Origin of the sequence: Nostoc sp. 'Peltigera membranacea cyanobiont' 210A, from assembly GCF_002246015.1 — a bacterium.
GTDB lineage: Bacteria > Cyanobacteriota > Cyanobacteriia > Cyanobacteriales > Nostocaceae > Nostoc.
In genome coordinates this window covers 197675-313017 of the sequence record NZ_NOLJ01000002.1, presented here as the reverse complement: position 1 = coordinate 313017, position 115343 = coordinate 197675, and the positions used below count along the sequence as shown (strand labels likewise).

The following is a 115343-nucleotide window of genomic DNA, read 5'->3' as shown; positions in this document are numbered from 1 at the left end:
TCCCGTTAAGTCATGAAACCACGAATTAGCAGGAGTTTCAAACTATAGTTTATTCTCAATAACTTAATATTAGTGACAATAAATCACGAGGAATAGGGCTTTGGGCTAGAGGTATAGTAAGTGATAGCCTTTATGCTTAAGCTTCGCTTATCGCTCAATCAACGAGATAACGGGAAAAGTCAGGTGGAATATGGAGTTAATGCCGTCAAAAAGTTTCTCAGCGCCCTGACGAGTGATCGGCGTTGAGGAGTGATGCTGGAGTTTGAGGAGGTCAGTCCAGATAAATTTGCTCAACTGGTAACAGATGCGCCACAGTGGAGTGAATGGATGGCTTGATTTACACCCAAGTTTAGTGCTAGACCAATAAACTATTGCTTGCGAGGTGTGTCTGCCACAAACGATATCGCTACACCCTCATTACAAGTCAAACTTCTCATCACCGCTAACGGGCGTATCATCTGCTTATACAGCATCAGCAAAAACTCTTGAGCTTGTTCACGTGACATTTTCAAAATTAGGCAACAGATGCAATTTCTAAAAGTACTACTAATTTAAGTTTCTTAAGTGCAACTTCCTTTCTTTGTATAAGTCATACCTATATAATCCTTGAGAAAGTTTCCTCAACTCTGTGGCATTGCTACTATTACATCACAGTAGAAGTAATTTACCGAGTCATAGCGAATGAGGTTGCGGTTTTGAAATCCCAATTAACTAATCATCAGGTACATTTACAAGATTGCACTATTTTTTATCAGCAAAGTAGGTTGGAGTCGAGTTCAATCCCTATCTTATTGCTACACGGCTGGGGAATCTCTACTGAGCCTTATCAAGAAGTGCTGAAACTACTAGCACAGCACCATACTATAATTGCTCCTGACTTACCCAGTTTTAGGAGATCAACTTACTCTGGGCTACTTCCCGATTACCTTAGCTATAGCAAATGTCTCCTTTCGTTTCTGGAAGTTTTGGATTTACAACAATTTCATCTAGTAGGACACTCATTCGGCGGAGGTATTGCCATTACTTTATCTACACTTGTTCCAGAAAAAGTCACAAGTCTAATTCTGGTAGATAGTACTGGACTTCCCACGCCATCTATACCAGAGATGATACCGCGAAGGGCAATCGAAATGACGGCTCAAATGTTTCTTCCAAGACGCAGATTGAAATTAGTTGATATTCCTTTGGTTTTCTCCTATAACTTGTTGTTCAACACAGTAAATGTCATTCAAGGATTGCTAATTTCTTTATACGAAAATATCAACCATCTACTACCAAAAATTTCAGCTCCCTGTTTGTTATTATGGTCAGAAAAAGACCTAACTACACCATTAAGTAACGCTCAAGAAATGGCGGCAATTATTCCAGACTCTAAATTAATTACTGTAGAAGAAGGTTTCCACGAATGGGGACTCTGGTATCCTGAAAAATTTACATCACTCATATTGGATTTTATTTGTCAACTTGAGCAATAGTGATACAGCTTGAACTGGGGCAAAGTACAAGCTCAGTCTCAGTTGTTCCCCCTGCCCCCTTGCCTCCTTTGACCAGGATTTATGGCTTTTGGCAGGCAAAAAGGGAAACTGTCTGTGTTTATTTCTCAGGGAAAATGGGATACAGTTTTGCCTATTGAACAGTACAGTCCCCCCATTGTGTAGCAGTTATAGACACGCAGGCTATGACGTACAATATCATGAGTTCAACGGGTTGCACATAGTTCCGAGCGCGATCGCCCAAAAAGCTATGAACTGGTTTACTCAACCAACACCGAGTGCAAATTAACTATTGTTTAGTATAGATAATTACAACTATAGGAAATAACTTATGTCAAAAAGATTGTTATTACTTAGTAATTCAACAAATATCGGTGAAGAATACTTATTTTATCCTCGTCAGGAAATTAAAAACTTTTTAGGAAGCTCTGTCAATAAAATAGTTTTCATCCCTTTTGCAGCCGTTACTTCAACTTATCAGCAGTATAGCGAAAAAGTTGAAAAAGTATTTCAAGATATAGGTTATGAAGTTGATGCTATTCATTTGGTTGAAAATCCTCATGAATTAATTAAAAACGCAGAAGCTGTAGTAGTTGGAGGCGGAAACACTTTTCATTTAATACATTGCTTACACCAGACTCAACTACTTGAGGACATCAGAAATAAAGTTAGTAATGGAACTCCTTATATCGGATGGAGTGCAGGTTCTAATGTTGCTTGTCCTACCATCAAAACAAGTAATGATATGCCAATAATTGAACCGATAAGTTTTCAAGGGTTGAATTTAGTTCCTTTTCAAATCAACCCCCACTATACAAATGCAGTAATTCCAAATCACAATGGAGAAACAAGAGAACAAAGACTCAAAGAGTTTTTAGTTTTAAATCCAGATATTTATGTTGTAGGGTTGCAAGAAGGAGCAATGTTAAAAGTTGAAGATTCATCAATCAGATTGATTGGCAACAAAACAATATATTTATTCAAGTTCGGAGAAGAAACAAAAGAGTACTATCCTAATGATAATTTGGATTTCCTCCTTGAAAAAGTTTCTTCTGCCTAATGACCGTTACTCATTGCAGAGTATTCAGCCTCTACCACTGGAAGTACCGATATTGCTGGTTTCGGTCAGCCGCCAGAAGCTGAATTCTGGCTTACTCACGGTAATCCTGGTTCTGTAAGAGTTCATGTAGCGTTCAGAGTTCACAACCATGCTGCTGTTGAGGCATTTTACAACGCAGCTTTAGCTGCTGGTGGACGAGACAATGGTGCGCCCGGTTTTCGCACTCACTATCATCCTAACTACTATGCCGCTTTCGTTCTTGATCCAGACGGGCATAATATTGAAGCAGTCTGTCATCAGCCGCATGGCGTGGGCATTAGCGCAAGAACTATAATATAAACCGCATCAATGTACTGCCGTGGCGCTGACTCCGGGCTGGTTGCGCTCGGAACTTATGCTCGATCATTTTGGAGTGAGTGAAGCTAACTGGCAGGACGCAAGCGCAAAGGAACCGCACTTCATCATTTCTGAAACGCCCCATTATGTTGGGCGTGCAGTTGCTTATCTGGCGATCCACAAGTGGTGCGCTGGAATGGACAATCGCTTTCCAGTGGGCAACTACCACAGGTTTATGACTTTACCGAGCTTGATGGCTCAAAGCCTGATGCGTGGCGCTACATTTGTGAATGGGTAAACCTGCTGATGCGACCGGATATAGGTAATGTTCGAGTCACAAAACTTCGTATTCTTTGGCAAGCTTCAGATTGCAATTAGTATTCATTCTAATTTGGCGCACCTACTGTCTTCTCGGTCGATTCTGCGTTCCTTCACCAGGAGTGATGAATAACATCGAACTTGGTGTATCAACTTTAGCTGTATGCCATATTCCACGAGGGATAAGGACATAAGCGCCGGGAGTACTCAGGCATATCCTATTTTCCGCTTCGTCTTGCTCCAAGATTAAATCGACCTGACCTGAAAGCAGACAAACAAACTCTTCTCCAGCAGGGTGCATTTCCCAAGTTTCCCAGTCTTTAGTGAACGTAAAGTGTGAAACTAGCCGCTTTCCCTTGAAGTCACCAAATTTATTTTCCAAATCTGCAAAAAAGCGATCGCTTACTGGGATTGGAGTACTATCACCATTTTCCCCAAGAACAAGATAGGTAGAATCTATGGTAAATTGAGCAACTTTACTAGTCATTAGTTATTGCCTTCTTTCTAGACTGGCATTGTCCTACTGCTTCCGTCGATAGTTTACTTTTTTGGTTAGCAGACTACTAGGAACCGCGTGAAATGATGGAAATTTCAGATTTAAACAGAAGTTCTCTATGTAAACAAGAGGACTTTATCTTCTTTCTATAGTCATTTATCAATCAACAAAGCTTATCTTAAAATCGACTGAGTTAAAAGTATTGTTGCTAGAGAAGCGCAGAATGCACTGAAATTTACTCATTTAGGTGGTAATTTTTCGGTTCTTAACTCAAACACTGCTGTAAAAACAGTTTCTTTCGGGCTGCTAGAAAAAATCTTTCTTAGTATTGTAGAAATTGGTAGAATTGGCTACCTGATATTCCTCTTGAAGGGTTGAAAAGTCATAATGGCTCAAAAGAATAGCAATAGCAACATCCCTCATACTTTGTGATTTTTCCAGTCTCTCTCCCAAATAAATCTGCCAATAAATTTCCACATCACTTTCGAGAACTGGCTTCTCAATTTTTGTAACAACACCATTGTGCTTTGGATGAATCGAGGAAGCACTGTACTTCCACTCATTTCTATCCTTGAGAATGATATCAGGCGAATCACCAATCTGTAATTGGAGATGTAACTCGTTTAGACGTATCCCCTGATATATATAAAACATTCTTGATACAAGCGCTTCAGGGGGGCGTGCAGCTACTTCCATTAGGATTGCTTCTTCGCTAAGAGAAGGTAGCAATAAATCAATATTGAGTACACCATTTTTAGGGTAATCGTGTTCTAAACTTTTTAACACATCACTTGAAAATTGCCAGAGTTTCTGAAATTCTGGTTCTTCTTCTCTAACAATAATATTGCCGATTTGATGACCATAAATGAACTCATCATTCGGTCGATACTGCTTGCAAGCAGCGAAATAACAAGGCTGACCGTTTTTCATGACAACACTTGTATTGTATAACTGACCTCTAATGAATTCATTCAACTCAAATTCTTCATCTGAATTTACATTGCTTTCACACCAAGCTTTCAAATCATCAACAGTATAGATTCTTCTGGTTTTTTCACATCCGGCTCCGATAACTGGTTTGATAAAAATGTGATTACCTAGTTCTTCTAGAACAAACTTTAAGTATGAAACTGGCTCTTTACGGTATTGGTCTTGAGCAAAAATCAGATACTTGGGCACCCGAATAAGGGAATTTTTGAGGGCAGATTTGAGGTAACTCTTATCAGTAAACTGGTGGATCATCGTTGGGCGATCGCCCGGCAAATTTAGAGCTTCACGCAACTGTGCAGTTAACAGCACTGAATACTCATCGTTGGTGACAATCCGGCAGTTGTCATCTAATAGTTTATAGTCAGCCTTAATCTGTTGATAGGTTTGGAACAGATTTTGTAAATTATAAGGTTCTACAATCTGCACAATAGACAAGTACTGATACTGGGAGGGTACAACCTCACTGAGTCCTCGCCTACTACAGAGTAAAACTAGATTTCTATTATCTGAGCAGATATGCCTAAAATCAGTTTTGCTCAGAAGCATATCATGTAGCACAAAGACACTCTGCTTATTGCTATCTATCTTACTACTATGCAAAGCAACTGGATTTGCCTCCTCGCGGAGCATTTGTTGTACTAACTGGACAATTTCTTGTGAACATCCCCATGACAACGTTACGCCTGACCCTCCATGTCCATAATTATAAAATATGCGTGTGTTTAAAACTCTTTCCACACAAACATTTTCCGATGTTAATGGTCGTAAACCAGTCCTAACAGGCTCCTTCTCATCTAGCGGGAGTTCTTTTAATTCCGGTAGAAACTCTAAACAACCATCATACATCTGTCGAATAATTGGAACCTCAAGAGATAGGTCTGTACCCCATTGGTCTTGCTGTGTTAATCCTCCTAATACCACCAAATCATCCCCTCTAGGAACTATAAAAATGATGTCTTGCTCATTTAAAGAAGATTCTTCATGGGAAATGCAATGAGCATCTTTGACAACTTTCCCTAGATTCTTAACCCTGACAAGTGCGCCCCTCACGGGATACATGGAACTATCCCCTGTAGTTGCTATTGAACCTAGCCCAGCACAATTAACAATTGCCCTTGCATTAAAACGGCTAAGTAGTTCCTGTTCGTTTTGAACTACATTGACAGTGATTTTCTCCTGGATAATCTCACATCCAATATCCTTTACATACTGAAGTAACCAATTCATGTAAACATCGGTATTTGTCATCGGAGCCATGTGTTTATAAGCATCTTTTATACCTCCTTGAAAATTCAAATCAATCGTTTTTTGGACAATATGTAAACCTCTTTCAAATCCATCAACTTTATCCTTCAACTCATTCATTTTGCTCAGATCAGCAGGTCGATTTTCCAAAACATCCTTGAAATAGAAATACCCATCCCTCAAATAAATCCCTGTTTTTTCTGAACCGAACTCTGTGTGTATTTTCTTGAATTTATTATAGGTAGTCATACACCAGTCTTTAGAGCGTTCCAGCGATCTAGGAGATCCATGACGACCACAAACTGCTGGTGGCCATTCCCATAATGCACCTGCCACAATAGAGGTTAAATTTGGGGCAAAACGATCTGCAACAATCACAACATTAAAACCTGCCTCTCTTAGACATATAGCAGTTGTTAGACCACTGACTCCTGCTCCAATTACTAAAATCTTCACATCATTCTCCGGCAATGGTTTGTTCATTAAGGGTTATCTCTATTTTTGTACTCAAAAATAAATGCATTCTCTTGCACATTAATAATATTAATTTGGGCGCTTTTGACCTGACGCAGCGTTAAGGAATTCTTAGCATTTGACATTTGCTGCTACAAGAATTCTTTATCAATAGTTTCTGGTTAAAAACTAAGTGTAAGCAGTATTAATAATTCAAAAAATCAGTGGTTATTTTTGAGTACTAGCTCAATGATGGATGAGCTTCTTAGTACAATATTTAATAAATTTGTGACTAATTGAGCAACCTACTGGTTAGGCTTTAAGAGACTCGATAAGACTACGAACTTGTAAATTTCTTACTTACACTCTGGAAAGTAAGAAAGTCTCCCAATACACGACTCATCACTCCAAGAGCCTACATCAGCAGCATTTTCCTCTCTTGGAGCAGTCTGATCCGGAATATAATTTAAATTTCGGGAAGCTAGCCCAACAGATGGGGATTCAAACCCAATCAATTCGAGAGCCTCCCAATTTGAGAACACTTTACTGATTCACTAATTCTCAATTAGTATAAAATTGTTTTGGCAGTAGCGATCGCCCGCTCCACACTCTCCACAATATAAACATTTTCTGGCGACAGTTTTTTAAAGAAAAGTTTACTTTCTTCATCATTATTCAACAAAATTACTTGCTTATTTGCTTTCAAAGCTAGAGCAATTTCTGAAGCGGTTCCTGCACCCATACCGCAAGCAATTACCACATCACTGGTAAGAACATTAATATTGTTTCTAGAATTACCCATGTCTGTGAAAATAGCAATATCTACCCAAGAGGAAATACCATCCTGATTCTCACCCGGAAGAATACCAATAGTTAAACCATCAGCAGATTTTGCACCTTTACTTACTGCATCCATTACCCCTACATTTCTACCACCAGTGAGTAAAACCCATCCTTGTTTGGCAATAAGTTGACCTAGTATATAAGCATTTTGTAAATCATTTGCTGTCGCATTTTCTCCCCGACCCATAACCCCAATAATAATTTTTCGCATAAAATTTAAGATGATACTGTTTTTGGGCGACAAGTCAAAGCTGTCTCCCTAAAAGGGCGATTGGCTGAGACGTTGGGAAGATAGCAATCACGCTCTTAGGACAGTGAAGCGCGTTTACCTAACTTTAATAGTTTTGGTTCTTCAGTACATAGTATGCTTAACTAATAGTTAAAATGCCAATTCAATAAGCATCTAACTCGGAAATTGTCAAAGTTTCTAAATCCATAACCGGAACGTTTAATCAACTTGATCTTGTTATTAATACCTTCCACAGCACCACTACTTGTCCCATTATCAAAGTAAGCAATTATCTCATCAAACCAACGGATAATAGTATTGTTACTCTTGGGAAAATATTTTTTAGCTTTCGATAACCACATACCGAGTTTAAAAACTCCCGGATACCAATTATCTGTCTTATTAAAAATCTTTCTAAATTTTTCTTTTAATTCATGCATTTCTTTTAAGACAGGAGATACATTCTTGACTTCAGAAAGTTTATTTATTTGCTCTTCATTTAAGTCTGACTCATTTTTAAGTAAAACGTACTTACTATTTTTTAATCCCGATAAAAGTTTTTCATATTCAGCTTTTTGTGCTGATAATTGCGCTTTTTTAATTAATTCTTCTAGACTCCGTTTCTCTCGTTTTCTCTGTGTATCTAATTCTTTATTAATCTGTGTCATTACATGAAATCTATCTGCTACTACTTGAGCATTGGGCATTAATTCTGTGACAACGTTTTTATAACCAACCCACAAATCTATACTCACTTCCTCAATTTGTTCTAAGACCTCATATCCCCATTCTAAAAGGGTTTCCTTCACTACTTCTTGCGTGCGCCCATTTAAAATAGTTACTAGCTTAGATGTATCTAAATCTATTAGTACGGCGCAGTAATTACCCTTGCCCTTAACCAGAGCTATCTCATCGATTCCAAGTCTTTTTATCAGAGAAGGTTTGTCATCAGATAATTCAAGCGAAGCGTCTTTTAACATTCTTTCTATTTCTTCTGTTGTCACTATCCCTTGATCAGCTACACTGTGGATATCGTTTTCTACTACCTCTTGTATTATCTTGTGTGCCAGCCGTTTTGTATAAGTTCTTTTCTGGCTCACGAAATCTAAATTCTCACTAAAGGGTTTTTTACATTCTTCGCATTTGAATTGTCTTCTATTTATTTCTAAAAATACTGGTTTCTCACCGAAAGGTAAATCTTTAACAATGTATCGATGATTTTGATGTAATCTATGGCTTTTTGTACCACAGCGAGGACAAGTACTGTATGATTTTATTGATTCTATTTGTAAAATCATTCCTATCCCGACATGAAGGCGATGTGATATAACTTTCACATCTTTTAAATCTAGAAGCTCTGTTAGTATTTTAATATTTTGTTTCCTGTTCATAACTGTAAATAGACAAAAAATACTTTTCTAGTACTTACAGTTAATAATGAATCTGCGTCCTAAGTCAATTATGTCAAAAGTTTTACTAAATATTTTATGCAATTCTTTATACTTTTTAACCTTCGCAGCTAATAATTTAGCATAGTAAGTACTGAAGAACCATAGTTTTTTGCCTGCTCATCCAAAAAACACCATAACCACTGTTCTCCTAACTCAGCCGATTCCTACGCTCAGGCTGCTCGTCTGGAGACAGTGTTACGAAAGGTTTGCGTATTGAGTTATTTTGTTACTGTCAAAGGTGCTGGGCATGGTGACTTTGGTACTGCCTTTAGACAATAGAGTAAAAGCCTTCTTCGATAAGTATCTACGTAGGCAGTGCGTAGAGGTTTCGACTGCAATGATAAATTGGCGTAAGTTTCAGGAGAATAAAGATGACAAATGACCTAAATTCATACGATTTATTTTCTAAACCTCGATGCGATCGCTACAGCTTTGCAGTCATTGAATTGCTTGACCACTTATAATTCATCTATGCTATGGTGCTACTTTTTGTTTAAACAGCTTCCCAGGAGAAAACGCAGGCACTTTAGTAGCTGGGATAGTCATTGGTTCATTGGTTTTGGGATTACGCCCCTCGCGCTCGGAACGTTCACGTCGCTCGAATGACCCAAACCCGACGAGCGTTACTTTCTCCCCGTTCGCTACAGCCTTGGTAACTATTGACAAAAAAGCACTAATGACTTCATCGGCTTGCTTTTTTGTGATGTTGGTCTTTGCTGCTACAGCATCCACTAATTCGCCTTTATTCATAAATCACCCTGAAGCATTGCAAATAAGGGAAATCTAGCATTACTATCTCTGATTGGTAAAGGGTGAAAAGAAATAATTCTCTCACAACACATGAAAATTAACAATGTACGGCTACTACTAAAGACTTCTTGCAGAAGTGGGGGAAAGGGATGGAATTTTCCCTTTCCCCTAATTTCTTGCTTCGGCTCATGCATCAAAGCTCTGTACCAATATTTGCTCCCCACTAAAAAAATAGAGTGTAGCAGGATAGAAGTAACTACACCTTGGAGCATATCGAGAGGGCGCACACTCCGATGGTACAGAAATTTATCAGATGAAGCCATGTTATTGTACTTTCTTTAATAGCATCCTCAACAGTTTATTTATAGAGTACAAGTTTCTGTTATTTTCGGTTGTCTATAATTGCTCGCACAAGAGCATCAAGGAGAAATTTAAGCGACTGCACCGTGTTTATATCTATCAGTTCCCCATTTGCGTTTAGTTTTTTACTAACAAACGGGATAGTTACTGACCCACCTTCGACAAGATTTGCGGCTAAGGCAGTTAGGGTCAGCATTAGTGAAGCATGAGCTTTTGAACCTCCCAATTCTGAAGGAGATGCACTGATAGTAGCTACTGGCTTGTCTACTAACTCACCTGATGGAACGATCCAATCCAGTGCGTTCTTCAGAACCCCCGGTATTCCGTAAGCATACTCAGGTGTACTAATTAGTACTCCATCTGATTTTTCAAGCAGCGCACGCCAATCTTTTACTACTCTGGGCAAAGTATCACCATCAAGTTCAGGAGTAAAGTGTGGCAGATCAGCTAACCCGTTGTAAATAGTCAAATCCAAATCTTTAGGGGCAAGTTTTGCTACAGCATGAAGCAAGGCAGTATTGGTAGAACTGGGTCTGAGACTTCCAGAAATAGCAATAATTTTCATAGAGCAAATTTGACTGACTTTTGTTTTTTTTTAGACTATCGTACAAATTTATCTCGCTTTGTTGTCTGTTCTTACTCGGATCTTGCATCACAAGGATTTAGCATCATTAACTATTTCTCTTGCTTTATCTGCAACTTTTCAATTCTAGGGGAATCTGCTCTTGATGAAATCGTCAAGGCAGGTCATACCCTGTTAGAGTCCAAAGGCAAATTTACTGTCTCTGGCAGCAATGTCAGTAATCTATCGGCGGTTTGGCTTCGATGGGCAGATTCGCTCTCTACTGTGCGAGGAAATTTGCAGTCGAAGTTTTGCTAAAAGCTTACGTTTGTCTATTCTTACTACCACTAGACCTACAAGCGATGCCTGCGGCGGGCTATGCCTACGCAGATAATCCAACTAACCCAATTGTAATAAAGCTTTGAAATAGGATGACTCCCCTACTGCTCATTATCTTACACTTGGTATCTTTATATGTAATTGTGCAGCATTGTTCACATAACTTGGATGCTAAAAAGAATCGACCACATTTACCTGTCAGTATCTGATTTTTCTCAGTCGGAGACATTCTACGACTTGGTAATGCGAGAACTCGGACAATACAAAGGCGATAAAGTTATTGCTGAAGAACCACACGCTCATTACTTCGGTCCGCAATTTCAGTTAACCATTCGACCTGCAAGGTCAGCACAAAAACACGATCCCTATGCTCCTGGTTTGCATCATCTCTGCTTTCAGGTAGAGACAATGACTGACGTAGACTTATGCTTTTTTGACCCGGCAGGCAAAACATTTAAATGCCTGCTGTCCTGAAAGATTGTCATAATATTGTTTATCTATCAAGATATTAACTGACTCATAGTAGGGAGTTCCAAACTCTTCTGCCATTTTCTGCCGAGGCCCAAACCCATTAGGGACAAAAATAGTGTCTTCTCGAATGCCTGCCCAAATCAATGCAGTCCCAATGATTGACCCTCTGGGGCTTTCAACTATAATTTCATCACCATTTTTAATGCCTGCTTTTTTTGCTGCCTCTGGATGGATTTGTACTAGGCGAACACCATTCATTTGCTTGCCTGTATAAGTCCACTGGGTAATAGAGTGGAAATGAACTACGCTAGGTCTGCCAGTCATTCCCATCAAAGGGTAGTCTTTATGTACCTCACCAGAAGAGATTTTTCCTAATTTAATGTTTTGAGTTAGAGCCTGTGGATTCACAGGATTTTTTACCAACTCAGATGCATACTCAATGGTAGGATGCTTACCTGTTACCTCTGGATGGGTATAGAAGGTTGGTAGAGCAGAGTGTCCAGCCTCGGCTAGCCGACTTTGCAATTGGGGAGTATAAATTTCTACTTTCCCACTGGGAGTTAGGAATCGCTTACCAATATTATCAGGGTTAAGAGCTTTTGCGGCTTCATACCAAGATGCATGATCTAGGTAAAGTGTACTCACACCAGGATGATCTACTGTTGGACAAGGCCAACGCAAGGGTTCTGTTCTTTGAGATAGTCTCTGTTGGGTCATACCTCCCATTCCTGGAGTATTCGTTAGAAAAGTTGTCCACAGATGACGATAGTCTTTCCAAGAATCAGGAAAGTTGTCCCTCCAGTATTCAGGCGGATTGCGTTTGTCTAATTTCGCTGTGGCGTGTGCTAAATCAATCCAGATATGCCAATCTGGTTTGGACTCACCTACCGGAGTAACCACTTGTTCTTGCCAACGGATTGCTCGATCATCCCGCCGCATATAAACGGTTTCCATTTCAAAACCACTGGTTACGGGCAAAATAATATCAGCATAGTACGCTGACTCTTCCATAAACAATCCAGTGTAAACATAAAATTCTAATTGACGGTAAGCCTGTTGTACTTTAATTGTGTCTGAACAAGCTAACAGAGGATTCCCCTGAGTCACGATCGCTTTGAGTTGATAAGGTTCACCTGAAATGATCGATTCCGCAAAATAATCTGGCCCGACTGGTAGTGCAATATCTTTGTTAGGTGTTTTACCAATAATAGCTGGCAAATTCAATTCCCCTGGCCAGGTATTGTGCATGAAATTGCAACCACCACCGTTTATACCAATATTGCCTGTTATTGCAGCTAGGAATGTCAAACAACGGTAAGTGTCAAAAGCCCCTAATTGATGAGAAATCCCAGCGTTGCAGAAAATAGCAGCAGGCTTAGTTTTGGCATAAGCCTCAGCTAGAAGCCTAATCTTTAATGCTGGAACATCCGTTACAATTGCAGCCCACTCTGGTGTGTAACTGAAGCTTTTTAAGTGATTCTTCAGTTCATCAAAACCCAGTACCCACTCTTTTACAAAAGCAGCATCGTATAAGTTGTTAGTCACGATGTGATAGAGCATTGCCAAAACCAAAGCCAAGTCAGTGTGTGGTTTCGGTGCAATCCATTCATCAGCTTGCGCTCCTGTAGGAGTCAAGCGCGGGTCAATAACTACTAGTTTGGCTTTGGTCTGAACACGACTTCTGAGAAGATAGGCAAAGGTTACAGGATGGGTTTCCGCTTGATTCGTACCTAAAAATAGAAAGAATTTGGCACTTCCCAAGTCTTCTTTTTTAGTCGCATGATCAATTCCGTAACCGTTTGTAAAATTACCCAAGCCAAATGTCCATGCCAAAGCATTGCCACCAGCATCGTTGCATACAGGCCCAACATCAGTATTATTAGGACTGCCGAGCAGACTGAAGTAGCGCCCGACCAGAGAACCTGTCCCCCGTGGCAGTCTCCCAGAGGTTTTGTTCGCGATCGCTCTGGCTTCCCCTGCATCCCTGAGTGCCAAAAACTTGCTAGCTATAATTGAAAGTGCTTCATCCCAAGAAATTGGCTCAAATTTAGAATCAGGTTCACCTTTGTTTCCACTAACCCGCTTCATTGGGCTTTTCAAGCGAAAACGATTGTAAACTAGCTGGGTCATCATTGGCCCCTTAATACAAAAGCCACCAGCCTGTACTGGGTCATTGGGTTCACCTAAAACATCTATAATCCGCCCGTCTTTGAGATGAACTTTCAATCGGCACAGAGAATTGCAGAATTGGCAAGCACTATTTACAATCTTGTCTGGCTCTAAGGCAGCCGATTTCTGAATAAAATCAAATTCAGTACTTTGGAGAGGGATTGCCTGATCGTCCCCAATACTTGCAGCATCTGCCACTTCTTTTTTTAGTAACTCTGCTGCACTTACAGCAGCTGTACTAATAGCTACCCCTTGGAGAAAACCACGCCGTGAGGTCTTCTTCCTGCCTTTTGATGTCATGGAGATCCTCTCCCTACATATTGCGCTTATTACAGCATTTCACAAATGGGGGTGCAATTTAACTGCATTTGAATCCCAAGTATTTTAGCGATCGCACAGACGCTGATACCTTGATTTTTAATCATGTGCAGAAGGAGCAGTAGAGCGACCGTTAGCAGAAAAACCTAGTGTGCGACTAGGTTCGGTAGTTGGCTTAGTCGGAATGGTTATTGGCTCTGTAGCACTGATCTGGTTCACTTACCTAATTGGGAGTGGTGCGAATCCTGGGAGTTGGCGCTGACTATTTTAAGTTGGTTGCAAGAAACAGAGCGCCCTTCTAGTTAGCTTTGATGATATTACAGAGGTTTTCAGTTGTATGATTTTGCTGTTACGCGAACGCGCTACCCCGGAACAACTTGAACAAATGCTGCAACAGCACAAGTTCTACATCAAAACAGCAGTCGATATCGTTCTGAATCTCTTGGATTCACGAAAAACATTTCACCTCTATGTTAGCGCTGCGATCGCAACCACTGCCAATATGACCAAATTCAGGTGGACGAGAGATTTAAGATGTAGAAGTGTAACCTTGTCCATCCCTGCTTAAGAAAAGGTTTAGCAGAATTATTGACTATGCCGCTATAAGCGATCGCATCCGCAGACATCGCTCAGGTAATAAACCCCTAGCAGACTGGGAATTTACAAGCATTGCCAAAATCGTCGGTGTTGCTTCAGAATTACCGCTGTACATGAATGACTCAAGGGGTATCACCGTTTCACAAATTGCTTCCGAATGCCGTCAAATTAAGGCTAAAGAGGGAAAACTGGGGCTAGTTGTAGTTGATTACCTACAAATGATGGCACATCATGGCTAAAGCACGGCACGGTGAAACAGGTACAGCAACGGTATTTTTTGACAAGTCCTATGGAATTATCCAGAATTTGCGCTCCGGAAATATCTGAGTCCTCAAACTGCTGTCAAAATCATCCGCCTCCTGTATCGGAACTTTTACTGGGGGGTATTGATAATAGCCCTAGTAAAAATAACCCTAGTAACGATGTCAAACAGTCAGAGATAACCCCCAGTAAAGATAGCTCTAGTAAAACTAGACGACACAAAGGATTAGGTAGTGGCTCCATTCAGTGGAAAACCATTACCCTTCACGGCAAAGATTATCCCCAAGCTTGGTATCACTATGAGTTTTGGAAGGATGGCGATCGCCTGGTTAAAAAGTGCAAGTATATTCCAAAACGACTATTAGGGAGAATAGAGAAGCTAGAAGCAGATAAAGCGCCAGTTAGAGAGATTTTGTCAATATTGCAATTAAAATTATAGAAAAAGCATTACTTACCTCAGAATCGTCACCGACGTTTTGGCTTAAGGTCGATTTTAATTGCAGGAATCTATAATCATGAATTAACTATATAAATCGATTAAAAAATTAAATTTATCAAATAATTTCAGTAATTAATCAATAACTAAAACAGCCTTTATTGCCATTTTTTTAGTTAACGAACGCCTGATAGTACTTTATCGAAAAAATTTATAAACTCTTACTATCTGAATTGCCAAAGATGAAATTTAAATAACTCTTAATCATACCACAAAATATTTATGCAAGAGTTCTATTGTTAGCCCTGATTCCATGTATGACCAAGCTTTGAGCCAAAACTGACAGGAATCACTATTTTTAAAGGTCTGTCCATAAGCTTTTGCTGTAAAAAATAGGTATTCATGATTTATGAATCAGCACAAGCCAAAACGGAATCGTGGCGTTATACTCACTCCTGAAGGCTGGCAAAAACTTCAGCAGGCAAAACTTGAAGGGGAAATTCGAGAAAAATCTGGCTCCAAGTACACTCTAGAAGAAATAAGTGAACGCGCTGGATTAACTTCAAATACAGTCGCAAAGATACTTACTAACCAGGAAGGGGTTGACAAACGAACGCTAGTTTATTTATTCATGGCGTTTAACTTAGAGCTAAATCCCCAAGACTATTTTAAGTTAAATCCTGATTTGGCGAGACTTTCAGCCTTGGAGTCTCGAAAGCGCGTTGATTGGGGAGAGATGGTGGATGTATCTGTTTTCTATGGACGCATAAATGAACTTACTCTACTAGAGCAATGGCTGATCCAGGAACGCTGTCGAGTAGTGGCGCTGTTGGGAATGGGAGGAATTGGTAAAACCTCTCTGGCTGCCAAATTAGCGCAAAAGGTTCAAGGATGTTTTGAGTACGTTATCTGGCGATCGCTCTACAATGCCCCCCCACTTTTTGACCTGCTGGCAAATTTAATTCAATTTTTCTCTAACAAGCAGGTTTTAGAAATTGACTTACCAAAAAGTGTAGATGGGAGAATATCAAAACTTATTGAATATTTGCAACAACAGCGGTGTCTGATCGTATTAGATAATGTAGAGATTATTTTGCAACCAGGCGCTTGTGCTGGATGCTATCGAGAAGGCTATGAAAATTATGGCTTACTGATCAAACGATTAGGACAAGTTATGCATCAAAGTTCCTTAGTGCTGACTTCACGCGAAAAACCCAAAGACGTGGCGTCACAGGAAGGACAAGCACTACCTGTTCGTTCATTACAAGTGAGGGGTCTGAATGAAGAAGTAAAAAAAATTTTTCAACTGAAAGGTTTGCTTGGAGCAGAGTCCCAAAAGAAAACACTAATTGAGCTTTATTCTGGTAACCCATTAGCTTTGAAGATAGTTGCAACGACTATTCAAGATGTTTTCAATGGTGATATTTCTGAGTTTTTGAACCAAAAGACATCTGTTTTTGGTGATATTTGTGTTGTTTTAGAGCAACAGTTTGAGCGTTTATCTAATTTAGAACGTGTGGTTATGTACTGGCTGGCAATTAATCGTGAGTCAATATCACTCTGCAATTTGCAAGAAGATTTAACTTCATTAGTTATACCACACAAGTTACTAGAAGCTATAGAGTCTTTGATCAGGCGAAGTCTCATCGACAAATTTCAGTCAACGTTAAGTGAAAAAAATGGTTTACTCTTCACATTACACTCTGTAGTAATGGAGTATGTCACTAGCAAATTAATTCAGCAAACTTATCAAGAAATTGCAACTCAAGAAATTGTGCTTCTTAAGTATTATGCTTTGAGTAAAGCTCAGTCGAAAGACTACACTAGAGAAACTCAAAGACGCTTAATTATTAAGCCAGTCATAGATGAACTTTTTACTATTTTTAAAATCCCAAGGAAGCTAGAAAATCATTTAAATGAAATTTTAGTCAAGCTGCAAACAGAATATTCACTGGAACCTGGATATACAAGCGGAAATATTCTCAACTTGCTTCGTCAGTTAAATACAGATTTAAGAGGGTATGATTTTTCTAACCTAAGCGTTTGGCAAGTAGATATGCAGGGTGTAAGTTTACCTCAAGTCAATTTCCAAAATGCTAATTTATCTAAATCGATTTTTACTAAAAATTTTAGTAAAATTTCTGCAGTAGCATTCTGCCCCAACGGAAAAATTTTAGCGGCGAGTGACGCAAATGGCAAAATTTGCTTGTGGCGAAACTTTGGTGAGGGCGAACAACTTTCGACCTGTCTAGGACATATTGATTGGGTTCGAGCGATCGCCTTCAGTCCGAATGGTAGCATTCTTTGCAGTGGAGGTAGTGACCAGAGTGTGAAATTGTGGGATGTCAACACAGGTGAATGCCTGAAAACTTTAACAGAACATCCTGAACAGGTACGATCTGTTGCCTTCAGTCCTCAAGGTGAAATTCTAGCTTCTGGCAGCGATGATCGGGCAGTGCGTTTGTGGAGTATTCCGGATAGCAAATGTTACAAAATATTACAGGGACATACTGATTCAGTATTATCTGTAATTTTTAGTCCTAAAGGTAAAATTCTCGCTAGTGCTAGTAGTGATAAAACCGTAAAGCTATGGAATTTCCGCACAGGAGAATGCCTCAAAACTTTGCAGGGACACACTAGTTCGGTTTCCTCAATTGCTTTCAATCTGGATGGTCAAACCTTGGTTAGTGGTGGTGATGACCAAACTGTGAAACTCTGGAGTATCTCAGATGGGAAGTGCCTGAGAACTTTCCAGGGACATAGTGATAGGGTTAGGTCAGTCGCCTTTGCTCCTAATGGTAATATTCTGGCTAGCGGTAGTGATGACCAAACTGTGAAGCTATGGAATTTCTGCACAGGAGAATGCGTTAAAACATTGCAGGCGCATACAAGTTTGGTCTGCTCTGTTGTTTTTAGTCCAGATGGTCAAACTTTGGTCAGTGGTAGTGATGACCAAACTGTGAGGTTTTGGGATGTTAGCACTGGTCAAGCCTTAAGAAACTTGCAGGGCTACAATAATGGGGTGTGGTCTGTTGCCTTTGCTCCTGGTGGGCAGACTATAATTAGCAGCAATAATGACCAAACCGTAAAGCTCTGGAATGTCGCGGATGGGAAGTGCTACAAAACTTTACGAGAACACCCTAATCGAGTCAGAACCGTTGCCTTTATTCCTCAAGGTAATATATTGGCAAGTGGCAGTTACGATCAACTTGTGAGGCTGTGGGATACCAGCACCTGCCAATGTTGCAACATCTTACGGGGACATACTGGCTGGGTAAAGTCAGTTGCTTTTGCTCCTGGAGGTAAAATTCTCGCCAGTGGCAGTGATGACAAAACTGTAAGGCTTTGGGATGTCAACACTGGTCAAGTTTTGAATATTTTGGAACATAGTCATGGGGTATGGTCGGTTGCTTTCAGTCCTGAAGGTAATATCCTGGCCAGTGGCAGTGATGATCAAACAGTCAAGCTCTGGGATATTCACACAAGTGAATGTCTCAAAATTTTGTCGGGACATACAAGTTGGGTATTGTCCGTCGCTTTCAGTCCTGAAGGTAAGACCTTAGCCAGTAGCAGTAAAGATAAAACTGTGAAGCTTTGGGATGTTAGCACAGGTAGATGTGTCAAAACTTTGTTAGGACACACAAGTTGGGTATTGTCCGTCGCTTTTAGTCCTGAAGGTAAACTTCTGGCTACTGGGAGTGTAGATCAAACGGTAAGATTGTGGGATGTCCAATCCGGTCAATGTATCAAAACTTTGCATGGTCATACCCATTGGATAAGATCAGTTGCCTTTAGTCCAGATAGTCAAACTCTGGTAAGTGGCAGCGAAGATGAAACGGTAAAGTTGTGGGATGTTTTGACGGGTGAATGTCTAAAAACTTTAAGAAACGAAAGACCTTATGAGGGAATGAACATTACTGGTGTTACAGGTTTAACCCAAGCAACTATTACTTCTTTGAAAGTTTTGGGAGCAATCGAGAATTGACTTTCTCCCTGGCTTGACTTCGCTTCACTTTGTGTTGAGCCTGGAGCTAAGAGACGGCTTTTGAATTTATTCGTTGCATATATAAAATTACAGAGCTTTGAAAACCCATAAGCTATTGCGTATTTCACTTGGTTGCAGAAATTGGAGATATAACTGCCTATTTTGCAGATTTAGGGACTTCATTCTGGAACATTAGATGCACAACAGCTTACTTTTTAAGTATGGGTTTCCAAAGTTACTAAAGACTTTGGCTACTGTCTAAGTATTTTTTAAGTGTGCTTACCATCTCTCGAATTACATCGCTCTTTGTTCGCTGCATTCTCTCACAATATTCCTCCAAAATTATTTTCTCCTCTAGCGAAAATTGAATTGTTAAATTAGCAGCATTTTTTATAGCCATTGTCATTGACTTTTAATGACTTTCCAATTACTATTATATAGTAAACTACTGAGTAATCAAGATTAATGTAATCAAGATTAATCAAAAGTTAAAAACAGGAAATTAAAATTTCTTTCCATTAGAGTAAATACCTAGTAAGTCAATTCAGGAGATATTTATTAATATAATCATGAATTTTGGGTACAAATTTAAAAATCAATTCTTAGCTAATAATAGAATTGTCGCTTAATAACGTCTAAAGTCCCTCAGTCTTGTGTACTATTCCGTTTTAACTATCTAAAATTAGATTTTTGAAATGCTTGCTCTGGCAGGGTTTTATCGATTATTTAGCTTGTTTTGCAACAATTCTAATTTCCTGAGAATTCCCTTCGGTAAACGCCAGCGGTAGGAGCCTATTACTACAAATACAATTCTCCCTAAGAAATTATGAAACCGGAGAAACCCAAACGCAATCGTGGGCTTATACTGACTCGTGAAGGCTGGCAAAAGCTTCAGAATGCTAAACTTGAGTGGGAATTTAGGAAAAACAATGGCTCCAAATCTACCTTAGAAGAATTAAGCGAACAAGCTGGGATCACTCCTGTCACTTTCAGAAAGATACTTACTCGTGAAACCGGGGTTGACAAACGGACGCTTGTTCGTTTGTTTATGATGTTTAATTTAGAACTGGATAAAAGCGATTATACAAGCCCAGACTCTGATTTAAAAGGGCAGGAAGACTTGAAGAACCCCAAGCGCATTGATTGGGGAGAGATGGTGGATGTATCTGTTTTCTATGGACGCACAGATGAACTTACTCTACTAGAGCAATGGCTGATCCAGGAGCGCTGTCGAGTAGTGGCGCTGTTGGGAATGGGAGGAATTGGTAAAACCTCTCTGGCTGCCAAGTTATCACAAAAGGTTCAAGGATGGTTTGAGTACGTTATCTGGCGATCGCTTTACAATGCTCCCCCACTTTTTGATCTGCTGGCAAATTTAATTCAATTTTTCTCTAATGAGCAGGTATTAGAAATTGACTTAGCAAAAAGTGTAGATGGAAGAATATCACAACTGATTGAATATTTGCAACAACAGCGCTGTCTGATCGTATTAGATAATGTAGAGACTATTTTACAAACAGGCGCTTATGCTGGATGCTATCGAGAAGGCTATGAAGATTATGGCTTACTGATCAAACGATTGGGACAAGTTATGCATCAAAGTTCCTTAGTGCTGACTTCACGCGAAAAACCCAAAGACATAGCGTCACTCGGAGGAGAAACACTGGCTGTTCGCTCATTACAACTTAGTGGTTTAGAGGTAGTAGCAGGGCAAAAAATCTTTGAAGCCAAAGGTTTTTCTGGCTCAGAGTCAGAATTACCAGCAGTAGTCGAGCGTTATGCAGGCAATGCCCTAGCTTTGAAGATAGTAGCGACAACGATCCAAGATGTTTTTGATGGTAATGTTGGTGAATTTCTGCAACATTACACGGCTGTTTTTGGCAACATTCGCGATTTGCTAGACCAGCAGTTTTCGCGCTTGGCAAATTTAGAGAAGGATATTATGTACTGGCTAGCAATCAATCGTGAGCCAGTTTCGCTATCGGAAATACGAGAAGATATTGTATCACCAATTCCACCACAAAACTTACTGGAGGCTCTGGAGTCTCTGGTAAGGCGATCGCTAGTTGAGAAAAACACAGCACTCTTCACCCTACAGCCTGTCGTCATGGAGTATGCGACTCAGCGATTGATAGAGGTAGTTTGTGAGGAGATTGAAACTCAGAAACTTGATTTGTTCAGGTGTCATGCTTTGATAAAGGCGACGGCTAAAGACTACGTAAGGGAGATTCAAATTCGCCTCATTCTTAAGCCAGTTACAGATGGTTTGCTCACTGTCTTGAGAAGCAAAAGAAATCTTGAAAATCAGCTAACCCAAATTCTAGCAAGACTACGAGAGACATCACCGCTAGAACAAAGTTATACAGCTGGAAATATTCTCAATTTGCTTTGTTATCTAGAGAGTGATCTTAGTGGCTATGATTTTTCTGATCTGAGTATTTGGCAAGCAGACTTGCGGTGTTTAAAATTGCACGGTGTAAATTTCCAAAACGCCAATTTTGATAAGTCTGTTTTTTCTGAAACCTTTGGTGGTGTTTTGTCAGTAGCCTTTAGCCCTGATGGTAAGCTTTTGGCTATGGGTAATACTAATGGTGAGATTCGCTTGTACCAAGTTACGGATGGGAAACATATTCTTAACTGCAAGGGTCACACCAATTGGGTCGTATCACTCGCCTTTAGTTCTGATGGTAGTATCCTTGCTAGCAGCAGCACTGACTATACTGTGAAACTATGGAATCTCACTACAGGTCAATGCCTTCAAACTTTGCACGGGCATAATAATGATGTTTGGTCAGTTGCCTTTAGCCCTGATTGTCACTTACTGGCGAGTGCCAGTGATGACCGGGCGGTGAAGCTATGGAGTGTCAGCACAGGTGAATGCCTCAGAACTTTCCAAGGACATATGAATTGGGTACTATCAGTTGCCTTTAGTCCTGATTGTTACTTACTGGCGAGTGGCAGTGAGGATCACACAGTTAAGTTGTGGGATGTGAACACAGGTGAATGCCTCAGAACTTTCCAAGGACACTCTGATGGGGTAAGGTCAATCTCCCTCAGTGCCGATGGGCAGTTCCTAGCGAGTGGCAGTGAGGATCACACAGTTAAGTTGTGGGATGTGAACACAGGTGAATGCCTCAGAACTTTCCAAGGGCATTCTAATCGGATCTTTTCAGTCAGCTTCAGTTCACAATGTGATATCCTGGCTAGTGGCAGTCTTGACCAAACAATTAGATTGTGGAATGTTAGTACAGGCGAATGCCTTAGAATCTGCGAGGGACATTCCAATTGGATATTTTCAGTCGCCTTCAGTCCACAAGACAATATTTTGTCCAGTGGCAGTTTTGACCAGACAGTGAGGTTTTGGGATGTTAGCACTGGTAAGTGCCTCAGAACTTTTCAGGGATATTCCAATCAAATAATTTCAGTTGCCTTTAGTCCTGATGGACAGACTCTGGCAAGTGGCAGCGATGACCATACTGTGAGGTTGTGGGATGTCAGCAGTGGTGAATGCTTCAGAACTTTCCAGGGGCATTCTAATTGGGTATGTTCAGTTGCCTTCAGCCCACAAGGTAACACCCTAGTCAGTTGTGGTGGAGACAAAACACTGAAGCTATGGAATGCCAGTACAGGTCAAGCTTTGAGAACTTTCCAGGGACATCATGCTCAGATATGGTCAACTACTTTCAGTCCTAATGGACAGACTCTGGCAAGTGGCAGCGATGACCATACTATGAGGTTGTGGGATGTCACCACAGGTGAATGCCTCAGAACTTTCCAGGGACATAGTGATGCAATCTGGTCAGTTGCCTTCAGTCCTCAAGGTACGATGCTAGTTAGTGGCGCTTGGGATCAAACGCTAAGGTTGTGGGATGTCAGCACTGGTAAATGCCTCAAAAGTTTTCAGGGACATACAAATTGGGTTTGGTCAGTTGCCTTTAGTCCTGATGGTGACACGCTAGCGAGTGGCAGCGTAGATCATACAGTAAAGCTATGGAGTGTCAGCACAGGTGAATGCATCAAAACTTTGCAAGGACATACGAATTGGGTACGATCAGTTGCCTTTAGTGCTGATGGACAAAAACTAGTTAGTAGTAGTCATGACTGCACACTCAGGTTGTGGGATGTCACCACAGGTGAATGCCTCAGAACTTTCCAGGGACATACGAGTTGGGTTTGGTCAGCCGTCTTTAGCCCTGATAATCATACTCTGGCCAGTGGTAGCGAAGATGAGACAATTAAGCTTTGGGATGTAAGAACAGGCAAGTGCTTAAAAACTCTGAAAGTAGAAAAACCTTATGAGCGCATGAACATCATGGGGGTTACAGGTTTAACTGAAGCGACTATTAGTATGCTAAAAGCTCTGGGGGCAGTTGATTGAAAAAGTCTCAATATTAAGTGCGTGGCCAAAGCTGAGGAAAAAGGTCACAATCTATAGAAGCACCAGCGTGAAGGCTGTTGATTGAGTTAACTTCTTTGATGCCAAGCTTTTTGATATAACTGATAAACGTCTCAGGGCGAGGATCGTAAGTGACATCATCACCAACCCAACGGGTTGCCAAAGCGCGTCGTCGTGTACTGGTAGATGCGTTGCCTGATGCACCATGAACAGTCAGTGCGTGATGCACTAGACAGTCACCTGGAGCCATATCCCAAGAAAGCAATTCAAGCGATTTTGAATCAGCTACCGCTTCTACAAGGTTATTTTTTTCACGGATAGATTTGCGCCATTGGTGCGAACCTTTAATGTACTGCAACCCACCAGTTTCTTTAGTAACAGGATCAAGGGCTAGCCAAAGCGAACAAATATTCCAGCCTTGCACGGGCCAATAAGGCTGATCATTGTGCCACGGAGTCGGTTTTATAGACCCAGGCTCTTTGACTAGCAGATGGTCAAACAAGAAGTGTATTTTTTCTGTTTTGAGTATTTGTGCCACGATTGCAGCTACAGGAGACTCAAAGGCAAAAGCACGAAAATCAGCATTTCTAGTCCACATGAAAACATCGAGATGGAAGTTGCCTCTCTGGAAAGAGCCTGTAGCCATTGAACTAGGATTGGCAATATTCCAGTCAATAGCGGATCGAAGACGTTCCAACCATACGTCTTTAAACAAACCTCTCAAGCAAACAACACCATCTTGTTCAAAAGCTTTGATTTCTTGATTTGTGATTTTTGGTATCTCTGCTGAACTCATTTCTGTTTTGTTTGAAGTTAGTATCGAACTGAGCAACTGAGCTTTTGCTCATTTCTGGTTTCAAAGACCAAAATTGTTCTAAAGTAGCTTGAGTTCCTCTGAAGTTCCTGCTTAGAAGGAACTTCAGTTAGATCAAGCCTGAGCCGATAGAAAAGCCGAATCTATCAGCTATCAGAAACCTACTAACTCAGTTAGCAATCCTGGCTCGAATTCATCGACTAAAATGCTATCCAAATCAATATCGATGTCATCCAAAATCTTGAGCAAGACTTCAACATTATTTTCAATAAAGCAGTTGGTTGAATTTTGCCACAAAGGTTCTTGTTGGATACTTGTATTAGTTGTAGCTGTAGTTGTAGTTGTAGTTGTCATTGTCTTCTCCTTATAGTTTTCTCGGACAGTATGGTTAAGCGTGCTCCAGGTCATTTCGTAAGTGCATAACAATCTCATATCTCACCCACAAGCGTGTGTATGTGATTTTAGGGGTTTCAACACATTTTGAAGTTCCTCCTCTGACATATAGCCCTCATTAGGGGATCTGAAATACAGCAGTGCAGTATCGTAACAAGCAATAGCCACGCAAGCACGCTCCTCAGTAAGCCCTGCAAGCATCTCAATCGTCTTGTCAACATGCTCCACGTCGCTACCCACACTACTATGTACGCGCAAACAGCGGGTGGCTTGGATATTCGATGGAAGTAAAGCCTCGACTGCCTGGATATAATTTTCATCAATGCCCATCGCTAGGCGTTCCATTGTGTAGGAATAGCCAACACAACTGATTGGATACGAAGTCTGTACACTCCGAGTGAAGTAATCTAACAAAGTCTTCGCAACTGGAGGAACGAGTGCTTCCACCACAGCCTCAGCTTCATATCCCATCGCCTGAATATCGAGCAAGGCAAGTTGATCGTGACCTCGCTCCTCACGGGCTTTCTGTGCAGCCCACTGCGCTAAACACCTGTGACCTGCTGTGGAGAAGCGTTGAGCTGCTTCTTCCATCAATGGCACAGTGGAGTGGGTCAGATGGTAGAGAGCTGCGAGTTGCCATACCCAGCGGATGCGGGTTAGTTTTGGTGGCTTACGATCGCTCTTGACTGTGTGCCAAGCATAGGCGATCGCTCTATCTAAAAGCTTCTGAGTTTGAGCTATCCTCTCTGCATCACTTATATTTGAGACGGAGCGATCGCTACCTTTTGCAGAACTGGATCGATGCCTTTGAGTGTAGTTAGCAGTCTTGATCGCTGTTTCGTCAGGCACGAAACACGGTGATTCAGTATTAATTAACAAGTCATTACGCATAGTTCGTTTCCTAACTTACATTTGTTACAGAATTGGGGCAAGTCACTCGTGGCAATAATAGAGTTGTTGCTAAATAAGCTAAATAACCCATAAAAACCAGCACAGCAAGCATTTTTCCGATGGTTAAAGTGTAGACATTACAATGGGTTGAGCTATTTGAGGCGTTATTAAGCGACAATTCCAAAAAATTGCCAGTCAAGTAAGTAAATTGAACTGTGTTACAGCTTGTGGTATTGGAATGCTAGAGGAATGCGATCGCCTACGGTGGGCGGTTACGCCATCGCACCTACCGAAATACCAAATGCATATTGCATTTCTATGTCTTCCAGCATCTTGAGCACCGCCTTGGCTATCAAGATATGGGAATTTGCTGACTTTCTTTGAGAAACGCAATGTCCAATTGTGAGTTTCGCTGGAAATTCGTAACAAAAGAGGTAGTTAAAGATGACTTAGATGGCGATAAAATACCATATCCTTAGGACTTATGTATTGACAGAAACCTGATTGATAAACGGCTTCATTCGTGTATAAGGCTTAGGGAAACTAACAGGAAGCTTTTATGTTATGACTAACAAATCAATTGCATACAGGATGTGTTTCATTACCATCCTGCACATTTAATTAGAAGCAACGATTATTTCGATCGGATAGTGTCAAACAAAGTCCAAACTGCCCTTTAGTTGCAGTGCTGGTGAAAGAAGCAAAGCATGGGCGTTGTCATCTGTCTTCCCTATTGCAAACCTCTATCATAGAGGTATTCCACTTAGTGGCGAGAGAATTAGAAGTAAATACTCCTGCATCTCGTATCCTGCCAAAGTGCCTTGCTGGTAGTCAAAACCGTTCGTTAGCAGACTCAATCTGCAACTGAAGGAGTTTGTCCAGAGGCAATGTATACGAATCTAAAGTTTCGCAGCATTGCTAATTACTCATCTTACGCACCTTCATTTATGTGGTTGGTTGACTGATGCCTGTTGCAGTTAAGTTTGCTAACTTTACAAAACTTTTGCAACTCAAGATAAGAAACTTAAGATAAAGATAAGTTCTTTTTTTCCTGTGACATTCTCCCCTTCAAATTTAAAGTTGCACAGACAAATGTACTATTTAGCCTAAAAAGCTTGATACCTGAGCAATAGGGCGATTTTATTTTTCAAAAACGTACATCTGTAAAAACTGGTTTGGCAAAGGATAACATCTTAGTGCAGCTTTGCATAAGTTCTTAGCGAATTAAATTTGGTAAGACTGTGCGTCCCCTTAAGCTTACTTTCTATCCCCACCGTACCCTTCCCTAAGAGAGAGACTTAGGGGCGAACGGGAAGCAAGTTACGTCCAGTGTCTCCGACTTCTCTGTGAGTTTAAATTTAAACCCTCAACTGGCCACAAAATTACTTAGCGCTCTTTGATGTACCGATCTACCACAGTGATAGTGGAGGTAGCCGTTCTTAAAGCCAATCAAATACCCCTGTTAAGCGGACAGTACATTGATTATACTCTCATGAGAGTAATAAAAGCTGTTTACACGCGATCGCTCGTAATGGATGTAAGGAAACATTTCTGTTTTTTAGGAGAGTTAGTAATGTTCAACCCTATTAACAAAAAATTTAGACATTATACCTGTGCAAATTACCTAAATAACCGATTGCTTAAGAATGGTACAATATGCAAATTTTAGCAAAGTTAGTAAAACCTGTTATTTACATTTACTGTTGGCTAAAAACCGCTTCAGTTGGAACTTTGCCTAAAATCCACCTGAAAAACACAAACTTTTCCGCTTAAGTTTTCTATCTTAACTAGCTAAAACCAATGTTGAAATGGATAATTATACGCAAAGCCTTTGAGAGAATTACTCACTCTCAAGGCCTCCTAACACTAACTTACTCGGTTATATCCCCCGATTCATGCACAGGGGGTTTCCCCTCTAATTTTGCTGGCTGCTATATATACATATTCTGGACAACAACGGTTTTGCTTTCCGATTCCTTTTTAGTAAGGAGCATACCCTTAGCAGAAACTTAATATGTTTTTTAACAGCATATTATGTCTAAGAATAAACATTATAATAGCGATTCCAGAAAAACAGTTAAAACTTTCTATAAATTTTGTTTATCCATGTTTATTTTTTTATTACCAGTCCTTTCAACCTGGTGAATTTTCTCATGATTTTTCAGTTTCAAGCCTTGTTACACATGGATTTAGTATTAAGGGCATCTAAAAAATTAGATGCCGCACAATAAGGTAACAAAGGTATTCGCTTTCTACTCTTTAACGTCTCCCTCAGTCGTCAGTTTGACAACTAGTTTTATGAAAACTACCCCACGCTAATACTGATTCCACATGAGATTATACAGAAAACTGGGTTGTCCAAGGTTTCATCAAACAAGAATTATAGGCATTTATGATTAAGCGCATACACAAAGAAAATTGGTTGCAGATTGTAGAGGCTTAAAATGACGAAGCGAACTAACTACTACAATGAGCTGTTAGTAGATTACTCCAAGCCGGAGCTGGTTTCTAATGAACTAGCAGTAAAACTACTCAGAAACGCAGAGATATATCTTTCTCTACGTAATGATACTTTACCTGAAACAACTCTAGAATACAGCTTAGAGCAAGTAGAACAGGAAAATAAACATTGGTGGCCAACCCACTGTGAAGCACTACGACAAGGACGGGGAGACATTTTAGCAGGTGAGTATGCCAATAATCTTGTATATTTCTGTGCTGATGGACCTTTTTATGGTAGAACCGCAGCAACAAATAGAGAAGTAAATCGTTGGGCAATTCTTGCTCAACCAAGTGTAACAATAGCTTGGCCAATTATTATGTTCAATGGTGAAGTTATCTACTCTGAATGGAACTGTTTCGATGATGAAACGAACGAAGTCATCGCCAAGGGAAACGAAACTTTGCTTCGACGTGGACATCGAGGTGCATGCTACTTCAAATGCGAGCAACTTAGCTTTTATCGCGACGTTCATGCATCTGATGAATTGCTGTATTGGATCAGGCGTTCACCAAATTAGTTATCAGTGAAAATTTATAAATGAATGAGGGAAAACTATAACATTAAATAAATTATTTTTTGGAGGTTAACTGAGACCTGACATCAAATGAGAAACGTTTAAACTCTACTCAAGTTCAGATCATCTGAGATGAAACCCAAGTGTATTTAATACAATAAATGAGGCTAAAGTGATGGACTCTAATTACTTATTAAATGGCATTGACTCTTATAACGTTAACATCGCTATTAATACAGCGATACTGACAAGTTTTGAAAAGTTCTTCCTTCAGTCCCAACCTTTGTTAAGCCATGTTTTTCGATTTATTGAGACAAATTATCATAATTCAATTAGTCTTAGAGAGGTGGCTGAGGCGGTTAATCGATCCCCTGCCTACCTCACCGATCTTGTACGGCGAGAGACTGGAAAAACCGTACTCTGTTGGATTGTTGAGCGTCGTATGGTAGAGGCACGCCGTCTACTTATCGAAACAGACCAGTCGGTAGAGCAGATTGCTGAAGCTGTGGGCTATCTAGATAGACGCCATTTCGGTCGCCAATTTCTCCGCCTCCACAATACAACCCCGCAAACATGGCGAAGGTCGCATCGGAGTAAGAGCATCCCATGTTGGCAAAGAGTCCCACAAAAGGCAAACTCAAACGAATTAATCAACCAGGAATCGACAACTGTAACTTTTGTAGAAGCTCAACGATTGCAAGCCTGTATCCAAGAAATTGCTGCAATTTTTAATAAGAGTACTGTTGCTAATGAAGTACTTATGTTAAAAAGCGAAAATGGTTCGGTTGCAAAAATAGACAATGGTTTGATACACATAACTTTAGTTTCAACTTGCGAATCGTATTAAAATCATTTTCGATTTTTCTAACTTAGACGTTCAGATGAAATCAAATAATTTCTGTGCTGATTGCCGATCTAGATAGCAGTTAGGTTGTGTAGTTCACCAAGTTAAAATTCGTTGCAAATAATCTTGTAGCAGCAAGGGGTAATTGCTCATATTGAGACGTTGCTGATTTTCAGTATGAATTTATTTTCGTGCAAAGGTGCAAATGAAACAGTTTAAAATATTGAACTTTTAAATTTAATACTTGAATTCAGCAATGCCCCACTGGGTTATTAAACCTCTTGCAAAATTACCTTTTATAATAGTTAGGAACAAAAGAATAAAAAAATGGTTAAGAAAACCGAATTTTCCTTGAATTTTTAATCTTTATCCTTTCGCAAAGCTCTGCAATAAGTCTATTGCTCGTCAGATTTAATCCTTAATTAATCAAAGCTTGAGAGCAATCAGCAGTTAAAAATCAACTCTCAACCAGCAGATCATATGAAAAATTGTCCTTGCTGCTCCCATTGGCTTCTACGACATATTAGTAATAACCAGGTGTACTGGTTCTGCCGAAGCTGCTGGCTGGAAATGCCTTTAGTGAAATTAGAAAGTTCAACTCAAGAAAAAGCTGAAAGCTTAATGAACTTCATCAAATTCGAGAAACAAGAAGTATTACAAGCAGAGATAGTGAGAGTGAAGTTTTCCCATCAGCCTAGCAGCAATACTAAGTATAGTTAAAATAATAGAAATTACAAAATAAAAATTATTGAATCATTCTTATTGAAAAAATCGCTCCTTGAAAATATTGGTTTCAATGCACAAAAGTTTTTTTCAATGGTTCTAAAGATATAAATTGAGGTGTATCAAGGTATTATTATTTCATATAACGCATGATTTTAATAATGCATAAATGTGAAGTAGTTCCTCATTAGACATTGCTTTATTCCTACCCTTTTCGTTGTTTAATAAACAGCCTTCAAGTTTTTAATCCTACAAATATGAGTACTAATTTAGTAGCTGCGGTAATTAATAACAACCTTAAAGACGCTAAAAAATTCATTGAAACTGGCGTCAACGTTAACCAAACAGACAGTAGTGGAAATAGCCTCTTGCTTGTCAGTTCTGCTAATGGCCAATCAGAAATGGTAAAACTACTCCTTGACGCTGGTGCTGATAAGCTGTTCCACATTTAAATTGCATAAATGGTAAAATAGATATATCCGTGTCTATAGCGTTATCATGCCTGCTAAAGGGTTTCTAGCTCAATCTCAAAAAGACAATTTACAAAAAGCTTTAAAAGATAGCGATCGCTCTCAATTTATACAGAGAATATTGATGTTACTTCTGATGAATGATGGAAAAACTTATCAGGAGATAAGTGAATTTTTAGGCTGTTCATGTAGAAGTGTAGCATATTGGTGTGTTCATGGTGATCCAGACAATTTAGAAAGTCTAAAAGATGGCAGGAGAAAAGGAAATTACCAGAAAGCAACAAATGAATATATTGAATTATTAATGGAAGTTATTGACAAAGAACCAAGTGAATTAGGCTATGAATTTGGACGATGGACAACAGCAAGATTAGCTACATATTTAGACAAAAGAACTGATATTAAGTTAAGCGGAGAACAAGTCAGGAGAATATTAAAGCAAAAAAAGTATGCTTACCTTTGGGCAAAATACAGTCTAGAGGATAAGCAAGATCCGATAAAAAGAGAGGTCTTTAAAGAAAAACTGCTTGGATATCTAGAAGCTTCAAAGTCTTGCCCTGAAAGGTTACAAGTCTGGTTTTGGGATGAGAGTGGTTTTAGTCTCAGGGTAATTAGACGTAAAAATTGGAGCAAAAAAGGTTCGAGTAAAAAAGTAACAGGTCAGAGGAGTCGCGGGCGTGTAAATATAATGGGAGGAGTAAGATATCACGACAGCAAGAGAATGTGTTATTTCATTGAGAAAGGGAATGGTGAAATTTTTTATGCGCAGTTAAAAAAATTAAATGAATTTGTGAAAAAAGAATGGGTTTTAGCAGGAAATCTAGAATCTAATTTTTCCGAGAATGGCCCAGTAATTTTAATTATTCTGGATAACGCTAGTTACCATAAAAAGAAAGTAATTATAGAGGCAATTGAGAAAGAGTTGCCAAACATTCAACTATATTTTCTGCCGGCATATAGCCCAGATATGAATTTAGTAGAATTGGTATGGCATTCAGCTAAAGAATATGTAGCCCACAGGTTATTTAAATCAGTCGATGAACTAAAAAATTTACTTAATAAGCTGTTAAATCAAGGAGAATTAATTATTAAATGGGGAAGAAAAATTAAGAATAAGGGTAATATTACTATTGCAACTTAAATGTGGAATAGCTTATTCACGCGGTTGACTCAAATATGAAGGCTACTGCACTCCATGCCTCTGCCTATTTGAGACATCCAGAGGTCATGAAAATTCTGATTGAATATGGGATTAATATAGATGCTCAGGGTCCTTATAACGGATATACTGCCCTACACGATGCAGTTTGGCAGCACAATATTGAAGGAGTCAGGCTTCTGGTAAACGCAGGTGCTCGCTTAGACATCAAAAGTAAGAACGGAGACACTCCTTTAGATATTGCCAAAAAAAGTGGGCGTAAAGAGATTGTTGCCATGCTTTCTGGGTAGGAAACGGACTGTGCTTGAATCTCAAATTTCTTGATTCCTACTTGCGTCACCTAAATACTAGACCTGTCTTATCAAAACAGAATTCCTTCTGAATTCTGTACGACTAGCGGATAAGCGCAGCTAAACCGTGTCCGCCTACTCCTGCCCAGAAGCAAGCTATGCGTAGCGTCTTGTAGAGAGTGTATTGATTTTGACTGCTAAATTCTGAATTATTCTTCAATTTTAAGGCATGTCTATTGATTAAACAGTTAGGATCTGAAAGTAGCTTTTGAATTGTCGCTGTAGAAGACAAAAATTCTAATACTAAAATCTAAAACTGCATGGCTTGATTGACATATATTTCAATATCTTTGCCTGCGTGCAAAAACCAAATATTAGTACGTTGCATCCTTAGTTGAGAGATAGCCTGTTGATTTCGCTGAGAAATTTTGGGAACTATAGTGTTTATCCCGCCTTCTACCAAACCTGCTAAAATGTTGCCTCTAGAGTTATTAGTGGTATATTCTGCGCTGTTGCTAGTTATAGTAATTTGGGAATCAGTACGATTATATAACTCTCCTGCTTTACCAGCAGCACCTAAAAAAAATACTCCTACATCCATCCCAGCAATGGATGATCCTTGATTGGGAAATTGGTTTGCTATTAAAGGTTTACCTTGGGGAGCGCGAATAATCATAGCATTTTGCGGTAAGCTTTTTTCTGTGAGGGTGTGATTATTTTGCACAATGACTTTCACTACATCCAGCTTTAATAAACCCTGTTGGGAAATAGAACGAACTTCAGTTAATAACTCGGTGTTAGCAGGTAAAGCGATCGCACCATCTACAGATTTTAATGGTTGTTTCAATCGCACAACAAATACGTTTTTGTTTCCGTCTTGATTTTTGTTATTCTTTGCTTTAGTAGTTTCCCCAAATACAGCTGTTGCTAATACAGCTTTAGCGGTAGTTCCCACTGCTACCAATTTTGAGTTTGGTGATTGTACTTGGCTCACCATAGAAGTTGTCCGTGATTGGATTCGGTTAGCATTAGAATTTGGTATCTGTCGCGCCACCTGTGTATTTTGTTTATCTGCATAATTAGTAATTCTACTATTTGGTTTACCAGTGAAATTTACCTGACCATAGCTACCTAGCTTTGCTAACCTTGTCCATTCTTGGATTGGGTTTGGTGTGGGTAGTGGAGTAAAATTAACCACTGATTGAGTGTCTGGCTTTACAGATGACAACTGTAAAGGTTGAGGTACTCGTTTAACTATAGCTATCTCAGACCGAGAAACTCTTTGTATAGGTGTTGGTGTTCTTTGCAGTTTAATTGGCTGTTTATTTCTATCACCTGACGGTTCTACATTTAAAGTGGCTACAAGCTGACGAGGCTTTAACTTTTTACTTTTAAGATTTTGTTGTGTAGCTTTGATCAATTCTGTTTGTTCAGTCAGGGCTAATTTCGTTTTCAGAATTTCTATTTCTTCTTCTAGCTCTTGAGAACTGGATACAGTAGTTAGTTGCGATCGCACTTGTGAGACAACAATATTATTTTTTGGCTTTTGACTGCTGGTGTCCATCAGCTGGGATAAAAACCCAGCCGCTAACAAAACTATAACTAAGGTAGCAGTCCCCACCAAGCCTAACTTGGCAAATGGGTTAGATGAGAGAAGTTGTTTAGTCTTAAATTCTTGTGGTTGTGAAACTGACTGCTCTAAAGCAGTAGAATCTTTTAAAGCCGGGACTTCAATAGCAAGAGATTCTTCTTCAAAGCCAACCAAGCTTGCCATTCGTGATTCCCAATCTAAAGAGTCTACTTCTAATAGAGGTTCATCCAAGGTTAGAGTATATAAATTTTGTGCAGAAGTTTTTGAACTAATTGAATATTTAGTCATTGTATAACTGAGGTTTTATTTCTCAATATATTTTTATTTTGTAAGTTATATTTTTATAGTTTTAAGTTCAATTTTAAATTAAAATTAATTCTATTGAACTATCAAATATTACTAGATCGATTAACTAATAATTTTATATACGGAGTTATAAGCCAATCCTTTAGATATAGATAAAATTCAAATTTTGGTAACAAAAAAAATTTAATTAAGTTTTTTATGAAATATTAATGATGCAAACAAAGCCCGCTAAATTTGGCAAGCTTTGTTTGCATATATCCAAACTTAAGGATGCTGGAGCAATTCTAAAATTTGGTATCATGTCTGGTTGATTGCTTATCATCAAAACTTTTGACATCAGTTTCAATTATAAGTGTTCATTTAGACTTGATATTATCTCCCTTAACTCATATTATCCTGAAAGTAATTGTTACCAAGGCAAAGGAAATGGCCCGCCAAACTTTCTCATCTCTGCAAAAAAGCCACCTTGAGAACCACCATCTGGCAGTGTAGCTAAATAAACAGCTGTTTCTGCGCCTTCTTCTGCGGTCAAGGGCGCATCTGCTCCTCCAATATCAGTTTTCATCCATCCAGGAGAATAATTATTGACTAAAATATTAGTGCCTTTCAATTCCTTTGCTAATAGAGAAGCGAGTCCATTTAAAGCAATTTTTGACAGTCGATATGAGGGAGCGAGAGGATAAAAATCATTACTGATAAAATTCAAGGTTGCCATTTCAGTAGATACATTAACAATGCGCCCATAATTACGCTCTTTCATCAGGGGAATTAGTGCTTGAGACACACGCAAAGAACCAACCGTATTGACTGTAAATGTCGAGATAACTGTATCCAATTTGGCAGTAATAAGACTGCTTTCCTCCGGTTCTTTTGCAGGGTTTACTCCTGCATTATTGACTAATATGTCTACTCGCCCATACTGTTTGCGTAATGCAGCTGCAAAGTCTTCAACACTTTTATCATCAGTGACATCAAGAGGTAGAAAGTCTACTTCTTGACCTTGTGAAGCCAATTTTTCGCTAGCTTCCAATCCTTTTGCTTTGTCACGACCAGTTATAATCACTTGAATATTGTCAAGCTTTGCCAATTTTTTAGCAATCTCAAAACCAAGACCTTTGTAGCTTCCTGTAATCACTGCAACTCTTTTTTCTGTACTCATGATTGTATCCTTTGTATATTTTCAAGAGTGTAAATTAAAACCTACTCACCATAGCTTTATACTGGTTCAGCAGCTGGAACTACCAAGAGCCTGGGAATCAGAACGTTACCTGGTTGTTCTAATATGAAACGAACACAACGAGCAATGTCTGCTGATTGCAGTACACCTCCGGAATAGACGAAACTCTTTTGCTCCTCATCCCACTTCTCATATAAGCCAGTATCTACAGTACCTGGAGCAATGCTTGATACACGAATGTCAGTTCCTGCAAGCTCTACACGCAGGGAATCCGTAAAGGCTTCAATGGCAAATTTAGTACCGCAGTAAGCGCCTAATTGTGGGGTTGTTTTTAGCCCAGCAATACTTGAAGTATTGATTAAAAATCCACTGCCGGATTGTTTAAAGTGTCTCAATGCTGTGTAAGCTATTCTATAAGCAGATTCGACATTGACTCGAACCATGTGGCAAATTGCTTCGATATCAACACTTTCAATTGGGCCTACAGTCATCACGCCTGCGTTGTTGAAAACTACGTCAAGTTGACCAAAAGTTTGGATAGCAAAATCTACCAATTTCTGTGGCAATTCAGAATTTGTGATCTCACCAGGAACTACTTTGGCGTTTTGTAGTTTAGAGGCCAGCCGTTCGAGTTTATCTTGCGATCGCGCTGTGAGTACTAGACTCATACCTGCTGCATCTAACTCCTTCGCAACCGCCTCCCCGATCCCACCACTAGCCCCAGTGATAATAACAACTTTATTTTGCAAATTCATGTGTCTCTCCTTTGAATTTGTCGTTGGATATGTTAGTTAATTTTGCGGTTAGTGTTTTCTCCCTAGTAGCTGAATTAATAGTGGGAAAAGTGTGCTTAACTAGATTTGGTTAGTATGTAAAAATTAAGGGCAACTGTGATTAGTGAGTGATTTCTGCCAATTGCCATCCTAATTTTGTCTCTAGTTTAAGAATTACAAAACACAATCACAAATACAATGGTTAAAGTTTTGAAATAAGTTTGCATTTTTTCGGTTCTACTGTATACCGAACTAAGTTTTAAACTCGACCTGATTCAATCAAAAACTTAGGCTTGCTGAATATGAGTATGAAATTCCCAAATTTTACTTCTCAAACTCTTATTTTCTGCACCTAGAGCATAAAGGATGCTTGACTCAACAGAAGAAACCAGAGTACGTCAGCGTTCTTTTTCGCCTGATGCTGATTCATACTTGTAGTTAAGTAAGTCCTTATTATGTGTTATTTTGGCAAAGTTATAGATGCTGCCGTCTCTTTTGTAACGGGATAGCGGGAGTCTGTTCCCATTTAGCGGATATCTAATCCAGGTACGCCAATATCCAAGCGGAATATTCCTCCATAACCGTCTTCTGTTTTTATACCGCCAGTCACGAATAGCTGTTTGAGCTTTTGACCGGCAAAAGCGCAGTTGCTGGTGGTGAGATTACCAGTCGAATATCGGCGGATCAGCTTGCCTTCAGGATTGAGAACTTGCACTTGACCCATACCATAGTGAGCCACGTAAAGATTACCCGTGGCATCTTGGGATATACCGTCAGGCTTGTTGTCAATTTGCTCTCCCTCTTTGACAGGGAGTTGAGCAAACACTTTCTGCGAACTTACCTTTCCCGGTGACAGTATATCATAGACTAAGATTTGATTCTTATTGCTCTCGCTAACAAACAGCCGCTTGCGATCGGGCGTGACGACAATTCCATTGGCAAAAGCTAATCCGGTAACGACTAAGTTAATTTTCCCTGTAGAGTCCACATAGTAAACTGAGCCGTTTGGAGTTTGGAGGTTTGAGTTACCCGAGTCAGTGAAGTAAAAACTTCCTGTTGGTGAATCAATAGTAATGTCATTGGGATACTCCAAGGACTTGCCATTAAATTCTTTTGCAATCACTTTTAGGAGCTTGCCGTTGGTATCTAGCTGTACTACCGAGTTTTTGGCAGCAACAATATGAGTGCCATTGGGCATAATCTTGTGACCGTTAGCACCTGGGACTTTAGCCCAGATTTTAGTGAAGCCTTGAGGAGTTATAACTGTGATTGTCCCAGCTTTAGTTTGAGAGAAGTAGAGGTTGCCCTCACTGTCTAAGACAATTCCTTCAGAGTATTTATCGCTCTGCAAAACCTTCATTGGTGAAATGAGATATGCTGGCGGCAGAGCTACAGCCGTATCTGGGATCTGCGTTGCTGCCTGTGCAGAGGTAGATGTAGGATTATTGGAAGTATAACGGCAAGAAGCCAGTAGCAAAACTTGTGCAAAGCTCAAAGCGATCAAAGAAAATTTCCACACAACAGAAAAACCTCTTTTTTTAGTAATTATGTTAATAAATATATAGTGAATATAAAAATTAAATTCCTTCTAAATTACGCATTTACTATAAGTAATTAAATATAAATATTAGGTTTTAAAATATCAAAGTTTGACTTTGAATTAACTGAAAATATCTGTAAATAGCGATCGCTATTTATCTCAAAGTAGTTACCAATAGCTGGAAACAGAGAATAATCTTAACGGCTGAGCTGCACCAATACCAGCCAAAGTATCTGGCACAAAAAGGTTTTGGGATGCAAACCCAGCCATCTAGGATCAAAAAATTTCTATCGACGATGTAGTGTCATTTGAATGCCATAGCGAGGTGTAAATGACTTCTGGGGATATGGTTCGAGTTGTTGGCCAGGTACTAATCGTGCTTGCCAGTGCTGTGCCAAAGTTGCTAAGATTAGCGCGTCTTTTGTCGGCGCGAAGTCTCGACCAGCGCACTGTCGAGGACCAGCGCTAAAGGGAAAATAGGAAAACTCTGGGCGAGCTACTTGTGCCTCTTGAGTCCAGCGCAAAGGGTCAAAGCGATCGGGATTGGGAAAGTAGCGGCGATCGCGATGCAGCAAGCGCTGGCTAAACAGCAAAATTGAGCCAGCTGGCACCAGATAATCACCAAATGATACATCATCCCGAACAAAACGTCCGACGATCCATACAGAAGGATACAGTCGTCGTACCTCTTTGAGTAGCATCTCTGTGTAGGGTAGGTTCGGCAAATCTTCAAAAGTTGGTGTACGTCCAGCTAATACGCTTGTAAGCTCCGCGTGTAACCGTGCCTCAACCTCAGGGTATTGTGAGAGTAGATACCACGCCCAGGACAAGGTTGTAGCTGTCACTTCATGCATGGAAAACATTATTTTTAGTGCTTGATCGGCGATCTGCTCATCACTAGTAAGTTGCCCGTTCACCTGTTGTTTTAACAACCAAAAGAACAGAGACTTAGAATCAGGTGGGTCAGCACGGTGAGCCTGTATCAGGCTTAACATCAAGTTCAGCATATAAGAACGGGCTGCCTCCGCTTCTGGTGTCATAGACACGGGTGTAGAGGGTACCAAGTCATTTAGCAATGCAGCGATCGGGTCAAAGCCATAGCCAACATCCATTGTGACAATTGCATCAGCAACTTTTCCAGCTTCTGCTTCCACATCTGCTTGAAACAGCGTCTTAAAAACAATCTCCAGCGTAATACGCATCACTTCCTTGTAAATATCCACCCTCAGCAGGTCATGTTCCTGGTGGATAGCATCCCAACGGCCATCTGTATGTAGAGCAGCATCGACCATTATTGGAGCATAAGTTGTACCTAATTGACCCTCAAACAGAGGTAAGATCCCACTTATTTGGTGTAAGTAAGTTCCTTCTGAAGTTGTATCTTTGCGTTTAGCAAAATAGCTAGACTTGTTAACGAATACGTCGCGGATAAAGTCAGGATGATTAAGTAAGTAAATGTCTTGAGTTCCAAAAGGTAGACGTACAATATCGCCGTAGGTCTGTACAAGATTAGCCACGAAAGAGACTGGATCGTAATTGCGTAACCCTTGCAAGGTATTATCAAAGGTCGCTTCCGTAGGACTCGGCACAGTTGTATATGTGGTTGGCATAGAATTATCCTAAAATTCTTAATTACATAGTCAAGCTAGTGGGTTTAGTCTCACCGAAGTCTTCCCACGGGGAGAGACTCCGGCTTAGGTTTTACCTTCAAACTTTATCAGCCAGAGCGATTACTCTTGACTCTTTTTCGAGTTGGGAATGTAGCCCCAGAGGCAAGGAAGAAGGAGACAGCTCATCACTGAAACGTTGTAACCTCGAATCCGATCCTTGTGAAATCATATCTGCTGCTTTTTCACCAATCATCAGACATGCAGCGTTCGTGTTCCCACTTACAACCGCAGGCATGATGGAAGCATCTGCCACTCGTAGCCCCTCAATTCCGTACACTCGCAATTGCGGATCAACTACCGCCATAGGATCACGTCCCATTTTGCAGGTGCATGAGGGATGCCACTCGGTTCTGCACAATTGACGGATGCTCTCACGTAATTGTTGTTTTGTTTTGACCTGCGATCCGGGTGATAATTCTTTAATGCCCATCTTCTCGAAGGGAGGCGTACTCATTATTTCACGGCTGAGTTCAATTCCCCTCATCAGCGTTTCCATATCAATATCAAACTGCATGTAGTTTGTTCTAACAATTGCCAGATCCATTGGATTTTTAGAACGCAGGGTGACACTGCCCTTACTATGCGGTCGTAGAAGGGTTGGTACGCAGTTAAAATGTGTACCCCCAATAAAAAGCTCTTGTTGGCCAAACATAAAGGGACTGAACTCGAATTGTAAATCAGGTGCGGTATCCTCCATACCACTACGGCTATGAGTAAATAAACCAACTTCGGTGATTACAGGTGGTACAGGCTGTTCCTGTTTGCATTCATATCCGATATCAAGCAGTACATGATCTTGCAAGTTTTCTCCAACCCCTGGCAAATCTACTACAACAGCAATATCATGTGCCTTCAAGTGGTCAGCAGGACCAATCCCTGCTAACATCAATAATTTGGGTGAGACAAATGGCCCAGCACTTAAGATAACTTCACGCTCTACCACAACCGTATGTACGATGCCTTCTTGGAGATACTCGACTCCGACAACGCGTGTCCCTTCCAACAAAAGACGAGTTACATAAGCCTTTGTCTGGAGCGTTAAGTTCGGACGGTTTAAAGCCGGTTCCAAGTATGCAACAGAAGCACTGCATCGTTTGCCATCTTTAGTGTGGGCATATTGATACATGCCTACGCCACCCACTTGTTCTGCGCCGTTGAAATCCCAGGGTGGAGATTTAAATCCTAGTTCAACTGCTCCTTCTATGAAGGCCTGGGAAATAGGCGATGGGTTTGTATAATCAACAATGCGAATTGGACCGCCAACTCCATGATATTCAGAAGCACCGCCCGCATAGTCTTCCATTTTTTTGAAGTACGGTAAGACCTGACGATAGCTCCAGCCCTCGCAGCCCAGATAGTTCCAGTAATCATAATCGTGTCGGCTACCCCGTACATGAATCATGCCATTGATTGAACTGCCACCGCCCACAACCTTACCCTGTGAAATGGGCAATTTGCGTCCACCAATATACTCTTCCTCCTCAGTAACATATTGCCAATCAGCTTCCGTGTTCCATGCGTCTGTGAAAAAAGAGCGCAAGTCCGAATTACGGAAAGCAGGTTTGCGATCTGTGTCTCCTGCTTCCAGCAGCAGAACGTTAATAGCTGGATTTTCACTCAGACGGCTAGCAATAACACAGCCTGTTGTACCAGCCCCAACGATAATATAGTCAAACGTTTGATTGCTCATACTTTTCAACTCAAATTAAATGATTTGTTTGTTTAACTTTGAAGACTTCTCGGTTAGTGTTTTCAACTTATGGGTTTTGGTAGCAAGCGAACAAAAATGTATACTAAGTCCATGAAGTATACAGGGAAAGCATTTTAGCACTTAACAAACTTTGTTGAGTTTCAACTCATTTAGGCTAGCGGAGTCAAGATAATATACATTTCTGGTCGATCGCTACTTGGACTCCTATTGAAAAACTGGCTTCAAGCGCAGGAATGCTAGTCACATCGATTACGCTAAACTCTAAGTATTATCTGACCTGGAGAGCTATCTTCCCCCGCACATGACCGCTTTGGCTCAAGTCATGAGCCTGACGCACTTCAGAAAGGGGCAAAACTTTGTCAACTAAGGGTTTGAGCTTTCCAGTATCAATCAGAGTGGCGATCGCTCTCAATTGCTCTGCACTAGGTTGGACTCCAATTCCTTTTCCGTTGACACCATAATTAGCACCGTCTTCGTCAGATGGGAAAGGTGGGACGGTGGAGACTAAAGTACCACCTTTTTTGATAACTTGCCAAGAGCGTTCTCGTGTTTCACCACCGATCAAGTCCAACACAAGATCCACATCTTTGATCGCATCTTCAAAGCGTGTTGTCTTGTAGTCAATCACTTCATCAGCACCAAGATCGCTGACAAACTTGTGGTTGCTCGCTGAGGCGGTACCAATAACGCGAGATCCTTTAGTCTTTGCTAGTTGCACAGCCATCGAGCCAACTCCACCGGCCGCTCCGTGGATGAGAACAGTTTGTCCCGGAGTTAAACCACCTACCTCGAACAACGACTGCCAAGCAGTCAGCGCGGCTACTGGTACTGAAGCTGCCTCAATGAAGTCTAAGGATCTGGGCTTTGCTGCGACATCAGACTCGCGTACCACTGCATATTCTGCATACATACCGATCTCTGCTTGGGGCATACCATAAATAGCATCGCCAACTCTAAAGTCTGTAACGCCTGTCCCGACAGACTCGACAATGCCGGCTAGGTCGCATCCCAAAGTTATCGGCATGGGAAAGTCCATCATGGAGCGCATATATCCGGCACGGACTTTCCAATCTAAGGGATTGACAGTTGTAGCATATACACGAATCAGCATCTCACCTGCGTTGGGTCTAGGAAGCGGTGCATCTTCATAAAGAAGTACGTCCGACTCCCCATAAGAATGTATGCGGACTGCCTTCATTGTTGTTACCATGATTTGTATCCTATTTGCTCGAGGTCTTCAAAGAACTTAATTGTGCGGATTTAATTACGTATTTTTCCGCTAACTATAAAGCCATCTGTACTAAGTACTGATGCACCTGTATGGAATCTCACTAATAAAAGATGAAATTCTTCCCAGGACTGGGTGTAGGGGTATGAGGGTGTAGAGAAAATCTAGCCTATGTTAATTCGCTCGTATCTTGATTTCAAAGCTACTTTTTTGCCTTACCCCTTTAACTCAAAAGTCGGTCATGTTCGGGTTTGCGCTTATCTTAGTACCATTCATATCTGTGTGGTTAAAGTACTTTTCCTTGAACCATCTCAATAAGTTCACCGTCAATGCCTCGGCAATAAGCAAGTCGGACGCTAAGAGTTGCTTGGCCGCTCGGGTCGCCACTCAGAACGAAATCAGCAGGCTCCCCGTTCCAAGTCTTGTCATTAAACACGAAACTGTAGGGTTGTGCACCAGCCTTTATGGCACGCTCATAATAAAGGTCGGTGTTGTCGGCTCGCAGCGCTATATGATTCCATACATCATATCCCACTCGCTCGCTGGCGGGTGTACCTCCTGCAACGATTTCTACGTAGTTACCATCGCCCATATCCATAAGTTGAACGCGCCTGACCACATCGAAAAATTGCCCTGTCGGAAGGATTGTTTGCGCTGAGTTCCAGCCATACCTCTTACGCGCACCAAAACCTTGCTCATAAAAGCGGATTGTTGCGTCGATATCGTAGGAAAGCAGGGCAGAATGATGCAGCCCCGGACCTTCTATCCGATGTATTTTCTTTTTTTTCCATGTCCCTGAATATTCTCCTGAGTCTTGCGACAATGCGGGCTTGGAGCTTAATGTAGATAACCCTACAGTGCTTGCAACTAAACTTGTTAAAAACGAGCTCCCAATCAGCAATTGTCGACGCGTGAATGGATTTTTTGGGCTTCTTTGCATTGTTTTATCTGTGTCTTTCATGTAAGTTATTTTTTATTTCTAAACCATCGTGTAGCAAAGAGCGGAAAAAAAGAAGAGGTTCCAAGAATCAAGGAGCAAGGGATAGAAAAGTCCCTCTACCTTTTTGTCCCAATTTCCCCCTTATGTCACCAACTCTTAGGCTTAATAAGCCTGCCATTTCTTTCATAACCTAGACCTGGCTCGCGTTTAAGTCAATCACACTAAGTATTAATGCACCTGTGTAGTTAAAGCAGGTTGCCTTGAAGCAGCTCAATTAGCTCGCCGTCAATGCCCCGACAATAGGCAAGGCGGACATTAATGGTTGGTTCTCCATAGAAACTACCAGTCACCTCAAAGTCAGCAGGCCGCCCGTCCCAAATCTGGTCTTTGTACACGAAATTGTAAGGTTTTGCTCCAGCGTTTATGGCACGCTCGTAATAACGGTCTACACTGTCGCAACGCAGGGCTATGTGATTCCATACATCATATCCGACTCGTTCGCTGGCAGGTTTACCTCCTGAAATGAGTTCTACATAATTACCGTCGCCCATATCCATAAGTTGAAGGCGTCCAATGACGTTGAAAACTTCGCCTGTTGGAAGAATTGTTTTTGCAGAGTTCCAGTCATACCTTTTACGAGCACCAAAACCTTGCTCATAAAAGCGGATTGTTGCTTCGATATCGTAAGAAAGCAGGGCAAAGTGATGCAATCCCGGACCTTCTATCCGATGTATTTTCTTTTTTTGCCACGCCTTTAAATATTCTCCTGATTCTTGCGGGTCTTTCGACAATGCGGGTTTACTGCCAAAGTTGAACAAGGCTGTGCTGCTTGCAACTAAGCCTGTTAAAAATGAACTCCCAATCAGCAAATTCCTACGTGTGAAAGATTTATTTGTAATTAGTTCCATTGTTTTATCTGTGTATTTCATGTAAGTTAGTTTTTCCTTTTAGTTTAATATTTATAATTGAGTATAAACAGTACAAAAATATTTGCAATGGTTTATATTTTGGAGTAAGTTTGTTTTTTTTGTTTTTAATATCTCGATTTTTTCTTAAATGATATTTGCTATTTTCAAGGAAACATTTTATATAACAAAGGCATCTAAATTAATATTAGTCAAGACCAACCGAAACAATCAGTATTTACCGTTTAATTTATTTTGTGAGGTTGAAGGCGATCGCCTTCAACCTCACAAAATAAATAGGTGTTAATCTAATTATCTTGAAGCTTATTAAAAATAGAACACTTTTGTTGATATTATGTGACGCCTTGAAAAGTAAAACCTTCTGCCCTCTGCCTTCTGCCTTCTTCAACTTGTTCTAACCAACTTCAGAAGGAGGTGTAATCGTTGCCCAACGCTCGGCAATTTTACCGTTAGCTAATCTCCAAAGTACAAAACCTGCGAACTCGATCTTTTTGCCCGTGGAAGAATCTATTCCACGCCAGACGTTACGCACCATTACTTTGTCACCTTCAGCAATAATGTCCTCAACAGTGACGTGCAAATCGGGATATTTCACGTATACCTCTTCAATCATATCTTTGGCAGGTTCAAAACCAACCGATTCTCCATAAGGCTCATTGTGATCTAAGTAATCTGGTGCGAAGTTTTGGTAAGCAATAGCAGAGTTCTTTCGATTAACGAACTCCTCAAAATGATTTCGGATAAATGCTTTGTTGTGTTCTAAAGTTTCCTCAGTAGTCATAGAAATATTTCCTCAATCAAAAGATAATTTTGGGTCAGACTCTTTAGTTATATGAAAAATCCAGTAGTTTCCAAGAATGCTTTCGGTATTTTATTTACCATTCAGGGGATTTTTGTGAACTAGGATTCACCATCAGAGGTTTGAAAACACGCCCTAGTCCCACAACACTTTGAAGAAATGAGGATTTTAAAGCTTCTTGTCTTTTAGATCAGAGGTTCTTGGGTAAGTTGCAAAATAAGCCGTAATTTCATGAAATAATAAAGCTTTTGGTAGCATATTAGTCAGCTTTAACCAACAGTTGTAACATACAAATACCTTTTTTATGGAGTAGAAATCTTGACTGTTAGGCATACTACTTTCGTTTTCTTTTGTGAAAAAGCGCACCAAAGACCAAAGCTATTCCTGAACCGAGAATAGTAGCGGATTCGGGAACGGAAGTTACAACTTCTGTAGAGCCGAAATTTCCTTCAAAGTTATCAATAATATAGCGCCCGAAATTACTGCTAAAGTTCAATGTCCCATAAGCCGCTACTCCTGAGAAATTAAGCTGTATCTTTCCTTCTGGAAAGTCGCTAGTTCCCAGAACACCCAACTCTTGGGTAGAAGCCAACGAGTTGCCATTTGAATCAAAGAGGTTGAAAGCTGCAAAGGTATTTGAACCTTCAAAGCTATCCAGAGCAAAACCAAAGCTGAGGAAATCTTTAGCACCTTTCAAAAAATCAACTTTTAAATCAGGATCGAGTAATGATGTTCCTTCCAGTCCTGGTTCATTGACAAAAACTTGGTTAAGTCCAGGCCCACTAATGTTAAATCCAAGTGGATTAGTTGTAGTAAAAATGACATCATCGATTTTGTCACCATCACCATCAAAACCAAAAGATGTTTGACCAGATGCTAGGTCATCGAACGTAATTAGGCTAGCTTTTGCTGGTTGAACAATAAATAAAGAAACTGTGCCAAAAAATGCTGTAATACAAAGATTTCTTAATAAATACATTTCTACCTCTCAAGAATTAATACGAAGGGTTGAATCAATTCAAAATTGAACTGTTTGTCTATTTTGTCTCATCAATCTTTAGAAGAGAAAATTTCCAAACATTATTCTCTGAAATTGTCGTTTTAAGTCCAAAGCAAATATCTTAGTCTAAGTGTAAATTATTGCTATTTAACAACTTAAACAGGGAGAAAAAATGGTGCATATAAATGCACCATTCAACCGATCAAAGTTGGTGTGGTGTACTACCATTACTCGACCAATCCAAAATTGCTTGATAGAGGAGACTGGGCGAACGTAGGGTACTGGAGGAGAAATTACTTTTCCAGCCTCCCCACCTTGCCACAATGCGAAGTTGCCTTGGCAGACCACTAAGCAGTGTAAATATTTGACTGGCTAGTTTTGTCCCCACTCGGTCTTGACTGAGCAAAAACCACGATAGCTCCAAACAAATCAGTGCCAACCCTGCTAAGGTAACTGTTAGTTTCAGTAAAAATGGTTGTTCAATTCTGCTAAATTGACTACTCTGTGGTAAGTGTATGGGATTATACGCTACTAAAGTTGAAATGGTGACAATTACAAGCAATAAACTCAAGCCGATAAGTTGACTGCGAATCTTTTTTCTTTGTAATCTTTGCATATTGGTAGTTCAGTTTTTTGTAGAGACACAATTAGAGGTTGGCTTTGGGCTGGAAGGAACGCAGGCGTAAGGCATTAGTGACAACAGAAACCGAGCTAAAAGCCATCGCGGCACCGGCGATAATTGGGTTAAGTAACCAGCCATAAAAGGGAAAGAGAACCCCAGCGGCAATGGGAATTCCGGTGAGGTTGTAAATTAAAGCAAAGAAGAGATTTTGACGGATGTTACGAATGGTGGCACGACTTAGCTGAATTGCAGTGATGATTCCTTGCAAATCTCCAGAAATTAAAGTGATATCACTGGCTGCGATCGCTACATCTGTTCCTGTTCCAATCGCCATGCCCACATCTGCCTGAGCCAATGCTGGAGCGTCATTGATACCATCACCCACCATTGCCACAATTTTGGATTTTGGATTGGGAATTTTTTCTATCTTCCCTTGCAAGGATTTAATAATGGCGACTTTTTCCTCTGGTCGGACTTCTGCAAATACTTTTCTGATACCGACTTTTTGAGCGATCGCTTGTGCAGAAGAGTGATTATCGCCAGTCAGCATTACAACTTCTAAACCTAACCGACTTAGCGTTGAAACAGCTGCTGCTGAGGAGGGTTTAAGACTATCTGACATTGCCATTAAGCCTTGAATTTCCCCGTCAACTGCAATCCAAACCACAGTTTTACCTGCTGCTTCCAAAGCAGCTTTGCTTTCGGTCAAGACACGAGTTTTAATTCCCAATTCCTGAAGCCACCGTTGCGTTCCAATTTGCACCAAGCAATCTAAAACGACACCTTGAACGCCTCTACCCGCCAACGCCTGAAAATTCCTAACTTCTAGTAGACTTACATTCTGAGATTGAGCATACTTGACTATAGCGATCGCCAAAGGATGTTCAGAATTCTTTTCTACAGAAGTTGCCAATTGCAAGAGTTTTAGCTCATTGCCGTCTTTTGTACCGTTGACAGTTACAAAGTTTGTGACAGTGGGCTTTCCTTCAGTCAAAGTTCCAGTTTTATCCAGCACAATGGTCTGAATTTTGTGTGCTAATTCTAAACTTTGGGCACCCTTAATTAAAATGCCATTTTCAGCACCTTTGCCCGTTCCCACCATCACAGACATCGGAGTAGCTAAACCCAAAGCACAGGGACAAGCAATAATCAGTACCTCCACTGCGGTGATTGTTGCCAAACTTAGGTTGCCTGTAACATTAAACCAGATTACGAAAGTGGCGATCGCGATCGCAATAACTGCTGGCACAAACCATCCCGTTACTTGATCTGCCAAACGCTGAATTGATGTCTTGCTTCCTTGAGCTTGTTGCACTAACTTGACAATTTGAGACAAAACCGTATCGCGTCCTATTCGTATCGCTCGGAATTTTAAAGCACCTGTCCCATTAATCGTGGCTCCAATTACTTCATCTCCAGATTGCTTAAAGACTGGTTGACTCTCGCCTGTCACCATTGCTTCATCTACAGTGGAAGAGCCGTCAATCACTTCTCCGTCTACAGGAATTTTTTCGCCAGGACGTACTAACACGATATCGCCGATCTGAACTTCCTGAATTGGAATACTAGTTTTCTTGCCATTGCGGATGACACGGGCATTTTTGGGTTGCAAACTAATGAGTTTAGTGATAGCTTCTTTAGTCTGACTCTTGGCGTGATTTTCTAACAGCCGACCTAGCAAAATTAACGTGATGACAATTGTTGCGGCTTCATAGTACAAATCAGGCATTAAGCCACCAGAGCTAAAGAAAACAGTAACAAACACCGAATAAAAATAAGCGGCGCTAATGCCCAAAGCAACTAGTGTGTCCATAGTCGCTGTATGACATTTGAAGGCTTTCCAGCTGTTCTGATAAAAAGATAGACCACACCAGAACTGTACTGGAGTGGCCAGCACTAACTGTACCCAAGGATTGTAGAACCACGGTGGAATCAAGGGCAGGCTTAACCCTGTCATCGCTGGCAGTGACCCTAGTACAATTAAAGTACTGAAAGTACTTCCAAGTACAACTTTGCGCGTGAGGTCGCGTGACTTTGCCAGACGGGCTACTTTATCAGCACGATCTTCTACCGTATGCATTTCTGCATCAGATTGGGAATAGGATGAGTATCCGGCAGTATCGACAGCAGCCTGGATTTTCTCTAGATCGGTTCGCTTTTGGTCGTACTGAATAGTAGCTAATTCCGCACCAAAGTTAACGTTGCAGCTAATCACCCCAGAAACGGAGCGAATTGCTTCTTCAACGCCACAGGCACAGGCAGCACAACTCATACCTCTAAGTTTTAGCGTGAGAGTATCCATATGAAATAAATTGCTTGAGTGTAGGGATATGAATGATTAGGCAGATAGATAGCCAATTGCTGCTAGCGCATCCTTAATTGCAGTTTCTGATACTTGAGTTTCTACACTGACCAGCTTTGTTTTTGCATTGGTCTGAACTGAGGCGTTGTTATCGATGGCTTTAATTGCTTTGGTAACTCTGTTTGCACAGGCAGAACAAGCCATATTTGTGATTTTGAATTGGAGTGTCATAAGTAGTTACACAAAATTAAATTCATTGGTCTAGATAGTCAACAGAAAAACAGGGTGTGTAATTAATTTTGTTGAGGTACTTGATACCTTTATAATTAAGATTGAATGTTTAAATCAAATTGAAAATCGTTGGGTTTGAGTTTGTAACAACACTTTACTAAGGGATATTTTTACCGAAACTAAAATTAGGTTTAACTTTTGCCAAAACAGTTTAAGATCATCTCGTTCTATGAAATTTATGAGACATAAATTCAAAGCTATCCATACTGTGAATAAGGCAGAAGGCAGGAAGCAGAAAGAGGACAAAAAGTGTGTAATGCAGTGAGGACACATCATATTCATTTACTCTGTCAAATGCATCAAGTATTTTCAGAATCGATAATGTAAGTTTAGTAAGTAACAAACATAGTAGCAATGGTCAATTTTTATAAGCAAGGTTGTATTTTTTAGTGAATAGTTTATTTTCTCAGTTAAAAGATGTTTTGAAAGGGGCTTTTGATATCAAAATTAGCACATCCAAGCATTTAAGTATATTGTGAAAATCTTAGTATTTTTCCGTTGCACTTACCCTAGTCCAAAATGTAAAAATTATACTTTCCGGTAGTTTTAAAACATTCTCTTAGAGCTAAACAATACAAACTTGTTACTAAAAAATTACTTTATACATTTGTGTTTTATGCCTTGTAATGAATGGCACTAAGTTAATCGCAAAGCCCTGATATAACAAGATTTTTGAGTGTGGGGAGTGGGGGAAGTGTGGGGAGAAAGAGGAGAAAGAGGAGAAATTGAATAACTGCATATCAACAAATGCTGCATTGCCTCCCCATCCTCCCCATCCTCCCACACCTCCCACACCCAGCCCTGACGAGGTTTCAACTTTTCTTAGTGCCATTCTGCCTTGTAATCTTAAAGCTTGGCTCAAAAAGTAATTTTTTAGAAAAATAAGCTTGTCCGCAGAGTACCCGTGACAATCGTACCGTTGCTTTCCTGATTTCCAGGATGAGTGATTATTTGTATTACAGGTGAGATCCGAATGTTGTCGTTAAGTGGCAAATTGTAGAATGCTTCAAAGTTCGTCTGTGTAGCGTTACCTACTATACTCTCAATAAACGGCTGAACTGCGGCAATACCTGCTAAAGCACCTGGCACGAATAAATCTCTGAAGGAAAAGCCAGCCATCCAGTAGTTGGGGTTAATGTCACCAAAAATAGTATTATCGTAACTCCCATACCCGTAACGACCAAAAATTCCTAGTTGCTGGGAGAGAGCTAGTTCAAAGTTGACTCCGAAGACATCAAACCGATTACCGAAGACACTGCCGCCACTGTACTGGAGGCGTACAGCAAAGGTATTAGAGGGTGAATAATCTAGTTCAACTGTGGTTTGATTAGGATTTCCGAACAAGCCATTATTACTATTGCCAGTAGGATACAATAGCCTCACAAGGGGCGATCCACCAGCAGTAGAGCTGCTGTTGGGATTATCTGCGCCTGGAGCTATATACTCTGCACGCACTGTAAATGGCCCTGAATCTGGGTTCCACTCAATTACTGCTCCTGCTCCTAAATCTTCAAAAGGGAAAAGGATATAGTTATTAGTTAATCCCAGAGTCAAGAAATCTAAAAAGCTGAGGTTGGCGTAGCTATTCTTATCAAGATAGTCTGTAGGAGACAACACTGGGCCCAAAGTTGCTGTAAAATCCTTAAATGGCGTAAAGGTGTATTGTAGCCGAGCTATTTGAAGTCTTTCGTTGATGGCTGAACGTAAAGAAAAGTCTACAGCACTACCAAAGCTTGGTTCTAGAAATCCAGCAGCGTTATCTTCACCGCCAGGACTGCCTGTCTCTAAACGAACTAACAGCCTATCTGTTCCGCTAAAGGTGGTATTTAGATTTAAGGAAGCTCGAAAGATGACGGTGGTACTTGGGTTCTGATTGGCAATTTCTCTACCTCTAGGATCAATGATGCGATCGCCATTAAAGTCCCCTCCGGTAACAGCAGCTACAACTAGCCCTGTAAGCTTGGTGGTTGTGGAAAACTGATTGGCTTCTACTTTTGCTGTATTAGCTTCCAGATTATCTACACGACCTTCCAAAGTTGCCAGTTCGATTGCAAACTCTTCTTGCAGTTGTTGTAATGTTAACAAGTCTTTACGGGTTACTTGCGTTTCTAGTCCAGATGCAATCAACTCTTCTACTCGCTCAAGCGCTGCTTTGATTCCAGCAGCAAACTCATAACGGGTCATAGTTGAATGGCCTCGGTAAGTGCTATCAGGATAGCCTGAAATTACTCCATAGCGCTCAATCAAAGATTGGAGTGCTTGGAAAGCCCAATCAGTAAGCTGCACATCCGCAAGTTGGCTCACAGAAGTAACTTGGGCTTCAGAAGAAAGTATCCGGGCAATTTCATCTTCAGGAACGGCTTGAGCCGCAGTCTGAGCGATCGGGGTAAGTATTCCTGAACTAGGTTCCAAAGGTTCAATGACGCTGGTTTGTACTTTCAAAACTGTCGGGTTTACAACTGGCTCAGAACTGTTAGTAGGTTGTGATGTTTCAGCCAGGACAGAAGCGCTTTGTAAAGTCAGACAAAGGATGCTTACACCTTGAGCAAAGGATAAATAACTATTTCTCATTGCTTGTAGATTTAGATGTGCTAGCTTCTAACGAATCAAAATAGTTGGTTTTTTTACCTAAAAATCAGGAAATTGTTTTACGATCAAAATTATGAAAACGGAGTCATTTTAGGAGAAACCTTTTTCCTAAAAAATCAAAACCTACCTGGATGAAATTTAACCTAAGCATGAAAGAATTTATCAAATATACAACATAACTGCAATGGTTAAATTTTTGGTTAAAGGTTGTATTTTTTGGATTTGCTTGTTTTTATCTACACATCATTCTCTCTTCTCAAAGTTTAAGAATTAGTTATAGGACTCATATTTGATTTTTGAACAAAACTCAGTACACCTTTATTCCTTCTTCCCAGTCCCCAGTCCCCAGTCCCCAGTCCCTTACCTCTACGAGTGATTCAGAAATCAAATCGGATTGCTATAGGAGGTTGAACAATCGTATTTGGATAGTGATATAGCGTTCAATTTCGGTTGAAAAACTTTAAAAATTTTAGTAAGTAATAAGAGTAATTATCTTCAAAAAATAACTAACATCAAAAAATAGAACCAAAGAATACAAACTTTCTACAAAAAATTAACCTTTGCATCTATGTTTCATGCCTCTTAATCTTAAGATGTTAGAGCAAAAATTTATGCGTATAAATAGTCACAACGAATTTCAACTTCGTTAGTTTTTTCACTTGAGATAGTTTCAGATAGACTCGTAATCTTCTGTCGATCTTTTCTATCAATTGTTTGATTCCTATTTCTTAAAATAGAGGTTTATTATGCCTTTTCCCAGAACTAGCGGGATTTTGCTACATCCTACTTCTTTTCCTAGTCAGTTTGGTATTGGTGACTTTGGATCGGAAGCTTATCGCTTTGTTGATTTTTTAGTAGAAAGTAAACAACAGCTTTGGCAGATATTGCCATTGGGGCCTACCGGAGATAGTAATTCTCCTTATGCTTCTTATTCAGCGATCGCCGGAAATCCCCTGTTAATCAGCCCAGATCTGCTGCAAAAAAAAGGCTTGCTGGCTGAAGATTTCACAAATTTACCAAAGTTTTCCACTGAAAGAGTAGATTATTCCCAGGTTATCCAAACCAAGATACCAATCCTACAAAAAGCCTGCAAAAACTTCAAAACTAGTGCAACATCAAGTCAGCACCAGGAATTTCAGGAGTTTTGTCAGAGTCAAGCTTACTGGCTAAATGATTATGCCTTGTTTATGGCGCTCAAGGATGCCCACAAGGGCGCTCGTTGGAATACTTGGGAGATGGCGATCGCTCAACGCAAACCAGAAGCGATCGAGCAATACGAGCAGCGACTTGCAGATGAAGTTTTTTACCATAAATATCTACAGTTTGAGTTTTTCTCTCAGTGGACACAACTGAAGCGCTATGCTAACCAGCGTGGGATTCAAATACTAGGAGATATCGCAATTTATGTGGCTCACGAAAGCGCTGACGTTTGGGCTAATCCCGGAAACTTTTGCCTTGATGAACATACAGGTGAACCAGCACTAATGGCAGGAACACCGCCAGATTACTTCAGCGCTACTGGACAGCTTTGGGGCAACCCGGTCTATAACTGGGTGCGGCTACAGCAGGAGAACTTCAAGTGGTGGGTGCAACGCTTCCAGTCCATGCTTAATTATGTAGATTTGATTCGCATCGATCATTTTCGGGGGTTTCAAGCTTACTGGGCCGTAAAACAGGGCGAAACAACTGCTATGGATGGTAGGTGGATTGAAGCCCCTGGAGAGACTTTCTTTGAAGTACTGCAACAAAAGTTAGGTAAGCTGCCAATCATCGCCGAGGATTTGGGAGAAATTTCACCGGAGGTATATGCTCTGCGAGACAAATTTGAATTTCCCGGCATGAAAATTTTACAGTTTGCTTTTGGTGAAGGTTCACAAGCTGAAAAGCGCTTTTTACCGTTCAATTATCAGTCTAATTGTATTGTGTATACAGGTACTCATGATAATGACACGACAGTTGGCTGGTTCAATCAATTGTTACCCCCAGAAAAAACACAAGTCTTAAGTTATTTGGGTTGTCAGAGTGAGTCTGGAATCCACTGGGATTTGATTCGATTGGCACTCAGTTCTGTAGCCAATCAGGCGATTATTCCTCTACAGGACGTTTTGGGATTAGGCACCGAAGCTAGGATGAATTTTCCTGGCAAAAATGTAGGGAGTTGGGGTTGGCGATATCAGTCCGCAGCTTTAACGCCAGAGATTAGCGATCGCCTCAGAGCAATGACTGAAACTTATGGAAGGGCGAATCACCACCAATAAAATAGAACAAACTAGCCGCAAGACCCATTGATACCGCATCAAAAGGCTTGCGGCTGGCTAAATTTTAGTCAGTAGGAATATCACTGAAAATCTTTCCCCCGTTTGTCGCCTCGCGGACGAAAGACTCGCGGGCAACCCGATCAGCCCAAGGATTAATGTGCAGTTTATAGAGACTATCTGACGACTCATCCTTACCCGGAAGCTCTTCATCCTGTAAGCGTTGAGCTTCAATCTCATCAGTCAATATCCAGGCATCTTTAACAGTTACCAAAACTTCCGCTACTCCAGTCTCACTAGCGAGTAACACAGTGTTAGAACCACCAGCAGTAGCCCAAGCAAACCAATCTGAACCGCGCAATCGCACGCCCATTGCACCAGTTTCGCTCAGAACTTTTCGCATTAGCTCCAGCTTGTAATAAATTTCTTGGTTGATCGAATTCATAGTTAAGTCGAGATAAGTCTGTGAAAAATTGCCAATTATTATTGATAGTGGGAGAAAAATTCTGATTACACATAATTCCGCAATCAGAAGTCAAAACTCAGAATTGATAAAAATATAATACGATTATTTATTTTCGTAAACTTATTATTTTTAAGTATTGAAATTTTATTAGTTCTGAATTATTACTTGCAGTATAAAGGTGATTCTGAGTATTTATCGAGCCGTAATTACCAAAACAATACAACCTTAGAACTAAAAATAAACCATTGTAATTTTATTTTATAGTTTTTAAATTTAAATAAAATTCAGTCAATAAAAAAACTAACCTTTCTGCAAAATATTCACCCTTGTATTTATGTTTTAGTCTCTCTAAACTTTTTGCTAAAGGCTTAAGAATAAGTCACGTACATTCCAAATTTAAGAATCTAGTGACCCTAAGAATATTGAACCAATATGATACCTAGATCCCTTGGTGGGAAAAAAATCGCAATTCTTCTAGAAAGTGAGTTCATCCCTGAAGAAATTGAAGCATATCAAAAGCGCTTCTCAGAACTTAAAGCAACGGTACATCTGATGTCTAGGCTCTGGAATCAGCCGAGTGTTCGTTTTTTCAGTGATGAAGATACGGGCAATACGCCTAGAACAATAGATGTAAACATTGATTTTCAAAACGTAGATGTTAACGACTACGCGGCTGTGATTATGACCGCTAACTATACTAGCGTGCGTCTGCGTTACTTTGAGCCACCAATAGGTCAGCCAATTAGTGCTGAACAAGTTCGTACTTCACCGGCTGTACAGTTTTACGCCAAGGCAATGGCAAATCCCAGAATTATTAAAGGCGCACTCTGCCACGGTCTTTGGATACTGACACCAATGCCTGAATTACTCAAAGACCGACAAGTTATCTGCCATGAGGTTGTCCTTGCAGATATTCTCAATGCTGGTGCAGTTTATACAACATCACCTACAGGTGTTGTGGTGGATGGCGACCTTGTTACTGGTCGCTCAAAACACGAGGTTGAACCATTCATTGATGCGATTACCGAACAAATCCAGCAATTATCTATCGCCACAAATCGTTTCTCAAACAGAAGGGCTACTACCTCTGTTTCAAGACTAAAAGTTGCAAGCTAATTATCTCAAAACTAATTCATGACTAGGAGACAATCTTGTGAAAAAAATTCTCATAATTTTATCGGAATATGGTTATTGGGGTGAAGAACTGGTAGGGCCTTTAGAAACTTTCGATGCTGCGGGGTATCAGGTTGACTTTGCAACTCCAACAGGAAAAAGACCAGTAGCGCTTCCTCCCAGCATGGACCCTACTTATATTGACCCACCTTTAGGCCGGACTGTTGTCTCCCAAGAGATGGCGGAAAAAGTCAAGCACTTGGAAGATCCTAAGAACCCCCGACTGGACAATCCAATCATCCTGTCACAATGGTTGCCCGATCGCCCTTACTGGAGTGCTGAAAAATTCCTCCGGGAAATGGAAGCCTACAACAATGCACTCGATGAAGTACAGAAAGATTTGGAACAATACGATGCGCTACTGATAGTCGGTGGTAGCGGCCCTATTGTTGATTTAGTAAATAACCATCGCGTTCACGACCTGATTCTCAGCTTTTACAGAAAGGGTAAGGCGATCGCAGCAGAATGCTACGGTGTAACTTGTTTCGCCTTTGCTCGTGACTTAGCAGACCGCAAGAGCATTATTTGGGGTAAGCACGTCACAGGCCATTGCAAAGAATATGATTACAAGGATGGCACCGGATTTGTCGGCGCAGACATTAATATGGGACCACCTCCCTATCCTCTAGAGTATATTCTCCAAGATGCCACCGGACCAGATGGGGCATATCACGGTAATTTTGGGAAAGAAATCTCCGTGATTGTCGATTATCCATTTATCACAGGTCGGTCTACCGCAGATTCTTATACAACTGGTCAAAAGGTAGTGGAAGTTCTGGATAAAGGACTGAGGCGGTACGGATGGTAAGTTTGACTAAACAGAGCAACGATAAGCCTTTGATGGCTAACAAAAATGGTCGCTTTGCAATCATCGAACAACTTCTGGCAGATGGTATAAATTACATGTTTGGCAACCCTGGCACTGTTGAGCAGGGGTTCCTAGATGCCTTAAAAGACTATTATCCAGAATTTAAATATATCTTTGCATTGCAAGAAACAATCGCAGTCGGTGCAGGTGATGGCTATGCCCGCGCCACCAAAAAGCCTACTATTGTGCAACTCCATAGCGGAGTCGGTTTAGGCAATGGCATCGGGATGATTTATCAGGCTATGCGTGGTCATGCACCGTTAGTAGTACTGGCTGGCGAAGCTGGCATCTGCTACGATGCGATGGATGCCCAAATGGCAGCAGATTTAGTCAGTATGGCCAAGCCTGTAACAAAATGGTCAACTAGGGTAGTCGATCCTTCTTCTTTGTTACGTGTGCTACGCCGAGCCATCAAAATAGCTGCTACGCCTCCTATGGGCCCGGTGTTCGTCTCCCTACCGATGGATATCCTTGATGCTCCTAATTATGAAGAGGTTGTCCCAACTTCTTTTCCCGTGACACGGGTTGCCCCCGAACCCGACCAACTGGCAACAGCAGCAACTTTATTGGCCGCTGCTAAACATCCTCTAATTATTATGGGCGATGGTGTAGCTTTTTCCGATGCCCAGGCTGAGTTGACAGATGTAGCCGAACTCATCGGCGCACAAGTTTGGGGAGCAGATTCATCGGAAGCGAATATGAGCGCCACACATCCTCTATTCGGAGGGTTGTTAGGTCACATGTTTGGGGATGATAGCCGTCGCGTTACATCACAAGCAGACGTAATCTTGATTACTGGAACCTACGTTTTTCCAGAGGTATTTCCGGCGCTGTCTGGAGTTTTTGCTCCGTCAGCAAAAATAATTCACATTGACTTGAATACCTACGAAATAGCGAAGAACTTTCCGGTGGATCTGGGGCTGCTTGGCGATCCGAAAACTAGTCTGAGCAAATTAGCGATCGCTCTTGAGTCAACTTTGACACCTGAACAGAAGCAAGAGGCTTCTCTTAGGGCTAGCCGGATAGCTGAAAACAAGAAGCGGGAATCGGCGGCTCGATTGGAAGCTGATAAAGCGGTTCGGGATTCAGTACCTCTGCACATGACTCGTTTTGCAGAAGAATTAGCTGCCCATCTCCCAGCAGATGCCATTATTTTCGATGAAGCCATTACCAATTCTCCCGAACTTTGTCGGTATATACCACCGACAAAACTAGGACAATATTACCAAACACGAGGCGGTTCGCTAGGTGTTGGTATTCCCGGAGCGATCGGTATTAAGCTGGCTAATCCAGATAAAACTGTAGTTGCGTTCACGGGTGATGGCGGCAGTATGTATACTATCCAAGCCCTCTGGACTGCTGCCCACCACAATATAGATGCCAAATTTGTCATCTGTAATAATCACAGCTATCAAATCCTGAAGCTCAATATTCTGCACTATTGGGGCGAACAAGAAATACCAGAACACGACTACCCAGCTTCTTTTAACTTGTGCAACCCGAATATCGATTTCGCTGAATTAGCAAAATCTTTAGGGGTTCAAGCTGTTCGGGTAGAAAAGCCAGAGCAGATTGCTCCAGCTATCCAAAAAGCATTGGAACACAATGGCCCATTTTTAATTGATTTGGTACTAACAAACGAAATTGTCGGTACAAAGATTGGCGTTAAGTGTGGTCAATAGCCAACTGAAATTTTTACTTATCAACAAGGAGAAAAATCATGACAGTAACTAACGTAGCGCCTTTAACAGCTTCGGAAATTAAGCAACTGGCAACAGATTGGTATTTAAAATTAGATGTTCACGCTCCGCTAGAAGAATATATTCCTTTTCTAGCTGAAGAAGGTCTAGAAATGCGCTTTCCTGAAGCTACAGTTTATGGTTTTGAAGGATTTAAAGGTTGGTACGAGCGCGTTATCGGAATTTTCTTTGATGAAGTCCATACATTAAAGCAAGTCAACGTTAAGCCTTCAGGAGACGAGGCGAGTGTTCAAGTCATCGTCAAATGGGAAGCTAGCGTGTGGAATCCACCAGCAGCCACAAGTCAACGGATTGTTTTAGATGCTTATCAAACTTGGATAGTCAAGCGATCGCCTTACACTGGTAAGCCAGTGATTGCAACCTACATTGTTGATTCACTTAGTTACTATGAAGGGTCTGCTCAACTCTAAGATTGCAGACATCCATAAGAAAATGAAGTTTTGGAGCGCATATAACCACCGTAAAAATAATTATCTGTAGTGATTAGCGCTCCATACTCACAAGTTCCATCACAATTGCAGGAGATAGAAAAATGACAGTTTCAACAATTTCACCCGGACGACAATTCTTTGACAAACATATAGAAACTATTTCTGCTGGAAAAATCGATGAAATGGTGGATAGGGATTATGCAGAAGATGCTGTGTTAATCACCTTCTTTAATGGTTTTGAGAACACACCTGCACCAATCACAATTAATGGGCGTGAAAATATCAAAACATTCTTTCACGACTACCTAAAAGCAATTGAATATATAGATATCAAATCCCTAGATTTCACAGAAGCAGAAAATGCTATTTTTTTCCAAGCAAAATTCAACTGCAAACTTGGTCAAGTATCAGTTGGCGATGCCTGGACTATCCGTAATGGACAAATTGCTTATCACTTTGGTTTTTGGGTTTAATAGAATAGAACTAATTTTAGGCGATGCTTATGGCGGCTTGTTTGTAGTTATAAACTAGCCCTAACTATAAACAATTTAATATTAGTTCTGCTCACCTTCATTTCTATCCTCTTTATAACTTCCTTCCCTTCAGTCTTAATCCCCTACATATAGGACTACCATGAGTACACCAATAGAACAATTGATTGTTTCTCCCATCAGCAAGCTCTATAAAGAACATATCGGTTTCATCAAAGCTAAAAATCTTGATGGTTTACTCAACCAATATGCTGATGATGCTCTGCTTATTAGCACATTAACCGAAGACCGCCAACCAATTTACGTACAAGGCCGTCAAGCACTCAAAGAATTTTTTGAAGGTCGTATTTTTGGTTTAGAAGATTTTGAAATCAGGCTTAATCAGTGGGCTGAAACTGAAAACACGCTGATGATGGTGGAGGAGTTAACCACCACAAGTAAGACTGGTGAAGTCGGTAGTGTGGAGTTCTACGATAACTGGTTTTTGCAAAATGGAAAAATCGCTATCCACTTTGCTGGCGTAATTCAGTATCCAGATAAAACTTATGTAAATGCAGAAACAGTTAAAACAGAAGTACCCGCATCTCCATTGGGGAAACTCTATAAAGAGCATATCGGCTTTATTAAAGCCAAGAATGTTGATGGTTTACTCAACCAATATGCAGAAGATGTCCTGCTTATTAGCACTTTAACTGAAAACCGCAAACCAATTTACGTGCGTGGTCGTCAAGCACTCAAAGAGTTCTTTGAAAGTCGCATTTTCAGTCTAGAAGATTTTGAGGTCAAGCTTCACCAGTGGGCTGAAACTGATAACACGCTGATGATAGTCGAAAACTTGAAGACCAGAAGCGTCAATGGTGACGTTGGCGAGGTGAGTTTCTATGATAACTGGGTGCTGCGCGATCGCAAAATCGCTGTTCACTTTGCTGGTGTAATTCAGTACCCCGATGGGTCATACGCATAACTAAGTTCACTTTTTTGTGTCAGTAAGGACTGAAGTAATGGTTTTGTTAAAAGTTTCACAAATGGCAATCAGCTGCAAAGATCCGATTGCAACTGAAAAATTCTACACGAAATATTTCGGCTTTAAACGAGCAAGGGTTGCACCAATTGGCAATAATGAGCAAATTGTCTTTCTGAAATTGGGTGATATGTACCTTGAACTCTTCCAAGCCAAGGGAGAAACCCCTGTTCCTTTAGCCAGCCAAGATGGGCCTACCTATCCGGCTTGGCGTCATTTTGGTTTCCAGGTTGATGATGTTGATGCTAAACTCGCTGAAATCGGCAAAGATGCAAAAGTGACTCTTGGCCCACTCAACTTTGATGGCTTTATTCCTGGGTGGCGCACGGTTTGGGTATCCGATCCAGATGGTAATATTGTTGAAATTAGCCAAGGATATGTCGATCAGGATAATCCACCACCATTGCAACTCAATTGAGATAATTTCAACTTAACTATATACAGCATTCCTCCATAGGAGATGAACTAGTTGAGAATAAAAATTTTATCAAGTAGCTAATCTTTGTTCAAAACCTTAACGGAATTGCTGTATAAAGCTTAATTGTTGATTGCCAGAAAAAAACTCATGAATACTTTTGCAAATTGGAAAACTCTAAATTGGTCTGAATATGGTGCAGAGTTGTTAGGAACTGCTTTCAATCTCTTGGTTGGATTTAGCATAATCACCTTCAATTTTGGCAAAGGTTTGCCTATGGAGCATCTTATCCCGGCAGTGAGTCCTCGTTTATTAATTAATGGTGTTATTTTTGCTGGAAGTGGTGCATTATTTAGCATTTCCCCTTTAGGTAAACTGAGTGGTTCGCACCTAAACCCCTGTTTATCATTGGCATTCTGGATGCAAGGCAAAATGCATAAACAGGACTTAATTGGATATATTTTTGGTCAATTTTTGGGCGCAATTCTTGGCACATTTTTAGCATTAAATTTGTGGGGAAATTACCTGATTAGCGTCAATTATTGTATTACTTCACCTGGAATAGGGTATCCTTTGTGGTATGTATTTCTAGCTGAAGTTTTGATGACATTTATGTTAGTGTTGTCTATCTTTATTTTCTTGAGTCATCATCAGCTATTACGTTGGACACCTTTAATGGTGTGGCTTCTAGTGGCAACTATGGTTTGGTTGGGAGCGCCCATTTCTGGCACTAGTTTGAATACAGCACGCAGTATTGGGCCTGCTTTCTTAGCATGGTCTTGGCAAAATCAATGGCTTTATTGTATTGCATCTCCACTAGGGGCATTAACTGCTGTGGGAGTTTTTCAACTGATATCTATGGGTGAACGCGAAGTTTTGACTGGTAAACTTTTTCATGTTCCCAATTATCGTTGTATTTTTAAGAATGTTAAGGTGCCACATCTGCAAAAACATCAGTAGATTTAAAGAAGAATCCAGAATTCTGACTGCTGAATCCTGTTTTATAAGACCTGAAAACATCAAAATACTCTAAAAGGAGAAAGCTAATGAAGAAACTAGAAGGTAAGGTAGCTTTAGTAACTGGTAGTAGTGGAGGAATTGGCCAAGCTATTGCCGTACATCTGGCTGAACAAGGTGCAGATGTTGTGATTGATTATCGCTCTCATCCTGAAGGCGCTCAAGAAACTCTGTCGAAAGTAGAAGCTGCTGGTAGCAAAGGCTTAACTGTTAAAGCTGACTTGAGTGTAATTAGCGACATCCGTCAACTTCTAAACCAGGGTATTCAATACTTTGGCAAGTTAGACATTCTGGTGAATAATGCTGGTATCGACGGTCGAAATGCTGACTTCTGGAATATTACCGAAGCCGACTATGATGCAGTGATTAATCTCAACCTCAAAGGGACATTTTTCGCCACTCAAGCGATAGTGCAGCACTTCATCGAAACCAAGCGAACCGGCAAAATCATCAATATTAGCTCTACCCATGAGGAAATAGCATTTCCCCACTTCACTGCTTACTGTGCCAGCAAGGGCGGTGTAAAGATGATGATGCGTAACCTAGCAGTTGAGCTTGGGCCTTTGGGAATTACAATTAACAACGTGGCTCCTGGAGCAATTGAGACACCAATCAATAGTAAGCTGTTAAATGACCCTGAAAAATTAGCAGCCTTATTAAAAAATATTCCCTTGGGTCGCTTAGGCAAACCACAGGATATCGCACCTATAGTTGCTTTCTTAGCCTCAGCCGATGCTGACTACATCACAGGCGCAACCTTCTATGTAGATGGTGGATTGAGCCGGAACTATCATGAGCAATAGGTAAACTAGAACCTACCACAGAGAATTCTGAATTTTAAGTTTTGCATTCATCCAAAATCAGCATAAATAGTATTGTTTGAGCCACTTAAAACAACCTTGTGCTAAAGATTTTTAATCCAAAATCCTAAATTGCTATGACCCAAGAAGAAGCAAGATTAGCAGCAGACCGCGATCGCACAGCCTACTGGAAACGATGGGGTTCCTACCTGAGCGAACGCCAGTGGGGAACGGTGCGGGAAGACTATAGCCCTGATGGTACCGCCTGGGATTTCTTTCCCCACGACCATGCCCGCTCCCGCGCCTATCGCTGGGGAGAAGATGGAATTGGGGGAATTTCTGATAATCATCAGCGACTATGTTTTGCGATCGCTCTCTGGAATGGTGAAGATGCAATTCTCAAAGAGAGGCTTTTCGGCCTCACCGGGAATGAGGGGAATCACGGAGAAGATGTTAAAGAATACTACTTCTACCTAGATAACACCCCGACTCATTCCTACATGAAATATCTTTATAAATATCCCCAAGCTGCTTTTCCATACAGTCAGCTGGTAGAAGAAAATCACCGCAGAGATCGCCAAAGACCAGAGTTTGAATTAATCGACACAGGTATATTTGATCAAGACCGCTATTTTGATGTATTCGTTGAGTATGCTAAGGCTTCACCCGACGACATTTTAATTGAAATTAGTGTGATTAACCGAGGCCCAGAAGCAAAAACGCTACATTTGTTACCAACGCTTTGGTTCCGCAACACCTGGTCTTGGACTTCTAATCAAGAAGAAAAGCCGTGGTTAAAAATTAGCCAATCTAACTCTGACCTCAGCACCATCGAAGCTTATCACCCTTCTTTAGCAACTCGATGGCTGTATTGTAATGAAACTCCAGAACTACTTTTTACAGAAAATGAGACTAATAATCAAAGATTGTTTGGGGTTAGCAATGCTTCGCCATACGTTAAAGATGGCATAAATAATTATGTAGTGAATGGGCAAAAAACGGCTGTCAATCCGAATCGAATTGGTACTAAGTTTGCGGCTCATTACGAATTACACGTCGGTGCAGGTGAAACCAAGACAGTACGATTGCGGTTAAGTGACGTGCAAAATTTAACTGCACCATTCGGGACTGAATTTGATACAATTTGGCAACAGCGCCAGCACGAGGCGGATGAATTTTATCAACGAATATGTCCGTTGCCGATGTTAGAGGACAGGCGTAATGTCCAACGGCAAGCATTTGCTGGCATGTTGTGGAGCAAACAATTTTACTACTATGTAGCCGACCAATGGCTAAAAGGCGATCCGGCTGGCCCCCGCCCGCCAGCATCACGGCTCAATGGCAGAAACCATGAATGGTTTCATTTATTTAACGACGATGTAATCTCCATGCCCGATAAATGGGAATACCCTTGGTTTGCGGCTTGGGATTTAGCTTTTCATGTAATTCCGCTCGCCATGATTGACCCAGACTTTGCCAAGCTGCAACTGAGTCGCTTGACGCGAGAGTGGTATATGCATCCTAACGGCCAACTACCAGCTTATGAATGGGCTTTTGGTGATGTGAATCCGCCGGTTCATGCTTGGGCAGCATGGCAAGTTTATCAGATTGAGCAAAAAATATATGGTCGTGCGGATAAAAAATTTCTGGAGAGTGTCTTCCAGAAATTACTGCTGAACTTTACTTGGTGGGTTAACCGGAAAGATTTTGAGGGCAAAAATATCTTTCAGGGTGGCTTTTTAGGTATGGATAATATTGGTGTTTTCGATCGCAGCGTTCAACTACCAACTGGTGGATATCTGCAACAAGCAGATGGTACAAGTTGGATGGCAATGTATTCTCTAAATATGTTGACCATCGCCCTAGAGTTAGCCAAAGAAAATTCTACCTACGAAGACATCGCCAGCAAGTTTTTTGAGCATTTTTTATACATTGCTGATGCCATGAACGGCGTTGGTGAAGCTGAAATCGCGCTATGGGATGAAACTGATGGCTTTTACTACGATGCTCTACATTTACCTGATAGTCATCAATTCCCGATGAAAGTGCGATCGCTAGTAGGGCTAATTCCATTATGTGCCGTGAGCATTTTAGAACCAGAGACTTTAGAGAAGCTCCCAGGTTTTAGAGAGCGGACGCAATGGTTTCTGAAAAATCGCCCAGATCTGACCCGAAATATTGCTTGTATGCAGAAACAAGGAATTGGTGAGCGCCGACTGCTAGCGATCGCTTATCCCGATAAACTCCGTCGCATCTTAGAAAAAATGTTAGATGCAACAGAATTTTTTGGCCCTTATGGTATTCGCTCTGTTTCTAAAGTTCATGCGTCCCATCCTTACACTTTGACCGTAGATGGTCGGGAGTATCGAGTAGATTACGAACCTGCTGAATCTACCACAGGAATGTTTGGCGGTAATTCCAACTGGCGCGGGCCAATTTGGTTTCCCATTAATTATCTACTGCTAGAATCGCTACAAAAATTTTATCGGTACTTCGGCGACGATTTCAAAGTTGAGTGTCCTACCGGTTCAGGTCAAATGATGACGCTCAAAGAAGTATCAATTGAATTAGCTCAAAGGCTGATCCAAATTTTTCTGACAGATGCTTCTGGTAGACGACCTTTTTATGGTGGAACAGAAAAATTCCAAACAGACCCGAATTGGCGCGACCTGATTCTGTTTAATGAATACTTTCATGGAGATAATGGCGCTGGTATTGGTGCTAGCCATCAAACTGGTTGGACAGGTTTAATCGCCAAATTAATTCAGCAATGTGCAGAACAGGTCTTATCAGATTAATTTGATAGTATCTTGATTCTAACTTCTCGTTTTCCTTCTACATTGTATATAAAGCCTGGATGCGTTAGCCTGAGCGAACGCATCCTAAAATTTAAATATTGTAAATAGTTAAAAATATTATTAATTACTTATTTATTATCAAAAGAATACAAACCTCATCCCAAAGTTAAACCATTGTAACTATATTAATCATCCATTAAAATTAATTTATATAAACTAATTAATAGGCAATTAAATTACCAAAATGAGTAGATTTAAATTTTTCACTTTAGTTGCAAAGTTTGGACTCAGTAATTCCTGAATAGATGTATAAGTAGGTTTTCCAATCAGTAAGCCTTCTTCAGGGCAATATTGTAGTCAATAATTAAAGGGTAATTTAACACAACTTTGGCTATTAATAAATTGCTAAAAATACCATTAATAATTTTTTGATGGCTAAAAGCGTGCTAAATGACCCACCAGTTAAATGCTATAAGGACAGAGAGAAAGAATGACTTTAACTACAGATAAATATCAGGTTGAACTAGAAATACCTGATTACCAATTAGAATCGGGATGTTCACACCCTTTCGGTGCGGTACCAGACAAAGATGGAGTAAACTTTTCCATCTTTTCAGAACATGCTACCTCTGTTGAACTCTTGTTGTTCGATCGCGATGATGCTCCGCAGCCAAGACAAATTATTCAGTTAAACCCAAAGTTCAATAAAACCTTCCACTTTTGGCATGTTTATGTGAGAGGGTTAAAACCGGGCGCTCACTATGCTTATCGAGTTAATGGTAATCCTGATTTACACGGAGCAGGACACCGCTTTAATAAAAATAAGGTACTGCTTGACCCTTATGCTAGAGGAAACACCAACACTCTTTGGCAGCGCAACGATGCTTTAGGGTCAAAAGACAACCTAACTACATCTATGCGTAGTGTAGTTATTGATATATCTAATTATGACTGGGAAGGCGATCGCCCGCTCAACCGATCAATGAGTGACACCATCATTTATGAGGTACACGTTGGCGGATTTACCAAATCGCCCTCTTCCGCCTGCAAATACCCCGGCACTTTTTCTGGAATTATCGAAAAAATTCCTTACTTGAAAGAGTTAGGAATCACAGCTGTTGAACTACTGCCAATATTTGACTTTGACGAAAAGAACCTTCTCCGAGAAGTCAACGGCAAGCAACTAAAAGACTACTGGGGATACAACCCACACAGTTACTTTGCTCCAGAAGCGTCATATTGTGCTTTTCCTGATGTTGGAAATCATATCAGAGAGTTTCGAGATTTGGTCAAGGCTTTACACAAAGAAGGGATTGAAGTCATTCTAGATGTAGTCTTTAACCACACCGACGAAGGCAACCATGAAGGCCCAACCATCAGCTTTAAAGGTCTTTTTAATGATATCTTTTATCACCTAGTGCCTTGGGATAAGCAGTACTACATGGACTACTCCGGGTGTGGCAATACCGTCAATTGCAACCATCCCATAGTAGAAAAGTTAATTGTAGATTGCCTGGAATTTTGGGTCAAAGAGATGCATGTCGATGGTTTCCGCTTTGATGAAGCCTCCATCTTATCTCGCAGCCAAGACGGGGTACCAATGAGCCATCCGCCGGTGATTTGGCACATTGAAACATCCGAAACACTAGCTGACACCAAAATCATTGCTGAGGCTTGGGATGCCGGTGGGCTTTATCAAATTGGCGATTTCCCTGGATATCGTTGGGCAGAATGGAACGGACGTTTTCGAGATGACATCCGGCGCTTTGTCAAAGGAGATGCAGGAATGGTTGGGGCAGTTGCTTGGCGCATTGCTGGAAGTTCTGACCTTTATCAATCGAGCAGACATTTACCGATTAACAGCATCAACTTCATTAGCTGTCATGATGGATTTACCCTCAATGATTTAGTTTCGTACAACCACAAACACAATGAAGCGAATGGTGAAAACAATCGGGATGGCATCAATGACAATTTAAGTTGGAATTGTGGGGTTGAAGGAGAAACTGACAATCCACTAATTGATGAATTACGTCGGCGACAGATTAAGAATTTTGCAGCCATTCTTATGCTCTCACAAGGGGTACCAATGGTTGTGGCTGGTGATGAAGTCAGACGGACTCAAAAGGGTAACAACAACGCTTACTGCCAAGATAACGAAATTAGTTGGTTAGATTGGAATCTTGCAGAAAAGAATGCTGATATTTTCAGGTTCTTCAAACTGATGATTAATTTCCGCAAGTGCTACTGCCATTCTGCCTTACGCCGGAGTAATTTTTTCACTGGTGAAGTTAACGAGCGCGGTTTAGCAGACATTGCTTGGCATGGCTGTAAGTTATTCAAACCGGGTTGGCACGACTCTCATGCCAGAGTTCTCGCATTTACTCTCGGAGGCTTTGAAGGAGAAGCGGATATTCATGTCATGCTCAACATGTACTGGGAAGACCTGGACTTTGAAATTCCTTCTATTAAAGGTAGAAAATGGTGCAGAGTCTTAGATACTGCTCTTCCTTCTCCGATTGATATTGCGGAACCAGGCGAAGAAACTGTAGTTTCAGGTAATGTCTATCCTGTGAAAGAGCGTAGCGTTGTTGTTTTAGTTTCTAAATGGTTTCCAGTTAATGAATTTCCAATCAGGAGTGAATTCAATGAGTAATATAGACTTTTCATTTTCAGATTTGATTGCTGGGTATGTTACCGCTTTTGATTCAAGTAAAGGAGATTCTGGTACTTTTGATCTCAAAACTTCAGATGGCAGGAAATTTGAAGTAGCATTGACCTCAATGACCTATGCTGAACTAGTACGCAATTTAGATGAGCCTTTCTTTGATTGCACTAGCCAAATAAATTCACTGCTCGTGCCAAATTGCTATCTTTTCGCATATGGCATTTTTTATCCTGAAGCAGGCGAGCAAAAGTTTGAAGCTAAACACATAGTTTTTCTGGGTAGAAGAGAAAATGAGTATCTTTTTGAAAGACCAGATTGGTGGGTCAAGCAGATACGAAGTCTTGGCGATTTTTACCTCAAAGCCCAGTTTGAAGATGGCGAAATTGATTATCGGAAATATCGCACCGGTATCGGTTTAGTTGGTTCCAAAGAAGATAGCACTCGTCAAGAAACTGACACGATTTCTCGTCTAGTTTATGGTTTTGCCACAGCCTACATGATGACTGGAGACGATCGCTATCTTGAAGCTGCGGAAAAAGGCACCGAATACCTCCGCCAACACATGCGTTTTCTCGATGAAGGCGAAGGAATTTGCTATTGGTATCATGCTGTTGATGTCAAACCAGGTGGCAGCGAGCAGAAAATATTCTCCTCAGAATTTGGGGATGATTATGACGCTATTCCAGCTTACGAGCAAATTTATGCGCTGGCTGGTCCCACCCAAACCTATCGGATAACAGGCGATCCCCGGATCATCAAAGATATCGAGTTGACGATTAATCTGTTTGACAAGTATTTCTTGGACAAAACAGAGAAAGGAGGATTTTTCTCTCACATCGATCCGATTACTCTCAGCCCCCACTCTCAGACTCTAGGCCACAATCGCGCCAAGAAGAACTGGAACTCCGTAGGCGATCATGCCCCAGCTTATTTGATCAATCTTTGGCTAGCGACTGGCAAAGAAGAATACGCAAATTTCCTGGAGTACACCTTCGACACCATTGAAAAGCGGTTCCCAGATTATGACCATAGCCCATTTGTTCAAGAACGTTTTTATGAGGACTGGACTCACGATACAACTTGGGGATGGCAGCAGAATCGAGCAGTTGTAGGTCATAACCTGAAAATTGCTTGGAACTTAATGCGGATGAACCACCTGAAACCAAAAGAAAACTATGTGACTCTGGCAGAAAAGATTGCAGAAATCATGCCAGCAGTCGGTAGCGACCAACAGCGCGGGGGATGGTACGATGTAGTCGAACGCACCTTAAAACCAGGGCAAGAGGTACACCGCTTTGTCTGGCATAACCGGAAAGCTTGGTGGCAACAAGAACAAGCTATCTTAGCTTACCTGATCTTGAATGGCTCACTTGATAAACCTGAGTATCAACGCCAAGCCCGTGAAGCGGCAGCTTTCTATAATGCTTGGTTCCTCGATTACGTGGCTGGGGGTATCTACTTTAATGTTCTGTCAAATGGGATTCCCTACTTGTTAGGAACAGAACGAGGCAAAGGGAGCCACTCAATGAGCGGTTATCACTCGTTTGAATTGGCCTACTTAGCTTGCGTTTATACGAATCTGCTGATTACTAAACAGCCAATGGATTTGTACTTTAAACCAAAGCCAGGTGGCTTTAAGGACAACATTCTGCGAGTTGCACCAGATATCTTACCACCAGGTAGTGTGCGGATTGGAGATGTATGGATCAATGGGCAAAGGTATGTCGATTTTGATGCTGCAAACCTAACAGTCAGACTACCAGTTACTCAAGACGATCTAAAAGTCAGAGTCAGGCTTCTTCCGACTCAAGTATCTTTCGACGCAACCCTGTTAGAAGTCAGTAATGGTATTGCCAAAATCTCCTTAACTGGGTTATTGGATGCTAATGGTGTGGTACATTTTCAGGAAGCGATCGCTAAAGCTACAGCACAACCAATCAATCGTTTGGTCTTACTACTAGAAGACTTAGAATGTATTACTACTGCTGGTCTACGGTCTCTGATTTTCGCTAAACAAAAACTGGGTTCTGATGTTGAACTCTACATGGTCGGCGCACCGGAGAACGTGAAACAATTCCTGATGATGAGTGCATTTTGCGACAGTGTAACCGTTTTGGATGAGTACGAAACTGTTCAGATGGCAAGTGTATAAGTTGCGTTAAAACACATTTTAATAGTCCTAATTAGATAAAAGATACCTAGTTCAAAAAAAGAAACTGTGGTTTCTCCAAAGCTATTAGGACTATGCTTAATACACTTCAGTTAATAGTCATATAGCTTTACCAAAATAAAAGCCTAAAAAAAATTTGGCAAAACTGGCAAAATATCCCATATATGAGCATTACTAATCATAAAATCCTTTTGTTAAGTTATGTAACCGTTTAAATAATTCATGTTGCTAGCCATGAAAAGAAACTAGAGATTCACAAGTTACTTCACTTAAAAGTGAGTCTTTGTTGACAATAAACGAGACTGAAATGATGGACTCTAATTACTTATTAAATGGCACTGACTCTCATAAAGTTAACATCGCTATTAATACGGGGATACTAACAAATTTTGAACATTTCTTGCTTCAGTCCCAACCATTGCTAAACCATGTTTTTCGATTTATTGAGACAAATTATCATAATTCAATTAGTCTTAGAGAGGTGGCTGAGGCGGTCAATCGGTCTCCTGCCTACCTCACCGACCTTGTTCGGCGAGAGACTGGAAAAACGGTGCTCTGTTGGATTGTTGAGCGTCGTATGCTAGAAGCACGCCGTCTACTTCTAGAAACAGACCAGTCAGTCGAGCAGATTGCCGAAGCAGTAGGATATTTAGATAGACGCCATTTCGGTCGCCAGTTTCTCCGGCTCCACAATACAACCCCGCAAACATGGCGAAGGTCGCATCGGAGTAAGAACATCCCATGTTGGCAAAGAGTCTCACAAAAAGCAAGCTTAAGCGAATTAATCAATCAGGAATCCACAACTGTGACTTTTGCAGAAGCTCAACGTTTGCAAGTCTGTATCCAAGAGATTGCTGCAATTTTTAATAAGAGTACTATTCCCGATCAAGTACTTATATTAAAAAGCGAAAATGGTTCTCTTGCAAAAATAGACAATGGTTCGATACAAATAACCTTAGTATCAACTTGCGAGTAGTGTTTTATATACTAGACTTCTTCCACAAATGCTTAAATTGTCATCTTGAGCGGAGCGAAACATCTCGTGAAATTCCTCTCTCCCCTGCGTTCCGCTCAAAATGACATTCCTGATTTTTTGACTTTTGCAAGAGACTCCATGAGTGGAACTCACAAGGAACAATGAAAATACTTCTTCCTGTTCCCCGTTCCCTGTTCCCTGTTTTATGTTTCCTATTTTCAAGGCAGGTCTACTGATAAAAACTCAATATGACTAGCTAAATAATTACAAAACATTATTCCTAGAAAGGAGCTATTTTGGTTAATCCTGTACTACTTACTGTTGACGATGACCCCGGAGTTCTACGAGTAATAGAGCGAGATCTCCGACATGAGTATGGCGATCGCTTTCGGGTACTAAGAGCCAACTCAGGTGCAAATGCTTTGAGAGTATTGCAACAAGTAAAATTACGTAATGAGACAGTTGCACTCTGTGTGGTAGACCAACGGATGCCACAAATGTCAGGTGTGCAGTTCCTTGAACAGGCTATGCAAATTTTTCCGTCTGCAAAACGAGTTTTACTAACAGCTTATGCGGACACCGATGCTGCGATCTCTGCGATCAATACAGCAAAGATTGATTACTATCTTCTTAAACCCTGGGAGCCGCCACAAGACCTTTTATATCCAGTTCTTAGCGATTTATTAGACGATTGGATTTCGTCATACCGCCCACCCTTTGAAGGTATCCGCGTTATTGGCTCTCGTTGGTCGCCTAAGAGTCATCATATAAAAGACTTCTTGGCCCGCAACTATATGCCCTATCAGTGGTTGGACATTGAGATAGAGGAAGAAGCGCGCCAGTGGGTTAGTTATGCTCAATGTAATACCGCACATTTGCCATTAGTAGTTTGCCCTGATGGTTCGTATCTGACACAGCCAACGAACGCCGAAATTGCTGAAAAAATTGGGTTGAAGATGCAGGCCCAAATGCCCTTTTACGACTTGGCGATCGTGGGGGCTGGCCCAGCTGGTTTAGCAGCAGCAGTCTATGGAGCGTCTGAAGGCCTACGCACAGTATTGATTGAAAAAGAGGCTCCAGGGGGGCAAGCAGGGACGAGTTCCCGGATCGAGAACTATTTAGGCTTTCCCCAAGGAATTGCCGGATCGGAATTAGCTCGCCGCGCTGTTACTCAAGCGAAACGATTCGGGGTAGAGATTCTCTCGCCTCAAGAAGTAATTGACATTCGCTTGCAAGATTCTTATCGGATCATCAAGCTGAAAGATGGCACAGAATTAAGCTGTTATGCATTGCTGATTGCAACTGGTGTCTCATATCGCAAGCTTAATGTGCCTGGGATTGGAAATCTAACTGGGGCTGGTGTGTACTACGGTGCAGCAATGACCGAAGCACTCTCTTGCCAAAATGAAAATGTTTATGTAGTTGGCGGAGCTAATTCCGCCGGACAGGCTGCGGTGTACATCTCTAAGTACGCTCGCCATGTAACTATGCTGGTACGGGGCAGTACACTGGCTACAAGTATGTCAAAGTACTTGATAGACCAAATTTCAGCAACAGACAATATCACAGTACAGTTTCACTCGCACATCGTTGAGGCTCATGGCCAGACTAACCTAGAAGCAATTACGATCGCTAACACTAATACCCAGGAAAAGGAAACTATTCCCACAAAGTTGCTGTTTATTTTAATCGGTGCAAAGCCACACACCGATTGGCTGGCTGGGATTGTCGACAGAGACGAACAAGGGTTTATCTTAACCGGGCCCAGCCTGATACCGAATAAACGATGTTCAAAGCAATGGCAACTCGATCGCGAACCCTTCCTGCTTGAATCCAGTGTACCAGGCATCTTTGTCGCTGGAGATGTGCGTAATGGATCTGTGAAGCGAGTTGCTTCTGGCGTTGGAGAGGGTGCGATCGCTATTCAGTTCATCCATCAATATCTAAGTAAGGTGTAATTATGTTAGATGCTTTGCGTCAAGTGTCACTTTTTGCACAATTGACAAATGAGCAATTCCAATGGTTATCTGAACACGGCTGCGAACTATGTCTGGTTTCGGGAGAATACATAGCCATTGAGGGAGAACCACTAGACTATTTCTATGTGCTGATAGAAGGCGAAATTGAGTTTACCAAAAAGGTCGGCAATGCAGAAAAACACGTAATGAGTTTTGGTGCTGGAACATATACAGGTCATGAGTTGATTCTATTAGATGCTCCTCACCATCTCGTCAACGTGCGTGCCGTGAAACCGAGCTATATGTTGAAATGGGACACAGATACTTTCTGGGAAATGCTGACAACCTGTCCGTCGATTACGCGTGACCTTTTAATCATCACGGCGCAACGGGTGCAAATGTTGGAATCTATGTCACAACACCACCAAAAGCTAATTGCACTCGGCACTTTAGCAGCTGGTCTAGCCCACGAGTTGAACAACCCAGCAACAGCCGTCGTCCGAGGTGGGAAGCACTTGCACAAAATCTTTCAACAATTGCCATACCTTGGACTCAAACTCAATCACCAGCAAATGACAAAAGAACAACTGTTGTTTCTTGACAACTTGCTGCACTCAGTAATTGTACATGCCGAAACCCCCTGTGACTTAGAAGATTTACTAGCGCAGAGCGATCGCGAGCAAGAGGTGACAGCCTGGCTGGATTTACACAACGTACCTGATGGCTGGAAAATTGTTTCTTCCTTAGTCCGAGGAGGACTGGATACTCAATGCCTGGATACCATTGTGGAGCATTTACCCCCAGAATCACTCACTGAAGTTCTAGCTTGGCTCGACGCCACACTCACAGGAATTGAGCTGTTGGACGAAATTGACCAAAGTTCGGGGCGCATTTCCGAACTGGTTAAAGCTATTAAAGAGTACTCCTATATGGATCAGGCTCCGATGCAGGAGGTGGATATACACCAGGGAGTTGAAAGTACGCTGACTATTCTCGGTCATAAGCTCAAGGGCGGCATTAGTTTAACACGCGATTATGACCAAAGCCTACCGTTAATCTCGGTGTATGGTAGCGAACTCAACCAGGTATGGACGAACCTGATTGACAATGCGATCGATGCAATGAGTGGACAAGGACAAATCAGGATTCGCACAGCACAAGAAAATAAGTGTGTGCTAGTAGAAATTGCCAACAACGGTCCAGCCATTCCGCCAGAGATCCAAGAGCGGATATTCGAGCCGTTCTTTACCACTAAGGGGGTGGGTCAGGGAACAGGTTTAGGTCTAGTCATTAGTTACCGAATTGTTGAAAAGCATAAAGGCGAGATCCGCTTGTTCTCCGAACCAGGAAACACGCGTTTTCAGGTTATTCTGCCCATATCTTTGGCCGAAACAATATCTGAATGCCATCAATGCCAATTTATACCATCTGATAATACAACGATGCAATTTATACACAGTTGATTAAGGAGTGTGTGGCAATACTAGTCTGCCAACCCAAAAATGCTGGGTGAGGATTGGGTAAAGGTTAAAGGGGAAAGGATAAAACACCTTTACCCATTTCCCTTTCCCCTTTCCCCCGCCAAGTTTCCTTAGCGAACTAATACTTGTCGGGTTTTGGGGAAAAGGGCAAGGGTAAAGGAGGAAAGAAAAACCTTTAACCTTTACCCCGAACCCAATTCCTATACTTGAAAATACACAAAGCGAGCAGTATTGGAGTGTGTGGGATGAATAAATGGTTGAAATCTCCTGAATTACGTATTAGTGAAGGTAAAGAAGAAGAACGGCACGCGACGTGGTTGGAACTCTTTTTTGATCTATTTTTCGTGGTTGCGATTTCGGAGCTTGCTCACAATCTCAATCGGGATGTCTCACTATCGGGCTTCCTTGGCTTTTTGCTGCTCTTTGTGCCGATTTGGTGGTCTTGGATTGGCGCTACGTTCTACGCCAATCTATTTGATACTGATGATTTGGGACACCGACTCCTGACCGCCTTACAAATGCTTGCAGTGGCGGCACTAGCAGTGAACGTACACGATGGGTTGGGTAAAAGTTCAGTTGGTTTCGCCCTTTCCTACGCTGTTGTTCGGGTGTTGCTCGTCCTCGAGTTCTTACGTGCTGGAAAGCATATAGTTACAGCACGACCACTAACGACCCGAATCGCGAGCGGTTCTGGACTAGGGGCATTGGTTTGGCTGGCGTCGGCATTTGTACCGATGCCACTGCGATTTGGGTTTTGGATCTTAGCGCTGACAGTAGAATTTGGAATAGTATTGACAGCAGGAAAGCCTGTGCATGTGGAACTGGCTCCCCACGCTTCACACTTGCCTGAGCGTTTTGGCTTATTTACCTTAATTGTGTTAGGCGAGACAGTCTTAGCAGTAGTTAATGGTGTCGCACAGCAGCAGTGGAATTTCTCATCAGCATATACTGCCATGTTTGGCTTGAGTATCGCTTTTAGTTTGTGGTGGCTGTATTTTGACAACCTTGGTGGTTCAGCAATCCAGGCTGCTCGTGCCTGCCAACACATAAGAGCTTATCAGACTTGGGTCTATATGCACTTACCCTTGGTGATTGGTATTGCCGCTACCGGAGTTGGGGTGGAGCACGCCCTGGCAAGTGATACAGGCCTGGTGCTGGCGTCTGCTGATCGCTGGCTTATTTGCGTTAGCTTGGCGCTGTGCTTTTTTACCCTTGGAATCATTTATCTTACTGGTGTGAGCACTGACACCAGACTACGTTGCAAAGTCCGGGCGGGGTATCGCTTTGTGGCAGCAACTGTTATTCTGATTCTCGCTGTAGCTGGCGCGGGTTTGTCAGCTATGCAGTTGATTGGGCTTATAGCTGTGGTTGGTGCTGTTCAAATTATCCTCGAGCTGCGTCAGGTTACTAGTTTTTTATAAATCAATACGGTTCAGTTAAGGCTCAAATAGTACTCACTTTGGCTAACGACCATTTTAGTACCTTAGTAGTTTTATCAAACATTTTAACCCATACGACAAATCTAATGAGCAACAGCGCCACCAATTGGCTTCACCTTTTTGAGGAATAAAATAGCAATCCCACTGAGTAATAATGCAATGCCAATAAAGTAGAAACAATCGTTAAAAGCCATTACAAATGCTTCTCTGCGAACTATATTGGATATAGATGCGATCGCTTGATTTTGTGCTGTACTTAAATCTGCTCCTTTACTAACAAAATACTGTGTCATTTGGTCAATTCGCTGCTGAGTTTCTGGATTATATAAAGATACTCCATCACCCAATCTATTCGAGTGAAATTGCTCTCTATTAGCTAATAAAGTCGCTAAAGAAGCAATTCCGATAGAGCCGCCCAGATTCCGCATCATATTAAATAAACCACTTGCTGAACCAGCTTCTTTCGGACTCAAACCAGCAGTAGCAATAGAACTAAGCGGCACCATAATTAGGGGTTGTCCCATTGCACGCACAAATTGCGACCAGCGTAATTGATCTAACCCTGTTTCATTAGTCATTCCAGAGTTCATAAATGCACTAATGGAAAACAAAGTCACACCAAAAGCTACCATGAAACGCACGTCAATGCGTTGCATCAATTTCGGGATGAGGGGAATAATAAACAGTTGCGGAATACCAGCCCAAATCAATACTTCACCAATTTGTAGGGCATTGTATTTTTGAATTTGGGCAAGATACAACGGTAAAATGTAAATTGAACCATACAATCCTACTCCCAACGACACATTGACAATACTGGCTAAACCAAAGTTTCGCCTAGACAAAAGCCGTAAATTAATAAATGGTTGCTTACGAGTTAATTCTATATAGAAAAATATTGCCAAGAAAATTCCCGCTATTACACTTAAGCGCACAATCAACGCTGAACCAAACCAATCTTTACGGCTACCTTCTTCTAAAACAACTTGTAGCGAACCTAAGCCAATAGCCATTGCAATAATTCCCCACCAGTCACCTTGTTTGAGTAAACTGATTTGGGGTTTTTCTTGCTTAATTCCGTACCAAACACCAGCCAGCATTAATGCCCCTGGAATTACATTTATATAAAAGTTGTATTCCCAACCAAAATTTTCTGTTAACCAACCTCCTAATGTCGGGCCAATTGAAGGTGCAAAAACTGCACTAAAACCAAATGCAGCCAGTCCGACTGATTGTTTTGATTGGGGTAAAGTTGTTAAGACAACTGTCATAGCAGTGGGAATTAATACTCCTCCGCTAAAACCTTGTAAGGCGCGAAAGAAAATCATGGAATTAAGATCCCATGCCCAACCACAGCAAATAGAAAAGAAGATAAATAGTGCAGTATTGACTAATAAATAACGTTGTAGAGAAAATACTCGTGACAACCATCCTGTTAGAGGAATTACCACAATTTCTGCTACAAGATATGCGGTAGAAATCCAAGAACCTTCTTCGAGAGTTGCTCCTAAACTTGCTTGAATATCTTGCAGTGAAGCATTAGTTATTTGAATATCCAATACCGCCATAAATGCACCAAGCATACTGGCTAATACACCAATCCAGGTTTTTAGCGGTACATACTCTGGTGGTAAAGCAGGATTTTGCCCTTGCTGACGAATTACACCTGTATTAGCCATAACTTTGTTCCAGTTTCAAGGTTAAGTAACAAAAAACTTGATTATTAAATCTTATACCAATATGTTCTCTGCCTCTGCGTGAGCTTGAATCAGCAATGCTAAAAATTAAAAAATAATTGCTATAAAAAGCCTCGTTAACATAAATCTAAATTTAAATGCGGTTATTTATCTTAAACTTCTTGAGTCGTAATAATCCCCTTTTGCTCATAAATTGGACGCATTATTTTCCTTAAAGCAGGCAACTGTCTGCTAAAAATGATTGACCCTAAAATACAAGCTATTCCATCAATAATCAAAGTATTGGGAGCGCCAATACGACTTGCTAATAAACCTCCTAATAAATTACCCACGGGAATCATGCCCAAAAATGACATTGTGTATAAGCTCATCAATCGCCCGCGTTTATCGTCTTCAACAATGGTTTGTAAAAATGTGTTGCTAGCCGCAATCTGGAGAATTGTTCCTAAGCCAACAAATAACATTGTAAATAAAGAGAGTGGTAAAAATCTAGATAAAGAAAAGGCAATTAAACCAGTTCCTAAAATTGCTGGAGCTAAGGCAATCAATTTCCCAATTCCTAAGATTGTTTGGCGGGTAGCTAGATAAATACCACCAGTTAAGGCTCCAACTCCAGATGCCGCCATCAAAAAACCCAAACTTTCTGCACCACCTTTGAGAACTTCTTCAGCAATAACGGGGACGAGAATAGTATTTTGCAGTCCCATCAGGCTGACTAAAGCTGATAGCAATAAGACGGATCGAATCGGTGAGAAACTAAAGGCATATACAAATCCCTCTTTGACTTTTTGCAAGGGATTACCGTCAGTTAGCGAATTTTTCCAAGGTTTAACTTTCATTGCCAATAAAGCGGCGATTACAGCAATGTAGCTCAAACCATCAATTAAAAAACAATAGCCAGTTCCAACGCCAGCAATTAATAAACCGCCGATCGCAGGGCCAATTAATCTAGCACCGTTAACCATCGTGGAGTTGATGGCGATCGCATTGGCTAAATCTTCTCTATGTTCAACCAATTCTGGCACAAAAGCTTGACGGGCTGGCGCATCTAAGGCATTAATAAATCCTTGCAACAAACTCAAGGCGATGATGTGCCATACCTCAATCACTCCAGTTAACGCCAGCGCTGCTAATGTTAACGATTGAATCATCGCCAAGATTTGCGTACCAATTAAAGTACGATACCGAGAAAAGCGATCTACAAATACTCCGCCAAAGGGAGCTAAAAAAAAGTTAGGAATTTGACTAGAAAATCCCACAACTCCTAGCATTAATGGGGATTTTGTCAAGTCATAAACTAGCCAAATTGTGGCAAGTTGCGTCATCCACGTCCCAATTAGGGAAATACCTTGCCCGGCAAAAAACAGCTGGTAGTTTCTTGACCTTAAAGCAGGTAGTAGCGGTTTTTTCATGTCAAGTTTCTTTTATACCAATCTGCTTTCATAAATATCATCTCACCTCATCTTTATATGCCTCTCTGTAGATGTAGAAACATATCACAGTTAGAAAGAGGTTTTTCATCTGTTTTGCAGGCAATTTGGTATTAATGATGTCCGAGCAATTAACCATAAAACCTGCAACCCCACCCCGCCAAAGCTGTGCTTTTAGCTCCCCTCCCCGCAGGCGGGGAGGGGCTGGGGGTGGGGTTCTTTGATTATGGGTAATTTGGGGGACATGATATTACTTGACTTCCACCGCAACTTCCGCAGACATCCCAGGAGTAATCCGCGATTCGTATCCTTGAATGCTCTTTTGATCGAAAACTACTTTTACTGGAATGCGTTGGACAACTTTAGTAAAGTTACCTGTAGCATTATCCGGTGGCAATAAGGCAAACTGAGCGCCGGAAGCTGGCGAAATACTGTCAACACGACCGATAAAGGTGTGATGAGGGAAACTATCCAACTTGATCTCTACAGGCTCTCCTGGCCGCATCTTTTCTAATTGAGTTTCTTTGAAGTTCGCAACTACCCAATAGCTGTTATCCACGATCGCCATTAATGGTGTTCCTACTGCGACTCGGTTGCCAACTTCCACGTTTTTTCTACCAACCCGTCCGGCACTGGGGGCGGTAACATTGGCATAAGATAGTTGCAATTGCGCGTCTTTCAGCGATGCTTCTGATTGCGCGATCGCCGCTTTTGCCGCTTCGTATTGACTACGCTTAACTGTGGTATCTTGTCCACCAGCAGTAGCTTGTTGCAATCCTCCCTTAGATGCTGCCAATTTAGCTTGGGCGTTGGTGACATTTTCTTGCGCTTGTGCTAATTGAGACTGGGCTTGGGCGACACCAACTTTGGCGGAGGCGAACTTGGCTTTAGCTTGTTCTACTCCCTGAATCGCGGCGTTTTTCTGTGCCGTAGCCACATCATAAGCAGCTTTGGCTGTATCTAATTGCTGGCGAGGAATCGCACCTGTTTTATACAATTCGTTGTAACGATTGTAATCTGCTTGAGCTTTTGACAAATTGGCGTTTGTTTGCGCTACCTGCGCTTGAGCCGCAGGAATCCCAGCTTGAGCTTCTTGGACTGCTGCTTGGGCCGCAGGAATCCCAGCTTGGGCTTCTTGGACTGCTGCTTGGGCTGTAGAAATTGCTGCTACTGCACCACTGACATCTCCTTGCGCTTGAGTTGTCTTACCAGTGGTGGTTTGTGAAGTTAAAGCAATATTTGCTTGAGCCGCTTGCGCTTGACCACGAGCATTTTCGAGGGCGGCTTGTGCTTGTTGTACTTTACTTTGATAGTCTCGTGGATCTAATTTCACCAACAATTGTCCCGGTTGCACCAGTTGGTTGTCATTCACCAGCACTTCACTTATTGTTCCGGGAATGCGGCTACTAACTTGGTGAATATTTCCCGCAACGGTGGCGTTGTCTGTTTCCTGGTGGGTGGAGGCATATTGCCAGTAGTGATAACCAAAAGTACCTGCGGCGATCGCACCCACGCCTAATCCTGCCAAAATTAAACCAGTCGGTCTTTTCCGTTTCGGTGGAACTTCTTTCTCGATCTCAGGCGCTTCTGCTGTTGCGGATGTCTCTGCGGTAACAGTTTCTAATGTCTCTAAATCGGGAACCACTTCTTTTTCTAAAATTGGGGTTTTGTGTCCGTTGCGTCCGTTAAATGTGTTGACACCCATGATTGCTACCTCGCTTGCTCGTTCAATAATTTGATTAATAGTCGTTTATTTAGAATGCGTAATATTCCCGGAAAAAAATCCTTATTTCCTTAGTATGCGTAATATTATCTCAAAACATATCTTTACACGACCTCCCCCGGTCGGGTGATTGTGGGATCATCTTTAAGACAGGTTAGCGATCGCTCTATTCAAGATTTGGGAAAACAGTTCTCGATCGGCAAAGGAAATACCATCCATTGCTTCATCACGCACGGCTGCGGCGATTGGCGGTAAAACAGCTTCTAATTCCTTTCCTGCATCCGTGAGCCAGATTCGCCAGATGCGGCGATCTTGAGTGTCGCGTTCTCGACGCACCAAACCGCGTTCTTCCATCCGATCTAGTACGCCTGTTAAAGTCCCTCCCACTTGTTTGAGTTTGTCCCCAATACTAGAAGTAGGTAAACCATCTTCTTGCCAAAGACAGCACAACACCAACCAGTGAAATGGTGTCAATCCAAAGGGTTCTAGCCTCTCAGTAAACTTGCGACTCAGCAGTTGTGAGACTAATTTGATTCTGTAGCCCAAATTGTATGGTGCCAGATTTTGCTGCCACGACTCTAAGGTTGGGGAGTGATTAGATGTAGAAACCATTTAGCAAAATACTTAGTGTACGTAATATTATAACTAAATTAATATTTTTTAGCAATAGTTACTTTACATCTATCTTAGGGAAGAACTTGAATCAACTGGTACTCTTTTACTGTACCAAGAATAGGGTAAGACCAAGGTAATTTCGGGGACTGGTCAGCATAGATCCAAGCATAGCTCAAAACTGGTATTTGCGAAATAGAGGCTACTTGTTCTTTTAATCCAGACAGTTCGGCTTTCATGACCTTTCGTTTTGGGTAAAAAACAGAGCGTTGCGAGAATGATTGGCTTTATAAATGACCGATCAGTACTTGAAGATTGTACAATCATAAAAATTGAAAAAAGCTTTTGATTTTCCTAATTAACATAATTTATTCAGACATAGACGCGCCTAATGCTAATTTCACAATTACAAAAAGTTTTAACAGCACCTATTACTCAAAAAAGTAGACAAAATCAATCTAGATTGACTGTTATTTTTTGGTACAGTCTCAGTCTAACTTTTGCTGTTGGTTATATTTTTATGGGGCTGCGACAAGCTTTAACCAGCAAATATATAGTGAGCGACGATGCACGGGAATATATTTCTTGGATCTATCGTTACTTTAACCCAGATTTATTTCCTGGGGATTTAATTGCTGATTATTTTCAATCGGTGACACCAATTGGGTATGGTATTGTTTATAAAATAATTGCAGCTTTAAATATAGATCCAATTTTATTTAGCAAACTTTTTCCATTAGTACTGGGACTAATTACAACTAGCTATTGCTTTGTAGTTTGTATGGAGATATTACCAGTACCAATGGCAGGGTTTATCGCCTCTTTACTTTTAAATCAAAGCCTTTGCATTCATGATGACCTATTTTCTGCTACTCCTAGAGATTTTATTTATCCCCTGGTTTTAGCTTTTATATATTATTTAATACGGTCTTCTGGATTTGGTATGTTAATTGTATTTGCGCTTCAATGTTTAATATACCCTATCATAGGTTTTATCAATTTATTAATTTTACTTTTGAGATTATTTCGCTGGCAGAATGGGCAGATAACTATTTCTCATAACCGTAAAGATTTTATTTTATTTGTAGCAGCCACTATAACTGCTGGCATCCTAATTTTACCTTATACTATTCAATCATCACAATTTGGCCCGACAATTACTGCTGCTGTTGCGAGAACTATGCCAGAGTACTGGGATAGAGGAAGATTCAGGTATTTTACTCATAATATTATTAGTTATTGGTTTGATGGTAGAGATAGCGGTTTTTTTGCTTTAATTGCACCTCCTCAACTATTATTGGGTTTATTATTACCAGTTATCCTGAAATTCCAGTCTCACTTTCCCCTAACCAAACAACTAAAGGATGAAGTCAAACTATTACTACAGGTAGTAATAGCTAGTTTAATCATGTTTTTTACTGCCCATGCCTTAGCTTTTAAACTGCACTGGCCTAGCCGCTACACCCATCATACTTTTAAGATAGTACTTGCTCTTGCAGCAGCAATTTCTATTACCTTAATTTTAGATGCTACATTTCGATGGTCGAGACAAAATGGCAGACAAATTTTAATCTTAGGGACTATTACGATCCTTGGTGCAGGACTCGTTTTGTACCCTAGTAGCTTAAAAGTTTTTCCCAAAACCCCTTATTTAGAAGGTCAAGCCCCAACATTATATAATTTTTTGCAAAAGCAACCGCAAAATATTGTCATAGCCTCTACTTCCCAAGAAGCAGATAACATACCCATCTTTGCTCAAAGAACAATTTTGGTGGGTAAAGAATATGCATTACCGATCCATACAAAATATTACGCTCAATTTCGCCAGCGGATGATTGACCTTATTAATGCCCAATATACTGATGATATTAATCAGATTAAAGACTTTATTCAAAAATACCACGTAACTTTTTGGTTATTAGAACGTTCTGCATTCCTTCCAGAATATATAACTAAAAACACTTGGCTACAACAATATCAGCCAGCGGCACAACAAGCGAACGCAAATTTACAGAAGGCTCTACCTGTTTTAGCAACATTAATTAACTCTTGTGCAGTTATTGAGACTGATAATTTAGTCCTTCTCAAAACAGAATGTATCAAAGCAGTAGCGAAGACTTAAAAACAATGTCTTAGGGAAGAACTTGAATCAACTGGTACTCATTGACAGCGCCGATAATGCGGTGAGGTCGAGATAATTCAGAGGACTGGTTAGCATAGATCCAAGCATAGCTCAAAGCTGGTACTTGGGAAATAGAGATTACTGGTTGAGGGCGAGTAGGAAGATAGAAATTAAGCAGTACTTTTGTTTTAGCGTCCATCTCCACATAGTACGTAGGATGAGATTGGAGAATTGAAGCGATCGCACTTTGTTGTAAAAAAGTTTTTAACCCAGAGTTATAGTCACTTAACAGACCGATGCTACCTATCGCCGCCAAAGCCAGCCAACAGGGAATTAACCAACCTGCAATCCAATAACGCGCTGTGAGAAACTTTTTGTCAAAGTGGTAACGAGCAATCCACACCACAGGTAAAATTAACCAACCCAAGCCCATAGCCAAGCCAATACTTGCATACTTGCGGATATCAGAACTACCCCAACTAAAAATGCCAATACTCGCTACAACAAGTAAAACACCTAATCCACCCAAGCCATAACTGAGGTTTCGGGGGAGATTATTTCTTGCAAAAAGGTTCAATATCTTTTTTTTACTTTTTTGAAGAGGGAATTGTGGGGGAATTTCTGTCTGGTAAATATTACCTAGCCAGTTTAAACCCACAGATGCAAACAAAGCGATGAACGGATAAAGGCAAAGACTATAGTGAGATAAACGAGTGCTAAAAATACTAATTTCTACAAATAAAACAAGTGGAAAGCCAACTAATATTAACTGGTAACGAGGAATGGGACGACGGAGAGTTAAAAATAAACCTAAAAGTCCGAGAAAAGCCCAAGGAAATGCTTTTAAAGGAATATTCCAGACATAGAATAGCGGCCCATTAGACTCCCGCTCTTCAGAACCTAGTTGTACAACAAACTTGAGTAACTCCTCAAAACTATTATTTCCGTAGTGCAGCCAGCTTAACCAGAGCCAAACACAGGTAGGTATTAAACCTACGAAAAAACCTAAATATAAAATTGGGTTAGTAAGATGACGATGACGGCGATGTTCCCAAATTAAATAAGGTAATAAAGCTATAATTGGCAAAAAAATCATAAAGCTTCTAACTAAGAAGCCTAAACCTAAACTTAAACCAGCTAGAAAACTCCACCAGTAGCGATATTTGGGATGCAATTCCGTTTTGATTAAAGACAAAATAGCTAAAAGCACCAAGAGAACCATCGGTACATCAGGTGTACTTAAGCGAGAGTATTGCAGCCAGAGAAATTCTACACTTAAAATTGCAGCAGCTAGCCAACCTAATTTTTTGCCTAGTATAATTTTGCCAATTTCATACACAAGCCACAAGCTAAAAATGCCAGCAATCATACTAGGAAGACGCGCACTAGTATCACTGATACCAAACAGCTTGTAGAAACTGGCAATTAACCAATAAGATCCAGGAGTTTTATGATGTGCTGTTTTCCAAGGAGCTATCCAATTACCAGAATCAAACATCAGACGGGCACGTGATGCGTAAAGCCCTTCATCATGTGCCATCAGGCTATTATGTCTAGAAGTAAATAGTAATAAGGGCAGTATCCAAACTAACAAACTAAAATAGGGTAATGATACGACTAGGCGGATTTGTCGCCAAATATGCTGCAAGAAGTGTAGTTTATATAACATTGAATTGAGAAAAATTGAATACTGCTATTTAGGTATCCTGCTGTTATTAAAATATGTTACATAGTGTTTGTGAAAAAATATCTGAAATTGCCACAAATTTCGGAAACAGTACTCCAAAACAGAGATTTATGCAGTTAAGACCGAATCAGCGCCTGAAATTAGATGACACAGACGATAAACTGTTCTACGCCTATCCTCGCTTCGTCACCCATGTCGATGAAGGATTTATTCAACAGCTAACGGATTTATACCGCGATCGCCTGAAACCCAACACCCGCATTTTTGATATGATGAGCAGTTGGGTGTCGCATCTACCAGAAGAAATGCAGTTTGACCATGTAGAGGGACACGGACTCAATGGTGAGGAATTAGCACGTAATGCCCGCTTAAATCATTACTTTGTCCAAAATCTTAACGAAAATCCGCAGCTCCCTTTACCAGATGAAGATTTTGATGCAGTTCTCAATTGCGTATCTGTGCAATATATGCAATATCCCGAAGCAGTATTTTCCGAAATTTATCGCATTCTGAAACCCGGTGGTGTGGCAATCATCAGCTTTTCTAACCGGATGTTTTTTGAAAAAGCGATTCAAGCTTGGCGGGAGGCTTCAGAAGCACAGCGAGTCGAATTAGTCAAAGCTTACTTCGCATCAGTTCCAGGATTTACAACCGCGGAAGTTATAGCTCATAAATCAACATTACCGAATTTATTACAGTGGTTGGGTGCAGCTGGAGGAGATCCGTTTTATGCTGTCATAGCTTACCGCAGTTAAGTCAAATATTCACTAGTACAAGAGGGTTTGTAGTAAGCACTTTAGTGCTTAGAAAATAATGACTAAAGTCCTTACTACGAACTTACTTACCTGCTCAAAATTAAAATGCTTTTGTATATACATAATTTGTGTAGATGAATTATTGGTTAATGAAATCAGAACCAGAAGCCTATAGCATTGCTGACCTTCAACAGGAGAACGAGACTATCTGGGATGGCGTTCGCAATTATCAAGCTCGCAACTTTTTACGCCTGATGGATGAAGGAGACTTAGCTTTTTTCTATCACTCCGGCACTAATCCTCCCGGTATTGCTGGGTTAATGCGTGTAGTGAAAAAAGATATTGCTGACCCGACCCAGTTTGAGCCAGAAAGTAAATACTATGATCCGAAATCAAGTTCTGAATCACCTCGCTGGCAAACAGTTGTAGTGGAATTTGTTGAGACTTTTTCTAACCCCATCTTGTTATCAATACTCAAAGAGAAGTTTAGCGCCGAAGAGTTAATGTTGGTGAGACAAGGAAATCGATTATCAGTGATGCCTGTCCCTGAAGCAGTAGCTTTGAAGATTCTGGCGATGAAAAACTCCTAGTTGAAATAATTCGTAATTCGTAATACTTCTCTACGATAAGCTGCGCCAACGACTACGCGGTAGTTGAGCGCAGTCGAAACTCAGTACAAGTTCGGAATTCGTAAAACATTTTGAAGCAAGGTTGATTAACTGAACATAATGTGATTTATTTTTGACCACTTACTTCACACCCATTGCACAGGATCTAATTGATAGTAACGTTGCAGTTGCTCATAAAGTGCCGGATACTTAGACAGCAATTGGTGCGGTTTTTCAAAGAATGTCTCAGTTGCTACGGCGAAAAATTCTGCGGGATTTGTTGCACCATAGCTATCCATTACCGTCTTTGCACCTTGTAGAACATCATTACAAAGTTGCTGATATGCTTCTGTCATTACCTTCGCCCAAATAGCATAGTCTGAGTTGTTTTGCAGTATTGGAACTCCTTCAGCTTTACCATCTTCTTGATCTAACTGATGGGCAAATTCATGAAGCACAACATTACGTCCATCCTTCCAGTTATTAATGTCTTGTTTCACCTGTTCCCAAGACACTACTACTTGGTCATTTGTCCACGATTCACCTAGTCTTGCTACACGCCTTTCCTCAACAACATATTTTCCGACGGAATTTGTTTCTTGAACAAAATAAGCGTTGGGATACACCAGAATTGAACGAAGTCTGGGGAAGTACTGCCCACGTTCATTTAGTAGGAGTAAACAGGCAGCAGCAGCAAGAGTTAGTTTCATTTCCTCCGTCACCTGTAATCCTCTACAACCAATAAATTGCTTTTCTGCTAAGAATACTTGAATATGTCCCTGAAGTCGTCTGATTTCATCGGGAGAAAGACAAAGATAAATGGGAAGATTATTTTCAATAATGGCATTCCACAGAGGAGGAAAAGGACGATGTTTGAGACGGTTTCTTCGTCTTTTGACGAGAATCGGATTGAGTAAAATACCAGCGATAATCAGCCCAATGAAGGAAAAGAAAACTATGATTTTAATCATTGACTTTTGAGCAGCTTACATATTTAATTCACTGGTAAGCAGAAAGTTTAGAATAATTGTTATTGTTGTGGCTCACTAACTACCGCTATTGGATCAGAATTATGCAAGATTGAACCTTAGTGGAAAGGCTTGTTTGAAGCCCTTGCTCAACTTTGACAATCAGTTTATCAAAAGCCTCTTGATTTGCTGTCAGTTGTTCTTGAAGAACTTTCTCTAACTCCGGCTTTATTTGCTCACACATATCTTCAATTTTTTTGTCGCTCAAAAAATTAGAACGAATCCAACTAGGTACATCTACATTTGTCTTAATTACTTCTTGAACACTCTTACGATTTAGCTCCATTCCTGCTGCCATCAACGAAGCCCCATATACTAGTGCAATCGGCCAAGTTAAATGCCCAGTTAGGATGAGAGTGATGATGCTAGCCACTGCGCCTCCACCAATTACGACATTGACGATAAATGCTACTGTCTCAGCCAGAATAGCATCTCCAATTTGTAATTCTGGGTTAACAAAAGTTGGGTCAATACTATCCTCAAACCTTAAGCTGCTTCTAGGTATCTGAAATTTTCGACAGATTGGATCGGTTTGTGCGGCTAAATCGGGTTGGATTTTATTGCTAAACCAAAAAGCGCATTGATGATTAATTATCTGCACAGCGCGATCGCTTTTGAGCCACTGTTCTGCCCGACCGATCAAAGCTGTTTCCAAATCGGCTAAAGTCCGTATTTTGTTTTTTTGCCAATCTTTTAAACCTGGTTTAACTGCGTTGACAATCAAGCCATCCGCCAAAGGCTTAGTTAGTGATGCGATTAACTCTGGAATATGCCTTTCAATCAAACCTTTAAGCTGGTTCGAGGTAAATAGTTTATTCACTTCTTGCTTAAAAGCAGCAGCACGCAGATCCCATCTTCCTACTCTTGCTAATCCCAGTGCAATGCACCGTTCTGGTTCTGGATCGGGGCGAAGCAGCGTTTCTGGTTCGGGAAACATTTCTTGACAAAGAACGTGCGTGAACTTCATGCGAGATGCACCGCCAGTCATCAGCACAAGTTTCGGCACGATTTCAAGTTTTTCCAGCTTTTCTTTCGCCTCGCTTAAAGAGTTGCGAAATGATTTAATCCAACTATGATTTTCCAGTTCAGGTAAGGGTTGATTTAAAATTTCCTCCATCATCAATTTATTCACTTGGGGAATAAAATAAATCTGTTCGTTGATCGACTCGAAGCCACGCGCAAAGGATTCAGGATCGCTGTATAACTGTTCATTAGAAAAGTAATCTTCTTTAGCTTTGCGGCAAGCAAGTTCACAACGAGCTTGGTGATGCGGATATTCCTGAAATACTTTTTCGAGTAATGCTTTTTGTTCGTGGTTGGCGAGAGTCCGGGCAAAAATAGCTTTGTCAATTAGGGATGCACCTAAAGTATTACTCCCAAAATCTATCGGGATTTCTTCTAAGCTTTTAACCAGAGTAAAATCTGTGGTTGAAGAACCAATATCGACAATTAGCACCGATGCTAGAAGTTTGTCATACTCCAGTTTCCCAGCTTCTTTGGCTTGCATGAAAGCAGCCCGCGATTCGGGTACAACATTGAGTCGGGGAATGCCAGCTTCTTGAAGTAGCTTTTGGTATTCGGTGCGATCGCTAACTGACCATCCTGAAGGGCAACCTATGTAAAAATAGCTACCTTCACTACCTGCAAGTTGGTTGCTTTCTTTCAAAAGTCGGTAGTAGGTTGCTACAAAAGTGCTAATTGTTTCTCGATATTTGGGATCGTTGTTGGGTTTTTGCTTGAAAGAGATTGTCAGTTGGGTAACACCAGCTTGAATTAATGCCTGTTCGCCGACAAGATAACCGAGTTTGGGATGCCAACCAAGAGCTGTAATTTGGTTCTTCTTGTTATTAATCTCCAACATCTGGGGAGGTTCGATGCTTTCCACGATCGCTTTAGCTATAGCCGTTTCACCGTGTCCCAAATCAAAACCGATTGTTTCTAAAATTTCCATACCCTTATTGTCTATTATTCTCTAGCAGAGGAATATGCTGGTTCAATTACCCTACCGCGTCTAATCAAGCGATCGCCTTTCAACAAAGCCGGCGTTAGAGTCACGTGTTCTTTGGTATCGGGGTCGATACTTGGCTCAAAATCAAAATATTCGCGATCGCTATTCGATCGGTAAATTTGAGCGTTAATTCCCTGAGACATTAAAATCTGTGGCAGAAGTTTCGCCAGTTCATAAGCCATTTGGGGTTTATCAAGTTTGGATGCGCCCATCAGTCTTTGGAGAAAATTTAATAGCTCTGGCAGTTCTTCTATTGCTAAATCGCCTTCATGTTTATTCCCTTGTTCTACTCTAGCCACTGCTAGGTCGATAGTGTTGAGAGCATCGCCAAGGCAATCTAGAAATACTTTGCTATCAACCCGAAGAATCGGTTGAGGTAATTCCAATACTCCTTCAGATATAGAATTATTTTGCTGGTTGTTTGATTCGAGTTGAAGTACAATTTCTAGCCCGATAAGTAGAGAGGTTAATAAGATAGCCATCCACGCACCTGGGGTAGTTTTAGTTAAGGAAAACAACGAACCTAAGATGCCTATATAAATTAGTCCCTTTAGCAGTTTCAGGATGAATCTGCTGCTAAACAACTTTGTCCCTGTATTAGTAATTTGCCTTTGTTCGGTTGGAGCAACTTGAAGATAGTTAGCCGCAGCCAGAGTGGCGATAGACTGCCGCAGCGTATCCAGGAAAAAAGAAGCCAGACGAACTTGAGCCAAATTAAGCTTTTCAATGTAAATTCTTTCGAGATTATCGAGCCGGTTTTGAACCAGTTTAACTATTTGCTCAATGCCGATTGTATTATCAATATCTATCTGGAGTTGGTTGCGTTCTTCGCTAAAAAGTGAAGTGATTGTTTTCATTGCATTGACTAAGACTTTAACGTTATTAATTAGGAGTGAAATGAAAAAACGATTGTTCATTTCACCCGGTAATCACATAATGACGGAATAATTCATAATTTCTCATTATGAATTAGGTTGATTGCAAATTACTACCCATCAAAAGGAGGAGCAGAATGTTTATCTGCGTCATTGCAGACTACGGTACAGGAGATCCGGCATTTACTGAAGTCACACAACGTCTGCTGATGACTTTTCCCCATGCCCAAATTCATTTGCTTTCGGTTCCAGCATTCAGTACCTTAGCAACGGGATTCTGGATTGCCCAACTAGGACTTAACCCAGGGCCTAGCGATCGCCTAATTTATCACAACTGTGCGCCTCGTCAGGACGATCCTGAAGCTCGTCGAGATAATGAAGGTGAAGGATTAACTTATGCCCTTCTATCCAATGGTGTAAAAATAGTGGGTGTGAATGCGGGCTACACCCTCTCCTTTATCAAAGACTATACAAAGGAGTTGCGAGTGGTCAACGTTTCCCGTGGTGGATCGCAGTTTCGCTCACGAGATGTATTTCCTCCGGCTGCGGCTGCGATTATGAATGAAGATTTTAGCATTCTGGGAGATAGCCTCAAGAGTGAGCAAATTCCAGATGTTCCATCAGATCGCATTGCCTGGATTGATGGCTACGGCAACATTAAAACAACTATTGGGGCGCATACAGTTAACTTGGAGCCTCAAAGCAAGATCGTAATCCGAATTGGAGATGTGGTCAGCGATGCAGTGTATTCTGATGGCAGTTTCAAGGTGTCTGAAGGAACTTTAGCTTTTGCTCCTGGTAGTTCCGGTTGGTCAAGAGGCGATTCAGGGGAACCATTACGCTTTTTAGAGCTATTTTTGCGAGGAGGGAGTGCTTGGGAACGCTTTGGCCGTCCCCGTGTGAATCAGCAAGTAACTCAAATTGCCTGAAATCCGGTAATTGGCTTTTGTTACTGTCAGTAGACCGAAAAGTTTTCCAGAACCCTTACTAGCCGTTGATTAGAGTTTAGAAACACAATTTGCCGCAATCCTGTTATCTGCTTTTCAAGGAACGAGCGTTGTTGGTGGTTTAAGAGTGCAAGCGTAGGCGCAGCCCGTCGTAGACATTGCGATCGTCAACAGAAAAACCTCGTCTGAAACCCTGATTCTTTCGTCAACTTACAAAACTTTTCGATCTACTGACATTTAGTCTTAGCGTCAGTCTTAACGTGTTATTATTTGCTTCGAGATTCCTAGTTGTTTGTTCTGATAAAATACAGTGCTTGTTTTTGTTATCCCACTCAAAAGTGCAAAAGTTTCCAATTCCTGGGAGCGTGTTACACAATTATTTGAAAGATGTATTAAATCAGTTTGCAATCAAACCTCACCTAACTTTCACGTTATTGTTGTTTGTCACGAAAAGCCCAAAATAGAATTCACTCATCCTCATATTACATATATTACAGTTGATTTTTCTCCTCCAAACGAGCCTAGCCCTGTAGCCAAAGGAGACACAGACAAAGGGCGTAAAATCTTAAAAGGATTGATGTATGCTCGTCAGTTTTATCCCACTCACACTATGACAGTTGATGCTGACGATTGTGTGAGTAAAAAGTTAGCGAAATTTGTTCAACAACACCCTGATTCTAATGGATGGTTTATAAATAAAGGTTATAAATATCAAGAAGGCAATAATTACATCTATATCAAGAGAAGCAATTTTTATAAAATGTGCGGTACTTGTAACATTATTCGATATGATTTGAATGATTTGCCAGAAACCGCAGAATATAATCGTGGCTACGGATACTATAGATATTATATAGACCACGCTAAAGTTAGAGAGATTTTAAAGAACAAAGGAAAATCCATTAAATCATTACCATTTCCAGGTGCGGTTTATATTTTGGCAACAGGAGAAAATCTTTTTGAAAATTCAAAAAGATTAAGATTTAGTATTTTTAATCGTAAATTATTAAATCAATCATTGAGAGACGAATTTGGATTATACAATCTACAGCAATCCAAAGAGATTTATCAACTATCAGAATTTTGACATACTCCCCCGTTTGAAAAACGGGGGATTCTAGTGCATTAAACGTAGACGTAGGTTGGGTGGAGCGGAGCGCAACCCAACACATATCAGGATGTTGGGTTACGCAAAGCCTCCACCCAACCTACAATTTTTTGCTGGGAATGCTCATCCTTGAGGCTCCGCCTCTCTTGCTGGCGGCAGAGCCGCTTTTGAGTTGCATTTCCAGCCAGAGGCTAGAAACGAAGTTTTAAAGGAGTTTCAGCTTAATTTGAAATGGTCTGCAATACGCCATGCGTAGCTTGCTTCCCTGTAAGGTACACCAACGGACTTCTCTTCTTAGGCTGCGCCAACGCTGAGAGCGAGTAATCGAGCGTCGGGAACCTCCACAACGCACTGCCCCCCTACGTGTATTTTAAAATCAAATATTAGTCCTATATAATGGAGTATTTTGCGAGGCTGATAGGCTACAGTGCCACTATGCCAAAATTTAAACCAAAATCTCAGCAATCTAAAAAATCGAAAAAGCAGGCTAAAAAGGAAACTTCTACCCTTAGCCTCAAAGAACAGTTAGCCCAAAAGCGCAAATCTGCCCAAGTACGTAAAGAACTCACTAGCTTACTCACCACCGCCATTTTTGGCGGTGTCTTCGTTGGCATTCTACTTTTTTTCGTAGCTGGAATTAAAGCAGCAATCCCTGGCGTGTTAGGGATAATAGTCATGTCCCTTTCCTACAAATATCCGCGTCAAGCCCTATATGCCTTCATTATTTACATACCTGTGGGAGGTACTGTCACCTACTACTTAGGCAATAGTCCCATACTCCAATTAGCTAAAGATGCCTTTTACGTTCCAGCCCTAATTGGACTTTGGCAGACTTGCCGTAAACAGGGGCTACCTATAATTATTCCCAAAGGTATTACAATCCCACTTTATATTGTTTTGGCTTGCAGTCTGCTAACACTGTTGTTTGTCAATGGTGGACAGCAATTTAACCCTCCTAGTGCAGGACTATTAGAAAAAGCAGCCCCAGAAATACCATTAGGTATGGGAATTTTGGGACTAAAAGTATTTTTAGGCTATGTCCCCCTGATTGGTTGTGCCTACTATCTAATTCGCGATAAGCGGGATTTTCTATTTTTATTGCGTCTCCAGATTGTCCTCACACTGATTTGCTGCGCGCTGGGATTTATTCAATACTTTTTACTACTAACTGGTGTATGTCAAGGTACTAGAGGTCTTGAAGGAGATGCCTTATTTAGAGCAACACTCGAAGCCCGATGTTATTTTGGTGGAGCGCTAGTATATAGTCCCGAAGAAGGGATTATTCGCCTACCAGGGACATTTGTAGCTCCTTGGCAGTGGGCTTGGTTCTTAATTTCTAGCACCTTTTTTACCTTTGCCACCGGCTTCACCGATCCCTCGCCAATATGGCGGATCATCGGTTTAGGTTCTATAGTGGGAGTCTTTATCAATGCTGTCATCTCTGGACAGAGAATCGCCTTAGCTTTAGTACCAATCTGCTTTGGGATTTTGCTATTACTTACCGGACAACTTGGCAACCTGAAACGATTTATCCCCATAGGCGTGGGACTTGCCTTCATTCTGGGAATTGCGATGGTGACTAACCCTGCTGTCGTACAAGAGAGAACCGAGAGTTTTGTCAGTCGTTGGAACGCTTCACCACCTCAAGATTTTATCATCCAGCAATTTGAAGAAAATTGGAAAAACGTAGACGGGCCATTAGGAAGCGGCTTAGGACGAGCAACAAACTCTGCCCGTGTGATGGGTCAAACTAAGCTTGTGGAAACCTACTACCCCAAAGTACTTTATGAAGTGGGAATTGTTGGATTACTAGCGTTTCTGAGTTTGGTAACAAGTTTAACAATTCTGGGCTTTAAAACCTATCGCTCCATAAAGAACCGTAATTTCCGTAGTTCTGGAGCAGCTTTGTGGGTGTTTATATTGTTTATTAGCACCAACACTTATTACTATCCTCTAGATGTCGATCCTGTTGCGGCCTATTATTGGTTTTTTGCGGGAGTTCTTTTTAAGTTGCCAGAACTGGAGAAACAAGATAAGGAAGATGCTAACCCTGAGCAAAAAAACAAGAAAAAACGTCTAAAAACAATTTAAATGAAATAAAAATGGCCAAAGATATAATTGGAGATCAAACAGACCTCAGTATTTAAAAGCTACCTCGAAATTCTCGCCATAAACTTATTTTTCGATGATACTTATTGATGGGTAAACAATTTCGTAGTCAGAGAGAGGCATGGAAGCGAGATTTTTCAGAATCCGTGAAAATACAGTATGTAAATTAAAGCAATAGCCACTTACTGAATTTCATGAAAATTAATTTCTACAAGGCTATTATAGAAGTAGTAAAATTACTTAATAAAAGTTATGAATAATTGGCCATTAGTTACTGTAGTTATCCCGACCTACGGACGAGAGGAAGCGTTACGCGATAGCATTGTGGATGTCTTAAAACAGGACTATCCAAATTTTGAAGTTTTAGTTGTAGACCAAACTGCAAAACACCAACCAGAAATTCAAGCCTATCTAGAAGAGATGGCGGAAGCAGGTAAAATTAAATGGTTGCGCTTAGATTGGGCAAGTTTGCCAGGAGCGCGGAATTATGCTGTCCGGCGGTCATCTGGTGAAATAATATTGTTTATTGATGATGATGTTCAGTTAACCCCTGGATTGTTAGCAGCCCATGCGAAAAATTATGTGCAAAACCCAGAGGTGGGGGCTGTAGCCGGTCGGGTCTTTGACAGAATGAAATTAGGTGATTCTGGAGGAGATTTACAGATTGAATATCTGCCTCCCGAAGCTATGGACCCAGGAATTGCTTGGTATCATATTGATTTGGTACATACCATCAAGCCCCAACAAGTGCTGACAGCGAGGGGCTGTAATATGTCATTTCGCCGCGAAATCTTTACTAAGTATGGATTGAGGTTTGATGAGAGGTTTGGCGGGAGTGCAGTACGTGAAGAGTCAGATTTTTGTTTGCGGGTGAGACAGACGGGATATAAGATTTGGTACGACCCAGAAGCCCATTTGGTGCATTTAGGCGAAGAAACAGGGGGTTGTCATGATATTAGTATGCGATCGCTAAAATATCAACTCACCTTTTATCACAACCATTTCCTACTAGGGCTGAAAAACCTGACTGCAACTCAAGCTTTACGCCTATACGGTCGTTTATTTGACTGTCACGTTTTGGGACGCCCACCTTGTCACAAAAGCGGTTCCCCCATCAAAATTGCCACTCGCGGTATTTTCTACATTTTGGGTTTTTTCAAAGCCTTGGGTACTGTCATCCAATCACTATGGAATGATGGTCAAATTTACAGTCGATTGGATAAACAAGTTTAGTTATTAGTCATTAGTCATTAGTGAATAACAAAGGATAGATGAAAATCTTAGTTGCTAGTCACACTTATATCGTAGACCTCAACTGTGAGAAATTACGCGCTTTATCCCAACTAGAACCTAACATTGAAGTTACAGTTGTAGTCCCAAAGCGCTGGAAACCAGGCGGTGTACAAAACAGAATTATTGAAACAGAATACCGTGATGAAGGCAGATTTAGAATAGTTCCAGTTTCTAATTTTAGTCAAAATCATCAGGGACTTCTTACATTTGGCGCTGATTTGATATCTTTATTAAAACAATTTCGCCCGCAAATCATCCAAGTTGAACAAGGTTCTAGAGCCTTGGCTTATACACAAATGATTGCCTTAAATCAGCTATTAGGACTCAAGGCAAAAAATTTATTTTTTACCTGGTGGAATCTTCCTTATGAACTGAAACTGCCAATTTCTTTATTAGAAAAATATAACCTCAACCACAGCCACGGTATTATTTCTGGCAATCAGGATGGAGCAGAGGTTTTGCGGCAACGGGGATATACAGGTGCAATTAAAGTTATGCCACAACTGGGTGTAGATGAAAGTTTATTTACTCCCAAAGCTCAACCAGAGTTAGCAGCTAAGTTGGGCATTGAAAAAGAGGATTTTGTAGTAGGTTTTGTAGGGCGATTTGTGCAAGAAAAGGGTTTATTAACGCTTTTGCAAGCTTTAGCTACTTTGAAAAATAAACCTTGGAAATTACTATTATTGGGACGAGGAGAGTTACAAAGTGAATTAATGAAAATTGCGGCAGAAAACAATATTAAAGAACGATTAGTTTTGATAGAAAGTGTTCCCCATGATGAGGTTGCAAGCTATATCAATTTAATGAGTACTTTAGTATTACCTTCAGAAACAACTTACAAGTTTAAAACCTTAACTTCTGCTGGCTGGAAAGAGCAATTTGGTCATGTGCTAATTGAAGCAATGGCTTGCCAAGTTCCTGTGATTGGTTCTGATTCAGGGGAAATTCCCTATGTAATTGGTGATGCTGGCTTAGTATTTCCTGAAGGTGATGTTCAAGCTCTTGCTAATTGCTTAGTTCAATTAATGGATAAACCAGATTTTGCTCATACTCTCGGTGAAATGGGTTATCAAAAAGCAATGATTCAATATACAAATAAAGCTTTGGCTAAACAGCAATTAGAGTTTTATAAAGAGTTAGTCATTAGTAAATAACAAACGGCAAAGGACAAATGACAAATGACAAAAAAATGAAAATATTACAAATTGTCCCCTCAATTTCTCTAATTTACGGTGGGCCTAGTCAAATGGTATTAGGATTAGCTCCAGCGTTAGTAAAAGAGGGAGTAGAAGTTACAATTCTCACAACTGATAGTAATGGCGATAATGGTCAAACACCTCTGGATGTTCCTTTGAATCGCCCAATTAAACAAGATGGCTATGAAATAATTTATTTTCGTTGCGCGCCGTTTCGTCGTTACAAATTTTCCCTAGATTTATTAAACTGGCTAAAACGTCATGCTCACGAGTTTGACATAGCACATATTCACGCTTTATTCTCGCCAATAATTAGTGCTGCTGCTCTTGTGTGTCGTCAGCAAAAACTACCTTATATTTTCCGTCCTTTGGGTACTCTCGATCCGGCTGATTTACAGAAGAAAAAGCAATTAAAACAGCTTTATGTCGCAATTATAGAACGTCAAAATTTAGCTAGTGCCGCAGCTATTCATTTTACTAGCAACCAAGAAGCTAAAATATCAGAACGATTTGGAGTATCTACGCCAGATTTGGTGATTCCCTTGGGTGTGATTCCCCGTCAATCTTCTATTAAAAATGTATGTAGTCAGTTAGAACTACCAAAAGATGTACCGTTGGTGCTGTTTATGTCACGAATTGACCCGAAAAAGGGGTTGAATTTGTTGATTCCGGCGCTAGAGAAGTTGTTAGCGGTTGGTTATAAGTTTCATTTTGTCTTAGCTGGGACTAATCCTCAAGATCCAGATTACGAACAAAAGATAATATCCCAAATTCAAAATTCCCCATTGCGATCGCACACTACGATTACTGGCTTTGTCACTGGTGAACTCAAAGTTAGTTTACTACAAGCTGCTGATTTATTTGTCTTGCCTTCTTACTACGAAAATTTTGGGATTGCTGTAGCTGAAGCGATGGTAGCAGGTGTACCCGTAGTCATTTCTGACCAAGTGCATATTTGTCAACAGATACGTGATAGTGAGTCGGGTTGGGTAGGCGCAACACATGTTCAAGCACTGGTAGAGTTACTGCAAGAGGCTTTGCAAAATCCCGCCGAACGCCAGCGACGGGGATTAAACGCCCAAAAATATGCCTTGGAAAATTTTAGTTGGGATGCGATCGCAAAGCAAACAATCCAAGCCTACCAAAAAATTCTGGCAAACAAATGAATTTCATAACTCAGAATTGAATTTTTGAATTCTGACTTCTCTTTTAACCCAACGCAGATAACAGCAGTTTTTGCCAAATAGGCGCTAGAACTGCTTTGACAACAATATCCGCAATCACAAAACCAATCCCAATTAACATATAAGTTTTTGAAAAGCGTCCTTTATCTGAGAGCGCTGACAACCTAAAATTTTGTTTCAAACTGCTAAAGCCCGATTGGGGAATGGGGGTTTTATGGGATGATAGCATACTAGAATATATATGCCTTTCTAACTACAGGGAATCTCTCATGGCTCTCCGTCTAGGTGACACAGTACCCAACTTTACGCAAGCCTCAACACACGGCGACATCGATTTTTACCAATGGGCAGGTGACAGCTGGGTTGTGCTGTTCTCTCACCCTGCTGATTTTACACCTGTTTGTACAACAGAACTTGGCACAGTTGCCAAGCTAAAACCAGAATTTGACAAGCGCAATGTCAAAGCGATCGCACTCAGCGTTGATGATGTAGAATCCCATAAAGGCTGGGTGGGAGACATTGAAGAAACTCAAAGCACCACTCTTAACTACCCAATTTTGGCAGATGCAGATCGCAAGGTTGCCGATCTGTACGACATGATCCACCCCAATGCTAATGCGGCTGTGACAGTGCGATCGGTTTTTGTAATAGACCCCAACAAGAAACTCCGCCTGAGTTTCACCTATCCTCCCAGCACGGGACGTAACTTTGATGAACTTTTGCGGGTAATTGATTCTCTGCAATTGACTGATAATTACAGCGTGGCTACACCAGCTGACTGGAAAGATGGAGAGGATGTTGTAATTGTCCCCTCACTGAAAGATCCAGAAGTACTAAAACAGAAATTCCCCAAAGGTTATGAGGAAATCAAACCTTATCTGCGGATGACTCCTCAGCCTAACAAGTAAATCTGAGAATGATTTCTGATAAAAAAGCAAAGACGCCAAAATATAATTTTGCGTCTTTGTTTTTTTTGCGTGAGAATATAGTCAATTGGCTAGGCATCCGGGCTTGCGCGGCTAGCGATCGCCTCCGGTAGAATATAGCCCATCGCATTACAATTCATACTTTTTAGTTATCCAACCCTATTTTTAATTTAGATAAAACACTTGAGGAACTTGTCAGGAAATATTTGAACTAAACAGGTTTTTTCTATGTTATGTCATGTCCGCTTGATTACTTACTAAACCCCAAGAACCCCACCCCGCCAAAGCTATGCTTTGTCTCCCTGCCCCGCTCTTCGGGAGGGGCTGGGGGTGGGGTGCAAGACTTGAGGAAATCATAACTAATTATACGGACATGATATTACAAATAAATTCCCAAAATTGAGTCTTCAAAATAGGCTAAACTGCGTGTATAAACTGGCAAAATATTAGTCACGCTCTGCAACAAATCTTAATTTATATTTATAGTTTGAGGGCACATTAGTTTTGTCAGCATATATCAGTTGACCTTAAGGAGGTAAGTATCATGCAAAAAGAATATATGGAGATATTAGAATCATTAATTAATAAATTGACATTATCCGCAATATTAGAAATGTTAGAGCGAATATGTCATAAAAAAGCGGAAAATCTGAGAACTCATTGGCAAGATGAGACTTCAGCAAAGCTTTGGGATAAAGCCGCTAGACAGATAGAACAGCTAAATGTTGATGTTTGATTGAAGAGATAATCTTGCACTTCCTCACAAGTTCCTCAAATTTTTTGCGTATTTTTATTATGGAATCTAGAAAATACACGAAATTAATCAACTTTTTACTAGAGTAGTCGGCAATTCCTGCTGCTGCTATTAGCTTGGCTTGATGTTATGTTGAGCAAACTCCAAGTTTGTTGCCTATGGTTCTTTGGCAGTATGGGCTAATAACTGTTACTCAACCAATACCTTTGCCAAAATAAGAGCCTAGAAAAATTTTGGCAAAGGTATTGTTTCCAGTAAAGCTTGCAGGTATGAAAAACTTGACTTCTAATTTGTCGCTGTGGTCAAATAATTTGTTGCTCTACATTTTTCGTGAAAGTCAATCAAAGCCAGTTCTGCAATGACTCAAACCGAGCAAATTCTGACTCTAGCTGCCATTGAATCTGGGCGCGATCGCTTTTGTTCAAAAAGGCACTGCACCCTTGAGAAACAGAGGTTTCACCAGGGGTATCGCTTGCACAAGCTGGAACCATTGCCTTAAACTCAGACGACTTCCAGAGACTATTTCCCGGAGCGAAACTATATTCTAAGCCATTGCGAGCCAGTCGCTTGAGGTCTTTATATCCCAGCCCATATCTCGTTGCTGCTAACAAATACTCATTACTTAAATCGATGCGGGAAATGCCTTCATCATCAGAAGCAAGGGTCATTGGTACTCCAGCCTTCCAATACTCCCTAAAAGGATGCTCATCTCCCTGGACATTCAAAATGACCTGATTACTGGTCAGGCAGATTTCGACCAACACGCCGAGTCGTCGCATTTGCTCCATCAACTCGAAGGGACGCTCCTCAAAAAGAATATCCACGCCATGTCCGATGCGAGATGCCTGTGCCACTTCTACAGCTTGCCGAATATGAAAACGTAAATCCTCTGTCGGAACCAACCCCAGAGTTAACTCTCCGGCATGGAGCGCGACCTTGACATTGGGATATTGGCGTTTGAAAAATTGCAGCATTTGCATTTGCAGGGTGTAGTCGCGCAGTGCAATCGGGTTGTCTTCTGGGGCGACGAGATTGATGCCAACTACCCGCGAATCTGATGAATCTAGTGCAAAGGCATAAGCTAACTGAGCAAACACTTCAACGGGCGACTTTGTTCTTGTCGTTTGCTGCAAATAGCGCACCGTCACTGCACATCCAGGCTGTGCCGATGGAGTGCCACAACCGAGTGTTTTCGAGACTTCGCGCTCCAACTGTGCAAATTGCTGGTTGCCGAGTGTCACTAGCTTGGTTAATCCTCGTTTGAGCAATTGACTATGCATCTCTTGCAAATCTTTATTCCAACCAACTTCACGCCCTAGCTGTCGAACCTCACTACCCTGAACGGTAAGCATTAACTCTAGATAGGTAATATGCTGCGAAGCTGCCCGATTTGCTACTGACGCGACCATATCATCCCGACGGCTCATAGAATCTGATATTGGCCCAAAACCACTAAAAGCTTCAAAAAATTGGTCGTGTCCTGATTTTCCAGCAAATTGGAGGTTACGAGTAGACCAACGATTTATTAGGGAATCATAAACAGATGTTCGGTTTAACAATTCTGAGGCTGGAAAATAGCTACTGTCCTGACCGCAAGCCTTAGGTTCAACTAAAGCCCCCGCCTTTGGATTTACACAATACCCATCGGTGGCAGCCCACTCCAGATAGTGTTCTGCGTACACAGCCCCACTTAGATGACTGTGGATATCTCCACCCTTCGGCATTCGCTGTACAAATGCTCGTAAAGCGGCTGGCTGTGTGCGATGGGCTTCAAACCAACTAGCAGTTTCAGCTTCACTCCGAGTCGAGGACTGCTGCGAATTAGATGGGACTTGGGCTGCTACACTGAAGATCAAACAGCTAGAACTCGTTAATACTCCTAAAAAGAAATAATATAAGGGCGCTCGTCTATGCATATAGATTTATTTTTTTGTAAAACATGGCCAGTATGAGTGTAGTTATCATGCTGTTCAAAACCATCAACTATCAATCTTTATAAGCTAGATAAACTATAACCTAAGATAGATACGTATTAATTAATTTTATTTAGTCCAATCAGAACTTATCATTTTTTGTTCGCTACTCAGAAAGCCTTGCTCATGGGGCGATCGCATACTCTAACCACCGAGGTACTTTAAAGCTACGATGACTCAACAGACGACGGTAGCCTAAACAAACTCCGATGCTGCCAAATAGCCAGTGTAGAAACATAGCTATACCCAATGCACCCCAGGAGAAAACCAAGGAGCCAGCAATGCTACTGCGTGAACAGTAGTAAACCTGATAAATCTCCCATGTACCGAGTATAGGCATGAGCAATCAGTGTAATAAGAAACAAGATCCCCGACTTTGTAAAAACAAGTTGTCGGGGATCTTTAGATTTCATCTAAATTTCATTAGATCATTAGATCATTAGAATTAGAAACATATTAGGTAAGATTTATGCAACTACTATTTTTAAGGAATGGCTTTTTAGCGCTAGCCTTTACTGCGATCGCTTCAGCAGGTGGGTTAATTACAGGCTGTACTAGTACTGCTTCCCAGAACCAAAGCCAAGCGCCAAAGGAAACCGCTACCAATGCTAAAGACAAGCAGATGATGAACCACGGTGGTGGCATGACGAATCACAGCATGGGAATGGATTTAGGCCCAGCCGATGCTAATTTTGATTTACGATTTATTGACGCTATGATACCGCACCATCAAGGGGCTGTGGAAATGGCGAATGTTGCGCAGCAGAAATCAAAACGTCCTGAAATCAAAAAATTAGCAGACAATATTATCAAATCGCAAAACCAAGAAATCACTCAGATGAAGCAGTGGCGACAAGCTTGGTATCCCAAGGCGGGAGATAAACCAATGGCTTACAACAGCCAAATGGGTCACATGATGGAGATGTCGTCTGATCAGATGCAAACTATGATGATGAGTCAAGACTTAGGAGCAGCCGATGCTGAATTTGATTTGCGCTTTATCAATGCGATGATTCCTCACCACGAAGGGGCTGTAACAATGGGAAAAGATGCCTTAAGTAAGTCTAAACGCCCTGAAATCAAGAAATTAGCCCAAGAAATTATCAAAGCCCAAGATATAGAGATTAAACAAATGCAACAGTGGCGAAAAGCTTGGTACAATAAGTAATTCGTAATAAAGTCTTCAGATCAATATCAAGTGAAAATGCTTGTAGACATTGATGGCAAAAAAGTAGACGGGCGTTTTATGTTATGCTGCATTAGTTCTCACTACAATCCAAGTGTATCTCTCAATGCTTGGTCAATATTTGCTGTTGGTAGTGAGCCAATTACTTGATAAATTGCGGAAAGTGTAATTGTTGCTAAGTTATCAGCCATTACTACTGAATCTGCTAAAAGCCCGGATTGTTTTCCTTCTGATGAACTTAGCAGTATAGTGATACGGCTAGGATATCCTGCTCGAAACATCTGGCTGGTAATCATAGCAACGATAACTTGGGGCAAACCTAGTTTGCAAATTATCTGCTTGTACAATCAGAGCAGGTCGTGTTTTAGCAGTAGTCAGGTTAGAATTTGGAAATAGTACCAGAACAACATCACCTCGCTTAAAGGTTTGTTTTGGCTGCGTCATAGTTATCATAGATACTCATTTCCTGGCTATCCCAATCATCTGCAAAGGTTGCTAAATGCGATCGCAAAATCTCAGCCTGGGCTTTGTTAATTCCCTGAGAAGCTAGGTCAATTTCATCTGACTTCATAAAAGTTACAATTACTCGCGTTCCTTCATCTATATCAGTGGGTTGTTCGGTGAGTTCCACTCGACCATTACGGTATGTTCCTTCAACACTAGTCAACATTTTTAACCTCGCTGCTTGTGAATAGTTAAATAGTGTGGCTTATAGCAACAATTTCCTTCTGATTAAAAATATCTAGTCATATTTATAAACTACTGTTATTTGCTTTTATGATTTGTTGCATTTGAAGCAAGCTGCGCGTAGCGTCCCGTAGGGAAGGGAGCCGAAGTGCTGCTCCCCTCATCTCCCTATTCCCAGTGCCTATTTACTAGAATGGGACTTTTCTGGCATGACTATATTAGTATGGCTAGCCTTGCCATTTTTGCCGTTAGTATGTCCGTTACCATTGCGGGGATGGATGACACCATAACCGCCGTGGTTACGTTCGTAAATTACATTAATCTCTCCAGTTTCCGAATTATGGAACATATAAAAGTCGTGTCCTACGAGTTGCAGTTGTTCTAGGGCTTCTGCAACAGTCATCGGCGGCATGGAAAAATATTTGGTGCGGACGACTTCGTTGGGCAATTCGGGGGTGCGATCGCCAATTAAATCTGTTACTATCGACTCTGCAACAACTACTTCTGTTGGTAGAGCATGAGTTTTCTGGTCTTGACGCCGTTCTTTATATTTCCGCAGTTGACGAGCAATTTTATCTGCAACTAAGTCAATGCTGGCATATAGACTTTCGCTGCTTTCCTCGGCACGAATAACGCTACCATTAGCATAAATAGTTACTTCAGCTGCTTGTCTTGGATTAATTCGGGGATTCCGAGCGACGCTAAGATGTACATCCACTTCATTTGTAATGCTTTGAAAGTGACTAACTGCTTTTTCAATCTTTTGATGTACATACTCACGAATCGCATCGGTGATTTCAATATTTTTGCCGTGGATGACAAGCTTCATGTAATACTCTCCCGCTGAATATTTTGGATGTGTGAATTTGCTTTGTATGAAAAGAAATTGCGGTAAGGTTTATTACTCCCGCCAAAACAAATTGTGAACTATATTGTATTTACTGCTGTTAAGCTGTCTCTCAGCTTGCTTCATCTGAGGAATTGTCAAGTATAGCCTTGATTTACTTCCTCATCTCTGCGCTGATGTCTAATTGTATATCCAATTAGCACTATTGAGTGAGGAAATCTAAATTGTAGCTCCTATGACTACCTTTTCCTTTAAAGGAATGCTTACAGAACTGTTGATAATTGCTCCTTCTGTGTTCGATTGAGGTTTGCTTGCTGTTGCTCAAGAATACAAGGCTTTGTGGAAGTTTGATTCTGTTTGAAATGCAAACAATGGTATTAAAGTCATCAGCCAGTACATTCTTCCTTATTGTCTTGGCATAATGCTTATGGCAGAGAATTCCTCCTAAAACCTATTGAGGTTGTATATTCAAGCTAGCACTTTGTATTTTCTAATGCATGTTCCCTTGACTTTCCTTTAAAATCCTTTGCAAAGCTTGACAATTGTTGATTCTAATCCTGTAACTTGAAATATATTTAGTTCTTTATACGGTTGAATTTTGGCATGATCCATAGTAGCGAACCACACAAAAACATTTGTTTGCTGTATAATCAAGGATTAATGCCTTACTTGGAAGCTCATGGATGGCAGCGATCGCTTCTAACTGAGCGCATTCATGACCCAAGTCTAGATGACGTATTAATTTTGCTAGAACATCCTCCTGTCTATACTTTGGGACAAGGAAGCAACTCAGACTTTCTCAAATTTGATATTGACATAAGCCAGTATGATGTGCATCGAGTTGAACGAGGCGGCGAGGTTACTTACCATTGTCCCGGTCAACTGGTAGGCTATCCAATTTTAAATCTGCAACGTTATCGTAAAGACCTCCATTGGTACTTACGGCAACTCGAAGAAGTAATAATTCGCGTATTGGCAGTTTATGGATTGCAAGGAGAAAGAATTCCGGCTTTTACTGGCGTTTGGTTGCAAGGGCGAAAAGTTGCCGCAATTGGTATTAAAGTCAGCCGTTGGATTACTATGCACGGCTTTGCGTTAAATGTTTGTCCAGATATGACAGGCTTTGAGCGCATTGTACCCTGCGGTATTTCTGACAAACCTGTAGGCAGTTTAGCCAAATGGATTCCAGGTATCACCTGCCAAGAAGTGCGTTTTTACATAGCAGAATCTTTTGCGGAAGTCTTTGGCGTGGAATTAGTAGAATCTCAGCCTCAAGGATTTTTCCAGTCTGAGTAAATTCAGCTTGTAATATGTAATAAATACTATAGCAGTCCTATTTAAATTGTGAGACACTTATGAGAGTAGTCCATATTAAATAGTATCAAAATAACTATTTATATCATGTCCGCCAAATCACCCATAATAAAAGAACCCCACCCCCAACCCCTCCCCGCTTGCGGGGAGGGGAGCTAAAGCGCAGCTTTTGCGGGGTGGGGTTCCGGTTATTATGGTTAATTATCCAGACATCATATTAATACCCGTTTGAAAAAAGAATGTGATAGATACAAACCTGAGAAGCCAGATTAAATCAGACTTTTTGAATTTGGAATTGGTATAACTGCGGTTGTCAAAGCTAGAATCTGCTTATTTCTAAATTTTTATACTAACTTTTTACGGCTGTTAAGCACAACTTTGCGTGTGAATTACTCAAATAATCTCCAGGTATATGCCCCATCGATAACATCTCTCAGAGAACGTGATTGGACAGCTTTGATAGAACTATTTGATAGAGACGACGGTGATGAAATTGAAGCCGACATTAGCGGTAGTTTATTTTGGCTAATACCTGAACCTTGTTGGGAAGACGATCCCTTTGATTTTTTGCGCGAGTATCTTTAAGTAGTGATGAGTTATGAGTTATGAGTTATGAGTTCAAAAGAAGCCTTTAATTTATAACTCCTAACTCCTAACTCCTAACTATCTAACGTTGAGGCGACTTAGGAAAATACGTAAGCGATCGCTTTGCGGATTGGTCAGTACTTCATAGGCTGGGCCTTGTTCTGTCACAATACCTTTGTCTAAAAATATCACCTGATGGGCTACTTCTTTTGCAAACTGCATTTCATGGGTAACAACCACCATTGTCATCCCTTCTGTGGCTAATTGCTGCATCACTTGCAGAACTTCGCCGACGAGTTCGGGATCTAGGGCGCTGGTGGGTTCGTCAAATAGCATGATTTGGGGATTCATACATAAACTACGAGCGATCGCTACTCGTTGCTTTTGTCCGCCAGAAAGTTGTTCGGGATAAGCAGAGGCTTTGTCAGATAAGCCAACTTTTTCTAAATATAATCTCGCTATTTGGGCGCTTTCTTTTGGTGTTTTACCTAAGACTTTACGCGGTGCAAGTGTCATATTTTCTAAGACGCTGAGATGGGGAAACAGGTTGAACTGTTGGAAAACCATGCCTACTTGTGTTCGTAGTTGCCGCAGTTGACTATAGTTGACAGTGGGCCTAGATAAGTTAATTCCGTTGATGATTAAACGCCCTTTGTCAATGGCTTCTAGGCGGTTGAAGCAGCGTAGTAAGGTACTTTTACCACAACCGGAGGAACCGATAACTGCAACGACTTCTCCCCGATTGATTTCGCCGGTAATTCCTTTGAGAACTTTAAGGGAACCAAAGTTTTTTTCGATATTGTCAAAAATAATCGCGGGGATGGTATTATTCATTACTTATCTCAAGCTGCTCTACAGTTGATTGTAATATTTTAAGAAACCGCAAAGGCACAGAAGGAGAGAAAATAATATGGCTAAAGTTGGTTTTATACGTTGGCTGTATTTATGTGTCTTCGTAGGTTTTAGTTGTTTATTACTGATTAGCTGTGCTGTGAACTCTAGCGCGAGGAAAACTTTGCGGGTTGCTACAGAACCAGCGTTTCCACCTTTTGAGTTTCAAGGAAAAGGTGGCGAGTTGCAGGGGTTTTCCATTGATTTGATGAATGGCATCGCTTCTTCTGCTAACTTTAAAGTTGATTTTCAAAGTCTGCCTTTTGATGGCATTATCCCAGCTTTGCAAGCCAAAACGGTAGATGCGGCCATTAGTTCGATTACGATTACTCAAGAGAGGGCGAAAACGATTTCTTTTTCCCGTCCTTATTTTAAGGCTGGGTTAGCGATCGCAATTCGCGCAGACAATCAAGATATTACTGGTTTTGACAGTCTCAAAAATAAAAAAATTGCTGTACAAATTGGCACAACTGGGGCTGCAAAGGCTAAGAGTATTCCTGGAGTGCAAATTCGCAGTTTTGATTCTGCACCCATAGCCCTGCAAGAATTGCTCAACGGTAATGTGGATGCAGTGATTAATGATGCACCTGTGACTTTATATGCAATTAATACAGGCAATCTTCAGGGAATTAAAGTTGTACAGCAATTGTTGACGGAGGAGTTTTATGGAATTGCTACAGCTAAAAACTCGCCGAATTTGACATTGATAAATGATGGCTTGGATAGGGTGCTGAAAAATGGCACTTATACCCAAATTTACCAGAAATGGTTTAAAGTTGAACCACCATCACTACCAGCTAAATCACCATTTGAGAATAAAACTAATACTGGGACACCTCAAATATTAACTTCAATTAATGTGGTTTTGCAGGCTTTCCCAAGCTTATTGCAGGGTGCGTTGGTAACGTTGCAGTTGACGATACTTTCTGTAGTGTTTGGTTTAATTGGCGGTTCCTTAATTGGTATTGTTCGCCTTTCTCATATTGCACCTGTGCGTTGGTTGGCGAGGGCGTATGTAGATTTTTTTCGGGGAACGCCTTTGCTGGTGCAAATTTTTATGATTTACTTTGGTTTACCAGCAATTTTACAAGAACTTGGTTTGACATTTTCTTTCGATCGTTTAAGTGCTGGGGTAATTGCCTTAAGTTTGAATAGTGCTGCATACATTGCCGAAGTTGTTCGTGCTGGGATTCAATCAATTGAACCAGGACAAGCAGAAGCAGCAAAATCATTAGGTTTGAGTTCTGTGCAAACTATGAGTTATGTAATTTTTCCCCAAGCTTTCCGGCGGATGATTCCACCTTTGGGGAATGAGTTTATCAGTTTGTTGAAAGATACTAGCTTAGTTTCTGTGATTGGGTTTGAAGAATTACTACGTAAAGGACAGTTAATTGTTGCTGACAACTATCGCGCTTTTGAGATTTACGCAGGTGTAGCAGTTGTTTATTTATGTTTGACGCTACTTTCTTCCCAAGCGTTTAGCCGATTAGAAGCTTGGATGAATCCTATCAAGCGCTAAGAGACTTTCAAAAAAAATTTCTCAAAATCTAGAGAACGAGCATAAATATAATTATTTAAATTACAAGGATAAAAGTATACCTTTTTTCGAGCAATTATAATTTATTGTTTAATTTTAATTAATATTCTGCGGCGAATCCAATAAAAAAGTTATGTAATATCAATCAGATAACACTATTGTTATCATGTACTTGTAATCATTAAGAAATGTAAATAGTAACTATAACCGTAAGTCAATTTAACTTAATGATTTCGTGCTTGCTATTTGAGGGCTGATTACGTAAGTACGTTAACGTTTTAATTAGAACTCAGTGAATAGGTTTGAACTATTCAATGCAAGTCTAGTTTCGGCTGCATTGTAACAGTTCACCTTGCCAGCCAAAAATTAAAAACTTTTCATTAGAGGAGAAGCAAATGAGAAATTTGAAAGCAATCATAGACAAATCCTCATTGACTAGTGAAGTACCGGCATCATTTGTGGTGTTTCTTGTCGCCCTTCCTCTTTGCATGGGTATTGCGATCGCTTCGGGACTTCCGCCATCTCGCGGCTTAGTTACAGGAATAGTAGGCGGAATTATTGTTGGTGCTGTTTCCGGTTCACCTTTGCTTGTCAGTGGCCCTGCTGCTGGGCTGGCTGTGATTGTTGCAGAAATAGTTAAAGAATATGGCATTGAAATGGTTGGGCCAATTTTGCTGCTAGCGGGTTTAATCCAATTACTCGCAGGTATTTTTAAACTTGGCCAGTTGTTTCGCGCTATGTCACCGGCTGTCATCTATGGAATGCTTGCAGGTATTGGGATATTAATCTTAACTTCCCAATTTCACGTCATGCTAGACGACCAACCGCGTATACACGGCATTGAGAATTTAATTTCTATTCCCAACACCATTTACAAAGCTTTCTTTCCTATAGATGGTAGCGTTCATCATGTTGCAGCACTCATAGGTGTAATAACTATTATCAGTCTTCTGCTGTGGGAAAAATTTAAACCCAATAGTTTAAAGTTGATACCTGGTGCGCTTGTCGGCGTTGTAATTGCCACCGTCATAGCTACAGTGTATCGATTACCGATTCAGTATGTTGATGTACCTGGAAATCTGGCACAAGCAATTCAATTACCAACACTTGCCAGCTTACCACGCCTAATTCAGGCAACAGTTTTGCTAGATGCGATCGCGATCGCATTCATTGCTAGTACAGAAAGTTTGCTTTCAGCTGTAGCAGTAGATCGACTGCATACCGGGACAAGAACCGATTTCGATCGCGAATTAACAGCCCAAGGAATTGGCAATGTTATATGTGGGTTCTTGGGTGCTTTGCCGATGACAGGAGTGATAGCCCGCAGTTCTGTAAACGTAGAAGCTGGTGCTAAAACTAGATTATCAACGATGCTTCACGGTTTATGGCTGCTAATTTTAGTAATTGCAGCCCCAACCTTACTCAAAATAATTCCCATTTCTAGTCTGGCAGCAATTTTAGTTGTTACTGGTTACAAACTAATCGAAGTAGAACATATTCGCCAGTTAAAGAAGTATGGACGTTTTCCTCTGATGATATTTGCTGCCACTTTAATCGGGATTGTTGTTACTGACCTGATCACAGGTGTTTTAATTGGTATTCTGTTGACAGGAGTTTTACTAATTCACAAAATGTCCGTGCTGAATATCCAAATTATTAAGCATGAAAATAATCAGCGAATAGACATTTATTTACAAGGTGCGGCAACATTTGTGAGGCTACCAAAATTAGCGAATATTTTAGAACTTGTGCCTCCAGGAAGTGAATTGCATGTTTATATGCAAGACTTGGCTTATATAGATCACTCTTGTCTAGACTTACTATCGGTGTGGGCAAAACAACAGCAACAAATGGGAAGCACCTTAACTATGCAATGGGATCGTCTAATAGATCGTAATCGCAAACCATTTACTCTGTAGTAGTCAAGCTAGATTGAATTTGCTTCACGGTAAGGTAGCACAGCTGTGCTACCTTACCAATTGTTTGTATTTCTATGTAATCAGCCAGGGGTTAAAATAGGTTTTATATAGGGAATTTGGATTGAGTTGCACCTGATACCAATTCTGTATGAAGATGCGCCAAACTATATGAGGAACGAACCGCAAAGGGCGCAAAGGACACAAAGAAGAAAGAAAATTTGGCGCAGCCTCACAAAGAAATGGTATGAATTAACTAAAAATATATGACAATTCTCAACGCTCGTAATTTATCTTTAGAAGAAGTTCAGCGTCTGTTTAGCTTTGAAGAACAGTACAGTGACTCATTTTCTAACTACTTATCTCTGGAACCTCTCGCGGAAACAGAACAGCAGGAACTTCTGCAAATTAGAAATGACTTTCGACGCTATCTGACAGCTGGTAAAGTTTCTGAGGGTCAGGTAAAGTTTCTTGCAGTTGCGCCTTTACTAAGATTAGCTGGTTTTTATCGCTATCCGATCGAGATTGTTTTGGAAGAGAATATTGCTGATATTGAAGTTGAAGATGAGGATATCAAAATTAAAGGCAGATTTGATATTTTAGCTATTAGTAAAGCTAAACATACAAAACTTCAAAGATATTTTTGGGTACTGTTAATTGAATCTAAGAATAGTCAGATTGATATATCAACAGGTTTGCCTCAGCTTCTCACTTATGCTTATAAAAATTTAGATAATCAAAAATCAGTTTGGGGATTAGCGACTAATGGTAGAAGTTATCAGTTTGTCTATATTGAACAAGGAAATCCCCCGATTTATTATCTGTTACCAGAATTAAATTTAATGGAAAGAGAGCGTTCAAGTCAGCTGCTACAAGTTTTAAAAGCAATTTGTCAGCTTTAAAAGTATTGATGATTAAGGCAACATACAAGCCAAAGTAACAATTTATGACTCAAGCCATACCCAAACTAGTAAGCTTTGAAGATTTTGCAGCTTGGCGTCCTCAAGGCGGAAGATACGAATTACATAATGGTGCGATTGTTGAAATGCCCCAACCAACTGGTGAACATGAAGATGTTGTTGGTTTTATCGCTAGAAAACTAACAGTAGAATTTGACAGATTAAATTTACCTTATATAATCCCTAAAACTGCGCTGATAAAACCTTTTAATTCGGTATCAGCTTATTCCCCAGATGTGTTGATATTAAATCGTCTTAATTTAGTGAATGAGCCGTTATGGAAAAAAGAATCAACTGTATCATATCCGGCATCAATTCCCTTGGTAGTTGAGGTAGTTAGTACCAATTGGGATGATGACTACTACACAAAACAAGGTAAGTATGAGGGTATTGGAATTCCCGAATATTGGATTGTAGATTATCTCGGTTTAGGCGCTAAAAAGTTCACTGGCAACCCCAAACAGCCTACTATGTCTATTTATCAATTAATCGATGGTGAATACCAAGTTACTCAATTTAGAGGTACAGATCGCATAGTCTCGCCTACTTTCCCAGAATTGAATTTAACCGCCGAACAGATTTTTCAAGCTGGAGGTTTCCCAAGTAGTTAAAATTACCGATCTACTTAACGCCCTAAGTGCGATCGCAATACACTTGACCAAAACTATGATCGGGATGAATCTCAATCACCATATCAACCACTGTTGTATCTCTTACCAACGGCATGATGAATAATTCCGGGTGAAGCGATCGCCAAAAATAATTGACAAATTGCTCTATATCTGCATTACTCATTCCCGACTTACCCGCAGCAATCATCTGTTGTTCTGCCTGTTTACGCCACTCCAAAGAACAGCGGTAATCGGTGGGATAAAGCACAATTAAACTGTCTAATCGCTCCCACAGTGGTAGATAATCGTGGAGGCGAAGATTCATCTCACAAGCGAATGCTCTATCTTCATCTGTGACAATTGGCGGTGGCGCAGTATTAAATACATCTGGGTCGATTGGTCGCACACCCACAAACCACCCTTCAAATAGTACAATATCTACACCCGTGACCATTTCTGGATTAGTGCGATCGCCAGCACCTCCATAAGCTGATTTATCAAAGCGGGGAAGCATTACAGGGCTTTGCAACTCACGGATTTGATCTAGTATATTTAAGCCTAAGTTTACATCATGGGTTCCTGGTGGGCCGCGCCAAATTAAGCGGGGATCTTGCTGTGTTAGGAGTAAGCGATCGCTGTAAGTTTTATACAAGTCATCCAAAGATAAACTCACAGTCCTGTATCCCAAATGATCGAGAATCAAAATGAGAATTTTGGACATTGTGGTTTTACCAGTACCTTGTCCTCCCAATATTCCTTGAATCAGTGGGCGTCCCAACTGTTGGCGCTGCGATGCTAGTTTGATCCCCAAAGGCAGCCACAAGTCCCACAATACCTGTAACATTTCCTGGGGTTGTACTTGGAGAGTAGCTTGGCAGAATTCGCTAAAAGCTGGGAAGACAGATTTTAGTAAATGCGATCGCCTTTCGATCGTTTCATCAACATTTTCCGGTACGATGCCAAAAGCTTCTGCCCTTAACCGATCTGCCAGCGCTGCTTCTCTTGCTTCCTGCTTCCAAGTTTCCCCCACCTCATTGGTTGCCAAAACACTCAGCCACAAATTCATAAATTCTCCATCTGACTACGATCCCAGCTTAAAAGCTTCGAGAAACAGGCTGTAGATGAAACCAACTTTGAGAAGATTTAGTGAGTCTACCAAAAGCGATCGCCTTTCCAAAAAGCTGCGACTATAAAATATCCGGCTGGTAATTTCCGTTAACAATACTAAAAAAGCTGCTACCACAATATCCAATACACCTTCTTGTCCAGCGGTTGTGGAAACTGCGTTTCCCAGAAAAAAACCGAACAAAAAACTAATCATCAGCAACGATAGCCGTCGCCAAGGATTTAAAAACCATTGCCCAAAGCGTGTAGCAATAGCATCGAACAAGTTGTTGAGACGAGTGTTTTGCATCAAAGGGACTTCTGGGAAAAGTCAAGATATCTTGAAATATGTCTATATTAATGTAAGAAGGATATTGGTTTTAGCATCAGCTTGTTTGTTACTATTGTAGATATCTACTGGAATTACAGTGTTTATTCAAATTTCACCATTCTATCATCTTCAGAGAAGTACAGTTTCTTAGAGGATGTTTGGAAACAATAATATTTAGTTTGATCCCCACGTTTAAGCCTTAAAAAATGGGAAAATGATTCAAAATTCCCCTTTTTTAAGGAAGCTAGTTCGTTAAGCGGGTTTGCTGACTTGTTTCATGTATGGAAGTAAGCTACTTATAGCATCTCCCAACAGGAGAAGGGACTTGTGTAGATTTAGGAAGGAGGATCTCTAAGCACTGGCTATATCACCAGGTACTTTCCAAATATCGTCTTAAGGTGCTTTTAATAGCAGAAGATAAAATACACTACTTAGATTTATCTGACGTTTAGCAAAGGACGCCTTGTTGAGGCTGCTAACGGTTTCAGGAAACTTTTATTTTTTTATACAAATGAATTGGCTGAATAGGTATAGAATTATCTTGTTTTTATCCATACTTATGGTCAAAAACCAAAGTCATGGATCTCTGTACCTATTGTTTTTCAAACATCAAAGAGATTATATCCTTCAAATGTTTTCTAATCAAAATGATATTTATCATACATTCGTATTCCTTATTTTAGGAAAGTCTATATTCGGCTATTTTGTGTGATTATCTTTTGGGATAATAGGCTACTATTTGGTCAAGCCTAGACAAAATATTTATTTCTAAATAACTATCAATATGAAATCTTTAGTGTATCGTAACGTCGGTATTACAGCTTTGTGCTTGGGACTGCTTGTTGCTCTGGTGGGATGCTTCGGGGTGAGCGTATCTTTTGAGCCTACAAACCCAGATACATCTTCAGAACTACCAACAGAAACTCAAGAGTGGCAGACAACTTCAGTCGTACCTGAAAAAGGTATTTCTGCTAGTCTATCTACTCCAGCACCTACCCCAACCAATCGAGTAGAACATAGCAGTAAAGAGAATACTTATCCTGTCTTGGCAGAGCGTGATAAATCAACAAGCATTGCCAAGGATCGAGGGACTTTGCGAATGAGCAATCAAACAAATCAGCCTGTGCGGCTGGTTCTACTGGCACGACAGTCAGTAGCAAAAGGAGCTAGTAAAAAACAAACTCACTACGATGTACCGGCACATTGGGATTTTGCTCCCGAAGAAGGTAGTGAGAAGGGACTAGTTCTATCTCTACCTCAAAATAATTTAAAGCTGGAGAAGGGAGATGTTTTAGTTGCTTTTGCACAAGATGGTTCCCGTCGTTACTGGGGCCCTTATATTATTGGCGAAACTCAATTACCTAAGTGGAATTCCCAAAACAGAGAATGGCAACTTGTGCTGAGTCAATAGACTTCTTGGCATTGTGGGGATAAGGGGCGGGGGGGAATGGCACTAAGTTAATCGCAAAGCCCTGATATAACAAGATTTTTGAGTGTGGGGAGAGTGGGAAGTGTGGGAGGTGTGGGGA

98 protein-coding genes and 4 pseudogenes are annotated in these 115343 nt (G+C 40.9%); 55 read left to right on the top strand and 47 right to left on the bottom strand.

Annotation, left to right across the window (positions count from 1 at the left end; genetic code table 11):
* Positions 1-368: 368 nt before the first annotated feature.
* On the bottom strand, positions 369-506 hold the full coding sequence (locus CDG76_RS35870) for a hypothetical protein (protein ID WP_143854032.1): 138 nt from the start codon (positions 504-506) through the stop codon (positions 369-371).
* 189 nt (positions 507-695) lie between these two features.
* Here CDG76_RS35870 and CDG76_RS06270 point away from each other — a divergent pair, with 189 nt between their 5' ends.
* Positions 696-1475, top strand: coding sequence for an alpha/beta fold hydrolase (locus CDG76_RS06270; RefSeq protein WP_223265151.1), 780 nt, complete (start codon positions 696-698; stop codon positions 1473-1475).
* 349 nt (positions 1476-1824) lie between these two features.
* Positions 1825-2553 carry a dipeptidase PepE gene (pepE, locus tag CDG76_RS06265; RefSeq protein WP_094348207.1) on the top strand — a complete coding sequence of 243 codons (729 nt, stop codon included), beginning with the start codon at positions 1825-1827 and terminating at the stop codon, positions 2551-2553.
* Positions 2554-2577: 24 nt separating this feature from the next.
* Here the strand turns inward: pepE and CDG76_RS38980 are convergent, their stop codons facing one another.
* Complete coding sequence (locus CDG76_RS38980) at positions 2578-2703, bottom strand: hypothetical protein (RefSeq protein ID WP_262984307.1); 126 nt, start codon at positions 2701-2703, stop codon at positions 2578-2580.
* Here CDG76_RS38980 and CDG76_RS38165 point away from each other — a divergent pair.
* Both CDG76_RS38165 and CDG76_RS35865 read left to right on the top strand, forming a co-directional pair.
* Positions 2698-2892, top strand: a pseudogene (locus tag CDG76_RS38165) (hypothetical protein); the annotation flags it as partial. The gene CDG76_RS38980 and the pseudogene CDG76_RS38165 sit on opposite strands and share 6 nt — an antisense overlap.
* Before the next feature lie 180 nt (positions 2893-3072).
* On the top strand, positions 3073-3267 hold the full coding sequence (locus tag CDG76_RS35865; protein ID WP_143854031.1) for a hypothetical protein: 195 nt from the start codon (positions 3073-3075) through the stop codon (positions 3265-3267).
* Positions 3268-3289: 22 nt separating this feature from the next.
* Here the strand turns inward: CDG76_RS35865 and CDG76_RS06250 are convergent, their stop codons facing one another.
* From CDG76_RS06250 to CDG76_RS06220, 6 genes are all read right to left on the bottom strand, one after another.
* Positions 3290-3694 (bottom strand): cupin domain-containing protein, encoded by a 405-nt coding sequence (locus tag CDG76_RS06250; RefSeq protein WP_094348205.1) that lies wholly within the window; start codon positions 3692-3694, stop codon positions 3290-3292.
* A gap of 315 nt (positions 3695-4009) precedes the next feature.
* Complete coding sequence (locus tag CDG76_RS06245; protein ID WP_094348204.1) at positions 4010-6421, bottom strand: FAD-dependent oxidoreductase; 2412 nt, start codon at positions 6419-6421, stop codon at positions 4010-4012.
* A 535-nt stretch (positions 6422-6956) separates the two neighbouring features.
* Entirely contained in the window at positions 6957-7445 is a 489-nt protein-coding gene (locus CDG76_RS06240) for a TIGR00725 family protein (RefSeq protein WP_094348203.1), read from the bottom strand.
* A 161-nt stretch (positions 7446-7606) separates the two neighbouring features.
* The gene (locus tag CDG76_RS06235; RefSeq protein ID WP_442946355.1) at positions 7607-8854 is read right to left on the bottom strand and encodes an ISL3 family transposase; all 1248 of its coding nucleotides are present in this window, start codon (positions 8852-8854) and stop codon (positions 7607-7609) included.
* A 534-nt stretch (positions 8855-9388) separates the two neighbouring features.
* Positions 9389-9664, bottom strand: a complete 276-nt coding sequence (locus CDG76_RS06230) for an HU family DNA-binding protein (protein WP_094348202.1) — start codon at positions 9662-9664, stop codon at positions 9389-9391.
* A gap of 382 nt (positions 9665-10046) precedes the next feature.
* Complete coding sequence (locus tag CDG76_RS06220) at positions 10047-10589, bottom strand: NADPH-dependent FMN reductase (RefSeq protein ID WP_094348200.1); 543 nt, start codon at positions 10587-10589, stop codon at positions 10047-10049.
* 229 nt (positions 10590-10818) lie between these two features.
* On the opposite strand from CDG76_RS06220, the gene CDG76_RS37115 reads away from it, so the two are divergent.
* Complete coding sequence (locus CDG76_RS37115) at positions 10819-10980, top strand: hypothetical protein (protein WP_190240778.1); 162 nt, start codon at positions 10819-10821, stop codon at positions 10978-10980.
* 113 nt (positions 10981-11093) lie between these two features.
* A complete protein-coding gene (locus CDG76_RS06210) occupies positions 11094-11399 on the top strand; it encodes a VOC family protein (RefSeq protein ID WP_190240777.1) in 306 nt (101 codons plus the stop codon).
* Here CDG76_RS06210 and CDG76_RS06205 read toward each other — a convergent pair.
* Positions 11349-13865 carry a molybdopterin-containing oxidoreductase family protein gene (locus CDG76_RS06205; protein ID WP_094348199.1) on the bottom strand — a complete coding sequence of 839 codons (2517 nt, stop codon included), beginning with the start codon at positions 13863-13865 and terminating at the stop codon, positions 11349-11351. The two genes, CDG76_RS06210 and CDG76_RS06205, sit on opposite strands and share 51 nt — an antisense overlap.
* Positions 13866-14220: 355 nt before the next feature.
* Here CDG76_RS06205 and CDG76_RS06200 point away from each other — a divergent pair, with 355 nt between their 5' ends.
* The 5 genes and pseudogenes from CDG76_RS06200 to CDG76_RS06180 all read left to right on the top strand — a co-directional run bounded on the left by CDG76_RS06200 (position 14221) and on the right by CDG76_RS06180 (position 23540).
* Positions 14221-14451, top strand: coding sequence for a hypothetical protein (locus tag CDG76_RS06200; RefSeq protein ID WP_094348198.1), 231 nt, complete (start codon positions 14221-14223; stop codon positions 14449-14451).
* 37 nt (positions 14452-14488) lie between these two features.
* Positions 14489-14807 (top strand): annotated as a pseudogene (locus CDG76_RS06195) (DnaB-like helicase C-terminal domain-containing protein); the annotation flags it as partial.
* Positions 14770-15180 carry a hypothetical protein gene (locus tag CDG76_RS06190; protein WP_094348197.1) on the top strand — a complete coding sequence of 137 codons (411 nt, stop codon included), beginning with the start codon at positions 14770-14772 and terminating at the stop codon, positions 15178-15180. The pseudogene CDG76_RS06195 and the gene CDG76_RS06190, both read left to right, overlap by 38 nt.
* Before the next feature lie 406 nt (positions 15181-15586).
* A complete protein-coding gene (locus tag CDG76_RS06185) occupies positions 15587-19162 on the top strand; it encodes an NB-ARC domain-containing protein (protein ID WP_094348196.1) in 3576 nt (1191 codons plus the stop codon).
* Positions 19163-19988: 826 nt separating this feature from the next.
* Positions 19989-23540, top strand: a complete 3552-nt coding sequence (locus CDG76_RS06180; RefSeq protein WP_094348195.1) for an NB-ARC domain-containing protein — start codon at positions 19989-19991, stop codon at positions 23538-23540.
* A 13-nt stretch (positions 23541-23553) separates the two neighbouring features.
* Here CDG76_RS06180 and CDG76_RS06175 read toward each other — a convergent pair whose 3' ends face one another.
* The 3 genes from CDG76_RS06175 to CDG76_RS06165 all read right to left on the bottom strand — a co-directional run bounded on the left by CDG76_RS06175 (position 23554) and on the right by CDG76_RS06165 (position 25656).
* Positions 23554-24354 (bottom strand): phytanoyl-CoA dioxygenase family protein, encoded by an 801-nt coding sequence (locus CDG76_RS06175; protein ID WP_094348194.1) that lies wholly within the window; start codon positions 24352-24354, stop codon positions 23554-23556.
* 171 nt (positions 24355-24525) lie between these two features.
* A complete protein-coding gene (locus CDG76_RS06170) occupies positions 24526-24726 on the bottom strand; it encodes a hypothetical protein (RefSeq protein ID WP_094348193.1) in 201 nt (66 codons plus the stop codon).
* Positions 24727-24807: 81 nt separating this feature from the next.
* Complete coding sequence (locus tag CDG76_RS06165; RefSeq protein WP_094348192.1) at positions 24808-25656, bottom strand: hypothetical protein; 849 nt, start codon at positions 25654-25656, stop codon at positions 24808-24810.
* A gap of 225 nt (positions 25657-25881) precedes the next feature.
* Here CDG76_RS06165 and CDG76_RS37110 point away from each other — a divergent pair, with 225 nt between their 5' ends.
* The 7 genes from CDG76_RS37110 to CDG76_RS06135 all read left to right on the top strand — a co-directional run bounded on the left by CDG76_RS37110 (position 25882) and on the right by CDG76_RS06135 (position 32159).
* Positions 25882-26040 carry a hypothetical protein gene (locus CDG76_RS37110; protein ID WP_190240776.1) on the top strand — a complete coding sequence of 53 codons (159 nt, stop codon included), beginning with the start codon at positions 25882-25884 and terminating at the stop codon, positions 26038-26040.
* 2060 nt (positions 26041-28100) lie between these two features.
* A complete protein-coding gene (locus CDG76_RS06160; protein WP_094348191.1) occupies positions 28101-28676 on the top strand; it encodes a hypothetical protein in 576 nt (191 codons plus the stop codon).
* 172 nt (positions 28677-28848) lie between these two features.
* Positions 28849-29520 carry a helix-turn-helix domain-containing protein gene (locus CDG76_RS39345; protein ID WP_094348190.1) on the top strand — a complete coding sequence of 224 codons (672 nt, stop codon included), beginning with the start codon at positions 28849-28851 and terminating at the stop codon, positions 29518-29520.
* 567 nt (positions 29521-30087) lie between these two features.
* The gene (locus tag CDG76_RS37105; protein ID WP_190240775.1) at positions 30088-30237 is read left to right on the top strand and encodes a hypothetical protein; all 150 of its coding nucleotides are present in this window, start codon (positions 30088-30090) and stop codon (positions 30235-30237) included.
* A gap of 260 nt (positions 30238-30497) precedes the next feature.
* Positions 30498-30692 (top strand): ankyrin repeat domain-containing protein, encoded by a 195-nt coding sequence (locus CDG76_RS06145; protein ID WP_094348188.1) that lies wholly within the window; start codon positions 30498-30500, stop codon positions 30690-30692.
* Between the two features lie 46 nt (positions 30693-30738).
* A complete protein-coding gene (locus CDG76_RS06140; protein WP_094348187.1) occupies positions 30739-31851 on the top strand; it encodes an IS630 family transposase in 1113 nt (370 codons plus the stop codon).
* 35 nt (positions 31852-31886) lie between these two features.
* A complete protein-coding gene (locus tag CDG76_RS06135; RefSeq protein WP_223265150.1) occupies positions 31887-32159 on the top strand; it encodes an ankyrin repeat domain-containing protein in 273 nt (90 codons plus the stop codon).
* A 310-nt stretch (positions 32160-32469) separates the two neighbouring features.
* On the opposite strand, the gene CDG76_RS06130 is transcribed toward CDG76_RS06135, so the two are convergent.
* The 15 genes from CDG76_RS06130 to CDG76_RS06060 all read right to left on the bottom strand — a co-directional run bounded on the left by CDG76_RS06130 (position 32470) and on the right by CDG76_RS06060 (position 51606).
* The gene (locus CDG76_RS06130; protein WP_094348186.1) at positions 32470-34038 is read right to left on the bottom strand and encodes a TrbI/VirB10 family protein; all 1569 of its coding nucleotides are present in this window, start codon (positions 34036-34038) and stop codon (positions 32470-32472) included.
* A gap of 427 nt (positions 34039-34465) precedes the next feature.
* On the bottom strand, positions 34466-35215 hold the full coding sequence (locus tag CDG76_RS06125) for an SDR family oxidoreductase (protein WP_094348185.1): 750 nt from the start codon (positions 35213-35215) through the stop codon (positions 34466-34468).
* 56 nt (positions 35216-35271) lie between these two features.
* On the bottom strand, positions 35272-35988 hold the full coding sequence (locus CDG76_RS06120) for an SDR family oxidoreductase (RefSeq protein WP_094348184.1): 717 nt from the start codon (positions 35986-35988) through the stop codon (positions 35272-35274).
* Positions 35989-36532: 544 nt separating this feature from the next.
* Positions 36533-37525: an SMP-30/gluconolactonase/LRE family protein gene (locus CDG76_RS06115; protein WP_223265149.1), complete on the bottom strand. Its 993-nt coding sequence runs from the start codon at positions 37523-37525 to the stop codon at positions 36533-36535.
* A 308-nt stretch (positions 37526-37833) separates the two neighbouring features.
* Entirely contained in the window at positions 37834-39156 is a 1323-nt protein-coding gene (locus CDG76_RS06110; RefSeq protein WP_094348183.1) for a cytochrome P450, read from the bottom strand.
* A 97-nt stretch (positions 39157-39253) separates the two neighbouring features.
* Positions 39254-40906, bottom strand: coding sequence for a GMC family oxidoreductase (locus tag CDG76_RS06105; RefSeq protein WP_094348182.1), 1653 nt, complete (start codon positions 40904-40906; stop codon positions 39254-39256).
* 289 nt (positions 40907-41195) lie between these two features.
* On the bottom strand, positions 41196-42137 hold the full coding sequence (locus CDG76_RS06100; protein ID WP_223265148.1) for an NADP-dependent oxidoreductase: 942 nt from the start codon (positions 42135-42137) through the stop codon (positions 41196-41198).
* Positions 42138-42441: 304 nt separating this feature from the next.
* Entirely contained in the window at positions 42442-43116 is a 675-nt protein-coding gene (locus CDG76_RS06095) for a VOC family protein (protein ID WP_094348180.1), read from the bottom strand.
* Between the two features lie 224 nt (positions 43117-43340).
* Positions 43341-44024 (bottom strand): VOC family protein, encoded by a 684-nt coding sequence (locus CDG76_RS06090; protein ID WP_094348179.1) that lies wholly within the window; start codon positions 44022-44024, stop codon positions 43341-43343.
* 391 nt (positions 44025-44415) lie between these two features.
* Positions 44416-44802, bottom strand: coding sequence for an ester cyclase (locus tag CDG76_RS06085; protein ID WP_094348178.1), 387 nt, complete (start codon positions 44800-44802; stop codon positions 44416-44418).
* Positions 44803-45154: 352 nt separating this feature from the next.
* The gene (locus CDG76_RS06080) at positions 45155-45799 is read right to left on the bottom strand and encodes a PEP-CTERM sorting domain-containing protein (RefSeq protein WP_094348177.1); all 645 of its coding nucleotides are present in this window, start codon (positions 45797-45799) and stop codon (positions 45155-45157) included.
* Positions 45800-46022: 223 nt separating this feature from the next.
* On the bottom strand, positions 46023-46436 hold the full coding sequence (locus CDG76_RS06075; protein ID WP_094348176.1) for a hypothetical protein: 414 nt from the start codon (positions 46434-46436) through the stop codon (positions 46023-46025).
* A 31-nt stretch (positions 46437-46467) separates the two neighbouring features.
* Complete coding sequence (locus CDG76_RS06070) at positions 46468-48744, bottom strand: heavy metal translocating P-type ATPase (protein ID WP_094348175.1); 2277 nt, start codon at positions 48742-48744, stop codon at positions 46468-46470.
* A gap of 36 nt (positions 48745-48780) precedes the next feature.
* Positions 48781-48975 (bottom strand): heavy-metal-associated domain-containing protein, encoded by a 195-nt coding sequence (locus tag CDG76_RS06065; RefSeq protein WP_094348174.1) that lies wholly within the window; start codon positions 48973-48975, stop codon positions 48781-48783.
* 933 nt (positions 48976-49908) lie between these two features.
* Complete coding sequence (locus CDG76_RS06060; RefSeq protein ID WP_094348173.1) at positions 49909-51606, bottom strand: iron uptake porin; 1698 nt, start codon at positions 51604-51606, stop codon at positions 49909-49911.
* 764 nt (positions 51607-52370) lie between these two features.
* Between CDG76_RS06060 and malQ the strand changes: the two genes are divergently transcribed.
* Positions 52371-53882 (top strand): 4-alpha-glucanotransferase, encoded by a 1512-nt coding sequence (gene malQ / locus CDG76_RS06055; RefSeq protein WP_094348172.1) that lies wholly within the window; start codon positions 52371-52373, stop codon positions 53880-53882.
* A gap of 64 nt (positions 53883-53946) precedes the next feature.
* Here the strand turns inward: malQ and CDG76_RS06050 are convergent, their stop codons facing one another.
* Positions 53947-54324, bottom strand: a complete 378-nt coding sequence (locus tag CDG76_RS06050) for a hypothetical protein (RefSeq protein WP_223265147.1) — start codon at positions 54322-54324, stop codon at positions 53947-53949.
* Between the two features lie 453 nt (positions 54325-54777).
* Here CDG76_RS06050 and CDG76_RS06045 point away from each other — a divergent pair, with 453 nt between their 5' ends.
* The 16 genes from CDG76_RS06045 (at position 54778) to CDG76_RS05970 (ending at position 75793) form a co-directional block, all read left to right on the top strand.
* Positions 54778-55461, top strand: coding sequence for a DJ-1/PfpI family protein (locus CDG76_RS06045; RefSeq protein WP_094348171.1), 684 nt, complete (start codon positions 54778-54780; stop codon positions 55459-55461).
* A 37-nt stretch (positions 55462-55498) separates the two neighbouring features.
* Positions 55499-56326 carry a type 1 glutamine amidotransferase domain-containing protein gene (locus CDG76_RS06040; protein WP_094348170.1) on the top strand — a complete coding sequence of 276 codons (828 nt, stop codon included), beginning with the start codon at positions 55499-55501 and terminating at the stop codon, positions 56324-56326.
* Positions 56320-58068 (top strand): thiamine pyrophosphate-binding protein, encoded by a 1749-nt coding sequence (locus tag CDG76_RS06035; RefSeq protein ID WP_223265146.1) that lies wholly within the window; start codon positions 56320-56322, stop codon positions 58066-58068. The genes CDG76_RS06040 and CDG76_RS06035 overlap by 7 nt, the downstream gene beginning before the upstream one ends.
* Before the next feature lie 38 nt (positions 58069-58106).
* Entirely contained in the window at positions 58107-58556 is a 450-nt protein-coding gene (locus CDG76_RS06030; RefSeq protein WP_094348169.1) for a hypothetical protein, read from the top strand.
* Between the two features lie 122 nt (positions 58557-58678).
* Positions 58679-59050, top strand: coding sequence for a nuclear transport factor 2 family protein (locus tag CDG76_RS06025; RefSeq protein WP_094348168.1), 372 nt, complete (start codon positions 58679-58681; stop codon positions 59048-59050).
* 160 nt (positions 59051-59210) lie between these two features.
* The gene (locus tag CDG76_RS38160) at positions 59211-60032 is read left to right on the top strand and encodes a nuclear transport factor 2 family protein (RefSeq protein ID WP_223265145.1); all 822 of its coding nucleotides are present in this window, start codon (positions 59211-59213) and stop codon (positions 60030-60032) included.
* A gap of 61 nt (positions 60033-60093) precedes the next feature.
* Positions 60094-60507, top strand: a complete 414-nt coding sequence (locus CDG76_RS06015; protein WP_262984306.1) for a VOC family protein — start codon at positions 60094-60096, stop codon at positions 60505-60507.
* Positions 60508-60654: 147 nt separating this feature from the next.
* On the top strand, positions 60655-61464 hold the full coding sequence (locus CDG76_RS06010) for an MIP/aquaporin family protein (protein ID WP_094348166.1): 810 nt from the start codon (positions 60655-60657) through the stop codon (positions 61462-61464).
* An 86-nt stretch (positions 61465-61550) separates the two neighbouring features.
* On the top strand, positions 61551-62324 hold the full coding sequence (locus tag CDG76_RS06005) for a glucose 1-dehydrogenase (protein WP_094348165.1): 774 nt from the start codon (positions 61551-61553) through the stop codon (positions 62322-62324).
* 134 nt (positions 62325-62458) lie between these two features.
* Positions 62459-65119, top strand: a complete 2661-nt coding sequence (locus tag CDG76_RS06000; RefSeq protein ID WP_094348164.1) for an MGH1-like glycoside hydrolase domain-containing protein — start codon at positions 62459-62461, stop codon at positions 65117-65119.
* A 490-nt stretch (positions 65120-65609) separates the two neighbouring features.
* Complete coding sequence (gene glgX / locus CDG76_RS05995) at positions 65610-67775, top strand: glycogen debranching protein GlgX (protein ID WP_094348163.1); 2166 nt, start codon at positions 65610-65612, stop codon at positions 67773-67775.
* Positions 67768-69939, top strand: a complete 2172-nt coding sequence (locus CDG76_RS05990; protein ID WP_094348162.1) for an AGE family epimerase/isomerase — start codon at positions 67768-67770, stop codon at positions 69937-69939. Before glgX ends, CDG76_RS05990 begins: the two co-directional genes overlap by 8 nt.
* A 325-nt stretch (positions 69940-70264) precedes the next feature.
* Complete coding sequence (locus CDG76_RS05985) at positions 70265-70933, top strand: helix-turn-helix domain-containing protein (protein WP_223265144.1); 669 nt, start codon at positions 70265-70267, stop codon at positions 70931-70933.
* Positions 70934-71229: 296 nt separating this feature from the next.
* A complete protein-coding gene (locus CDG76_RS05980) occupies positions 71230-72891 on the top strand; it encodes an FAD-dependent oxidoreductase (protein WP_094348160.1) in 1662 nt (553 codons plus the stop codon).
* Positions 72892-72893: 2 nt separating this feature from the next.
* Positions 72894-74354 carry an ATP-binding protein gene (locus tag CDG76_RS05975; protein WP_094348159.1) on the top strand — a complete coding sequence of 487 codons (1461 nt, stop codon included), beginning with the start codon at positions 72894-72896 and terminating at the stop codon, positions 74352-74354.
* A 263-nt stretch (positions 74355-74617) separates the two neighbouring features.
* A complete protein-coding gene (locus CDG76_RS05970) occupies positions 74618-75793 on the top strand; it encodes a low temperature requirement protein A (protein ID WP_094348158.1) in 1176 nt (391 codons plus the stop codon).
* Between the two features lie 101 nt (positions 75794-75894).
* Here CDG76_RS05970 and CDG76_RS05965 read toward each other — a convergent pair whose 3' ends face one another.
* The 5 genes from CDG76_RS05965 to CDG76_RS37095 all read right to left on the bottom strand — a co-directional run bounded on the left by CDG76_RS05965 (position 75895) and on the right by CDG76_RS37095 (position 81512).
* Complete coding sequence (locus CDG76_RS05965) at positions 75895-77490, bottom strand: DHA2 family efflux MFS transporter permease subunit (protein WP_094348157.1); 1596 nt, start codon at positions 77488-77490, stop codon at positions 75895-75897.
* 170 nt (positions 77491-77660) lie between these two features.
* A complete protein-coding gene (locus CDG76_RS05960; protein WP_094348156.1) occupies positions 77661-78920 on the bottom strand; it encodes an MFS transporter in 1260 nt (419 codons plus the stop codon).
* A gap of 268 nt (positions 78921-79188) precedes the next feature.
* Complete coding sequence (locus CDG76_RS05955; RefSeq protein WP_094348155.1) at positions 79189-80643, bottom strand: HlyD family secretion protein; 1455 nt, start codon at positions 80641-80643, stop codon at positions 79189-79191.
* Positions 80644-80805: 162 nt separating this feature from the next.
* Positions 80806-81273 carry a MarR family winged helix-turn-helix transcriptional regulator gene (locus CDG76_RS05950; protein WP_094348154.1) on the bottom strand — a complete coding sequence of 156 codons (468 nt, stop codon included), beginning with the start codon at positions 81271-81273 and terminating at the stop codon, positions 80806-80808.
* A 74-nt stretch (positions 81274-81347) separates the two neighbouring features.
* A complete protein-coding gene (locus CDG76_RS37095; RefSeq protein ID WP_190240774.1) occupies positions 81348-81512 on the bottom strand; it encodes a hypothetical protein in 165 nt (54 codons plus the stop codon).
* A 152-nt stretch (positions 81513-81664) separates the two neighbouring features.
* On the opposite strand from CDG76_RS37095, the gene CDG76_RS05945 reads away from it, so the two are divergent.
* Positions 81665-83395, top strand: coding sequence for a hypothetical protein (locus CDG76_RS05945; RefSeq protein WP_094348153.1), 1731 nt, complete (start codon positions 81665-81667; stop codon positions 83393-83395).
* A 10-nt stretch (positions 83396-83405) separates the two neighbouring features.
* Here the strand turns inward: CDG76_RS05945 and CDG76_RS05940 are convergent, their stop codons facing one another.
* Positions 83406-85064, bottom strand: a complete 1659-nt coding sequence (locus tag CDG76_RS05940) for an ArnT family glycosyltransferase (protein ID WP_094348152.1) — start codon at positions 85062-85064, stop codon at positions 83406-83408.
* Positions 85065-85192: 128 nt separating this feature from the next.
* On the opposite strand from CDG76_RS05940, the gene CDG76_RS05935 reads away from it, so the two are divergent.
* Positions 85193-85837, top strand: a complete 645-nt coding sequence (locus CDG76_RS05935; protein WP_094348741.1) for a class I SAM-dependent methyltransferase — start codon at positions 85193-85195, stop codon at positions 85835-85837.
* A 134-nt stretch (positions 85838-85971) separates the two neighbouring features.
* Positions 85972-86427, top strand: coding sequence for an EVE domain-containing protein (locus CDG76_RS05930; RefSeq protein WP_094348151.1), 456 nt, complete (start codon positions 85972-85974; stop codon positions 86425-86427).
* Positions 86428-86591: 164 nt separating this feature from the next.
* Here the strand turns inward: CDG76_RS05930 and CDG76_RS05925 are convergent, their stop codons facing one another.
* From CDG76_RS05925 to CDG76_RS05915, 3 genes are all read right to left on the bottom strand, one after another.
* On the bottom strand, positions 86592-87416 hold the full coding sequence (locus tag CDG76_RS05925; protein ID WP_094348150.1) for a zinc-dependent peptidase: 825 nt from the start codon (positions 87414-87416) through the stop codon (positions 86592-86594).
* A gap of 85 nt (positions 87417-87501) precedes the next feature.
* Positions 87502-89424, bottom strand: coding sequence for an Hsp70 family protein (locus CDG76_RS05920; protein ID WP_094348149.1), 1923 nt, complete (start codon positions 89422-89424; stop codon positions 87502-87504).
* Between the two features lie 14 nt (positions 89425-89438).
* Entirely contained in the window at positions 89439-90338 is a 900-nt protein-coding gene (locus tag CDG76_RS05915) for a hypothetical protein (protein WP_094348740.1), read from the bottom strand.
* Positions 90339-90493: 155 nt separating this feature from the next.
* Here CDG76_RS05915 and CDG76_RS05910 point away from each other — a divergent pair, with 155 nt between their 5' ends.
* The 6 genes from CDG76_RS05910 to hpsP all read left to right on the top strand — a co-directional run bounded on the left by CDG76_RS05910 (position 90494) and on the right by hpsP (position 98175).
* A complete protein-coding gene (locus tag CDG76_RS05910; protein WP_094348148.1) occupies positions 90494-91285 on the top strand; it encodes an SAM hydrolase/SAM-dependent halogenase family protein in 792 nt (263 codons plus the stop codon).
* Positions 91286-91613: 328 nt separating this feature from the next.
* A complete protein-coding gene (locus tag CDG76_RS05905) occupies positions 91614-92390 on the top strand; it encodes a glycosyltransferase family A protein (protein ID WP_094348147.1) in 777 nt (258 codons plus the stop codon).
* Between the two features lie 456 nt (positions 92391-92846).
* A complete protein-coding gene (gene hpsL, locus CDG76_RS05900) occupies positions 92847-94502 on the top strand; it encodes a hormogonium polysaccharide biosynthesis protein HpsL (protein WP_094348739.1) in 1656 nt (551 codons plus the stop codon).
* Positions 94503-94772: 270 nt separating this feature from the next.
* Entirely contained in the window at positions 94773-95753 is a 981-nt protein-coding gene (gene hpsN, locus CDG76_RS05895) for a hormogonium polysaccharide biosynthesis glycosyltransferase HpsN (RefSeq protein ID WP_094348146.1), read from the top strand.
* A 38-nt stretch (positions 95754-95791) separates the two neighbouring features.
* On the top strand, positions 95792-96967 hold the full coding sequence (gene hpsO, locus CDG76_RS05890; RefSeq protein WP_094348145.1) for a hormogonium polysaccharide biosynthesis glycosyltransferase HpsO: 1176 nt from the start codon (positions 95792-95794) through the stop codon (positions 96965-96967).
* A 35-nt stretch (positions 96968-97002) separates the two neighbouring features.
* Positions 97003-98175, top strand: a complete 1173-nt coding sequence (hpsP, locus tag CDG76_RS05885; protein ID WP_094348738.1) for a hormogonium polysaccharide biosynthesis glycosyltransferase HpsP — start codon at positions 97003-97005, stop codon at positions 98173-98175.
* A gap of 43 nt (positions 98176-98218) precedes the next feature.
* On the opposite strand, the gene CDG76_RS37090 is transcribed toward hpsP, so the two are convergent.
* Positions 98219-98422: a hypothetical protein gene (locus tag CDG76_RS37090; protein WP_094348144.1), complete on the bottom strand. Its 204-nt coding sequence runs from the start codon at positions 98420-98422 to the stop codon at positions 98219-98221.
* Between the two features lie 40 nt (positions 98423-98462).
* Between CDG76_RS37090 and CDG76_RS05875 the strand changes: the two genes are divergently transcribed.
* The 3 genes and pseudogenes from CDG76_RS05875 to CDG76_RS39500 all read left to right on the top strand — a co-directional run.
* A complete protein-coding gene (locus CDG76_RS05875) occupies positions 98463-99101 on the top strand; it encodes a peroxiredoxin (protein ID WP_094348143.1) in 639 nt (212 codons plus the stop codon).
* 562 nt (positions 99102-99663) lie between these two features.
* Entirely contained in the window at positions 99664-99855 is a 192-nt protein-coding gene (locus CDG76_RS05870) for a hypothetical protein (RefSeq protein ID WP_094348142.1), read from the top strand.
* A gap of 155 nt (positions 99856-100010) precedes the next feature.
* Positions 100011-100091, top strand: a pseudogene (locus CDG76_RS39500) (DUF2949 domain-containing protein); the annotation flags it as partial.
* A gap of 123 nt (positions 100092-100214) precedes the next feature.
* Here the strand turns inward: CDG76_RS39500 and CDG76_RS05860 are convergent.
* From CDG76_RS05860 to CDG76_RS39570, 3 genes and pseudogenes are all read right to left on the bottom strand, one after another.
* On the bottom strand, positions 100215-101789 hold the full coding sequence (locus tag CDG76_RS05860) for an adenosine deaminase (protein ID WP_094348141.1): 1575 nt from the start codon (positions 101787-101789) through the stop codon (positions 100215-100217).
* A 187-nt stretch (positions 101790-101976) separates the two neighbouring features.
* A pseudogene (locus CDG76_RS05855) lies at positions 101977-102158 on the bottom strand (acyl-CoA desaturase); the annotation flags it as partial.
* Entirely contained in the window at positions 102131-102259 is a 129-nt protein-coding gene (locus CDG76_RS39570) for a biliverdin-producing heme oxygenase (protein WP_143854030.1), read from the bottom strand. The gene CDG76_RS39570 and the pseudogene CDG76_RS05855, both read right to left, overlap by 28 nt.
* Positions 102260-102315: 56 nt before the next feature.
* Here CDG76_RS39570 and CDG76_RS05850 point away from each other — a divergent pair, with 56 nt between their 5' ends.
* Positions 102316-103014 carry a DUF305 domain-containing protein gene (locus tag CDG76_RS05850; protein ID WP_094348140.1) on the top strand — a complete coding sequence of 233 codons (699 nt, stop codon included), beginning with the start codon at positions 102316-102318 and terminating at the stop codon, positions 103012-103014.
* Between the two features lie 101 nt (positions 103015-103115).
* Here the strand turns inward: CDG76_RS05850 and CDG76_RS38155 are convergent, their stop codons facing one another.
* The 3 genes from CDG76_RS38155 to hpf form a co-directional block, all read right to left on the bottom strand.
* On the bottom strand, positions 103116-103349 hold the full coding sequence (locus CDG76_RS38155) for a type II toxin-antitoxin system PemK/MazF family toxin (RefSeq protein ID WP_223265143.1): 234 nt from the start codon (positions 103347-103349) through the stop codon (positions 103116-103118).
* A gap of 101 nt (positions 103350-103450) precedes the next feature.
* On the bottom strand, positions 103451-103702 hold the full coding sequence (locus CDG76_RS05840; RefSeq protein ID WP_094348139.1) for a hypothetical protein: 252 nt from the start codon (positions 103700-103702) through the stop codon (positions 103451-103453).
* Positions 103703-103900: 198 nt separating this feature from the next.
* Positions 103901-104548, bottom strand: a complete 648-nt coding sequence (gene hpf, locus CDG76_RS05835; protein ID WP_094348138.1) for a ribosome hibernation-promoting factor, HPF/YfiA family — start codon at positions 104546-104548, stop codon at positions 103901-103903.
* Between the two features lie 621 nt (positions 104549-105169).
* Here hpf and lipB point away from each other — a divergent pair.
* Both lipB and CDG76_RS05825 read left to right on the top strand, forming a co-directional pair.
* On the top strand, positions 105170-105862 hold the full coding sequence (lipB, locus tag CDG76_RS05830) for a lipoyl(octanoyl) transferase LipB (RefSeq protein WP_094348137.1): 693 nt from the start codon (positions 105170-105172) through the stop codon (positions 105860-105862).
* 402 nt (positions 105863-106264) lie between these two features.
* The gene (locus CDG76_RS05825; protein WP_094348136.1) at positions 106265-106465 is read left to right on the top strand and encodes a hypothetical protein; all 201 of its coding nucleotides are present in this window, start codon (positions 106265-106267) and stop codon (positions 106463-106465) included.
* A 78-nt stretch (positions 106466-106543) separates the two neighbouring features.
* Here CDG76_RS05825 and CDG76_RS05820 read toward each other — a convergent pair whose 3' ends face one another.
* Complete coding sequence (locus tag CDG76_RS05820) at positions 106544-107299, bottom strand: amino acid ABC transporter ATP-binding protein (protein WP_094348135.1); 756 nt, start codon at positions 107297-107299, stop codon at positions 106544-106546.
* Positions 107300-107375: 76 nt separating this feature from the next.
* Between CDG76_RS05820 and CDG76_RS05815 the strand changes: the two genes are divergently transcribed.
* The 4 genes from CDG76_RS05815 (at position 107376) to CDG76_RS05800 (ending at position 112379) form a co-directional block, all read left to right on the top strand.
* Positions 107376-108875 (top strand): ABC transporter permease subunit, encoded by a 1500-nt coding sequence (locus CDG76_RS05815; protein WP_094348134.1) that lies wholly within the window; start codon positions 107376-107378, stop codon positions 108873-108875.
* 413 nt (positions 108876-109288) lie between these two features.
* Entirely contained in the window at positions 109289-110812 is a 1524-nt protein-coding gene (locus tag CDG76_RS05810) for a SulP family inorganic anion transporter (RefSeq protein WP_094348133.1), read from the top strand.
* Positions 110813-111075: 263 nt separating this feature from the next.
* Positions 111076-111711, top strand: a complete 636-nt coding sequence (locus CDG76_RS05805) for a restriction endonuclease subunit R (RefSeq protein WP_094348132.1) — start codon at positions 111076-111078, stop codon at positions 111709-111711.
* 44 nt (positions 111712-111755) lie between these two features.
* A complete protein-coding gene (locus CDG76_RS05800; protein WP_094348131.1) occupies positions 111756-112379 on the top strand; it encodes a Uma2 family endonuclease in 624 nt (207 codons plus the stop codon).
* Positions 112380-112401: 22 nt separating this feature from the next.
* Here CDG76_RS05800 and CDG76_RS05795 read toward each other — a convergent pair whose 3' ends face one another.
* On the bottom strand, positions 112402-113445 hold the full coding sequence (locus CDG76_RS05795) for a glycerate kinase (protein WP_094348130.1): 1044 nt from the start codon (positions 113443-113445) through the stop codon (positions 112402-112404).
* A gap of 15 nt (positions 113446-113460) precedes the next feature.
* Positions 113461-113793: a DUF565 domain-containing protein gene (locus tag CDG76_RS05790; protein ID WP_094348129.1), complete on the bottom strand. Its 333-nt coding sequence runs from the start codon at positions 113791-113793 to the stop codon at positions 113461-113463.
* An 805-nt stretch (positions 113794-114598) separates the two neighbouring features.
* Between CDG76_RS05790 and CDG76_RS05785 the strand changes: the two genes are divergently transcribed.
* Positions 114599-115225 carry a hypothetical protein gene (locus CDG76_RS05785; RefSeq protein WP_094348128.1) on the top strand — a complete coding sequence of 209 codons (627 nt, stop codon included), beginning with the start codon at positions 114599-114601 and terminating at the stop codon, positions 115223-115225.
* Positions 115226-115343: the final 118 nt, after the last annotated feature.

Bases quoted from the DNA above. Each gene is read 5' to 3' on its own strand.
- CDG76_RS35870 (WP_143854032.1), bottom strand. From the start codon at position 506: ATGTCACGTGAACAAGCTCAAGAGTTTTTGCTGATGCTGTATAAGCAG.
- pepE (WP_094348207.1), top strand. From the start codon at position 1,825: ATGTCAAAAAGATTGTTATTACTTAGTAATTCAACAAATATCGGTGAA.
- CDG76_RS38980 (WP_262984307.1), bottom strand. From the start codon at position 2,703: ATGGTTGTGAACTCTGAACGCTACATGAACTCTTACAGAACCAGGATT.
- CDG76_RS06250 (WP_094348205.1), bottom strand. From the start codon at position 3,694: ATGACTAGTAAAGTTGCTCAATTTACCATAGATTCTACCTATCTTGTT.
- CDG76_RS06245 (WP_094348204.1), bottom strand. From the start codon at position 6,421: ATGAACAAACCATTGCCGGAGAATGATGTGAAGATTTTAGTAATTGGA.
- CDG76_RS06240 (WP_094348203.1), bottom strand. From the start codon at position 7,445: ATGCGAAAAATTATTATTGGGGTTATGGGTCGGGGAGAAAATGCGACA.
- CDG76_RS06235 (WP_442946355.1), bottom strand. From the start codon at position 8,854: ATGAACAGGAAACAAAATATTAAAATACTAACAGAGCTTCTAGATTTA.
- CDG76_RS06230 (WP_094348202.1), bottom strand. From the start codon at position 9,664: ATGAATAAAGGCGAATTAGTGGATGCTGTAGCAGCAAAGACCAACATC.
- CDG76_RS06220 (WP_094348200.1), bottom strand. From the start codon at position 10,589: ATGAAAATTATTGCTATTTCTGGAAGTCTCAGACCCAGTTCTACCAAT.
- CDG76_RS37115 (WP_190240778.1), top strand. From the start codon at position 10,819: ATGTCAGTAATCTATCGGCGGTTTGGCTTCGATGGGCAGATTCGCTCT.
- CDG76_RS06210 (WP_190240777.1), top strand. From the start codon at position 11,094: ATGCTAAAAAGAATCGACCACATTTACCTGTCAGTATCTGATTTTTCT.
- CDG76_RS06205 (WP_094348199.1), bottom strand. From the start codon at position 13,865: ATGACATCAAAAGGCAGGAAGAAGACCTCACGGCGTGGTTTTCTCCAA.
- CDG76_RS06200 (WP_094348198.1), top strand. From the start codon at position 14,221: ATGATTTTGCTGTTACGCGAACGCGCTACCCCGGAACAACTTGAACAA.
- CDG76_RS06190 (WP_094348197.1), top strand. From the start codon at position 14,770: ATGGAATTATCCAGAATTTGCGCTCCGGAAATATCTGAGTCCTCAAAC.
- CDG76_RS06185 (WP_094348196.1), top strand. From the start codon at position 15,587: ATGAATCAGCACAAGCCAAAACGGAATCGTGGCGTTATACTCACTCCT.
- CDG76_RS06180 (WP_094348195.1), top strand. From the start codon at position 19,989: ATGAAACCGGAGAAACCCAAACGCAATCGTGGGCTTATACTGACTCGT.
- CDG76_RS06175 (WP_094348194.1), bottom strand. From the start codon at position 24,354: ATGAGTTCAGCAGAGATACCAAAAATCACAAATCAAGAAATCAAAGCT.
- CDG76_RS06170 (WP_094348193.1), bottom strand. From the start codon at position 24,726: ATGACAACTACAACTACAACTACAGCTACAACTAATACAAGTATCCAA.
- CDG76_RS06165 (WP_094348192.1), bottom strand. From the start codon at position 25,656: ATGCGTAATGACTTGTTAATTAATACTGAATCACCGTGTTTCGTGCCT.
- CDG76_RS06160 (WP_094348191.1), top strand. From the start codon at position 28,101: ATGACGAAGCGAACTAACTACTACAATGAGCTGTTAGTAGATTACTCC.
- CDG76_RS39345 (WP_094348190.1), top strand. From the start codon at position 28,849: ATGGACTCTAATTACTTATTAAATGGCATTGACTCTTATAACGTTAAC.
- CDG76_RS37105 (WP_190240775.1), top strand. From the start codon at position 30,088: ATGCCTTTAGTGAAATTAGAAAGTTCAACTCAAGAAAAAGCTGAAAGC.
- CDG76_RS06145 (WP_094348188.1), top strand. From the start codon at position 30,498: ATGAGTACTAATTTAGTAGCTGCGGTAATTAATAACAACCTTAAAGAC.
- CDG76_RS06140 (WP_094348187.1), top strand. From the start codon at position 30,739: ATGCCTGCTAAAGGGTTTCTAGCTCAATCTCAAAAAGACAATTTACAA.
- CDG76_RS06135 (WP_223265150.1), top strand. From the start codon at position 31,887: ATGAAGGCTACTGCACTCCATGCCTCTGCCTATTTGAGACATCCAGAG.
- CDG76_RS06130 (WP_094348186.1), bottom strand. From the start codon at position 34,038: ATGACTAAATATTCAATTAGTTCAAAAACTTCTGCACAAAATTTATAT.
- CDG76_RS06125 (WP_094348185.1), bottom strand. From the start codon at position 35,215: ATGAGTACAGAAAAAAGAGTTGCAGTGATTACAGGAAGCTACAAAGGT.
- CDG76_RS06120 (WP_094348184.1), bottom strand. From the start codon at position 35,988: ATGAATTTGCAAAATAAAGTTGTTATTATCACTGGGGCTAGTGGTGGG.
- CDG76_RS06110 (WP_094348183.1), bottom strand. From the start codon at position 39,156: ATGCCAACCACATATACAACTGTGCCGAGTCCTACGGAAGCGACCTTT.
- CDG76_RS06105 (WP_094348182.1), bottom strand. From the start codon at position 40,906: ATGAGCAATCAAACGTTTGACTATATTATCGTTGGGGCTGGTACAACA.
- CDG76_RS06100 (WP_223265148.1), bottom strand. From the start codon at position 42,137: ATGGTAACAACAATGAAGGCAGTCCGCATACATTCTTATGGGGAGTCG.
- CDG76_RS06095 (WP_094348180.1), bottom strand. From the start codon at position 43,116: ATGAAAGACACAGATAAAACAATGCAAAGAAGCCCAAAAAATCCATTC.
- CDG76_RS06090 (WP_094348179.1), bottom strand. From the start codon at position 44,024: ATGAAATACACAGATAAAACAATGGAACTAATTACAAATAAATCTTTC.
- CDG76_RS06085 (WP_094348178.1), bottom strand. From the start codon at position 44,802: ATGACTACTGAGGAAACTTTAGAACACAACAAAGCATTTATCCGAAAT.
- CDG76_RS06080 (WP_094348177.1), bottom strand. From the start codon at position 45,799: ATGTATTTATTAAGAAATCTTTGTATTACAGCATTTTTTGGCACAGTT.
- CDG76_RS06075 (WP_094348176.1), bottom strand. From the start codon at position 46,436: ATGCAAAGATTACAAAGAAAAAAGATTCGCAGTCAACTTATCGGCTTG.
- CDG76_RS06070 (WP_094348175.1), bottom strand. From the start codon at position 48,744: ATGGATACTCTCACGCTAAAACTTAGAGGTATGAGTTGTGCTGCCTGT.
- CDG76_RS06065 (WP_094348174.1), bottom strand. From the start codon at position 48,975: ATGACACTCCAATTCAAAATCACAAATATGGCTTGTTCTGCCTGTGCA.
- CDG76_RS06060 (WP_094348173.1), bottom strand. From the start codon at position 51,606: ATGAGAAATAGTTATTTATCCTTTGCTCAAGGTGTAAGCATCCTTTGT.
- malQ (WP_094348172.1), top strand. From the start codon at position 52,371: ATGCCTTTTCCCAGAACTAGCGGGATTTTGCTACATCCTACTTCTTTT.
- CDG76_RS06050 (WP_223265147.1), bottom strand. From the start codon at position 54,324: ATGAATTCGATCAACCAAGAAATTTATTACAAGCTGGAGCTAATGCGA.
- CDG76_RS06045 (WP_094348171.1), top strand. From the start codon at position 54,778: ATGATACCTAGATCCCTTGGTGGGAAAAAAATCGCAATTCTTCTAGAA.
- CDG76_RS06035 (WP_223265146.1), top strand. From the start codon at position 56,320: ATGGTAAGTTTGACTAAACAGAGCAACGATAAGCCTTTGATGGCTAAC.
- CDG76_RS06030 (WP_094348169.1), top strand. From the start codon at position 58,107: ATGACAGTAACTAACGTAGCGCCTTTAACAGCTTCGGAAATTAAGCAA.
- CDG76_RS06025 (WP_094348168.1), top strand. From the start codon at position 58,679: ATGACAGTTTCAACAATTTCACCCGGACGACAATTCTTTGACAAACAT.
- CDG76_RS38160 (WP_223265145.1), top strand. From the start codon at position 59,211: ATGAGTACACCAATAGAACAATTGATTGTTTCTCCCATCAGCAAGCTC.
- CDG76_RS06015 (WP_262984306.1), top strand. From the start codon at position 60,094: ATGGCAATCAGCTGCAAAGATCCGATTGCAACTGAAAAATTCTACACG.
- CDG76_RS06010 (WP_094348166.1), top strand. From the start codon at position 60,655: ATGAATACTTTTGCAAATTGGAAAACTCTAAATTGGTCTGAATATGGT.
- CDG76_RS06005 (WP_094348165.1), top strand. From the start codon at position 61,551: ATGAAGAAACTAGAAGGTAAGGTAGCTTTAGTAACTGGTAGTAGTGGA.
- CDG76_RS06000 (WP_094348164.1), top strand. From the start codon at position 62,459: ATGACCCAAGAAGAAGCAAGATTAGCAGCAGACCGCGATCGCACAGCC.
- glgX (WP_094348163.1), top strand. From the start codon at position 65,610: ATGACTTTAACTACAGATAAATATCAGGTTGAACTAGAAATACCTGAT.
- CDG76_RS05990 (WP_094348162.1), top strand. From the start codon at position 67,768: ATGAGTAATATAGACTTTTCATTTTCAGATTTGATTGCTGGGTATGTT.
- CDG76_RS05985 (WP_223265144.1), top strand. From the start codon at position 70,265: ATGATGGACTCTAATTACTTATTAAATGGCACTGACTCTCATAAAGTT.
- CDG76_RS05975 (WP_094348159.1), top strand. From the start codon at position 72,894: ATGTTAGATGCTTTGCGTCAAGTGTCACTTTTTGCACAATTGACAAAT.
- CDG76_RS05970 (WP_094348158.1), top strand. From the start codon at position 74,618: ATGAATAAATGGTTGAAATCTCCTGAATTACGTATTAGTGAAGGTAAA.
- CDG76_RS05965 (WP_094348157.1), bottom strand. From the start codon at position 77,490: ATGGCTAATACAGGTGTAATTCGTCAGCAAGGGCAAAATCCTGCTTTA.
- CDG76_RS05960 (WP_094348156.1), bottom strand. From the start codon at position 78,920: ATGAAAAAACCGCTACTACCTGCTTTAAGGTCAAGAAACTACCAGCTG.
- CDG76_RS05955 (WP_094348155.1), bottom strand. From the start codon at position 80,643: ATGGGTGTCAACACATTTAACGGACGCAACGGACACAAAACCCCAATT.
- CDG76_RS05950 (WP_094348154.1), bottom strand. From the start codon at position 81,273: ATGGTTTCTACATCTAATCACTCCCCAACCTTAGAGTCGTGGCAGCAA.
- CDG76_RS37095 (WP_190240774.1), bottom strand. From the start codon at position 81,512: ATGAAAGCCGAACTGTCTGGATTAAAAGAACAAGTAGCCTCTATTTCG.
- CDG76_RS05945 (WP_094348153.1), top strand. From the start codon at position 81,665: ATGCTAATTTCACAATTACAAAAAGTTTTAACAGCACCTATTACTCAA.
- CDG76_RS05940 (WP_094348152.1), bottom strand. From the start codon at position 85,064: ATGTTATATAAACTACACTTCTTGCAGCATATTTGGCGACAAATCCGC.
- CDG76_RS05935 (WP_094348741.1), top strand. From the start codon at position 85,193: ATGCAGTTAAGACCGAATCAGCGCCTGAAATTAGATGACACAGACGAT.
- CDG76_RS05930 (WP_094348151.1), top strand. From the start codon at position 85,972: ATGAATTATTGGTTAATGAAATCAGAACCAGAAGCCTATAGCATTGCT.
- CDG76_RS05925 (WP_094348150.1), bottom strand. From the start codon at position 87,416: ATGATTAAAATCATAGTTTTCTTTTCCTTCATTGGGCTGATTATCGCT.
- CDG76_RS05920 (WP_094348149.1), bottom strand. From the start codon at position 89,424: ATGGAAATTTTAGAAACAATCGGTTTTGATTTGGGACACGGTGAAACG.
- CDG76_RS05915 (WP_094348740.1), bottom strand. From the start codon at position 90,338: ATGAAAACAATCACTTCACTTTTTAGCGAAGAACGCAACCAACTCCAG.
- CDG76_RS05910 (WP_094348148.1), top strand. From the start codon at position 90,494: ATGTTTATCTGCGTCATTGCAGACTACGGTACAGGAGATCCGGCATTT.
- hpsL (WP_094348739.1), top strand. From the start codon at position 92,847: ATGCCAAAATTTAAACCAAAATCTCAGCAATCTAAAAAATCGAAAAAG.
- hpsN (WP_094348146.1), top strand. From the start codon at position 94,773: ATGAATAATTGGCCATTAGTTACTGTAGTTATCCCGACCTACGGACGA.
- hpsO (WP_094348145.1), top strand. From the start codon at position 95,792: ATGAAAATCTTAGTTGCTAGTCACACTTATATCGTAGACCTCAACTGT.
- hpsP (WP_094348738.1), top strand. From the start codon at position 97,003: ATGAAAATATTACAAATTGTCCCCTCAATTTCTCTAATTTACGGTGGG.
- CDG76_RS37090 (WP_094348144.1), bottom strand. From the start codon at position 98,422: ATGCTATCATCCCATAAAACCCCCATTCCCCAATCGGGCTTTAGCAGT.
- CDG76_RS05875 (WP_094348143.1), top strand. From the start codon at position 98,463: ATGGCTCTCCGTCTAGGTGACACAGTACCCAACTTTACGCAAGCCTCA.
- CDG76_RS05870 (WP_094348142.1), top strand. From the start codon at position 99,664: ATGCAAAAAGAATATATGGAGATATTAGAATCATTAATTAATAAATTG.
- CDG76_RS05860 (WP_094348141.1), bottom strand. From the start codon at position 101,789: ATGCATAGACGAGCGCCCTTATATTATTTCTTTTTAGGAGTATTAACG.
- CDG76_RS39570 (WP_143854030.1), bottom strand. From the start codon at position 102,259: ATGAAATCTAAAGATCCCCGACAACTTGTTTTTACAAAGTCGGGGATC.
- CDG76_RS05850 (WP_094348140.1), top strand. From the start codon at position 102,316: ATGCAACTACTATTTTTAAGGAATGGCTTTTTAGCGCTAGCCTTTACT.
- CDG76_RS05840 (WP_094348139.1), bottom strand. From the start codon at position 103,702: ATGTTGACTAGTGTTGAAGGAACATACCGTAATGGTCGAGTGGAACTC.
- hpf (WP_094348138.1), bottom strand. From the start codon at position 104,548: ATGAAGCTTGTCATCCACGGCAAAAATATTGAAATCACCGATGCGATT.
- lipB (WP_094348137.1), top strand. From the start codon at position 105,170: ATGATCCATAGTAGCGAACCACACAAAAACATTTGTTTGCTGTATAAT.
- CDG76_RS05820 (WP_094348135.1), bottom strand. From the start codon at position 107,299: ATGAATAATACCATCCCCGCGATTATTTTTGACAATATCGAAAAAAAC.
- CDG76_RS05815 (WP_094348134.1), top strand. From the start codon at position 107,376: ATGGCTAAAGTTGGTTTTATACGTTGGCTGTATTTATGTGTCTTCGTA.
- CDG76_RS05810 (WP_094348133.1), top strand. From the start codon at position 109,289: ATGAGAAATTTGAAAGCAATCATAGACAAATCCTCATTGACTAGTGAA.
- CDG76_RS05805 (WP_094348132.1), top strand. From the start codon at position 111,076: ATGACAATTCTCAACGCTCGTAATTTATCTTTAGAAGAAGTTCAGCGT.
- CDG76_RS05800 (WP_094348131.1), top strand. From the start codon at position 111,756: ATGACTCAAGCCATACCCAAACTAGTAAGCTTTGAAGATTTTGCAGCT.
- CDG76_RS05795 (WP_094348130.1), bottom strand. From the start codon at position 113,445: ATGAATTTGTGGCTGAGTGTTTTGGCAACCAATGAGGTGGGGGAAACT.
- CDG76_RS05790 (WP_094348129.1), bottom strand. From the start codon at position 113,793: ATGCAAAACACTCGTCTCAACAACTTGTTCGATGCTATTGCTACACGC.
- CDG76_RS05785 (WP_094348128.1), top strand. From the start codon at position 114,599: ATGAAATCTTTAGTGTATCGTAACGTCGGTATTACAGCTTTGTGCTTG.